Raw genomic sequence first — 115343 nt, forward strand, 5'->3', positions numbered from 1 at the left:
ATATCAACAGCTTAGCAAACAACCTTCACCAAATTTTGGTCAAACTTAATGATGCCTCTGTTAACTTAACCGCAGCAGCGAGTGATAATCAAAACACCTCAAATGACGCACAAAGTAAGTTAAATAATCAGCGAGAACAAACCGCAAATGTTGCCACGGCAATGACCGAAATGGAGCACTCCGTTGCCGAAGTCACTCAAAGCGCTCAGAGCTCATTAGAAAAAGTTCGACAAGTTGAAAAAGCGTCTGACACTGGCCGTCAAGTTATGAACCAAAATATTACCACCATCAATCAATTAGAAGGTCGCTTAAACGAATCTGTTGTGGCGGTTTCTCAGCTTAAAAACATGAGCAGCGAAATTGGTTCGATACTGGATGTGATCCGTGGTATAGCAGAGCAAACCAACTTGCTAGCTCTGAATGCGGCAATTGAAGCGGCACGAGCGGGAGAACAAGGAAGAGGTTTTGCCGTAGTCGCAGACGAGGTTCGTGTGTTAGCGCAAAAAACCACGGAATCAACGGAAGAAATTGAAGGTATGATCAATAACCTTCAGTCCAGTTCTCAAACTGCTGGTACCGTGATTGAAAGTTGTATGAGTGATATGGAGCAATCCGTGGCACAAGCATCCGATGCCAATAGTTCCATGGAAGAGATACAAGCGCTGATTTTGGAAATAAGTCACATGAGTAGCCATATTTCACAAGCAGCTTTAGAGCAGAGTGAAACGACATCTGATATTGCACGAAGCTTAGAAGATATCAATCATATCGCCTCTGAAAGCCATCAGGCCATGTCAACGATAGCAGATGTCAGTAACAATATGGCCGATCTCGCGCAGCAGCAAGATAACTTGGTTCATCAGTTCAAACTATAGAACTGAGGTATGTTGTAGAGAAGTTTTATAAGGATTCAATACAAATCAGCCTATAGATTGTAAGGAAAACGAGATATATTGGTAATATTGGGTGAATTAGTGTTAATTCACCCTTGTTTTTTTTATAGTGAATACCATATCGTTATATAGGTCTGTTGTGGCTAGCAACACTCATAGACCAAACCTTATAATTAAAGAGGACGCACCATGACCGTTCACGTAGGCATTATTGATCAAGACCCGATACGTCTTATCACACCGCTGTTAGACAACCGTTCTTCTTGCCAACACATTATTTTCATTGGCGACAAATCTCAAGAAAGCATTTATCAACGTTTAGCAACCGTTTTAAGCCAACGCAATATCGATACCGAATTCTTTCAAATCTCTTCTATCGTAGATACTGCACTTATTCGTCAAGCTATTCACAACCTTGAAAACGACTTAGTAAAACGTGGTAAGTCCATCATGCTTAACGCTAGTTGTGGTTTACGACACCGTTTATTGACCGTTTATGAAATGTTTAGGCGCAACAATTGGGAAATTTTTGTTGTAGAACCAAACAGTGACAAAATTTGCTGGATATACCCTGAAGACGCCGCGGATGCTCAGTTACAAGATCATATTACCATTGATGATTATCTCACTGTGTTTGGCGCAAGAGCAGAGTTTAACGAGCATGACCTGCCTGACCAACTTGACCAAAAATTGTATGAACTGGGGCAAAAATGGGCTGGGAACGCGCTCGAATTAGGTCCCGGTCTGGCAACATTAAATTACCTCGCCACAACCTGTCGAAAAGAGCAAAAACTGGATGTCGGCTTAACGGAAAAACAGCAAGGTTATCGCGAACTCAATATGCTACTTTCTGATCTGGTTGACACCAAACTAGCGGCATATCAAAACGGTATTCTCACATTCGCAAGCGAAGATGCTAGACGATTCTCTAATGGAGAGTGGTTAGAAACACTGGTTCACAGCACGGTTAAACAGATCCAAGATGAATTACCAACCATTCAGGACCGTTCTCTAAACGTACAGGTTTATCGTCAACTTGGTGAGCGAGAAGTTCGTAATGAACTAGATGTGGCCACCGTGGTAAACAATAAGCTCCATATAATAGAGTGTAAGACCAAAGGCATGCGTGACGATGGTGACGATACCTTATATAAACTGGAATCACTACGGGACTTACTCGGTGGCTTACAAGCAAGAGCGATGTTAGTGAGCTTTCGTCCGCTGCGACACAATGATATTACCCGGGCGGAAGATCTTGGCTTGGCGCTCATTGGCCCCGACGAGCTAAAAAGCTTAAAGAGATACTTAACAGAATGGTTCTGTGAAGCTGGCGGCCACGAAGAGCTGTAATAATTCACTCAAACTCGGGATAACTTAATAGAAATATAAGATATCCCAAGTTTGGTCAAATCAGCCCCATTAAAAAGGCCGATGCATAAATGCATCGGCCTTTTCTTTCAACTTAACAACAAGTTAGATCATTTTACGTGCTGCAGCAATAACAACTTCGATTGAACGAGTCTCTGTTGCTTTTAGTGTGGCATGATCTGGAATCTCTTTCTGTGTACGGTTAATAATAACACCCGCGACACAACCAGCTTGCAAACCAGAGCTTGCACACATTGTCAGTAACGTTGCAGATTCCATTTCAAAGTTAAGAACGCCCATATCTTGCCACTCTTGCATTGAGCCTTGGAAACGCTTAACAACACGGCCAGAGAATGTGTCATAACGCTCTTGACCAGGGTAGAAAGTATCACTTGATGCTGTCACACCCATATGAACCGTTGCACCTGTCTCTTCTACTGCTTCTTTCATTGCTGTAGCAACTTGGAAATCTGCAACCGCTGGGAATTCCATTGGAGCAAAGTGCAGGCTCGCACCGTCAAGACGAACAGAACCCGTGGTTACGATCATATCGCCAACATTCACGTCTTCTTGAATCGCACCAGTAGTACCAACACGTAAGAAAGTGCGAACACCACATTGAGCAAGCTCTTCAACGGCAATAGAAGTTGATGGGCCACCAATACCAGTAGAACATACGACTACTGATTTACCATCTAGCTCAGCTAGATAAACGTTATATTCACGATGGCTTGCAAGTTGCACTGGGTTATCCATCTCATTTGCAATTTTAGGCACGCGATCAGGGTCGCCCGGAATAATTGCAACAGTAGCGCCTTTAAGATCGGCTTCAGTAATACCTAGGTGAAAAACTGGTTGAGACATAGGTGGCTCCTTAAATTGGCAAATTTGATATTAGCCATTAATTAATTACGGATAATAAACAACTTTAGCGGACAAACGGCCAACAAATGGTGATATAAGTCACAAATTAAATTGTTATAACATTTGCAATTACATGAAAAACCGGTTGGCATCACACTTTTTGTTCTATCTAATCAAGTTACACTGAAAGGATAGCAAGCATCTGAAATATTGCCTTTCAGATACTTGCTTTTTGTACCACTGACGAATGCGTTATTTCTTGCCGTACTTTAACAGTCGAAGCGCATTTAACGTGACTAATACGGTTGCGCCGCTATCTGCCAACACAGCGACCCACAACCCTGTAATACCAAACAAGCTGGTGACTAAGAAAACACTTTTAAGTCCCAATGCTAATGTGATGTTTTGACGAATATTCGTTAGCGTTGCCTTAGAAAGTTGAATGATAGCCGGTAACTCAACAAGACGATTATGTGTTAATGCCGCCTCAGCGGTATCAAGAGCCACATCGGTTCCTCCCCCCATGGCAATGCCTACCGATGCCGCTTTCATAGCAGGAGCATCATTGATGCCATCGCCAACCATCGCGACTTGTTGCTCTTTAGCATAGTGTGCAATCGCGTCAACTTTGTCATTTGGAAGCAAACCGGCCTTGTAATCAATATCAATCTTGCTTGACATACCTTGCGCACTACGTTCATTGTCACCCGTTAACATAACCGTATTAATGCCAAGTCTTGTTAGCTCCTTGACCGCTTCTTTTGCATCACTTCTCAAGGTATCTTGCCAAGCTATAACACCAATGACTTGCTGATGCTCTAGAACATATACCACTGTTTTACCTTGCTGTTCTAACTGAGTCACTTGACTCGCCATCTCAGCGGTGACCTCTTGACTCATCTTACTTGGAGAGAGTACTTGATACTGCACGCCATCAATCTCTCCGGACAAGCCAATACCTATTAATGCTTTTTTATTTTCGGCTTCTGGCAGTGTCACATTTTCGCTTCTCGCCTTTTTAACCAACGAGATCGCTAACGGATGAGAGGAGCCAACTTCAATCGCAGCTGCATGGGTTAATATATACTCCCTCTCTCTGCCATTTAAACCAACAATATCGGTGACCTGAGGCTTACCTTCTGTCAACGTACCGGTTTTATCAAATGCAACCATCTCTATACGGCCTAACGACTCTAACGCCGCTCCACCTTTAATGAGCGCCCCACGTTTTGCTGCTACCGCTAAACCAGAAGTTATGGCGGCCGGAGTAGAGATAACCAATGCACACGGACATGCAATCAACAGAAGTGCTAATCCTCTATAAATCCATGTTTCCCATGGTTGGGCAAATAACAAAGGCGGAGTAATGATCACCGCGGCGGCAAGCACCATCATTAACGGCGTATACCAACGACTAAACCTATCGAGAAATCGCTCTATAGGAGCTTTATGTGATTCCGCTTCTTCAATAAGGTGCAGAATTCGGTCAATGGCATTTTCACCTTGTTTCGATGTCACCGTTAGCCTAACCACGGTATCCACTACCACTGAACCGGCCATAACCTGTTCACCTGCACTGTGCTCTACAGGAATCGACTCCCCCGTCAACGCGCTTTCATCAAAGCTAGCGTCAGACATAGCAACACCATCCGCAGGAAGGCGACCACCCGGAGCAACCTCAATAACGTCATTGGGCTGTAGGCTCCCTGCGGCCACTTCAACTCGTTCACCATCCACAATTTTTATCGCTTGTTCTGGCACTAACGCCATCAAGGATTGAACACCACTGCGTGCACGAGCAGCGGCAAATGCTTCCAGTTTTTCACCTAAAAGAAATAGCAGTAAAACCATCGATGCTTCAATCGTCTCACCCAGATAGAGAGCACCTAGTGCGGCAACACTCATTAAGGTTTCTATAGAAAATGGTGACCCGTTTTTAGCCAGTTGCAGTGCTTTTTTTGAGATTGGAATCAGGCCAAGAAGACAAATAGCAACAAATGACCATTTGCTAAATTCGGGGAAACTACCTTGCAGGATAAATGACAGCACCATTGCCATCGCAAGGGCTATCACTTGAATATTTTCTTTAACAATGCCTTTAAGTGTAAAATCAACGTTATCAGGCTTGGCTGCCAAGGTATCAAGCAGTGAGAACCCAGTCTCTTTAACCACAGCCTCTATCGTTGTCGCGATAGATTTTTGATCCGTTTTTACCACCAGCTTCTCTGTCGCAAAAAGTACTTTTACTTGTTGAACACCTTCAATTTGATTCACGGCGGTTTCAACTTTTTTTGCGCAGGAGGGACAATCCATCCCTTCAACTTTCCAGTTAAATGTATATAGGGTATCTAAGCCGGAGGCGTCACTCTCCTCTTCTTGTTCCTCCACTTCTGAGCAACAAGACGAGACAGATTTGCTCGCGCAACACGAATCACTCTCTGATGTTGCCGCTTTGATTAATGAGATTTTTGGTGAGCTGCAAGAGTCAGCTGCTATTTTACTGGTGCTGTTTTTAGACAAACAGTCGATATGTTTTGTGCACATATTTCTTCCTTAAGTTATCGAAAACAACTTAAGCTTAAACCCTAGAGTAGACTCTAGGGTCAAGTATTTTTTTATCGCAATCTTTGCAGTACCACAGCTTGGTCTAACTCATTTTGATAATCGGTATAATCCAGCCCGTTATCAAAAATATATTCTGTTACCAGTGTCTTTACACGTTGTTGTAGTACTTCTGCGCTCCACGGCTTCTCAAAATAGCTCTCAATTCTCGCTAAATTGATTGCCGTAATCGTATCTTGATGAGTTGCTTGTCCAGTTAGCAGGATTTTTTTTGTGGTCTTAAATCTTGCATCTTGAGAGATTTCGGTAAGAAGCTCAACACCCGTTTTACCAGGCATAACATGATCGGATATCACCAATGCAACAAACTCACCGTCTGCATCAAAATCGTCCATCAGCTCCAACGCTTCATCTGCGGATTCGCAATCTTCTATGTTTAGCCATGAACTAAGTGGTTCGAGATCTTGCAACACTGCACTCAGTACTTCTCGCTGATCATCAACACAAATCAGATTTAACTTCTCCATACTATTCCTCTACAGGTAATTTTATTCTGAAGATGGTTTTTTCAGCACTGCTTTTCACCGCAATACTGCCACCATAGCCACTCACAATTCTTTTCACGATAGAGAGCCCAAGTCCCAGCCCAAATGATAACCCGCCTTTCTTGGTGGTAAAATTTGGCTGAAAAATTTTTCGTCTGGTCGCTTCATCTATTTCAGGACCATTATTGCTAACCGTGATTAGAATGCGCTTATTTGTATAACGTGTAGCAATTTCTATTTCTGCATCCGCAGTTTTTTCCATCGCGTCACACGCATTTTTTAATATATTTGCCCACACCTGAACCAGTTCAGTTGATGAGCCCTTAAAAGTAGGTAATGTTGCTGGACTTAAATGAACCGACACTCTTCTTAAGTCACTTTGAAGCAGTGCAATTGCCTTATTAATGGTTTGATTGACATCGAGGTACTCATCGCTATCAAAATCCATTCGACCCAGTTGTTTTACCGACTTAACAATACCTACTGAATGCTTTGCCGCTAGCCGCAAATCATGTAGATCTCGGCCAATCTGCCAGTAACGAACCGCATCTTTGGGGTTTTGTAACCAATGGTCAGATATCTCACCCGTCGGTACGGCTCGTGCTAGCTCTTTTGCCGCCTCTCTAGGAAGAAGAAGTGTTTGCTGCAACTCTTTAGCTCGTTGTCGTACTTGCTGAGAACTGGCTGTTTGCCCCTGAGTAAGCCCTTGAATAAGGAAACTGTTCGCATCAGGGTGCAATTCTTGTAAAAGATCAACCACGATATTTTGCATACGCTCAGTTTTGCTGCTCAACACACCAACCGCATTGTTCAGCTCATGAGCTATACCCGCCGCGAGCTGTCCTAGCGTGGTCATCTGTTCCGCACTGTGTAACTTTTGTAACGCCTTCTCTTTTGCTATCGCCTCTTTCATTACCCGCTTTTGACGACGAGAAAGTTCAGAAACAATCACTGGAATAAATTGCGACGTTAGAGGGCCGTATTTGTCCGGCTCTACAACAGGAGTCGCCAGATCAATCCACGCCAGTTCCACATCGGTTTTAGCAATAACCGTCGATGACGCAACCACGGTTTCAGAAAAAAAACTGTGCACGCCAATAAAAGCGCCACTCACCGCGGTAAACACCTTGGTATCCTTCATCGACTCGTCATCTACAACGAAACCTTCAAGCTCTCCACTCAACACATAATAGAGTCGATCATTATGGGCATTTTGCTTTAATACCGTCTCTCCCGCTGTCACCGACAACCGGCGCTCTGACTGACTAAAATAGCGGGAGATGAGTCGATCTAATGTTGCTTGTTCCATATGTTAACCAATAAATCCGACCACATTTAACAACCATACAAGCACAAAGCTGCCTAAAACACCAACCACTCCCATAACAACACCAACACGCGCCATTTGGCTACTTTCGACATTACCTGTGGCGTGGGCTAATGCATTCGGTGGAGTACTAATAGGTAATGACATGCCAAGAGAGGCAGCAAAGGTCACCACGAGAATTAGCGTCATCTGTCCACCCAGTGGAGCAAGGGAAGTCATAGAGGCGCCTAATGCAGCCATTATTGGCATTAGCAGGTTAGCGGTAGCAGTGTGAGACATAAAGTTGGCCATGGTTAAGCATAAGAATGCGGCACCAAACAACACAATATAAGGAGAGAATTCGTCAAATGGTATGCTGTGTACCATCAAACGAGCCAAACCCGTTTTATCTAGAGCCAAGCCTAACGCGATACCACCGGATACCAGCCAAAGTACATCCCAAGAAATTTTCTTCAGATCTTCTTTATTGATAATGCCAGTAATGGAGAAAATCGCGACGGGTATCAAAGCCACGGTATACGAGTTCATGCCATGTCTTGAGCCCATCAACCAGAGCAGTATGGTTAAACCGAAGGTGATATAAACGGTAATGGCTTTTGGCGTTTTAAGAAATTTGCCTTTAATATTCAGTTCAATACGCTGCTGCTCAGCACCGTATAAGCGATTAATCAATAACCAGGCTAAGGCCATCATTATCACCACAAATGGCACACCAAATGTCATCCATTCACCAAAGGTGATCAGGCTATCTCCAACCAAATATTTTAATGCGATGGCATTGGGAGGCGTACCTATTGGTGTACCAATACCACCAATATTAGCCGCGACAGGAATGCATAAAGCAAAGGCGATGCGTCCGGGGTCTTTAGGGCCAAATACTGCTATAACAGGCGTCAATATCGACAACATCATTGCGGTTGTTGCGGTGTTGGACATAAACATTGAGAAAATGCCCGTTATCAACATCAAACCTAACATAACAAACTTAGGATCTTGACCAAAAGGCTTTAACAACACTCTGGCTAAGTTAACGTCTAAACGATATTTGGTCGCTGCCATCGCCAGAAAAAAACCACCAAGAAACAGCATAATGATAGGACTTGCAAAGGTTGCCATTATGTCTTTGTAACTAAGAAGAGTACCAAAGTCAGCTTGGTCTTGGCCCAACTTGAACAAAATAAAGCCTTTGTCTGAAAGCATTAACAGTTCAAGAACAATGATCACCACAGATGTTGCATAGATAGGAATAGGCTCAAAAACCCAGCAGAGCGCCGCTAACAAGAAAATGGCGATAACACGTTGTTGAATAACCGTCATTCCCTCAAAAGGAAAAGCAGAGAGTGGCAAAATAAGGATAAATAACGGAATGATTAAAGGGATAAGATACTTAAGGTACTGACGCATAACAAATCAAATTTCCAACTTAAAATTTCAAAAAATTAAATCGGCACAAGGCCGATAGGTCTAACTTCATTATGTTGTATATTGTTCATGCAGTTTTTGGTTATAGATCAAACTTCACAAATGTTCTCGATAAAATTCTTTAAAAATCCAACTAAACATGACCTACATCAGCAATTGCTAACCTGCTACTCCATTAGATCTTGTTGTTTTATAGGGATTTCTTTAGTAGATACACATTCGGAAGAGCAAAATGGCGTCATAGTGACACTACGGGTTGCCGGGTCTTCCTCTTCCAACTCAATATCGAGATGCTGATCAAGGTCCGCTATATGCTTACGAAGAACCATGATGCCTAAAACACCAAACAGCACGCTACCGACCGCTTGTCCATAGATCACCCCAAGAGCACCAAACCACTCGGCGCCAAAATATACAAACGGCAAAGTTCCTAACGTCGCTTTACCCAAGTTCAACATGGTCGAATAAAAGGGCTTACCTAAATTATTAAACGATGCATTGGCGACAAATAGCGCACCATTGAAAACGAAACTGATAGAGACATAACTACAAAACGCAATCACGATAACAGCAGCATCCCCAGTCAAGCTAAAACTATCCACAATCAACCCTTGCAGAAGGTACAAGAGTATTGATACCAGCACGCAATATATCGTGACAAACAGTAACGAGTTATTCAGCGTGTCTTTTACTCGATCAAAGCGCTCTGCCCCAAAGTTCTGCCCGATAATAGGGCCAACGGCTCCGGATAAAGCAAAGATAACGGCAAACGCCACTGGCATTAATCGCCCTATTACCGCAAAACCTGCGACATAATCTTCACCAAACTGAGCAATGCTACTGGTCACAATCGCATTACCGATTGGAGTCGCTGTATTGGTAATAATGGCGGGAATACCTATGGCTAAAATTGCGCTGAAATTGATTTTGATAGAGGCCAATGTCGGCATCGCGACTAAGTTATGCACTTTGATTAATGGGTAGAGAGAGAAAAATAGCACCGTGAATCGGGCAATTACAGAGGCTATCGCAGCACCTTCAACATTCCAGTTAAATCCAAATATAAAAATTGGATCCAAAATAGCATTAACAATGCCTCCAGATAATGTCGCCCACATAGAACGCTTTGCATCTCCCGCCGCTCTAAGTCCTGCCCCAGAGGCCATCGCCAACGCAATCACTGGACTACTTGGTAATAAAATGGACAGATACGCTTCTGCTCTCTCTGCGGCATAACCTTGTGCGCCAATGGCAGAAAGCAATTCTGGAATATAGACAAACATAACGGCGGTAACCGCGACACTGATGATGAATGAAACCGAAAGTGTGCTAATAACCAGTTCACGCGCTTTATCTCGCTGTTTAGCCCCTAGAGCTCGCGAAACAAGCGCTCCCATCGCGATAGATAGCCCAATACACACCGAGGTTGAGAAGAAAATAAGGGTGCCTGCAAAGCCGACCGCTGCAGCCAGCTCCACCTGTCCCAACATACTTATAAACATCATGTCGAGAAGGTCAACGACAAACAGCGCCATTAAACCGATGGAAGCGGTTCCTGACATCACCAATATATGCCGCATGGTTGATCCTTCAACAAATTTGGCCGTTTGTGCTGTCATATAAAGCTCCCATTATGGATGACATGATAGTCGGTTGCTGCGCCTGTTAACTATTAGGCCAACAACTCATTTCCTCGCTTATTGAAACGAGTATTCAGAGGAATATTAAAACCGAAGAGTAGTAAAAAAGGCGCTATTAGCGCCTTTTATTAATCATTTAGTTTACACGGGTCGTTTGAAACAGTCATCAAGAGAGTGGCCTATTGCCTTAAGAACATCACGTCGGGTAATAATACCGAGCAATTTATTGTTATCGACTACGGGATACACTTTAGGTTTGCCTATTTTCATTAGTGAAGCAAGTTCAATGATACCCATCTCAGGTGTCACCGAGAGTACTTCTTGATACATACAGTCGCTAACAATATGAGTATCCTGACAGTGGTAACTTACTTTAACTAATTTCTCTAGCAAGTCTTGCTCTGACAAAAAGCCTATGACGTCTCCATCAGTATTTACAACCGGGCCACCCATGTGCTCTGAGCGAATAACTTTATCTAGTGCCGCGGTCAAAGACATCTCTGGAGTGAAGGTTACTGCTCGTTTATCCATAAAGTCTTTTACTTTTAAAGCATCCATTGGTGATCTCCTTTATACCCAATTGTGATTTCTTTCCGTCAATCAAACGTGACTGTTTAAAAGACATACTGTAATTGTTGTCTAATTTCTTGATTTTACTAAATGGATTTAAACAATTTTATTGATAGGCATAGTCTATCAATAGAAAAAACCATCAGCTGCCCTTTAAAAATGGGCTTTTGGCTCTTAAATATTTTCACTATTAAAAATTCAGAGCAACAAACTTTATCGATAAAAAAAGCCACTAAAACTCATTTAGTGGCTTTTTTGAACGCCAATTAGCTTGGCCATCCAATCAGATAACGCTTTATAAGGCGGTTTGCAGTATTTTACGACTCACTTCAAGGGTAATGTCACCATGCTCACCCAAAGCTAACATCTGATGGGCTTCTAGGTTTTGTACAAGCTCATCAATATGAGACGCATCTAGCTCGACATCAGAAAAACGTACTGGCACATCCATCGCTTTGAAGAACTGTTCTGTCTTAGCAATAGCTTCAGCAATGATCTCGTCATCACTACCCTGAGTGATACCCCAGACATTTTTACCGTACTGCAGCAACTTATCGCCTTTTTGATCTATTTTCACTTTCATAATCGCCGGAAGGACAATAGACAGAGTACGAGCGTGATCGATTCCATGAGCCGCGGTAAGCTCATGACCAATCATATGAGTTGCCCAATCTTGAGGTACACCAGCACCAATCAAGCCGTTCAGCGCCATAGTTGCAGACCACATAATATTAGAACGAACATCAATATCATTTTTGCTCTCTTCAGCAAGGGCCTTAGGTCCTTCTTCTATCAAGATTCTTAACAAACCTTCAGCAAAACTGTCTTGCACTTTGCCGTTCACTGGATAGGTAAGGTACTGCTCCATAATATGCACAAATGCATCCACAACACCGTTTGACACTTGGCGAGGTGATAGCGATAACGTGGTGGTTGGATCCAGAACTGCAAACGCTGGACGAACTAACGGGCTACCAAATGCCAGCTTATGGTCATCTCTTGTCACTACAGAGCCACCGTTACTCTCTGAACCGGTCGCTGGAAGCGTCAATACCGCACCAATTGGCAAAGCTTTTTTAACCGCAAGTTGTTGAGTGATAATATCCCAAGGATCGTCACCATCAAAACAGGCCGCTGCAGAGACAAACTTAGTGCCATCAACCACAGAACCACCGCCCACAGCCAGTAGATAGTCAATACCTTGCTCTTTAATTAACGCGACGGCCTTCATTAACGTATGGTATTTAGGGTTAGGCTCTATGCCGGAAAACTCGAACAGATTGTGCTCTGACAAAGCACTTGTTACCTGATCGTACACGCCATTTGATTTAATGGATCCGCCGCCATAGAGAAGAAGCACTTTTGCATCTAGCGGGATCTCTTCCTTCACTTTTTGAATTTGCTCAGGACCGAAGTGAATTCGAGTAGTATTTTGAAAGCTGAAATTTAACATATGACCTTCTTATATTGACTAGCTTATTTTGACGAAATGAATGTAACCATAAAGCAGCGTACAAAAGTACGCTACTCTGTTTATATACAATCAAACTATCGAATGTACGACAGTTGATCATCAGAAAACTTTACTCTTGTAACAAAACCAATAATTTTTCTGCGGCTGATTCTGAACTTGCCGGGTTTTGTCCTGTGACAATTAAACCATCATGAACCACAAATGAGTTCCAGTCACTTACCTTTTGATACTCAGCTCCCTGTTTCTTTAGTTCGTCTTCTAATAAGAAAGGAACGATATCACTCAGCTGTACGGCGTCTTCTTCACTATTGCTAAATCCGGTTACCGCTTTGCCTTTAACAACAGGTTCACCATCGCTGGTTTTGGCGTTAAGCAATACCGCACTAGCATGACACACTGCCGCGACAGGTTTATTACTGTCAAGGAAGGACTCAATCAGCGAAATTGAGTGGCTGTTTTCCGTTAAGTCCCATAAAGGACCATGACCACCAGGATAAAACACCGCATCAAATTGCTGGCTAGAAACATCGGCTAATTTCAAGGTAGACGCAAGCTGTTGCTGAGCCGTCGTATCGGCATCAAAGCGTTTCGTTGCTTCTGTCTGAAAATCGTCTAACTCACTTTTAGGGTCGATAGGCGGTTGCCCACCAGCAGGAGAGGCTAATGTCACGTCTATACCTGCATCAATAAATGCGTAATAGGGTGCGGCAAACTCTTCTACCCAGAAACCTGTTTTCTCTCCAGTATCACCAAGATCTTGGTGTGACGTTAGTACCATCAATATTTTTTGCTTACTCGACGTTGTCATAATGCTCTCTCTTATCGTTCTGGCTGACTTAAATTGCTGACTTACTTTCTATAAGCAAACTATATTACCGTAAGTAAATTTAGACCATGAGGCATAAATCAACTACATTGATTCAATAATTAAACCAATAGAAGAGATTGATGATGCTTTTCTCGTTTGAACAGCTAAAAAGCATGGTGGTATTCACTCATGTGGTAGAGCAAGGCAGTTTTAGTGCGGCAGCAAGGCAGATCGAATTATCTCGGACGGTAGTCAGTTATCACATAAAAAAACTGGAAGATAATTTAGGGGTAACCTTGATCAATCGCTCAACCCGCAGTCTGTCATTAACGGAAGCGGGCAAAGCCTACTATGAAAGCTGTCGAGTGATTGCCGAACAAGCACAGTCGGCACAAAGCAAAATGGAAAACTTTAAACGAGAACCTGAAGGGTTAATTAAGATCACCTGCCCGGTCAACGTTGGTTTACAAATCATTGTTCCAGCTCTCAATGACTTTAAAGAGCAGTTTCCCAAAATCGAACTCGATGTAATGTTGTCTGATGATGTGGTCAATATTATCCAAGATGGATTTGACCTCGCCATTCGAGGTGCACCACTCCCCGACTCGGCATTACAAGCCACTAAGCTATCCACTTTACCAACCTGTTTATGTGGAGCACCCAGCTATTTCAGTAAACACGGTAGGCCAACCACGCCAACCGAGCTAGATAACCACCAATGGGTTCTATACAAACTCGCGTCCAACACCATAGAACTCACTAAAGGTACTCGATCTTTTCGCGTTAAGCCTAAGGGAACAATCTCGACCAATAATGCTGCTGCCCGCACCGCCTTTGTTGAAGGGGGCCACGGCATAAGCCGTATTCCGACTTACGATGTCAACGAAAAACTCAAACAAGGTACCTTAGAAGCGGTAATGACTGACTATCAGCTGCCACACATCAACGTATTTGCTGTCTTTCCTCCGAGAGGATCGGAGTCTAAAAAGTTAAGGGTGCTTATTGACTACTTAAAGCAGTATTTTGTCAAAAGGGATAGTGAACAAAATCTGAGTTTTTGATGTCCCACTCAATTGAGTGATAGATCTATTTTTCTATTGAAAAACAACACATTAGTTAAAGCTTGCATAACAACACTTTTTATATTTTTTGCCTGAGCCACATGGACATGGATCATTACGACCCGGCAGCGCATTTTGCGCCGTCGAGGTTAACTGTGTGGAGAGATAGAAGTCACGCATCGAGTTAAGCTCAACTTCTTTAATAAATTGATAAGCAGATAAGCTGCCTTTTTGCATAGCCAACTTAGCTAATTCAAGCCCTTTTTTCCGATCCATCGTCCTGCCGAAGCCATTATAATAAGCGGCTCCCATAAGGCCAAGGCATTGAACCGAGCTCTGCTTCAATCCTTTCTCAATATAGTACAGCGCTTTTGAATTATCCGGCTCAACCGCTTTACCTTCTGAATAGTATAAAAACAAGCCACACAATCCGTTGTCATCCAACTGTTCTGCTGCTTGAATCAGCAAGGCTTTGGCGCTTTTATACTGCCCTTCTTCATAAAGCGCATTACCAAGAAACCCGGCAGATTTGCTATGACCTTGATCGGCAGCAAACTCTAATATGGTCAACGCATTGGCGACTTGGTTCTCCATGACGCCACTGGTAAGCAACACTCGACAATAATTAAACAGAAGATCTAATTGATGGCCTTCCAAATCACTGAGTTGAGGCGACGGCTGCGAAAAGTCATTAAAGTCGATGCTAACGTCAGAGCAACTCAGTTTAAACGCCGTTTCATAGCAGTTAATCGCACCGCGATAGTGGCTTAACAATAACTGCATATTTTGCACTTCATTTTCTCGCAACTTATGATGAATAATTATCGCGTCGGTTATCATGGCCTCATAGGCTAATCCTGCTCTAAAATGGGTGTCCCAGTTTATTGAGGTTAACGACTCTAAAATAATCTCACTATTTTGTGCCATGGCCACCGCAGTAGAAGTAACCTCTAGCACCTCTTCTCCGCGGATGGCAAAATGACAAAACTTAAGACAACTCACTAAGCAAGCATTCGTTTCAGCAATCCGCTGAACAATCGTCTGTTTATTGTCAAATTTACCTTCATCATCACTGCCATGATGAGCACCATTGTTGGCATTTTCTCTAATTGTTGACAGCTGTTGAGCAAACTCAGCATCAATAAAATTGTGTTGTTGCAGAAATTGGATTTTCTTCCATAAGCTATTCTTAGACGAAAAAGGTTGCTGATGATGATGAATCAATACGTCACAAATACACTCAGCGGCTTTTCGATACTGAATTAGCGCATAATCTGGGATCGAAGCCCCATAACGTAGCGCACTGGTATAGTAGCCCTCAATACGAGGATCGATACTCTGGCACAATGCGATATCTGTATAGCTGCTCAATCTACTGGTTCCTTTATTCTCATCCACTTTTCGTCACTCAACAACTCAGTGTTGTACGGATAACCTTGAAAGGGATAGCTATTACTTGATTCATCTTTACTAAACCGATTTACTAAACCAAATGGATTAATGTCGCTGTGAATCCTGCATTTTAAAGCGATTCAAGTATATCAGTACTGCAAAATATAACCTAAACCGTTAGGTTATTTCCCTTTAGTAAAACAGACATCTGACTTGTTACTAAGATTTTTATTCGAATCTGTATGCAAGCATATGAAAAATAACGCACAACATCGTCATTAACTGTTAGTATTTACTATGATTAAGGTTAACAGCCTCAAGTCTAAGCGATCTATACTCAAGTAATCTCAAGATGCAGGATTCAGAGCAACATCAACAAGTTCAGTTCAAGAAAGATAATTGAAGGAATGGCATTCCCTTTCAAGATTATCTGACGCAGAAATGGGCGTGTTGATGTGCTCCCAAAGGGCGAGTTTTATTGGCCCCTGCTCTGTGTTACTGATTCTTGCCGTAGAATGACTATGCCTTCAAATCAGTGCCTTGATCAGCAGCCAATAAATTCTCGCTGAACAAGCACCTTGAGGTAATTTGAGTATATGTTTATCACCCTTATAAAGGAAAATGGGATGAGATATAACATCAAATCCATGGTTTTAGCCATTGCCATTGCGCTTCCTATGCCTGCGCTGTCTATTACCATTCCAGAACCGCCAAAACTCTCTTCAGATAATTATATATTGATGGATTACTTATCAGGGGAAGTTCTCGCCTCATCAGGGCAAAATCAACCATCCGCCCCCGCGAGTTTTACCAAATTAATGACCGCTTATCTTGTTGGACAAGAGATCAGCGCCGGTCGCCTGCATTGGCAAGACAAGGCGACCGTGAGTGTTAATGCTTGGTCAATGAAGTTTCCCAACTCTTCAAAAATGTTCATTCAACCCAAAGATGAAGTCGAAATTGAGAATTTACTCAAAGGGGTTATTGTACAATCCGGTAACGATGCTTGCGTGGCTCTGGCAGAACATATCGCAGGAAACCAGACCGCTTTTATAAAATTAATGAATGAAAAAGCCAAAGAAATTGGCATGAAGAATACACATTATGTCAATGTGCATGGACTGGACGGAGATGGCAACCGGACAACCCCATACGATACGGCACTACTTATGCAGCGTATAATTAAAGATACGCCAGAGGTATATCATTTATATAAGATTCGCAATTTTACTTGGAACAAAATAACTCAATACAATCGTAACAAGTTGCTGTGGGATAAGTCGCTAAAAGTGGACGGAGGCAAAACAGGTTACACTCGCAGTGCTGGATATGGTTTAACCGCTTCTGCCAAAGAGGGCAGACTTAGATTAATCTCCGTCATCATGGGAACCGATAGCAAAAGGTTACGTGTCGAAGAGACCCGCAAACTCTTGTCGTATGGATTTCGATTTTTCGACACTAAAAGCTTTGCCAAAGAGAGCCGCCCTTTAACATACAGCGTGGTCTGGAAAGGCGAGAAAAGTAAAGTGTCTCTTGGCGTGAATAATGATGTGTATATCACTCTTCCTAGAAAGCAGATCGAACATACCACACGAGTCATTGAGATAGATGAACCTCTGGAAGCACCGCTATCAAAAGGGCAAGTTGTTGGTGTTGCAAAATGGCAAGTTGAAGGTGAAACGGTTTACAGTACGCCATTGGTAACCAAAGAAGCCATACAACCCGCATCATGGTTTGGACGAACCATAGATAGCATCCGCTTATTTTTCAGTTCAATAATGAGCAAGTTTTCCGACTAAACTCCTGAACAAACGCTGAGATAGATTAACTAGGGTCTTTAATAGTATGACGAATATCCCATGAGACCGTTTTTCTATCTGGCTCTATCTGACGAAGAGGCTCAACCTGTTTTAACTCGCTGTGACTACGTTCAGCGAGACGTTGATACAGTTTAGTGCCTCTCTCTTTCCAACTTAACTCTTTGTCGGTCACTTCCCTTATCACACGAGCAGGACTACCAATAATCATACTTCTCGACTCATATTGGCTTTTGGTTTTTACAAAGCTATTGGCACCAACAATCGATTCTTTTCCTATTCGAGCTAAATCCATCACAACTGCATTCATGCCAATGAGTGTGTTCTCTTCTATATAGCAGCCGTGAATAATAGCACCGTGGCCAACATGAACATTCTGTTCCAGTACCGTCTCTTCACCTGGAAAACCGTGCATAACACAATTGTCTTGAATATTGGCACCGCGCCTAACAATCAAGCGCCCAAAATCGCCCCGAAGCACAGCTAACGGGCCGACATAGACATTCTGTTCAATAATGACATCACCAATAATCTCAGCACTAGGATGCACAAAAGCACTGGAGTGAATTACGGGTGTTACCCCAGCGAATTGATAAATAGGCATGATTCCATCCTTAGAAATATTTGCGCCTAGCTTAATCCGCCAAAGCGAATATAGTAATTAGGAGACGGCATCGGCAGTTTTCCATTTGCCGTTTCACTGTTCTCCATTAGATACGTCAACGCTTTAGCGTGCACTTTATGATAGACATTAATCGCCATCTGCTCGGCCTTCTTCCTTGGCCAATCTTGCGGCAGTAGTGCCGCGGGCAAATCTGGATCTCTAACGATAATCCGACGATAAAAATGAATAACCAGCAAGCGCATTTTAAAAGCATTCGCGTGACTAATTTCATTTTTATCGCTGCTATTTAAAACCTGCCATATCGGTTCAAATAAGCCAATAAAATCGTTATATTCCTGCTCAATACGTTGTAAATCCCACGCTTGGCTGACCATATCTCTCAACGTACTGCTGTCATTTGAAAAAAGCTCTGCCTGTTGGAATATTTTCGCAGAAGGTAGTTTTTCGGTTATTTGCTGCTTAATTTCTGGCGTCAGTTGTTGAAGGTCAGGCTGAATAAAAAAATCTTTATCAAATAGACCAAAGCCTTTGTGCTGCAAATAACGGACTTGTGCTTTATTGCTATGTGTTGGGCCTAAATCGGTATGGATCAGATTCCAGCGGTTATTCCATTCTGGACTATCGGAGTGGTATATTTTTTTATTGGCAACCAACATTTCGTTGTATCGCTCCGGCTCTAAATAGTAATAGCTTTTTCGCCCCTCTTTAGAAACCGTTAACCATTCATCTTTATGCAACCGAAACACTGAAGAGCGTACAACACGTTGATTAAAACCTAATGTTTCCATCAAGTGAATCAGTGAACCTAACCAAATACCGCCGCCACAAGTCCACAGATAATCACCGTAAAAAGAGACAATCAAGGAAGTGCCACTAATGGATTGATGACTCTTCATCTGGTCAAAAAAAATGTCTAGTTCTTTGTTCAAGATAACTCCATTTAGAACAAGGGAATAAATTAATCGCTTAATAATGCTAGTTCGCGATTTATTGTCAACTACTCAACACACAAATGCCCCTGCTTACAGAGACATTTGTGCGGTTTTACTGAGTTTAGTTACGAAGATCTCGAACTCGCACAGCTTTACCTTCTGAACGTGGTATGCCATCAACAGGAAGCAAATCGATGGTTGTGGAAATACCTATCATAGATTTAACCTGATGCTGCAATTTAGCGGTAATTTGAACAGCATCATCAAGGAAAATGTTGTCTTTCACTTCAATCAGTACGACTAAATGATCCAAGTTCCCTTTACGAATAACTTCCAGCTGATAGTGCGGGCTAAGTTGCTCGATTTGAAGAATCTGCTCTTCAATTTGGGAAGGGAAGACATTCACACCACGAATAATCAACATATCGTCACTACGACCGGTTATTTTATCCATTCGGCGCATCGGTCTTGCGGTGCCCGGCAGCAGTCGAGTTAAGTCTCGTGTACGATAACGAATAACGGGCATCGCTTCTTTTGTTAGCGAGGTAAAGACCAACTCTCCATGTTCACCATCCGGCATAACCAATCCAGAATTCGGGTCTATCACTTCTGGGTAAAAATGGTCTTCCCAGATGGTTGGGCCATCTTTTGTTTCTGCGCACTCCATTGCAACACCGGGTCCCATCACTTCAGATAGCCCATAAATATCGAGTGCGGTAATGCCTAATCTCTGTTCGATCTCTTTACGCATCTCGTTAGACCAAGGCTCAGCCCCGAAAATACCCACTTTAAGAGAACATTGTGATGCATCCCCATCTGGGTAGCTTTTCTCCAGTTTATCCAACAAGTTTAAGCAATAAGAAGGCGTGACCATGATGATTGATGGTTTAAAGTCCTCAATCAGCTGAACTTGCTTTTCCGTTTGTCCTCCAGACATTGGAATCACAGTTGCGCCAAGCTTCTCTGCACCATAATACGCGCCTAGGCCTCCGGTGAATAACCCGTAACCATAAGCAATATGAATGATGTCTTTTGCACTTCCCCCTGCTGCACGAATCGATCGAGCAACGATAGACGCCCACGTATCAATGTCATTTTGAGTGTATCCAACTACGGTTGGTTTTCCTGTTGTGCCAGATGAGGCATGAACACGCGCCACATCTTGCATTGGCACCGCAAAAGTACCAAATGGGTAATTTTCACGTAAATCTTGTTTAGTGGTATATGGGAACTTGTTAATATCCTCAAGACATTTAAAATCCGACGGATGAACCCCTGCCTCATCAAACTTCTTGATGTACATAGGCGAGTTTTTGTACGCGTGTTCTAATGTCCATTTCATACGTCTAAATTGCAGCTCTCGCAATTCTTCAATAGAAGCCGTTTCTATACCTTCCAATGTATTTGAAAAGTTAACCATGCTTGTTTCTCCTCAGAAATCCTTTTGTGTTTAACCACTGACTTACTACGTCTTTTTCTGTTTTAATTATTCAGACGTTCTCTATGATCATGGCAATTCCTTGCCCAACTCCTACGCACATACAGCACAGTGCATATCTAGCTTGTTTTCTTTTTAGCTCGTTACACGCAGCCATAACGATTCTGGCGCCGCTCATACCTAAAGGATGACCCAATGCAATGGCTCCCCCATTGGCATTAACATGCGCAGCATCATCGGGAAGTGCTAACTCACGCATAACCGCTAAGGCTTGCGAAGCAAACGCTTCGTTCAACTCGATAACATCCATATCAGCAATAGATAGACCTGCCATCTCAAGCGCTTTTTTTGCAGCTGGTGCAGGTCCAATTCCCATTACAGCGGGTTCAACCCCTACGGTAGCGGTCGCGATCACTTTCGCTTTTGGCGTTAGTCCAAAACGTGTCACTGCATCATCATTCGCAAGCAACAGTGCAGCAGCACCATCATTGACTCCAGATGAGTTACCAGCGGTTACCGACCCTTGCTCTGCAAATGGCGTTCTCAGTGCAGACAGCTGTGCTAACGTTGTTTGCGGTCGAGGATGTTCATCTTCAGTCACCACGAGGGCATCACCCTTTCGTTGTGGAATTGACACTGAAACGATCTCTTGCGCCAAGATGCCAGACTCTTTTGCTTGTTGTGTTCGTTGCTGACTGCGCAGTGCATAGGCATCCTGATCTTCACGACTAATGCTATAGCGATTTGCCACATTCTCCGCGGTTTCAGGCATAGAATCGGTTCCATACTTGGCTTGCAAAGCAGGGTTAATAAAACGCCAGCCTATGGTGGTATCAAATAGCTGCCCATCTCGAGCAAACGCCGACGTTGCTTTGTTCATTACGTAAGGTGCGCGAGACATGGACTCGACGCCCCCCGCGAGCATTAAAGATGCTTCTCCCGCTTTAATGGTTCGCGATGCATGGCTGATAGCATCCATTCCTGAGCCGCACAATCGATTCATTGTTGTTCCCGAGACATTGACGGGTAAGCCTGCCAGCAACAACGACATTCGTGCTACATCACGGTTATCTTCACCCGCTTGGTTGGCGCAGCCTAAAACAACATCATCGACTTGAGTCCAATCAATGGCCGGATAGCGTTCCATCAAGGCTTTTAACGGAATAGCGCCTAAATCGTCCGCCCTTACCGCCGATAATGCACCACCAAATCGACCGATTGGTGTACGCACTCCATCGCAAATATATGCATTCGTCACTTAGATATCCTCTTCAACAAGTTGCTTGCCAATTCGATGGGACTTACCACGAAATAGCGCCACCAATTTATTATGTTGGTTACTTATTTCCACATCATAAGTACCGGTAATTTTTCCCTGTGTTTTTACTTGAGCAACCGCGGTAAGCTGGTCTCCTTCGAACGCTGGTCGGATATACTCAATACTGCACCCCGCCGCGACCGCTGCCTGATTTTCGCTATTGCACGCGAAGGCAAATGCGCTGTCCCCAAGGGCGAACAACATACCGCCATGGCAACTACTGTGTCCGTTTAACATTGCTTGTGTCACTCGCATGATCACAGTGGCGCTGCCCTTTGCTACATCAACCACTTGCATGCCCATCTCTTTGGTACAGTGATCATGCTGCAACATCGCGGCTACCGCTCGTTCTGCCGTGTTTCGCTCGGCAATCAATTGTTCGGCGGCGTCTGGTTCAACTGTCTGCTGCTGGTTTTCTTGTTGCACCTTTGCTGAGGTAGATAAAGTCATGTTTTGTTTCCTTTTCTGGTCAGCGCGAATCGACTCAGCAGTGGCGATGGGCGATAGCGCTCTTCACCGTAAAACTGCTGTAAATTCATTAGGGTAGTCAGTACTTTTTGCCAGCCAACATGCTCTCCTTGCTCTATTGGCCCGCTTGGATAATTCACGCCGCTCTTCATTGCCGTATCGATATCTGGCATGGATGCGCCATCTTGATTCGCCAAGTCGAGCGCCTCATTGATAAGCATGCACCATGTACGCCAGACAATCAGCCCCGGATAGTCGTCAATTAGTAGTACGTGTTTACCTTTACTTTGAAAGTAAGCCACCACAGAATCGGTCTCTTTTTGGCTATTCTGTTCTGCTGACGCGAGAATAATCACCTCACTGGCGTGATAGTCTTGGCAAAAGTCAAATAAAACCACTGGACGTTCAAGGGTATCTGCCAACTGATAAGCACTGATACCTTGAGTTGGCGCGACGTATACGCCGTTAATGTCAGCGTATGGCGTATCGTTATTTGCTTCCGATAGAGGTGCACCTGTCAATTCGACGAATGTAGTAGCAGAGCACCAATCTCCGTGTAGCGTTATCGATGGTGGCTGAGTTCCCAGAAGGGTAATCGCTGCAAAGTTGGGTGCGGTGAGTGGCGCCGAGTCCGAATAGTGATAAAAGCCTCGTCCGGATTTACGCCCCAAAAACCCAGCGTCAACCAGCTCTTTTTGAATCAGTGACGGTACAAAACGTTTATCTTGGTAGAAAGCATCGTAGACGCTTTTAGTCACAGCATAGTTAACGTCATGACCAATGAGATCCATCAAGCTAAAAGGCCCCATTTTGAACTGCCCGGCTTGTGTTAAGCAGTAGTCAATATCTTCTATCGTCGCCGCGCGCACCTCTAATACCCGAAGCGCTTCTGCGTAAAATGGGCGAGCAACTCGATTAACGATAAATCCCGGCAGTGAACGAGTAACCACCGCGTGTTTGCCACATGACTGAGCCCACGATTTCGCTTGTTGGCAGACGTTGTCATCGGTAGCGATGCCTCGGACCACTTCAACCAATTTCATCAATGGTGCAGGGTTAAAAAAGTGCAGCCCTACAAATCGCTCTGGTTTCTCTAACGCACTCGCAATAGAAGTAATCGATATGGAAGAAGTATTACTGGCTAACAGGCAGTCGTTGCGACATATTTTCTCTAAGTCTTGAAAAAGGCTCTGTTTGATTTGCAGGTTTTCAACAATTGCTTCGATGACTAAATCCGCTTTCGCTACATCTTGCAATTGCGTTGAGCACTCAATCCGCTGTAGCAAAGCATCAAGATTTTCCTGAGTCATTTTGGCGCGGGCAACGCGCTTAGTTAACTGTTTCTCTATGGTACTTTTGGCGTCTAGCGCTTTTCCTTCTTGTAGGTCAAAAAGCACCGCTTGATAGCCTGCTTGTGCAGCCACTTGAGCAATCCCCGCTCCCATCGTGCCGGCACCGATAACCGCGACAGTCTGTATCGATTCACTCATGGTTTTACTTCCCTTTAAATTGTGATGCACGCTTTTCAAAGAAAGCTTGAATCCCTTCGCGATAATCTTCGGTACGACCAGCCATAGTTTGTAGGTCTTTCTCCAACTCAAGCTGTTGATAAAAATCGTTATGACTTGAGTGAGATAAGGCCTTTTTAATTAGACTCAAACCTTGGGTTGGTTGGGTCGCCAAATGGCTAGCCACAGCCATCGCAGATTCGATTAGCTGCTCATCATCAACACACTGCCAAATCATCCCCCATTGCTCTGCTTTCGTTGCCGTCACCTTGTCACCAAGCATCATTAAGCCTTTGGCTCGAGCGCTGCCCACCAAACGTGGTAACTGCCAAGTGCCCCCACAATCGGGTATTAAACCAATCTTGCAAAATGCTTGAATAAACGATGCCGATTTTCCAGCAAAAACAATGTCACACGCCAAAGCGATATTTGCTCCCGCACCTGCCGCAACACCATTCACCGCCGCGATAACCGGTTTTGGCATTTGGCTAATCTGTTTTACAAGAGGGTTATAATATTTCTCAATGCTGTTACCTAAGTTGGGAACATCTTCAGCATCGCTGACATTACGGTCATTCAGGTCTTGACCCGCACAGAATCCTCGTCCACTACCGGTAATTAACACCGCACGAACCGACTCATCCTTCTCAGCTTGCTTTAATGCTGCCCGAAGCGCTTTATGCATATCGGGGTTAAAGCTGTTGAGCTGTTTTGGGCGATTAAGCGTAATAAGCGCAACACCCGCTTCTATATGCAATAAAATAGAACTGTCCATGTCTATATTCCTTTAAATATCGGCTCTTTTTTTGCCAAAAAAGCTTGAATACCTTCTTCTCTGTCTTTGGTCTCTGCCAGTAAACTGAACAGTTGTCGCTCCATCACTAAACCTTGAGTTAACGAGCTGTTTGCAACAGATTTAAGCGAGGTTTTAGCGGCTTTAACGGCTAACGGTGCTCGCTTAGCAATTGTGCTGGCTATCTGCTGCGCCTTATGGAGTGTGTTTTCTGTTACTGTGACTTCACTGATCAATCCAGCTTGCAGTGCTCTTTTTGCAGAAATAGGTTGCCCAGTTAACACCATCTGATTGGCAAGTGACTTACCGACAGTGCGCGCCAAACGCTGAGTGCCTCCGGCACCGGGCATTAAGCCTAGGGTGATTTCCGGCAAACCAAAAAGGGTGTTATCCCCAGCAATCACAATGTCACATAACAGCACAAGCTCCAGCCCGGCTCCCAGTGCGTAACCATTTACCGCCGCAATCAACGGCTTCTCAAACTGATCAATTTGCTGCCAAAGTTTCGGCCGCGGGTTTTGCCAAGTGGTGATTGCTCTCTGTGTCGATAACTCGCCCAGATCTGCTCCAGCAGCGAACATCTCTTGCCCGCCATATATCACCACGGATTTCACGCTAGGTTCATCACTGGCGTTTTCTAATAGGTCACCTAGCTGCCGTAACACATCGTTACTTAGCGCATTACGTTTGTGCGGTCGATTCAGAGTCAGTGTCAATACACCTTCTGCACTCATATCGCAGTAAAGATCTTTGTTGTCATTTTGCTGCGTCATATGGCCCACTCCCTTACACATCGAAGTCAATTTCAATTTCACTAGAGGTCGGCACAGCCTGACAACTTAGTACATAACCGTTTTCAACTTGCTCCGCTTCTAAGCTGTAATTGGTGGCCATTTCAACCTGACCAGATTTAACTTTGCAGATACATGTTGCGCATACACCACCTTTACATGCATAAGGTAAATCAACCCCTTGACGTAAAGCGGCATCTAATACGCTGTCGTCCTGCGACGTCATATCGATATTCATTACTCGTCCGTCACGCTTTAGCGTCACAACGGTACTTTCTGACTGATTGAGTGGCTTCTCTCTTGATTTACTTGCGGTATTAAATCGTTCTACATGGTAGTTATCTTCACTTAAACCACCCTCAACAAGCACGGTATAACAGGTCTCTAGAATCTCTTCTGGACCACAAACATAACAAGCATCAAACTGACTCCAATCAAACAAGCTGCCACCAAGTTGCTTCAATTTGTCACCGTCAAGACGACCATTCCATAACTCCACGTCATTACTTTCACGAGAGAAGAAGCAGTTCACATGCAGACGGTCAGGGTAACGATTTTTTAGTTCAAGTAATTGATTACGGAACATCATGCTGTTGGCATTTCGGTTTCCGTACAGTAGGGTAAAAGTGCTGCTGCTCTCTTGCTGTAAGGCACTCTTTAACATAGACAAAATAGGAGTAATGCCTGAGCCTACCGCTATACCGAGGTAGTTCTTTTGCTCACCGCTAACAGGGGTAAAACCAAAACTTCCTTGCGGTGACATAACCTCTAGCTGATCGCCCACTTTAAGTTGGTGAACCGCATAGTTTGAAAATCGTCCATCCGTAATCGCTTTAATACCAATCTGAATTTTGTGTTCATCAGGGGAAGAACATATTGAGTAGCAGCGTCTAAGCTCTTGCTCATCAATCGTGGTTTTGATGGTCAGATGTTGACCAGGATGAAAGCTGAATTTACTTTCTAGCTGTGACGGAACATCGAATGTAACAATTACCGAGTCGTCGGTTTGCTTATCGATTCCCGCCACTGTTAATGTGTCGAAATCTGTCATTATAATCCCTTACTTTATATGCACTTGAAGTAGTCAAATGGTTCTTTGCATTCCCTGCATTGATAATGAGCTTTACAGGCCGTTGAGCCGAACTCACTGACCATTTTGCTATCGTCACTGCCGCAATGTGGACATTGTGGCTGAGGGTTGATGGCACTCTGCATACACGCCTTTCTGTCTGGTGGTGCAATGCCATACTCACGCAATTTCTGCTTACTCGACTCTTGCATCCAGTCAGTGGTCCACGCGGGATCCAACTGAATCTCTACCGCAACTTGGCTAAACCCTTCTTTAGCTAAAGTACTGCGTATATCACTTATCAATATTTCTGTGGCAGGACACCCTGAGTAAGTGGGAGTAAACTTCACTAACCATTTTGTTCCCTGCTTTTCCACACCTCGCACCATTCCCAGCTCGCCAATGGATATAACCGGAATCTCGGGATCGGGAATGGCACTAACCAGTTGCCAAACTCGATATGATTGAGGATCAGTAAATGCGTCAACTATTTGATTAACCATACGAAATATCTACCATTGTTGGTTTGGGTAGGTTCGTTGCAGGTATTGGAGTTCAGCTAAAATAAAGCCGAGGTGTTCACTATGCTGCCCCACTTTTCCGCCTAACTGTGCATACTTAGTCTCTGGTAAACTCAGTTTCGATTTAGTGAGATCAGCCTGAACATTGTCTAGCCACTGCTGCTTTAATTGGCTGACATCTACAATAATCCCCAATTCTGCCAACGCTTTTTCTTCTGCACTTGGTACAAACATCTCGTCGCTATAACGCCACAGATCATTTAACGCGGTTTGAACTTTACTGTTACTCAGTTCTGTTCCGTCACCTAAGCGTTCCAACCAACCGGATGTATACCGCAGGTGATAAGAGGCTTCTTTAACGGATTTTTTGGCAATGGCGGCCAGTTGTTCATCTGCACTTGTGCTCAACGATTGCAGTAGCAAATTATGGAAATGGTCGTAGAGAAACTGCCTGACTAATGAAACATCGAATCCTTCATTAGGGCGCTCAGCAATCAGTAAATTTTTGTATTCTCGCTCTTCTCTCAAGTAGGCATAGTCGTCTTCGGTTTTGTTCAATCCTTCTAATTGCCCTGCATATTGATAGCAGTTGCGAGCTTCTCCTAACAGATCTAAGCCGATGTTGGCCCACGCCATATCAATCTCGAGCTCAGGTGCGACACCACACCATTCAGCTAGACGATGACTTAGTATTAAATTTGTATCCGCAAGTTGTAGTAAGTAGTTGACTTTAAGCTGTTGTAAATCCATCGATGACTCCTTACATGTGCTTAATGTCAGCGGGGATAACATAGTGACTAGCATGTCGGTACACTTTGTCCTCTGCTGGGTCAAAAAGTGGTCCGGACTCACTCGGCTGTGAAGCGGTAATTTGCATTGATTCAACCACCCAGATAGAACAGCCTTCACTACGGCGAGTGTATAAATCTCGTGCAGCTTCCAAAGCCATCTGCCCATCAGCAGCACGTACACTACCGACATGCTTATGATCTAATCCTCGCTTACTGCGCACAAAAACTTCATACAATGGCCAGTTAAATGAACTCATTTTGATTCTCCTTAATCTTGTTCCAATCAGTGCTAGTGCTTGTTGTTCTCTCTGCGCTCTTCTAGCCCTGCTTTCGTCAATATTTCAACAGCTAGATGGTGTTAAGCCGCACTTTCCATCTGTTTTTTTGAGTGGGCCAATGCCGCCTCACGCACCCATTCACCATCTTGCCAAGCTTGCTGTTTCGCTTTAATTCGCTCGTGATTACACATGCCATGTCCATTAATCACTTGATAAAACTCAGTCCAGTCAATCTCACCAAACTGATAGTGACCTGTCTCTTCATCCCACTTTAAGTCTGCATCTGGGATGCTCATACCGAGGGCGTGGACTTGATGTACCGTGTTATCAACAAATTTCTGGCGCAAATCGTCATTACTGACGCGCTTTATCTTCCACGCCATGCTTTTTGCTGAGTTTGGGGAGTCACTGTCGCTTGGGCCAAACATCATCAATGCCGGCCACCACCAACGATTAATTGAGTCTTGCAGCATCGCTTTCTGCTCTTCACTGCCATCAGCCAACGCTCGGCAAGCTTCGTAGCCTTGACGCTGATGAAAACTCTCTTCTTTACAAATACGTACCATCGCTCTCGCGTAAGGACCGTAAGAGGTTCGACACAGTGCTACTTGATTGACAATCGCTGCGCCATCTACCAACCAGCCAATCACGCCAACATCCGCCCAATTAAGCGTTGGATAGTTAAAAATGGATGAGTACTTCATCTCGCCAGTTAACATCTTTTGATAAAGGTCATGACGCTCGCCATCCAGTGTTTCTGCTGCACTGTACAAATACATACCATGACCCGCTTCATCCTGAATTTTGGCTAGCAGTACCGCTTTACGACGCAATGATGGTGCACGAGTTAACCAGTTCGCTTCCGGTAGCATTCCAACCACTTCCGAATGTGCATGCTGACCAATCTGACGTACTAAGGTTTTACGATACCCTTCTGGCATCCAATCCTTGGGTTCTATAGCAATCTCTTGTTCTATTTTCTCTTCGAACCATGTTTGCTCTAAAGACATACCGCCTCCATTCGTGATACATAATATTTATTTAGTGTAAAAATAATGTATCACATAAAACACAATTGGCAACATTATATTTACAATTAATTAAAATATATTTGACTTAGATATGATTGATGTGTGAACGATAAAAAACAGGGCACAACGGCCCTGTTAAGATAAGCACTGACAAAACAGCGCTTTAATTAGAAATCACTCTGTTGTCGAGCGACTAAGGTTAGAATGGTATACAGGGCGACGGGTGTCCCCTCTTGATTGGTAACTTCCACATCCCACGCCACAACGCCTACTGCTTGTTCTTCTTCATTTTTTTGGCGTTTCTTGGTTTTCTTTTTACAGGTTAGATGCACTTGAATCGTATCACCGATTTTAACCGGCTCAATGAATCGTAAGTCATCCATTCCATAGTTTGCCAAGACTGGCCCAGGTGCCGCTTCGACGAACAATCCAGCCGCAGCAGAGATAATGAAGTATCCATGCGCCACACGTTCGCCAAACATCGACTCCTTAGCGGCGATTTCATCCATATGGGCATAGAAATGATCCCCACTTAGACAGGCGAAATTAACAATATCAGCTTCGGTAATCGTGCGTCTTGCGGTGGTTAACGTTTCACCTACCGCAAGATCCTCAAAATACTTTTTAAATGGGTGAGCAACATCACGGGTGGTTACCGCGCCTCTAACCCACTCACCACCTATACTGGCTAGCATACTCGGAGAACCCTGAATGGCGGTACGTTGCATATAATGCTTAACACCACGCAGCCCACCCATCTCTTCACCGCCACCGGCACGACCAGGTCCACCATGCACTAACATAGGTAATGGTGAACCATGCCCTGTTGATTCCTTGCTGGACTCTTGATTAAGAACATGCAACCGCCCATGGCAAGCAGCAATATCAAGGGCAAGATCAGAGGCTACTTTCGGTGATGCTGTGACAATACTTGCAACTAAACTGCCTCTGCCTTTTTTGGCAATTTGACCCGCTTGCTTGATGTTGCTGTATGGCATTAAAGTACAAACCGGACCAAACGCTTCTTCGGCATGAACCGCGTCTACCTCAAGTGGATTGTTACAGCGTAAAAGCGTAGGCGGATAATACGCTCCACTTTGTGAACCTTTTATCGACAATGAGGCTTGGTTGCCACCGGTAAGAACCTCACAATAATTTGATAATGTAGTCACTATCTCTTTTACGTCGGTTACCTGAGACTGCCCCGCCAAGGCGCCCATTTTTACACCTTCAATACTCGGGTCACCAACAACAACTTGTTCAAGCTTGCTAACCAGCGCTTTAGCCACATCATCGATTAGGTGTTCTGGTACAATTGCCCGACGGATAGCGGTACACTTCTGCCCCGCTTTTACAGTGATCTCTCTGGTTACTTCACGGACAAACAGTTTAAATTCAGCCATATCCACCGTAACATCATCACCTAAGATGGCACAGTTAAGGGAGTCAGCTTCCATAGTAAATGGAATAGATTTGGCGATAATGTTGGGGTGAGATTTTAGCATCTGCCCCGTTGCCGCAGATCCGGTAAAAGTGACCACATCTTGAAAATCTAACTGGTTAAACATATCACCCACAGAGCCACAAATGACCTGAATCGCTCCTTCTGGAAGCAAGCCACTCTCTTCCATGGCCTTTACCATTGCCTGTGTTAAGTAAGCGGTATCTGTTGCCGGTTTTACAATTGCGGCGACACCCGCCAGCCAAGTTGGAGCTAGCTTTTCTAGCATTCCCCAACAAGGAAAGTTATAAGCATTTATATGCAGCGCGACCCCTGTTTTACTTGTCAAAAAATGACGCGCAGCAAACCCACCCTCTTTTGATAGTGGGATCAGTTGGTCTTCTGCCCAGATCACATCATTGGGCAATTCACGATTGGCAAGGCCTGAGTAGTTAAATAGGGTCGCGACACCGCCTTCTATATCAATCCATGAATCAACTCTAGTTGCACCGGTGTGTTGAGAAAGTTTATAGAATTCTTCTTTGCGCGATAGTAGGTATTTAGCTAACTCTTTAATCATGTTAGCTCGCTGCAAAAACGTCATTGAGCTCAACGCCTTTGTTCCTTTTTCTCGACCAAATTCTAGTGCCGCTTGAGTGTCCATACCCTCAGCGCTCACTTGCCACATAGGTTCGCCATTTAAAGCGCTCGCCACAGTGCGAACATTGCCATTCCCGAAGTACCAATTCCCTGCTACGTAGCTGGTTAACTTTTCCATTTTTTGTCCCTCATTAAACAATCACAAAATTGCAACATTGAGTGCACATAAAAACCGCACTCAAATCACAAAATTACATCTTATTAACATTTAATATACACAATTCATAATTTAAATGATACGTTTTAATCATGAAATGACATTTGGACGTGTCATTTTGTGAGGAGATTTTTCTACTTAATAGAACTAATAAAGGGACCCGTTATGTTTAAATCAGCTGTCGCTAGAGGCGTTTCTGGACTACTCGTTGCTACTCTTGCATTTAGCCAGAGTGCGCTAGCACAAACTCACCAATTAAAAGTTGCAACTTGGCTCAGCCCAATGCAGACCATGAATGCCGATGTCTTACCGACATGGGGGAAATGGATCGAAGAAGCGACGGATGGGCGCGTAACGATAAAACTAGAATATGATTTGGCGCATCCGAAAAGCTTGGTTGAGTTAGTTGAAGATGGTGCTGTTGATGCAGCTTGGACATTCCACGGCTACATGCCTGGACGTTTTCGCCTGCCACAAATTGCAGAACTGCCCGCTAACAGAGCTAGTGCGGAAGCCGCATCTGTTGCTCACTGGCGCGTAAACGATAAGTATTTTAAAGACTCGTTTGAATACGAAGGTGTAGAACTCGCAGGAGTATTTGTTCATGGGCCTGGTCAAGTTCATATGCGCCAGCCTATCGAGTCAATCAAAGATCTTAAAGGCAAAAAAATGCGCGTGGGTGGCGGCATCTCTACAGAGGTAGGCAAACTGCTGCAAGTCTCTGGTGTGAGTGCCCCAGCAACAAAAGCGTATGAAATGCTATCACAAGGTGTTGCTGACGGACTGTTTATGCAGATGGACATGATGAAAGCGGCTCGATTTAAAGATGTGGCCCCCTACTCATACAAACTGCCTACCGGACTTTATTTAGGCTCTTTTGGGATTTTTATCAGCCCACAATTTATGGAAAAGCTGTCTAAAGAAGATCAACAAGCCATTCGTAGTGTCTCTGGCGAAAAGCTATCGGCGCTGGCTGGTCGTTATTGGTCTAAAGCGGATGAGATTGGTGAAGCGGATATTCTTGCCTCAGGCAGCAATGTTACTGAGTTCTCCCAACAAGATATCGACTACTTTCGTGAGTTAACAAAAGGTCTGGACGAAAAATGGATCAAGTCAGTGAAATCTCGCAAAGTTGACGCAAAAACAGCGCTAACAGAATTCCGCCAGATAGTTAGCGAGTATGAGCCACTCGACCTGTAGGAAATAACCATGAGAGCATCTGTACTCTGGTTAACTAAAAGTTGGGAGTATTGCGCCCAACTTTTAGATAACACACTAAAACTGTTCGCCTGTGCCGCACTAATGTTGATGATGACACTGACTTGTATCGACGTGGTAGGTCGATACCTGCTTGAAATGCCGGTCATGGGCAGTGTTGAACTCACCGAAATATTGCTGGGCTCGCTGGTATTTTTAACTATGCCATTAGTAACATGGCGAAAAGAGCATATCAGTGTTGACCTAACCGATAGCATCATCCCGAGAAATATCAAAAACATTCGTGATATGGGATTTGATGTTGTTGTAGCCATTAGTCTTGCGGTCATTGGTAGCAAAGTTTGGGAGCTTGGTGATCGCGCATTGCGCTATGAAGAGATGACTGAGTATTTGGAGATCCCAACCTACTACTTCGTTTATTTCCTCGCAATTTCATGTTGGCTCACCGCTATCACCTCTTTGGTGTTGGTAGTTACGCGGATATATAACAAAGAATATAATAATCAAAAGGATTGATATGACTATTGCCTTAATCGGTTTTGCGGTACTCATGGCGCTAATACTATTGAGAATGCCGATCGCCTTCGCTATGGCAGCTGTTGGCTTTATCGGCTATGCCGCATTAGGTGACTGGAACTTTAATGGCGCATTAACTGTGAGTGCGAAAAGGCTGATCGATACTGCCCAAGACTATGGATTGTCGGTGATCCCTATGTTTATCCTTATGGGTAACTTAATCACCCGCGCAGGCATGTCACAAGAGCTGTATAAAGCGTGTTACGCATTTTTGGGCCACTATCGTGGCGGACTCGCAATGGCAACCGTTGCAGCATGTGGTGGGTTTTCCGCTATTTCCGGTTCGAGTTTAGCCACTTCTGCCACCATGGCAAAAGTAGCAATGCCTTCAATGCGTAAATATGGTTACTGTGACAGCTTAGCCTCAGCGTCTATCGCAGCGGGTGGAACGCTAGGTATCTTGATCCCACCAAGTGTCATCCTCATTATTTATGGTGTTCTTACCGAACAGAGTATCCGGGATCTATTCGCGGCAGGCTTTATTCCCGGTATGCTTGGTATTCTTTTCTACCTATTGGCAACAAAGTTTGTGGTTTGGCGCAACCCGAAAGCGGGGCCTAACGGTCGCAAAATGTCTAAAGAGGAACGTTTCTCTGCGTTACGTTCAGTCTCTGGTATTTTGGGTCTGTTTGCTCTGGTAATGGGCGGCATCTATCTAGGTGTCTTCACTCCAACAGAAGCGGCTGGCATTGGTGCCGGTGGTGCTTTTGCCATTGCACTATATCGCCGCACGTTGACATGGGGGGGTCTAAGAGAGATTCTGATTGATACTGCTCGCACCTCAACCATGTTGTTTGGCGTTATCATTGGCGCGCTAATTTACTCTAACTTCGTAAACCGCACAGGTCTACCTCAAGAACTGGTCGTCTGGATGCAATCTTTTGGCGCTGAGCCATTCTTAGTGATTTTAGCCATCATGGCGGTCTACATCTTATTAGGCACCGTCTTTGAAAGCCTATCAATGCTACTTTTGACCGTACCCATTTTTTACCCTTTGGTAGCAAGCCTAGGGTTTGATTTAGTCTGGTTTGGTATTGTGGTTGTTGTGGTAACAGAGATCAGTTTGATTACACCGCCGGTGGGGTTAAATATTTTTGTTCTTAGCAGTGTTGTTAAAGATATTAAGACCAGCACCATTTTCAAAGGTGTGACTCCGTTTTGGTGTGCAGATATAGTTCGATTACTTCTTCTGTTACTTTTACCGCCATTATCTCTTTGGCTACCGAGTATTATCTAGCGTAAATAACCCTAGTTCTGTTAACCCAAAAATGTGGCTGGATTAAATAACCGCCACATTTTTTATTTCTGACGATTTAATAGCAAGTGAAAAGCAGCACCATTGTCAAACGACGTTGCAACTCAACAATTTAAACCGTTACTGAATCAGATTAATATTAATGATCAAAACTGATGGAGAGCTCTCAATACAGTTACCCTTTTTTTCGATACTCTCTCTATACTTAGCGATAGTAACGTGACCGACTCAGTTCTGATTAAAGAGATAACTATGAAAAGCTCAGTAACACTTCCCTATTACACCCACTGGCCAAAAATTGAATCTGCTATTGGCAAAGATGACACCATTGAACAGGAAATTAGTTACATACTTTCTCTAATGACAATTGAAGAGAAGGTTGGTCAAATGATTCAACCAAACCTTAGAGACATTACTCCTGAAGAATTGCGACAGTATAAACTCGGCTCAATCCTGAATGGTGGTGGAAGCTGGCCCAACGAAAACAAGTACGCGTCTGCCAAAGAGTGGGCAGAGAAAGCCGATGAATTTTGGCTTGCGACTGAAGAGGTTTTCAAAGATAGGCCATTTAGAATTCCATTTATCTGGGCGACTGATGCAGTCCACGGTCACAACAACGTCTATGGCGCCACTGTTTTTCCCCATAATATTGGCTTGGGTGCGACTCGAGATAGCGATTTAATTGAACGAATTGGGGCTGCGACCGCAGTAGAAGTATGTGCGACAGGTTTAGATTGGACGTTTGCCCCAACCGTTGCCACACCAAGGAACCTGAGGTGGGGGCGCGTATATGAAGGTTACTCGGAAGATCCTGAAATTACCTATCAATATGCAGAAGCGATGGTACGAGGATTACAAGGTGATGAAGAGTTATTAAAAGGCGACACCAAAGTAATCTCAAATGTTAAGCACTGGCTCGGAGATGGCGGAACCGCTGACGGCGTTGATCGCGGTATTAATAATTACAGTGAAGAATTGCTGATTAATATTCATGGTATGGGCTACTTCAGCGGCCTTAATGCTGGCGCGCAAGTGGTGATGTCTTCATTTAATTCTTGGACGAATGAGGCTAATTACGATCACAGCCCGGACACAACTCCGCTATACAACCATAAGCTTCACGGTAGTCACTATCTACTCAATGATGTATTGAAGCAGCAAATGGGATTTGATGGGCTGGTTGTCACCGATTGGAATGGTCATTCAGAAGTGAGCAAATGTAGCGAAATTGACGCCACTTACGCCATCAATGCGGGTAATGACATTTTAATGGTTCCGGTACGAGAACATTGGCCACAAGTGTATAAACAGACCATCAAAGACATTCAGTCTGGTCAAATAAAAATGAGCAGAATTGATGATGCGGTAAAACGAATTTTGCGAGTAAAAATGAGAGCTGGGCTATGGCAGAAGTCAAAGCCTAGTGAAAGACAACTCGCAGGGAAACCTTCTGCATTAAATAACCCTCATCATAGAGCCCTTGCTCGTGAGGCAGTAAGAAAATCGTTAGTATTACTAAAAAATAATCAGCAAACTCTACCGTTGAAACCTTCTCAACGCATCCTGCTGACAGGCAGTGCCGCTAACGATATTCAGAAGCAGACAGGTGGGTGGAATCTCACTTGGCAAGGCACAGAAAATACACTAGAAGACTTCCCCAACGCGACGACCATTAAATCTGCTCTGGAGAGCGTAATCGATAAAAATAACCTGCTCTTCTCTCCTCAACTCGACGATGATTTATCCAATATCGATGTCGCCATTGTCGCCTTTGGTGAAGACCCATATTCAGAAATGATGGGGGACATAAAACAGTGGCAGTCGCTTGAGTTCGCCTCATTGAAGAGAAGCTATCGAAAAGATGTTGATAAGATTCGCTATTTACAACAGCAAGGCATAAAGGTCATTAGCCTCTTTTTCTCAGGCCGTCCTTTGTACGTGAATGAAGAGATAGCAATGTCTGACGCGTTTATCGCGGCTTTCTTACCGGGTACTGAAGCACAAGGGATTACCGACGTTATCATCGCAGATGACAACGGCAAGCCTATTTACGATTTTAGTGGCAAGCTCTCATATAGCTGGCCAAACAAAAAGCTCTCTAGTAGCGTTAACCGTATTCCGCCTCATATCCCTAATTACCAGTTGCCTGAATCAGAGCAAGATCCACTAGGTAAGGATATGCCACTTTTTCCTTACGGATACGGCTTAAACTATGCCAATCATGAAGAAGCCAATAATCTCAACATGATTGAATTAGACATCAGTGAAGAGAGCAAAAACCAGAAAAATATTATTGAGCTGTTTGGTGTTCGTTCTATTATTGGCGATTATCAGGCAAAAATTCATCACTCAAAACATAACGATGCCATCGATGTTTCATTGAACAACCCACTCTATTATGACTGGATAACGACGCTACCTTATAACTATCAACTTCAACAAGATGCTGTAGAGGTGAAGTTTACCGACCATTCCGCTTGCTTCTACATTCAGACCGCAGATGGTGAGTACGATAACGTATCTGCATTTACTACCTTGTCATTTGAGCTACTTATCTCAACACCTGTTCAGCAACCCATTTACATTGCTATGGGTGAGAGCCGGGACATTATAAGTTGCGATATAGACAAGCAATTTAACATTCAACCTAAGTTAAAAAGTGTCGTGAATGAATGGCAAACCATCACGGTGAATATTGACGATTTATTGCCATCTGACCATCAAAAATCGGTGGATGTGCCATTTGCGATATGGTCATCCACTCCGTTATCCACAGTTATCGCCAACGTTCGCTTATATTAAGACCTGTTATTAGCTCAATTGAGGAAGCGCATGAATATGCGCTTTCGCTTTATATAGACGAAGCAACAACATAGAAACAAGTAACAGGCTAAATGCAACCAACATAAATCCTGTTGCGACTAAATCAAGGTGCGCCAGCAAAGCGATGATGACGTAACTAACACTTTGACTCATAGTAGAAAACATCTTTAATCCACCCTCGACTCTGCCTCTCTGTGCCACCAAGACTTCATGGTTCATCTTGTTTATCCGCGCAATTCGATTAAACGCATTGAAAAAACCAATGGCAACGGTTGCAGCGATCATCACCAAAGGAGACAAATAACCCGCCATGACAAAAAGCAGCACACTCAGCGCAAACATCGACAAAATCATTGCGTGCTCACTTGAAATGTTAGCAAGTAACCTGCTAATAACCACACCACATAGCAGAGCCCCTAAACCATAACTTATTTTCCAACCGGCAAACCACGAACCACTAATATCCTCCTGAGCGAAATAGATCGGCACTAATTTGACCAAGAAGGTTAATACTGGATATGAGAGCGAAGAGAGCGCTAAAAACAGATAGAATCTAGGCTGAAAAGTATAAATAGCTTTTATCTCAAACAGCTGCTGCACAAACGGAGTATGACTCGCCGCTTTTGTAAGCTTCCTGTTGTAGGGAGTAGCTAGGTAACACAACATTGAGATCATTGATGCTAACGCGGCAAAAAACGCAAACTCTACAATAGACCACTGCTGCAACAACACAATGCCAGCTCCCCCTGCTCCCAGCATAGTCATCTGCATCACAACTTCTTGCTGGCCAGTGACTTTTGCGTATTCACTTTTTTGATAGTTCTCCTGAGTAAACGCATTGTTGGTGCTCCAAGCAATGTCACCACTCAGCCAAAATATCAACTGGGCTAACGCCAATACCCATATTGAAGAGAGATCCACCACCGCTAACAGAGCGACCAATAAAGCGGTGCTAAACTGGACACACTGCATTATTACTAGTATCGATTTTCTTGAAAACCTATCTATCCAAGTTGAACTAAACGGCGTAATAATAAAAGATGCCACTGTGCAAAGCAGTGCTGTTAATGCCACAAATGTACCCATATCAGCTTGAGACAGCATTATCCAAGGCAATGCCATCATAAACATACCTGACGAAATCCCATCAAAAAAACGGCCAGACAAATATAACTGTGTTCTATTCTTCATTTCCAACTCCCTGTCATTAGACCTTTAGCTTAATAGTTAAAGTTAACTTTAAGTCAATAGGGGTTAGGAATGATTAACCAAAAAAGAAAGCGTGATGAGAAAAGATATTGAGTAATAAAGTAAAAGCCGCTTAGAAGCTAAGCGGCTATAGCAACACACTACATTGCGTAGCTGTATGGCGCTTGTATGCCCAACGGGATACCTAATGCCCAATATGCGAGCAAGAAGATAGTCCAGCCGATGAACATAGCAATAGAGTACGGCATCATCAAAGAAGCCAATGTACCAATCCCCGTTGACTTAACATAGCGCTGGCAATACACCACAACTAATGGAAAAAACACCATCAACGGAGAGATAATATTGGACACCGAGTCACCTACCCGATAAGCCGCCTGAGACAACTCAGGTGAGATGCCCACAGCCATTAGCATTGGTACAAGTATTGGTCCAATCAAGGCCCATTTTGCGGAAGCAGAACCCACTAACAAATTAACCAGTGCAGTCAGTAAAATCATTCCCACAATGGTAGCCTGACCCGGAAGGTTCATCGCTTTTAAGCCCTCAGCACCATAGAGTGCGAGCATTGTGCCAATATTTGACTGACCAAAAGCAGACAAAAACTGGGCACAAAAGAACGACATTACGATATAAGCACCCATAGTCGACATCGTATCTGACATGGCTTTAATCACATCATTACTTGATTTAAATGTACCTGCGACTCTCCCGTACACCACACCTGGGACAATAAACAAAATAAAGATAAGTGGCACTATTGATTTCATTAACGGTGCAGAAAATGCGGTCAGTTCTCCGTCACTAGAACGAAGAGCTGAGTTCTCAGGATAAACAGCAAAAACCAACAGAGCAATACCCGCAACCATCGCCCAGCCTGCGTATCTAAATGCTTTAGATTCAGTTTGAGTAAATGAAGCTAAGTCCGGTGCTTGTTCTGCGTCATCATCGACAGAAACCGATGTTAGCCGTGGCTCTATAATTTTCTCGGTCACATACCAGCCAATCAGCACGATGATAATTGACGATAGTCCAGTAAAGAATATGTTCGCTAAAGGATTAACGATGTAACCGGCATCAAGAACTTGAGCGGATGTCTGAGTAAAACCGGCTAGTAATGGATCAATACCTGAAGGAATAAAATTAGCCGAAAATCCACCGGATACACCAGCAAACGCCGCAGCAATACCAGCGAGTGGATGACGACCCGCGGCATGGAAGATAATGCCACCAAGAGGAATAACCAACACGTAACCAGCATCCGCCGCAGTGTGAGAAACAATAGCAACCAGTACAAGCATTGGTGTTAATAGTTTTGCCGGCGTCACATTAAGCATTTTCTTAAGGCCAGTGGTAATAAAACCTGAAGAGTCGGCAACCCCGACACCAAGCATAGCTACCAAAACAATGCCTAACGGTGCAAAACTTGTGAATGTTGTGACCATATTAGCTAAAAATGACGCAAGAGCCTCACCAGTTAGCAGGTTATTGATCTGTAAAATATCGCCAGTTCTTGGGTTGATTAGATCAAAGGAGAAATGAGAAAGTAACGCGGAGAGAACCCAGACGATGATTAACGCCCAAAAAAACAGTATGGCAGGATCAGGGATTTTGTTTCCTGTTCTCTCAATTAAATTTAAAAAACGGTCCATTCTAGAGGACCTGACATCACCTATAATGTCAGTAACCTGATCATTCATAAAAGCTCCGGATAAGTATTAAGCAAAAAAATGCCTTCAACCTAGTGGAGCACTACGAGCTTATCAAGAGAGAAATTGTAACCAAATATTCGTATCAGAGATTGTCGTTTTTCAGCTCTTCTAATGGTAACCAAACCACCTCAACTTTAGCCTGACCAAACATCTCTTCACTGATTGCGATTTTCTCTCCCCATCGAGACAAGAAATCTTCAGTTTGAGCAGGACAATTGACTTTATCAATGCCTGTTTGAATTATTTTTGCTGCGCAATTTGGACATGGAAAATGAGTTACCCAAATCTCACTGCCTTCTAAATCTCCTTTCGCAAACAGTATGGCATTCTCTTCAGCATGCAAGGTTTTCAGATACTTCATTTCACGCTCATCAGTGTCGGCACTATCCGAAACGCCATGTGGATAACCATTGAAACCAACCGACACTATGCGATTCTTTTTAGTAATTACAGCACCAACTTGAGTAGATGGATCCTTACTCCAAGAGCCAACTAGTTCTGCCATCTGAAAAAAACGTTTAGCCCATTTAGAAACCATCTATTTACTCCTCTGTTTTGGTCGCCTTACAATTTCAACTACTTTTAACGTAAACCGTTAATATAGGCAAGTAAGCAGCGAAACTAAACTGACTATTTTGCCGAAAGAGCCATTAGCTTACCCGCAATATCCTGCAGTGGTACTTTTAATGCTTCATCTATCGCTGACTCACTAATTCGATCGCCTGCGTACTGCATAACCAATCGCTTAAATGCTTCGGGATCGGTACTGCTATCATCACCTTCATATCTTGGCTGACCACCCGCCTTCACCATCTCATCCAGTGCCAGCAAAATTATTCTATACGCGTTAACCAATTCAGTAGACTCACTGGTCATATTGACGTCACTCCTATTTATATCGTTAGTCACGATTGTAATACAAATGTAAATTAAAATGGTATTACAGTTTGTGCAAAATACCAACTTCGGATATCGATTGAACACTCGCTCAAAAAATATGCAGCGATTTAGAATAACTACCCACCAGACAGGCTTCGACTTATACCGCAATTACTATGCCATCAATCTATTTATTTACTAAATAGAAGACCTTGTTCACCATAACTCATGATTATCACGGCAATCCTGTTTATATTATGTGAACAATATCACTTTACTTATGAAATTCTGTTGGTAATATGTTTCGATAACGTGACTTGCCGCCCTTCGAAAAGGCTGTACCTACAATAATTAAAGAAGAGATAAGTTATGATCAAAAAAATGAGAAAAGCGCAACTTAAACGTTGCAGAAATCGTTTCTGGAAGGAAGCTTCCAAGAAATAACAAGAACCAGGGCTAACTAAGTGTAGCCCTTTTTATTGCCTGTCATTTATTCAGGTCTGTTGACCCTAGTAGCCCATCGCGATCCATACGCCGATGAGTAGTCTGGACAAGTTACACCATCCAACAAATCCTCAACAGGTTCCAAAGGGCCAACAACGGTTCGATAAGGCATTATCCCAGCCCAAACAGCAAGATCCAGATCCGCTTTATCATCATTGACACCATGACAACCAATCTTCACCGATGCTTCTGTTAAAGGCATTACTAAAAGATCGGTGGCATCCAGCTCTTTATCATTGCCTAACCGAACCTCTTCCGTACGACCGGGAGCGATCTGCTCGATAAAGTGATTCAGTAATCGATCTTTTTCTTCTCTCGATTCAATAGCTTGAAACTGACCAAATACCATAACGGAACGGTAATGCGCACTATGATGCATGGCTGAACGAGCCAGCACCCAACCGTCAAACAGAGTGAAGGTCATCGACGTTTCAACACCACTCTTCAATTTCTTTATTAAGCGACTATTTCTTGCCCCATGCAAATAAACATTGTTATCAACTCGCCACGCTAGCATGGGAATCACCATTGGCGCCCCTTGCTCTATTATTGCGACATGAGCAATTAAACTTTCATCAATAATCTTCCACAGCTTATCTTGCTGTAAACACGCTTTATGTGCCGCTTTTTTTATCTTTGTTCTTGGAGTGTTGGATAACATCGTGACCTCCTCTTGTCTTGTTATACCGTCAAATCACTAGCCCAGCCTGTTCAACAATAAATCCCTTAACAATAGCGTTTGCTTAAAGTATTCGTTGTACAAAACATAAGCTCCTTGGCAATATAAACTTCAACTGGTATTTTATTTAGTGCCAGTTTTAACATTTATGTAGGGCCAGTTATGATTGATATTGGAGATCTTACTATTTCATCTGCAGTTTCTTCCCTGCAACGGGCACTATTTGATGAAATTCGGATAAAAATCACCAGTAAACTGTGGAAAAATGGCGCTAAACTCCCCTCAACAAGAAAAGTAGCCGAAGAGCTGGCGATTAGTCGCAACACCGTCACTCTGGCGTATGAACAGCTGGCGGCCGAAGGCTATATTGAGAGCAAGGCTGGATCTGGTTTTTTTGTTTGTGTAGACATCCCTGAAAGCTTTTTGCTCTCCTCTATTGATCAACCAGCAATCGGTAGTGACAAATCGATACACGATGCAAGTTCTAGCCGCGACTATAATCAACCATTCTCACCGGGAGTTCCTGATCTAGCACGCTTTCCATATTCTCGCTGGCAACGAATAGTCCAGCATCACCTCTCACGTCCAACATTAGCAGGATTTGTCGACTTACAAGGACTTAGCCAGTTAAGAACCGCTCTAAATCACTATCTCGCATCATCTCGCTCTGTTCGATGCAACCCAAATCGAATTATCATTACTAGTGGTGCACAACAAGCATTAACCATCGCTATGCTGGCGACTTTTACCAGCAAGGATACACTGCTCATGGAAAACCCGGGCTACCGACAAATGACCAAAGTCGCAGAGCTTTTTGGTTTTAACATCGACCGTGCAAATGTGGTTGCAGAACATGGCTTACAGCTAGACAAGTTGTTAAATAGAAAATGCAAAGGAATCTACCTAACTCCTAGTAATCAATATCCTATGGGAACAAGCTTAAATACCGAGCAAAGATTAACACTATTAACATGGGCAGCTGAAAACAGAAGTTGGATTATAGAAGATGACTATGACAGTGAGTTCCAATTTTCTCATCGTCCTTACGCTTCATTACAAGGATTAGCGGAACAATCAGGAATCACCGATCACTGTATTTACATAGGTTCGTTCAGTAAAACAATGTTCAATAGCTTAAGAATCGGTTACATGGTGGTGCCAGAGAGACTTTTAGAAAAGTGCCTCACGATTAAAGACGCATTGGCGGGATCAACCCCAAGCCACCTACAAGCGGCACTGGCTGAGTTTATTAGTGACGGTCACTACATCAGGCATTTGCGCAAAATGCGTAAACACTACCAACAAAAGCATACCACTATGTGCCAATCAATTTCTGAGCATTTTACTGACAAGGTTGAGATCATTAGTCAAGCGGCGGGATTGCATGTCACTATTCGCTGGCAGGAGGGCGCAACGGAGCTGAAGTTTTCTCAACAAGCAAAAAAAGAGGGCATTACGATACGCCCTCTTAGTTACTATGAACACCAAGCTACCGACAGAAGGTGGCAGTCTGTTGTACTAGGTTATGGTAATGTCTCGTTAGATGATATTGATCCACTCATAAAACGTCTGGCCGCAATATTTATCAAACTCTCACTTACAATAACCCGTTAAGACTGATAATACTATTTAGCTCGGAACTTGCGATGACAAGCTTTACAAGTACCTGTCGCGTCTTTAAATCCAGCCACAAGTGCAGCCTGATCCTGAGCTTTTGCTGCGGTATAGAAGGTATTAAAACCAGTATTCAGCTTCTCTAATCCCATCGAAAACTTGTCATAGTTTTTCCATATCGCTGCTTTCGCATCACTGCCCGCTTGACTACCTTCTGGAAAATGATTTTCTAACACGGATGCATGCTGAGTTAACGCGCTGCCGTAAGTTTCGAGCTTAGCCCAATCAAACTTACCACTTTCTAACATTTCGCCAACCATTTCCACATTGTCTTTAATACCTGAAAAGGCATCTTGTCTTGCTTTTATATCTGACTCAAACCCAGCCGCCATTGACGTTAACGATACAGGGAGTAGTAGAGTTATTATTAGTTTTCTCACTTTGGCTTCCTTTTAAGTTGCTCATTTATCGAGCGTTTGTCCCGCGTAAATAGTTACACAAAAGTTATGGTCATGTAAACCAGACTATTGTAAATTACTGTCAACTAACGCTTTAATCGAATAAGGATTCACCATGAGAGTTTGGGATCTACCTACGCGCCTATATCACTGGTTTCAAGTCATTTTAGTGGCAGGGTTAATGTATACAGGCTCAACGGGTGAAGGGCCACATACTAAATTAGGCTTACTTTTAGTGACCTTAATACTGTGGAGAGTTCTTTGGGGATTTATTGGTAGCGAAACGAGCCGCTTTCTGCAATTTGTTAAGTCACCCATTAAAGTACTCGCCTATCTTCAAGGCAAAGCTAAGCATGCTCCCGGGCACAACCCTGCTGGTGCTTATATGGTTATCGTAATGATCTCTGCTCTATTTTTTCAGGCACTAACCGGATTAGCGCTAGCAGGATACTTAGATCCCCTTCCCGGCTCAGAAACTTGGTTAAGTGATGAGATTTTTGATTATGCGGTTATCGTTCATGAAAATGGGATTACAGCGTTGTATGTTCTTATTGCGATACACCTATCTGCAATTGCTCTCTATAAGTTAAAAGCAAAACCATTGGTAATGGCGATGATAACTGGTGAACAAGGTTCAGAAGAAGTTGAAGTTTCAATGGTATCTAACAAACGCGCTCTCGTGGCACTGCTATTCTGTCTCACGGTTACAGTGGGGCTCTACTTGCTATCACTGGATTAATCACAAATAAACCGATTTTATACTCTCTTCGAACAAACTAAATAGGTTATTTAAGCTTTATCTAATTTAGATTATTTGGTACTATGTTTCAGTTAATGGCTTATGCCAATAATATAGAGTACAATTTTCCTCCGCTATACTGGTATATAAGCGCTATATAAAAGGACTGATTCATGAACACTGCTGCCACGGAAGAGCAAGGCAAACTTTGTCATTTCCCCATCTCATTTTTTGCAGTAATTTTAGGTCTTAGTGGCTTAACACTGGCATGGCGATCGGCTGGAGGGAGCATTATTCCTCAAGCTTCATTCTGGCTAGGGATTTTTACCTCTATCGCGATGGTTTCAGTGACTGGTGTCTATCTGCTAAAAATCATTCGCCATCCAAAAGCCGTGATGGCAGAGACTCGTCACCCCATCCGTCTCAATTTTTTCCCTGCTTTTTCAATCAGCCTTCTGCTGTTGGCGGTTGTTTGGCAAGATTATCACTCCGTATCTCATACACTTTGGATGGTGGGTGCTTCTGTACAACTTATGTTAACCATTTATGTTATCAGTAGTTGGATTCACCATAATCATTATGTGTTAACTCATGCAAACCCTAGTTGGTTTATTCCTGTTGTGGGTAATATTATCGCTCCAATTGCAGGTGCACACCTTGGCTATACGGAAATAAGCTGGTTTTTCTTCAGTATCGGTATCGTTTTCTGGGTTGTCTTACTCACTATTGTAATGTATCGACTGTTTTTTCATGAACCATTACCGGCAAGACTAACGCCCATGTTGTTTATACTACTCGCTCCACCTTCAATTGGTTTTGTCTCTTATACCAACCTAGTAGGTGAACTGGATGTATTTGCTCGAGTTCTGTTCTATGTCGCGTTATTTTTAAGTTTTGTATTGTTCTCAAATATACTTCGCTTCAGCAAAGTGCCATTTTTTATCTCTTCTTGGGCATACTCATTTCCCATGGCGTCCCTGACAATCGCCACCGCGAAAATGGCAACCTTTACCACAAGTCTATTTTTTGACAGCCTGTCGATACTCTTTTTGACCTTGGTTTCTGTTTTACTCGCTTGGCTCATCATTCGTACTGTCAAAGCAATATTTAATGACGAAATATGTGTTCCGGAATAGCCGATGTAAAAAAGGCAAGGTGATTTAATCTCCTTGCCCCTATCTATTGATCACCACAGACGATAATGAGTTGCGGCTAAGCGTATTAGTTTTGCTCTAACACAAGACGTAACTCTTCATTACTGGCCACATCTTTCCACCATGCGTAATTACTCACGGGATTGGATAATGTGACATTGTCACCGAAGATTGGCGTTAACAGTTCAACCCCATTCTGCCCTGCTAGCTCGCTAATACGCTCGAAGGGTTCGTACCAGTCGTGCAGTGATAAATCAAAGGTGCCATTATGGATTGGCATCATGGCTTTTCCTTTCAAATCTAAATGCGCTTGCATACTCTGCTCTGGCAGCATATGGATATCTGACCACAAATCATTATAAGCACCCGTCTCTATCATGGTGACATCAAATGGCCCATAGCGCTCACCAATCTCTTTAAACCCGTTAAAGTAACCACCATCGCCACTGAAGAAAAGATTATATTGCTCACTTTGAATAACCCAGCTCGCCCATAAAGACTCATCTCTATCAAACAACCCTCGCCCTGAAAAATGCTGCGCCGGTGTAGCCACCAGTTTTAAATCATCGATTTCTATGCTTTGCCACCAATCTAATTGGGTAATTTTCGAAGCGTCCACGCCCCACTCTTGCAGATAATCACCAACTTTTAACGGTGTTACAAAGTACTCAACTTTGTCCGCTAGCTGCTTAATGGCGGCTTTATCTAAGTGGTCATAATGGTCATGGCTAATGACCACTACTTTTATCTCAGGCAGTTCGTCTATAGATATTGATGTAGGATGAAATCGTTTTGGTCCCGCCCACTGTACAGGAGAAGCTCTCTCACTAAACACGGGATCAGCCAGTACATACTGACCATTTAAACGCATAAGTATTGTCGAGTGGCCCAATCTATAAATGGCATCTTCATTACTGCTATCCAATTCTGCACGAGACAACATTTTTAACGGTATATCATTTACAGGAGTCGGCTCACTACGTTTTGCCGATACTTGCTGCTTAATTATTTGCCAAATATTGCTCAAACTTGGTTTATATTTTATTTCGCTATTAACGAACTTGCCTTGTTGGCTTTCCGCACCAGACTCTGATGCACAAGCAGTAACTAATACGGCTGACATAAACGCAACTCCTACAATAATCTTAGTTAATTTCTTCATTTCAACGGGCCTACCCATAAAATCTACACTAAGCAGTTTACATTCTTAAATTGAAAAGTAAACCGTTCAGTGTACAATTGCTGTGAGTATTTTTTCCGGCCTTGTGAACAAAATGGTAACTATAAAAAAAACCAGAAGTGAATTAAAAAGAGAAGCGATTGTAAATGCAGCAAAAAAAGCATTTGTTGAACATGGTGTTCAAGGCATCAGTATGGATAAATTGTCCGAACTAGCTCAAGTATCAAAACGTACTGTATACAATCATTTTGCCACCAAGGAAGAGCTCGTGATGCACATCATGTCCGACTTATGGCGACGAGCAACGACGCAAATTGAACGGGAATACTCTTGTTTGCAACCACTACAAGATCAACTTGTTGAGATACTCACTGCGGAAGCTCATATGTTCTCATCTCAAGAAAATATTGATCTATCGCGAGTTGCCATCGGCTACTTTTTCTATAAACCCGATGCACTAGAAAGAGAAATGGCAAAGTTTTCTTCTAGAGAGACCACATTATATAAATGGCTGGAGGCGGCGGTTGCAGATGGAAGATTGAAACCGTTAGATTTCGAGTTTGCTAACAGCCAGCTTCATAATTTAATTAAAGGGCGCTGTTTTTGGCCACTGTTAATAAATGCTAAACAACGTATTTCAGACCAAGAAATTGACTTTGTCGTGTCCGAAGCCGCCGCTATGTTTATTAACCACTACAAAGCTGAAGGTTAATCCCTACCTCTGGTTACCCACCAACTCATTAAAGAGCCTAAGGTAACCAGTAATACGCCTTGCCAGAAACTGGCTGAGAGCGTGACTCCCAAAAGAAGCATGGAAAGTAGGGTTGATAATATCGGAGTAAAATAGGATAAGGTCGCAAGAAACATCATATTCCCTCCTATAATAGCGATGTTCCATAGCGCATAACCACTTCCCATCACAACCCCCGCAATCAAAAGGTAACTGATCGATTTAGCAGTAAACGTCATTGGTGGCTGATTCGTTAAGACGAACTGCAACCAAAGCGATAGCGCGGTGAAAATGAAAAACAGAGTAATGCCATTTTTACCGTTTGAAAGTCTTTTTGTTATATTACAGTAGACAGCCCAGATTATCGCACCAACAAAAGCCAACAAATAGGCTAATGGATTGCTCTGCACATTATTCATTACTGTTAACAACGAGAGCTCTTGCCCACCCATTAAGCTCCACGCGACACCAAAAAAAGCAATAAATAGACTCGGATAAATCCACTTACTAATGCTTTTTTTACTGCCCAAGATGGCAAACAGTACCGTTAGAGAAGGCCACAAATAGTTGATAACTGCCATTTCTATGGTTTGAGAACGATCAATAGCGTAACCAAGAGCCAGAGAAAAACAGACTTCGTATGCGGCAAACAGACCACCAGCAATAACAATGTAGCTCCAAGAAAAATGCCTTAGCTTAGGTATTCCTATCGAAACTAACAAAAACAGTGACGCCACACTGTATATCATTGCAGCGCCACCAATTGGCCCTAATAACTCAGTCACATGTCGAATGAGCGCAACCAAACTACTCCAAAGCAGAATTGCTGCAACACCAAATACGGTATATCTGTCTAAAGCTAGCAAAGTAAATCCTTTTTACTTATCTATGGTTAAAATGACGCTCGATTAACGCTTGCTGATACTTCGGTACGCAACATCCGTTAAATAATCATTTAGTTTATGTGATGCGCATACCGCCTCATCTGCATCTGTGTGACATACCGCTCGTAACGTTGCGGCGTGTAGATGAGAGGCTTCTGCCAAATCTGTTGAGTCATTCTTGTAAGCGAACCAAAATCGACGAGATAGCCCCTGAAGTGGTGCCATGGCTAACTGCAAATACTCATTCCGTGCCGCCTTAACCAGTACGTTATGGATCTGCTTTAGCAACACAGAGTATTCAACCTCATCACCATTTTCCGCACAAACCTCTAGCTTAGAAGCCAACTCTTGCATCTGTTGTTTCTCGTCAACCGACGCTCTAACCGCAGCATATTTAACGCATAACCCTTCGATATCTCGTCTTACTTCCAATATTTTTAATTGGCTTTCTACTGAAATAGAAGGGATTTGTATGCCTCGACGAGGATGGATTTCGACCATTCTTTCATAAGAGAGCCTTTGAAGTGCTTCTCTTACTGGTGTTCTTCCTAAATCTAGATTTTCAGCCAACTGCTTTTCACTCACCATACTTCCAGGTTCAAGTTCGCGAAAGATGATCATTTTCTCTAACTGGTTATATGCAATCTCTGTCTTATTTATCGGATTAATATTGTTATTCATTCTATTTTCCTAGCCAATTTTAGTGAGCAGACTCACGAATATCATAATCGCAATTGTATCACAAAAAATATCAGCATATATTCGAAACACACAACTGATATATCAGATGACTATCAGTAATCTATTAGCGAGGTAATCATGAAAGATTGGAAAATTGTTCGCCGTTTTGAACAAATACCGGATCTGCCGATCTTGGCTTCAATCGATGTATTAGTGATTGGTGGCGGCGCAGCCGGAGTAGCGGCAGCCGAAACCACTGGTCGTTCAGGAAAAAACACATGGCTGATTGAAAAATACGGCTTCTGTGGGGGGGCAGCGGTTGCTGGCCTATCTGGCACAATCTGTGGCATGTTTATGGCAAGTGACGATCCAGATGCACAACCCGAACAAGTGGTATATGGCTTCACTGAAAAATTCCGCAAAGAGTTAAAAGTCAGAAGTGGGGTCACTGAGCCTCAACGGTATGGCAAGACCTACACAGTAACCCATGATCCTTTGATCTGGCGTGAAGTCGCAGACGATCTGCTAGAAAAAGCGGGCGTTACCACTCTATTTCACACCGCGGTAACGGGCGTCATTATGGATAAAGACACCTTTAAAGGTGTTGTGATTGAATCCAACGCAGGTCAAAGCGTCATTTTAGCCAAAATGATCGTAGATGCCTCTGGTGACGCAGCATTGATTGCGCGTGCCGGAATGGATTACTACTTCGGCGATAACGGACGTATTCAAAATCCCACCATGTTCTTCCGAATTGGGGGCGTTGACATTGATAAGTATCTCGACTACTACGGCGATGACACCATCTGCCCAGCTAAAGTTACTGACAATATCCATAACGCTAACGCAAGTGGTGATTATGTTTTGCCTCGTCACAAAATCTGGATATTTCCAACAACCCGACCAAATGAGCTAATGGTGAACGCAACTCGCCTAGCTGGCCAAGATGGCCGCATTCTCAATGTGATTGATCCAAAAGATTTCACCGAAGCTGAAATCTGGGGACGTCGCCAAGTAAGAGACTATACCCGTTTCTTAAACAACTTCGTTCCAGGATGTGAAAACGCCTACGTAGTCGATACCGGTGTAGAAGTTGGTATACGACAAACTCGCTCGATTGTCGGAGTGGAAACATTAACCAATGAAGATGTTGTCAATTGTGTAAAACGCAGTGACAGCATATGCCGAACTCCGTGGCCAATTGAGCTTCATTCCGGAGATAAACCAAAACTTCATTGGTTAATTAATGATTATTACGATGTTCCGTTTAACACACTCGTTCCAGTTGTTGGTGAGAACATTATTGTTGCAGGGCGTTGTTTAAGTGCAGAGCACGAAGCACTCGCTTCAGCTCGCGTTACTGCGCAATGTTTTGAGTACGGTATGGCAGCGGGTATCGCTGTTGTAAAAGCAATTGATGAAAATAGACGTATCCGCGATCTACATGGTGAAGAAATTCGCACTATTATGATAGATAACGGCAGTGCGTTGTAAGGAGATAAAATGAAAGGTACAGCAATAAAAAGAGTTGAGCTTTACGCAGTTGCTGATCGTGACGCACCACCGATTCCCTGGGCAGACAATCAGGAACCTCTTTTATACACCAATAACATCGTTCGTATTATTACTGAAGATGGAACTGAAGGTGTCGGTGCAACAATCAGCTATACAGAAAACGACTTCGATCGCTGCATTATTGAAGCTATGCGTACAATTGTTCCTGGGTTAATCGGCAAAAATCCTCTTATGACCGAAGAACTTAATACATGGCTTGGCGCTCGTTGTTCATGGGGTGGCTTGCCTGCAAAATCCCCAATTGACATTGCAGCTTGGGATATCAAAGCGAAAAAAGCCAACATGCCTCTTTACATGTTGCTTGGCGGTGCTCGAGAAAAAATGCTGTCATATGCTTCTACGCCTATGTTCGATACTGTAGAAGAATATTTCCCCTACGTAGATGAATGCATCGAAGCAGGCTTTACTGCTATAAAACTTCACTGCTACTGCGTATACGATAAAGATGTAGCATTAGTCAACGCAATTCAGCAGCGTTACGGTGACACAGGTATTCGCTTCATGCTTGATACCGCTACATTTTATAATGCAGCAGAAGCAATGAAAATGGCTAAGCTGATGGAAAGCTACGATTGGGAATGGCTAGAAGCGCCTGTTTCTGATTATGATTACAAAACCTATCAACGCCTCGTGGACAAAACGGATCTTGAGATCTCTAGTCACGGTAACTGCTTATTAACATTACAAGAAGTAACTTACGCTCTTGGTAATGGATTTTGGTCTGATGTTCGCCAAGACGCAACCGTATGTGGCGGCATTACTCAACTCAATAAATGTTTTGCTATTGCAGAAGGTCACTCAAAAACATTAGAAATTCAAAGCATGGGCTACACCATCACCCAAGCAGCCAATTTACATGTGGCACTAGCTCACTACAACTGCAAATACTTCGAACAGTTTTACCCATATGAGAGTTTCGAACTTGGCTCTAATACACAAATTCGTACAGACAAAGATGGGTTTGTTCACGCACCAGAAGGAAATGGATTGGGTGTAGAAATGGACTGGGAAGCGGTAAAAGAAGCATCAATTGCTCACTATGTTTTTGAATAATTAAATATTAATGACGTGAAATTGTTACTCCCGATCCATAGGCGGGAGTATCAAGGAGTCCTTTATGGAAAATAGTAAATCAAGTAATTTTGACCGCACTACAATACTGATCTCTCTGCTCATTATCAGTGCGTTGTCTGTATTTTTTCTAACAGATACTGAGCGTGCCATTAGCATCGCTGGAAGTATTTTTACCATGATCGCTTATAATCTTGGTACGCCTATTCTGTGGTTTGGTTTTGCCATGGTAATAGTTTCAGTTTATCTGATGGCCAGCAAATACGGTAACATACGTATGGGCGAGGGAAAGCCAGAGTACACCAATTTTGCATACATCACTATGATGGCACTCGCCGGTGTGGGTTCAGGTACCGTTTACTGGGCCTTTTTAGAATGGTCTTACTACATCAAGACCCCTCCTTTTGCTATAGAAGCGGGCTCTGTTGCCGCGCATGAGTGGGCAGTAACCTACTCTCTGCATCACTGGGGAATTACTGCATGGGCTCTATATGCCATCAGTGCCGTGCCTATTATGTACTCCTACTATGTGCGTAAAAACCCTTCTCTAAAGATCAGTGAGATCGTACAGAGCATGATTAAAAACCAAACTGCAGGTAAAGTGGTTGCTCGTATTATTGACATCACCTACCCAATCGCGCTGGTTTTTGGCCTTATCATCGTACTGGCTCTAGGTGTGCCAATTGTATCTGCTGCTTTTGCTCAGCTTACAGGCCTAGAAGACACTTTGGGACTTAAGTTAGGCATGTTAGGTATTGTAGCAACACTGCTTATTGTGAGTTCATTTGTGGGTATCGAAAAAGGCATGAAAAATATCTCAAGCTCAGGTACTTACTTCCTAATCGCACTGGTTATTTACATTCTTATCTTCGGTCCGACGTTATTCATTCTGGAGAATACCAGTACATCACTGAGCATTTGGGCATCAAACTTCATCCATATGAGTCTGTATACGGATGCTATCACTCAGGACAAGTTCCCACAAAACTGGACAGCTTACTTCTGGGCATACTGGATGATTTTCATTCCTTTGATGTGTATCTTCATTACTAAAGTATCTAAAGGTCGTACTCTTCGTGAAGTCATTGCCTGCATGGTAGGTGGCGGTACAGTAGGTACAACAATCCTATTCTCAATTGTTGGTTCATTTATGATGAAGACCCAACTTGATAAGAAAGTAAACATCGGCCAGATGGTGTCTGACGGTCAAGCAAGTCAGTCAATTGTAGAAGCGTTAAATACACTACCATTCTCATCTGTTCTGCTTGTTATATTTATTATCTCGACCTTCTTATTGTTGGTCACCACACTGGATGGTTCAGTATTTACTGTAGCTTGTCAGACACAACGTGTATTAGATAAAGATAAGAACCCGGCAACTTTATTGAAAATCTTCTGGTGTTTGGTGATCATCGCTATACCAGCGGTATTCATTATCGTTAAAGCTCCAGTCGGCTCGATGCAATCTGCCATCTTGATATTCGCGGCACCACTGCTGGTATTAGTTAGCTACATGTTGTTCAAAACATTCAAGTACATGATTGAAGATTATGGTCACATGAGCGCAGTAGAGATTCAACAGATGCATAAACTGGAGACGGAAGAGGTAACTCCAGAAGTAAAGATGGAAGAAAATATTGAGGTCGCTCCTGCTAACGCAGCTGGCTAGTTTAATAATTCGCTAATCTACACAGAACTAAAGTCAGTCACAACAATTGTCCTCCACAACAATTAGACTTTGGTTCTGTTATTCCGACCAATACCGACCATTCTCAAACTCTTTGACAATCTCACTATATCGACCATTAAGTCGAATGATTCTGAGACCTCGATTAAATTTCTCTAGTAATACTTGGTTCTCCTCTACTTTATGTGAAAACAGCAAATACAGATGACGTTTACTAATACTCTGTTCCACGTAGGCCACTTCACTCATGTCCTTGTTTGATAAGTTTTCAGCCATATAGTACAAACCGACTTCTTTCATCACCACAACGGCATCAATGTTGCGAAAAAACAGACGTTGCATTTGTACATCATCTTCTCCAGAACGGATAATTTTAATAATGCCTTTATCTCTAAGAGGCTCTAAATTAGGGTAAGGAGAATAGTCTGTACCGCCAATTCTTTTGCCTTGTAAATCACTGTCGCTGTTCCATACCACCGGGTTACTCTTTAGATAAAACATAACTTCATTAGCTTCATAAACCATATCGCTATAGCGAAGATCTTTTTCTCTCTTCTCAGCGTAGTACCAAGCTGCAGTAGCGTGCCAGCGACGGTTGCTCTCCCCCACGCCATTCACTGCATAACGATAAGAGCGTTTCCATGGGAAATAGCCATACTCAACTTCGATTTCTACCGCAGCAAAAGCCTCAGTGATAATGTGCGAGACAATTCCTCCCTCTTTTAACTGTTTCCCCATATAGGGTGCCCACTCACCATTGGTAATGAAGATTTTCTGCGCAGAAAACGCGTATATCGAAGGGGTAACAAGGCTAATAACTATCATCAATCTTAAAAAGTAGCTGAACATTTCATTCCTTAATCCGCATTACTACTGATAACAAACTAAACGGTAATCAATGTGACTGGAGCAAGTTAAGTTGTTCAATCAAGCATTAACGATTTAAGTATCGTTGATTTTTGCTGTTTTGGCACCGCAATTGATAGATTTAACAGTATGAAAAGGGGGAATAAAAAGAAACCGTAACTTAACTTATTGTTAAATATACGGTTTCTAAAATATAACGACGAAATAAATAGTTAGTTCGAGATCAGTCAGTTAACCGGGATGGCCGTCTGCTCTTGGTTTCATCAACATAACCGCGAAATAATAGATAAATACGGTAAAGGCAAATCCCCATAAGATGGCAGAAATATTAATAATCAACATCATGTAAACGGGCGAAAAACCAACCCCTAAACTTCTTAACAGCGCCGCTAAAAACATCGCCAAAAATGCTGGCCAGATCCTAGGTCCTTTATAAATAGCACGCCCGGTATGTCCCATGGTAACACGAGAGATCATCGCTAAAATCAATCCACCCAAAGCACCAATGGCAAATAAATGAATCATAGAATGTTGTGCAAATCCTGTCGTTACCCCGCTACCAATAAGTCCTAAAGGAATACAAAAATAAGATAAATGTAACGACCAAACGAGTGGTTCACTCAATGTTCTCCATGGCTTCCAACGGGCAAATCGAACCAATTGAAACAACGCACCTATTAGCATAATAGCAGGGCCAATTTGAGAAGAGAGTAGAGGGAAAAAACTTAATACAAAAAGCAGTACTAAAGGCAGATTAGCGGCCCACTCTAACCAAAGTAAAGGCTGAGCTTTTTCAAAGTTAAATCGCTTGGCTGTAAAGAATGGAATAACGCGACCACCCATTATCGACAATAGCAACATAAACCACCATATCATCGCTTGCCAAACCGCTAGCGACGTAAAGGGTGGCATACCTTTAATGGTGGCGTAACTGGCAAAATTTGCGACCAGAGCCAATACAAATAGAGGAACAAAAAATAGATTTTTCCAGCCCTTCGATTTCACAACTCTAAAGCCAACTTCGTAGGCCAACGCTGCCAAGAAAAGAGCTTCAATTGTTGAGATTAACCATAATGGTGTCTCTGTCCAAAAGAGCACTCTAGGCAACATCCATAATAGTACGATGAAACCCAGCCGATAACTCTTGGTGCCAGTAATGCCAGTCCATGTTTGCACCGCGGTAAGCACAAATCCGGCAACAATCGCCATGGCAAAACCAAACAACATTTCATGAACATGCCACCAAACGGCAGGAACACGCAGTGCTTCAGGCTGGCCATTTTGAAAAGCAAGTACCCAGATAGTGATACTCAAAATCGAGTAGAGTGTGCCAAATAAAAAGAATGGTCTAAAGCCTAGACGCAACAGTGGAGTGATTTTTTCTTCTTTACTTTTATCGGTGATGTTTAACACTTATAGAACCTTATAAACTGCAATACTACTCATAGTATTGCAGTTTATGTGCCAATGAGAATAACTCTTACTGAGTATTTCTATTGTCTTATAAAACAATAATTTATAATATTCCTTCATAAACCAAATTTCAGCACACTATCAATTTGACATAAATAAGTGTCAAATTAACATAGACTGTAAATGTCATTATGACATCATTGTTAGCGAAACTATCAATGATGTCATGCTGTTAACTCTGACAAAAATCACTTCACTCCTAATCGTTTGGCTAACCGGTGGAGATTTCCTGAATCTATCCCCAACTCTCTCGCCGTTGCAGACCAATTGTGACGATTTTTGCTATAGCATTGCTCGATAATTTGACGCTGAAAGGTATCTGTTGCGCTCTTAAGCGTCTGTTCTGACAGCTCGTGACTCATCTCTCTTGCTTCTTCTGTCTTCAGCAAATCTTCTCTGCTCTCTTTAAAGCTAAAATGATAAGGCTGCAAAACAAGGTGAGCATCGCTAGTTTCAGATTTGGCAATAACAGCGGCTCGATTGATCATATGCTCAAGCTCTCTTACGTTACCGGGCCAATGGTAATCATTTAATTTTATTAGTAACTCTTTAGACAAACTGATACTACGAACCTCTAGTTTCAATTTGCATTTTTCAGCAAAGTGCCCGGCAAGTAAGGTGATATCCTGCTGTCTGTCTCGTAGTGCTGGAACTAATATAGGGAACACGGTTAGGCGATGATAAAGGTCTGCTCTAAAACGCCCCTGTTTTACATCGTCATGCAGTATTCTATTTGTTGCGGCGATGATTCGTACATCGACTTTAACGCTGCTATCATCGCCCACTCTCTGGATATCGCCATACTGCAATGCTCGCAGTAGTTTAGCTTGCAACCCTATGGATAACTCACCAATTTCATCAAGAAACAGAGTCCCACCATCCGCTAGTTCAAACTTGCCTTTACGATGACTAATTGCTCCGGTAAACGCCCCTTTTACATGACCAAATAGTTCACTCTCCGCAACGGACTCTGGCAGAGCGGCACAGTTTAAGTAAACGATATCCCGCTCTCTTCTAGCAGAGTTAGCGTGCACCAAGCCTGCCACCAGCTCTTTACCGACCCCTGTTTCCCCCGATATCAAAACGGTTAGATCCGTATTTGAAACGACATTAATATTGCCATTTAACTCGTTCATCGCCGATGAATGCCCAATCATCTCAACCGAGTTACTGTCCCTAAATGTAATATTGCTATCTGACGACGGTAGGTAGGTAAGTTGACGCTCCAGTTGCTCCATTAATAGAGATGTGTTCAAACTCGTTGCCGCTAATGCCGCGATAATTCGAAGATCGCCATCAGAAAAACCATCAAATTGCTTAGCGCTGAAACCGTCGATGGTTAATGCCCCGATAAGACGCTCATCCACCATTAAGGGCAGCCCAACACATGAGTGAACATTCAGATTGCCATCCATATTTGCGATTAACCCATCATATGGATCGGGTAATTCACTATCCGAGGGAAAACGGACAATATCACCCGCTCTGGCGATCGCCTCTAACCTAGGGTGGTCTTGAATATTAAAGCGTCGTCCCAGCACTTCATCATACAAGCCACTGATTGCTAATGGAGTAAACTGCTGATTATTAAACGATAGCAGAGCTGAAGCATCACAACTCAACACTTGCCTTATCGACAAAAGCAACCGATCAAATCTATCTTTACTTGAGAGATTGGAGGTTAAATCAAGAACAATTTTACCCCACTCTTCACTTATGTTTTGCATTGATTCATCACCAAATAAGCTGAGCTGGTTAATTCTATTAATTCGATGTCTATAAGACACACAACTATGTCTATATGACACAGGTCAATATGACATCAATTTTAATAAAGTCAATATAAACATAATGTTATCTATTGGCATAAAAACTGCTATTACACTAATGTCGGCAATAGTGAATCGAGGAACAGTACAATGAATGCCAATTTATCTGCCATATTGAAAGCGGGAATTTTTATGCTTGTCATGTATTATGCGGCTGCTTATCTGGCCATACTACCAGAGCTACTTTATATGTTTGGTTTGGAACTGGGATTATTTTGAGCCGTCAATAGGTACTTACTGTATTACGTCCATGGGATTTAGCGTGATACAGAGCGATATCAGATCGCTCTAATAGATCAATAATGGAGATGTTATCCGCCAACGCATCTACTGAAGCAATACCAATACTACATGTTACTTCTCCAGCTTTAATTGATTGAGCTGGTGACAACTCACTAAAACGTTGTCTTATCCTTTCTGCAATTTTAGCCGCATCTTTAATATTGGTATCCGGTAGAACCACGACAAATTCTTCTCCACCATAACGCGCAAATAGATCCGGAGTTCTCAATAGTTCTAGCGAGGTATTAACAAAACTACGTATCACTTTGTCACCACGTAAATGGCCATAAGTATCATTAATTAACTTGAAGTGATCTAAGTCGATTGATAACACCGATATCGGAAGCCGTTCTCGCTTAGCTCTCGCAAATACATTCTCGACAATAGTAAAAAAAGCTCGTCGATTATAAGCACCTGTCAATGCATCTCTGTCTGCAGCTTGTTTCAACTCTTTTTGCAACAGCTCTACCACCATTCCTAAGCTCACCATCACAATAAGAAAAGAGACGAAGAAGTACCCTACGATGGTAATTGCCGTAACACTTCCTGCTGTGAGTAAAGATTGACCTCCAAATCCGGCAAGATAGAAAAGTGCTCGCAACATATGAATGATAATTAACAGTGAATAGGAGAAGACCATTAAATTAACAAGGGGTTTATCCTTCTCTCTAATCGCAGGTAGATAAACAATAATAGAGAGGGCGGCGTAAAGAGAAACCAAAATAGAGATGATAATGACACGCAATAAATAACCTTGTTCAACTTGTGTCAAAGCAGCAAACACAACCAAGGTAACCAGTAATAATGCGATAAAGATTAAATGAGTGTTGGTATAGCTTAGCTGCATAAATCGCACATGCCCTAACCAAATAACATAGAGCGCAATGAGAAATATCCCGTTACTCAACAAAACAGATAACATTAACGGCATAGACTCTCTAAATGCAAATAACAGAAATGCCATAACCAACAAGGAGCGACCAATAGACCATTCAAGCAAGCCGTTTATCTGCTTATTTTTATACCAAATCAACCCCATAACCATCACGCAGGCTAATTGCGTTAGGCCAAACATAGTAAATGCGGTGGGGATATGAACCATAGAGAACCTTCCGTTACTGAACAACGATAGGCGAAACTATTCTTTGTTTGCCTTACTTTAGCTTAGCAAACTTATGCTATATATCTATCTCTGCACATTATCGCGAATGTGCAAAGGAACACTCTCCTTTGCACATCACGTCCGTAGTTATCTATTTGGATTCCAGTTCCATATGAGGTGCAACGCTGCCTTGGCTCCGTGTCGCGAGCTCCTCATATAACTGCCATTTCCGTTCCGCAACATGTTGTGCCTGCTGTAGAATCTCTTCTGCTGCTTCAGGATCGTTTCTTTGCAGTATCTGATAGCGACTTTCATTCATCCTATACTCTTGCAACGAAATAGTGGGTCGTAAGGTATCTAGAGAAAACGGATTAACTTGAACATCTCTTAGTGCTGGATTGTACCTAAACAGTGGCCAGTGACCCGATCTCACCGCTAAATCCTGCTGTTTCAAACCATCTTCCATTTTTATACCGTGCGCAATACAGTGACTATAAGCAATGATAATTGAAGGTCCTCGATACGCTTCTGCTTCACGCATTGCCAGCAAGGTTTGCTGTGGGTCCCCACCCATGGCTACCCGAGCGACATAAACGTTGTTATAAGCAATGGCCTGCATCGCAATGTCTTTTTTGGTGGCTTGTTTGCCAGCCGTAGCGAACTTGGCAACAGCCCCTAACGGAGTGGACTTAGACATCTGCCCACCTGTGTTTGAGTAGACCTCTGTATCCATCACCAATACATTGACATCTGCACCACTAGCAAGCACGTGATCAAGTCCCCCTGATCCAATGTCATACGCCCAACCATCACCACCCACTATCCAGATAGAACGACGAATAAGCTGATCAGCAACCGATATCAAGTTCTTACTCGATTCACTATCAATCTTAGTTAGCTGCTCTTTCAGCCTATCAACCCGTTGAATCTGTGATTGAATATCCGATTCCGTTAACTGGCTAGCGTTAAGCAACTGGTCCACCAATAGTGGGTCTAACTCAGCGCGATTTTCAATGAGTAACTGTTCAGCCAGTTCATGCTGTTTGACCGCCGCTAAACGGAAACCTAAGCCAAATTCGGCATTATCTTCAAAAAGCGAATTAGACCACGCAGGGCCTCTACCCTCTTCGTTCACCGACCAAGGCGTCGTCGGCAAGTTACCACCATAAATGGAGGAGCATCCTGTGGCATTGGCTATCATTAATCGGTCACCAAACAACTGCGACATCAATTTTAAATATGGGGTCTCTCCACAACCTGCACATGCCCCAGAGAACTCAAAAAGAGGCTGGAGGAATTGAACCCCTCTGACATGGGAAAAATCGACTTTTGCTCTTTCGTTGTATTTGATTGAATCAAAGAAAGTCAGGTTTTCCACCTCTTGTTCCATATAGGGTTCTTTTAGTTCCATATTAATGGCTTTATGAGAAGAGTCTTGCTCACTAAACGCAGGGCAAACATCAACACATAGCCCGCACCCGGTACAATCTTCTGCATACACCTGCAACGTATATCGGGTATCGGGAAAGCCTCGTGCGGTAATACCTGATGACTTATAGCCTTCCGGTGCCTCTTCAAGCAGTGACTTATCGTAAAACTTGGCTCGAATCGCCGCATGCGGACATACAATGCTGCAATTACCGCATTGAATACAGATGTCTGATTGCCAGATTGGGATTTTCTGCGCTATGTTCCTTTTTTCCCATTGAGTGGTACCTGAAGGATAGGTTCCATCTGCGGGTAACATTGAGACAGGAATCAGGTCCCCTTTTCCTGCCATCATTTGCGCCGTCACCTGCTTAACAAACTCAGGCGCTCTTTCAGAGACTCGTGGTGTTTCATTTACCTCCGCTGTAACACTATCAGCAATAGCAACTTCATTTAAATTTGCTAAGGTTTGGTCTACCGCGAGGTAGTTTTTCTCCACCAGCTCAGGGCCTTTACTTGCGTACGTTTTTTTAATCGCCGCCTTAATTTTATCAATGGCAACCTCTTTATCCATCACCCCAGACAGAGCGAAAAAGCAAGTTTGCATGATGGTATTAATGCGATTCCCCATTCCCGTTTCTCGGGCAACTTTATAAGCGTCAATGACATACAGTGTCATCTGTTTCTCAATCAGTTGTTGCTGCATTTTAGCGGGCAGAGATGCCCATAAATGTTCTGGTGCAACGGACGAGTTAAGCAAAAACGTAGAGTGCAAAGCCGCTTTAGCTAACATATCGGTTGTTTCGACAAAGGTCGCTTGGTGGCAGGCAATAAAATTAGCGGATTGAATAAGATAAGGGCTGTTGATTTCATGATGACCAAAGCGTAAATGGGACTCGGTTTGCGAGCCGGACTTCTTAGAGTCATAAACAAAATAGGCTTGAGCAAAATAATTAGGATCTTCACCAATTATTTTTATGGTATTTTTATTGGCACCAACAGTCCCATCAGCGCCTAATCCATAAAACATGGCTCGAACCACTTCATTTGGCTCAATATCAAAGTCATCGTCCACATCTAGATGAGAGTGCATCACATCATCGATGATACCGACGGTAAAATGATTCTTATGCTGCGCCAATAACATATTGTCATATACCGCTTTAACCATCGCTGGGGTAAACTCTTTACTCGACAAACCATAACGACCCGCAAGCACTTTTCGCATTGCACCAAATCGTTCAGGCTGTTCCATAAGAGCGGTAATGACATCTTGATATAATGGATCTGCCGTCGCGCTCGGTTCTTTGGTTCTGTCTAATACGGTAATGGTTTTTACCGATTGAGGGATTTCGTTTAACACATGTTCCGTTGATAAAGGTCGATATAACCGAATCTGGATTAAGCCGACTTTCTCCCCCTGTGCTTCTAAATAGTTCACTGTCTCTTTGATGGTCTCTACACCCGAACCCATAGCAACAATAATATGCTCAGCGTCATCACAACCAACATATTCAATAAGCTTATATTTTCGGCCAGTAAGCTCAGCGAATTGGTCCATACAGTGCTGAACAATACCGGGGGTGGCTGCGTAATAAGGATTGACCGTTTCGCGCCCTTGGAAGTAAACATCAGGGTTTTGGGCCGTACCACGAATAAAGGGTGCATCCGGACTTAAACCACGTTCTCGATGTTGACGAACCAGAGAATCGGAGATCATTGCTCGAATATCGCTATCTGAAATCAGCTCAATTTTATTCACTTCATGGGATGTTCTGAAACCATCAAAAAAGTGAATAAAAGGAATGCGGGCCGACAAAGTGGCTGTGTGAGCAATTAACGCCATATCATGCGCTTCTTGAACTGACGACGCCGCCAATAACGCAAAACCGGTTCCTCTCGCCGCCATAATATCTTGGTGATCACCAAATATAGATAAACCCTGAGCCGCTAATGAGCGAGCAGCAACATGGAATACCGTTGGGGTTAGCTCACCCGCAATCTTGTACATATTAGGCAGCATTAACATCAACCCTTGAGAGGCTGTAAACGTTGTGGTTAATGCACCACTTTGTAAAGCGCCATGTACGGTTCCGGCCGCACCTCCTTCACTCTGCATCTCCGCTATTAACGGAATATTGCCCCAAATATTGGTCTTATTCTCAGCGGCCCATTGGTCTGCAAATTCCGCCATGGTTGAGGAAGGGGTAATAGGATAGATAGCGCAAACTTCGCTGACTCGAAAGGCGATATGTGCCGCAGCTTCATTGCCATCACAGGTGTACATTTGATGTTGAAATTGATTACTCATAACGCCTCCTATTTCACTTCCGCTTCAACCATCTCGATGGCATGACATGGACACTGGGCATAACATGCCTCACAACCCGTACACTTGTTGTAATCCACAGAATAACCTTGGTCTTTACCATTGAAGGTAATCGCACCATGAGGGCACGCCCCCAGACAACCATTGCATTCAAAACAATTACCACATGAATAGCAGCGTTGAGACTCATACAAAGCTTCTTCTTGGCTCAAACCGCCTACCACTTCGTCAAATGACGCGGTTCGAATCTGTGGAGGCATAGCAGGTTGCTCCCGCTGTTCCGCATCCGTTTTGTACCATAAGTGCAATTTGTCATATTTAATTAAGGGGGTTTTCGCGATTTTGGTAAATGGACGATGTTTCAAAAATCCGTTTATATGAGCCGCGGCTTTCTTACCGTGCCCCACCGCGATGGTCACGGTTCGGTCACTAGGCACCATGTCGCCACCGGCAAACAGCCCCGGATATCCTGTCATCATTTGATCATTAACAATAACGGTGCCATCGGATTTGTACTCCACACCTGGGATATTTTGGGTAATTATCGTGTCAATGTTTTGCCCTAATGCCAAAATTAGAAAATCAGCTTCTAGAGTCTCAAACTCCCCTGACTGTTGCGGTCGCCCGCTCTCATCCAGCACCGTCTTTTCTAAAGTAAACGTCGTCCCATCCACTTGATTTATGGTGCGTAACCATAAGAATTCCACCCCCTCTTCCATTGCCTCAACACATTCAAAATCATGGGCGGGCATACTGGCTCTGTCTCGACGGTACACAACCGTCACTTCAGACCCCATTCGTTTCGCGGTACGTGCTGCATCCATGGCCGAATTTCCTCCGCCATAGACCACAACTCGTTTACCAAGCTCGGGGGCTTCCTCTGTTTCTATTTGCCGCAAGTAAGTCACCGCATCGATGGCGTTACTTGGATCGTCATGGGGAATATCCAGTCCTCGACCAATGTGCGCACCAATAGCAAGAAATACCGCATCAAACTGCCCTTTTACCTTCTCAGCTAAAATATCTTGCACCATGCTGTTGAGCACAATATTGATGCCCATTTGCTGAATTCGGTCGACCTCTTGGTTCAATATCTCTCTAGGTAGTCGATACGCAGGAATACCAAAGTGCATCATACCGCCGGCCATAGGGCCGGCTTCTCTAATTTCAACATCATGACCGTAACGTTTAAGGTGATACGCCGTCGCTAACCCGCTAGGCCCGGCACCAACCACCAGAATTCTTTTTCCTGTGGATTTAGCTTCATAACGAATCGGCCATTTTTTCTCTATCGCCAAATCACCCAAAAACCGCTCTACAGCATGAATACTCACTGGCTGATCAACATTGATTCGGTTGCAAGCAGATTCACAAGGGTGATAACACACACGACCATGAATAGCGGGCATTGGATTATTCAGCACCAGCTCTTGAAAGGCTTCTTCATAACGCTCCTCTTGTGCGAGGGATAACCATCTTTGAATATTGCTGCCTGTTGGACAGGCATGGTTGCATGGAGGAAGTGTATTGGCATAGATGGGGAATTTTGTACGTACCGGACCGGATCCTTTTTTAACCGTTAAATCAGGTGGTAAGGTCATATCCTTTAACGAGTTGCTCATGAGTGTTTACCTTCTACTTGGTAAGAACGGAGCATCGTCTATTATTCTGTTATCAACGTAAGCGCCATTCTAGTTGCACCAGCTATTCTCATTTACCTCAACTCGGATATTTAGCCATTGAATAGGTTAAAACATATTATTTATTAAATAGTTAAGTCATCCAACATTAAGGTTAATCGCTGTTCCAGACTTTAAAATATAATCGCATTGTTATGAAAATGTTGAGCTACAGGTCAGAAAGTAAGCGATAAGTGAATCAAGATCGAAGAAGTGTGAAGTAGAGGTAAAGCAATGATTTTAATGAGAATATTTCTCATTAAAATTTCTATCGGCGCTATTTAAGCAAAAAAAAGAGCTTTCAATTAATTGAAAGCTCTCACATTTATAAACAAATTAGCTCATCTACTCTTTCGATGACGACTCAGGCTGCGCCTCTGTCTCTGCGGCAACTGGAGCCGGAGTTTCAGCTGTTGCATCTGACGTTATCTCAGTAAACTCATAGGTAGAACGATTTGAAGATTCGTAATAAGTACGGCTGACCACTTCAGCCAGAATACCTGTGGTGATGAACTGCATTGCCATTACAATAAGTAATACACTGACAATCAGCATTGGACGACCACCAATGGCCTCTCCAAGTATGAATTTCTCAAACGCGAGTACCAACATCATTAGCGATCCAAGCGCACCACAACCTAGTCCAATTGGACCAAAGAAGTGAGATGGTCGGGTACGGAAACGCATAAAGAAGATAACTGAAATCAGGTCAAGAATCACTCGGTATACACGTGAAATGGTGTATTTAGACTCACCGAACTGTCTTGCATGGTGATTAACTTCTACTTCTTCAATACGATCAACGGGTACATGAATGGCAACCCAAGCAGGAATAAATCGATGCATCTCTCCGTAGAGTTTTACGTTACGAATCACACTGCCACGATAAACTTTTAAGCTACAACCGTAGTCATTTAGCTTAACACCTGTGGTTTTACCGATTAACCAGTTAGCCACTTTAGAAGGGACCTTACGAATCAACATATTGTCTTTTCGATCTTTACGCCAACCGACTAATAGGTCTAAATCTCTGTCAATTAAACGCTGCACCATATGCGGGATATCAGCAGGATCATTTTGCAAATCACCATCTAGCGTTACGATATAATCGCCATCAGATTGCTCTATCCCTGCTTGCATAGCAGCAGTCTGACCAAAATTACGCTGTAAAGCGATGATTCGAACATGATCACCGTATTGCTGTTGCGCTTCCATTGCGACATGCAATGTTCTATCACTACTGCCGTCATTCACTAACAGCAGTTCCCACTCAAATGGAGCGCTCTTTAAAGAGCTATCAATTGCGTCAACTAACGGCTTAACACTTTCTTCTTCATTGTAGATAGGGACAACGACACTAACTTTATATTTTTCATTAGTTTCGGAAACTTTGTTATCCGACATAATAGCTACTCTCACCATCATTTTATGCTATTCTATTTAAGTTTTTCACTATAACTCAATTCGGAAGTCAAGCATAGTTATGAAACACCGTTCGGCCCTTATTTCTGTGTTGACATTCCTTTCAGTAATTGTCGCAGTTCAAGCTATCTGGGGGTGGGATACTCTACTTTCATTCTGGAGCACCATTCCAACTAACGCCATTATCTTTTTTACTCTGTTATATTGGTTTAGTTATCTGGTTCGAAGCTATCGAATTTCCATTTATTTCAACAGCCCACGCATTCAATTACCCACCAAGGTTGTATTACCTATTGTTATTAAACAAACCTTCTGGGCTAACCTGCTGCCAGCAAAAGCTGGGGAGATCTCTTTTCCCATATTAATGAAAAAAGCATTTGCGACGCCTTATTCTCACTCTGTTCCTGCATTATTAGTTTTGCGTCTTTTTGATGCTTATGTTTTGGCTTCGATTGCAGTGGCTATTTTTTCTTTTCCTATGGCTGGAGTATGGGTACTGGCGTGGTTACTGGTCTCATTTTTCATACCTTTAGTGGGTATTTCACTTCGCAGACAGCTTATAGGCCTCACTTATAAACATAGAGCAAGAAACAAAGTGAAATTTATCTGGCAGATATTGACCAATATTCCTGATAGCAAAAAGAAATTACTCAGCATGACCGCCCTTTCATGGTTAAACTGGGGCATCAAAATCTTCCTGTTTGCGGCTTTGTTGGCGAGCATGACACCTCTACTAATCGAACAAACAACAATTGCAGCGCTGTTTGGCGAAGTTTCTGGTATGCTGCCGGGATTACCCGGTGGGTTCGGCAGTTATGAAGCGGCCGTCTCATTTGGTTTGATGTCCAGCGGCGCTGATTTAAGTGCTGTTAGCTCTAAAGAAATAGTAGCCGCCGCTTTAAATTCTCACTTTTTTATTTTATTTAATTCTATATTTGGCGCTATGATCGTCTTTATGCTGCCAAAAAAATCAACGATTGAAACGAGTTTATGACAAATAATTCTACGTCTAAGAACACCAGCACAGGTTCAATGCTAACAACGCTATTGGTCGTTCTTGCGCTAATTTCCCTATTTCGCGGCTACGCACTTTCCATTAGTTCACTGGATCTCTACGTTGATGAAATTCAGTATTGGTGGTGGTCGCTAGAGTTAGATTGGGGCTATTATTCAAAACCACCTATGGTCGCGGTTCTTATCTATTTTGTTACCAGCTTATTTGGCCATTCCGTCTTTACTATCAAGTTAGGCGCGATATTGGTGTACCCTGTTACCGCTTTTATCATCTATCTGTTGGGACGCAAATTAGTTTCTGAACGGGTTGGTTTTTGGGCAGCCGTATTGTTTATCACCCTTCCCGGCGTAGCGCTTTCATCCACGATTACCTCTACCGATGTTCTCTTGTTTCTTTTTTGGAGCAGCGCCATGCTGTTTTTCTTGCGCAGCATCGAAACCAATACATGGTTTAACTGGATTATGTGCGCAGTAGTATGCGGCCTAGGTCTGCTTACCAAGTACAATATGGCGATATTCTCTCTATCAGCGTTAGGTTACATGCTCTTTTTCGGTCACAGCCAACAGTTAAAAAACCCACGTTTATGGGTTATGGCAGGGCTTTCATTACTGATATTAGCACCAAATTTCTATTGGAATTACCTAAACGACTTTCCTACTTTTGCTCACACGGCTGACTATGTAGATAAACAAGGGCTCTATCCGAATAAAATGTTTAATTTTATATTGGAGCAGGCAGGTATCCTTGGGCCAGTCGGATTTATCGTTATGTGGTGGTGGTTAATCAAAGGCGAAAAACCGAGAAACCTATTAATTAATTTTAGCATGCCGATGCTGATTATAATCTCTCTAGTCGCGCTGCAAGGTAAGTATAATGCCAACTGGGCAGCGCCAACGTATGTCGCTGTAATTATAGGTATTGCTCATTTTCTGCAGCACCGTAAAGGCTGGTTAATCGCTATGCTAGCCAGCAATCTTGCACTTGGTATGGTTGTGCAACTTGGTGATCCTATTATTCAAGCTGCGGGTATTGAGTTACCAGAAGGCAAAGACCCTTTTAAACGTGTTAGAGGCTGGCAAGAGTGGGGAGAAGAAGTCAAAGTTTTCACCGACAAGTACCCGCAAGATCAATTAATTGTTGATGGCAGAACCGCCATAACAGAAGCGGCCTTTTATACTTTTGACCGCCCTAATGATCGGCTTGTCGCATGGTGGCCACGTACTGTAGTGAAAAGTCACTTTGAACTGACAAGGCCATACTTAGGCTCTGACAAAGAAGCTCTATTTCTTACCGATATGGGTAAGTCCAATGTTGACAAATATTTTACGGACGTTGAGTTACTATCGGCAGTAAATCGTAGAGTGTCAGAAAACAAAACCAGTGATTATGATATTTATCGAGTAAAAGGGTTCAAAGGTTACAATAAATAGAAAATTGCGGCATCATGCCTCAGTTCATTTGTGTTCAAGTAACGTCGTCGGTACTTGAACATATCTCTATATAGAGCAGGCGAACGATCTCTTTAGGTCTGCTTTTTTTACATACAATGCTGTGAATTATTATGAGTCAAATATTACAATCAAAGTGGCAACCCATTATTATCGCGACAATTATCATTGCAATAATTACCATTGCAACGCGATTATTCAACCTTGATATTGCTATCACCAGTTTCTTTTATCACTCACAAGATGGCTTCACTTTAAAAAATGATTCTCTAGTCAGGTTTTTTTATCGTTCTATCAATATCTCAGTGACCGTTAGCATTCTCTTTTTCATTGGCTTTGCCATTGCGGCACTGTTTAAGAAGTCCATCAGAAAACATAATCGCTTGGTACTCGCGCTTTTTATCTCTATTTTGTTGGGCCCAGGACTGATCGTTAATTCTGTCTTTAAAGAGAACTTTGGTCGACCTCGCCCATCTCAAACCGTAGAGTTTGGCGGTCAATATCAACCCAAAGCCGTATTAGAAGCCAACTGGGGCAATGAGGGTAAATCATTTGCATCGGGTCATGCCGCAGTGCCTCTATCGTTTTTACTTCTTGCATTTGCCGCCTACCGCCGAGGCAAGCTAAAGCTAGCAAAACAGTTAGCAATAGGCATTGTTAGCTGGTATCTGTTTGTCAGCTACGCCCGAGTTGCGGCTGGCGGACATCACTTTACAGATGTTGCTTGGGCAGGATATTTCTCCTTTGTCTGCGCATGGCTAAGTTATATTTTTATAGAAAGTCGCGGCAAAAACCAATAACCCAATAATCCAATGGAAACGTGACAGACAAAAAAGGAGTTGCACATGCAACTCCTTTTTTTTACTAAATGGGCTGAACTTACTTGTTATAAAACTCTTTATACCAAGCGACAAATTCAGCAACACCTTGCTTAATGCCCACTTGAGGTTTATAACCTGTCGCAGCAAACAGATCCTCAGTATCAGCGAATGTTTTGTAAACATCCCCTGCCTGCATCTCTCTAAAGTTTTTCTTCGCTTCAATACCCAACGCTTGTTCTATCTCTGTGATAAAGTCCATCAAGTTTATTGGGCTACCATGGCCGATATTATATACCTTATACGGTGCAGAACTGCTGGCTGGTGTCCCGTTCTCAACGGTCCATTGTTCATCTCGCTGCGGAATAACATCAGCAATTCTTACTACTCCTTCAACAATATCATCAACATAGGTGAAGTCGCGCCACATATCACCATTGTTATTAATATCTATGGTTTCGCCATCTAATATACGTTTAGTGAAGATAAATGGTGCCATATCTGGACGCCCCCATGGGCCATAAACAGTAAAGAAACGCAGCCCTGTCGTTGGTATGTCATAGAGGTGAGAATAGGAATGTGACATTAGCTCATTAGATTTTTTTGTTGCCGCATACAGAGAAACCGGATGATCAACAGAATCTGATGTTTTAAATGGTGTACTCGCATTTAACCCATATACTGAACTTGATGAGGCATATACTAAATGCGCAACTTTCTCTGCTCGGCACCCTTCTAAAATATTTAGATGGCCAGTTAAATTACTCTGAGAATATGCATGTGGGTTCTCAATAGAATATCGAACACCTGCTTGTGCAGCTAAGTGAATAACTTTATCAAATTTCTCTTTTGCAAATAATTCCATCACCGATTGCGTGTCGGAAATATCTAAGTTCAAAAAAGTAAAATTGTCATGCATTATTCTATCTAAACGAGCATGCTTTAACTTAACGTCATAATAGCTATTGTTATTATCGACACCAATAACTTGATGCCCTTTTTTGCACAACTCTTCTACCGTCTTCGAACCGATAAACCCAGCGGCACCTGTAACTAAAAATTTCATTTCAATCCTCAATCAATATCCGAAGTAAGCAACTTAAATTGCCCTATTTGATACCAAGCAATAATATAACCATTCACAATATGCTTACTCTGCGAGAATGTATTGGTTTCGACTTATGTAACCAATCAAGTGAGTTTAATTGTACAAGCTTCAAAATATTAAGAAACCATCGAATCTAAGATTATTTACTAAAAATTAATTAATATAGCAAATAAATATAAAGTAATACCTTGATCCAGAAAAACATTAAGCATACGATGGTTATTGTTGACATTTCGTTAACATTATTTTTTGGCATTGAGTAAGTGGTATTATGAATATGGATATTCAAAAAATTGAACATGACAAGTTCCTACTTAATCGACCTAACGAACTCATCTCTCTACAGAAATGGCAGAAAACCATTAATTTACTGGCGAAAATGTATAACGCCCCCGCCAGTTTTCTTGTGCAATATACTCAAGAAGGTTTTCAAGTTACCATTTCAAGTGAGCAGCCATCGAACCCTTATCCTGCTGGTGTCATTGTCGAACCTGAAACAAATATTTTTTGCCGAAGAATCGTTGAAACCCGCCAACCTCTCTACGTTGCCAATGCTTTAGCTGACTCCTATTGGGATACAAATCCAGAAGTGCATAATGATGGTTTTCGCTCCTACTTTGGCGTTCCGGTTTTTTGGCCTAATGGCGATCCGTTTGGCACCTTTTGCGTAATGGACTACGAGGTCACCGATTATAATGGCCCCTATTTGGAACTGATTCATCAGCTAAAAGATTTATTAGAGTCAGACCTGCGTCTCGTGGAAGCATTTAAAGAAATGCAGCAACTAGCGGTTACCGACCCATTGACCATGATTAACAATCGTAGAGGTTTTTACTCTCTGGCAATGCAACGTATTCATTTGGCTAAACAGGCCGATGACCAATTGGTGCTTTTCTACATTGATATTGACCGATTTAAAGCAATTAATGATAAGTATGGCCATACTGCAGGAGACAATGTTCTTATAGCCGTAGCAAAGACGCTCACGGACTCAGTAGGCTCTTCAGATATTGTTGGACGACTCGGTGGTGATGAGTTCGCGGTACTAATGACCGTCTCTGGCGAACAAGATATCCAACAGTTTGAACAATCACTATATCAATGCGGCCGTCATGGTAATAATAATTTGTCTCTAGAGTTTAGTTTAACGCTAGGTTATATCTATGTTGATACCGACCGAGATTTTGAACAAATGCTGACAGAAGCAGACAGTATCATGTTAGAGAAAAAGTGCCGTACATAACGGTTCGGGACCTTGCTGCTTATAGGCAGTATGCGATAATAGCAATAAAAGCAGTCACAAGATAAATCTCCAGCCCACGACATTGCAATGCCATATAGCCACGCTTTAATTTCATAACACCCACAATAAGAACCACCAAAATGGTACTTCTCAAGCTAATGCGTTGATCAACGTCATTACAAATATCCAGCAACTGTTTAATGGCACTGTATTTTGTTAAATGGCTCATGTTAATTCTCCTTTATTTCTATTACATTGCTTATAATAAAGGGGTTAAAGAATAACAGAATACTCTTTCTGGTATTTAAGATACGCTAAATGGTATTAGGCACTCAGTAGAGAACTCACTATGATTCAGAACAACCAGCACAAGTATTTGGCTAAGTCTCTCTGCTGCGACAGCGTAACGCCAAACCATTATCAGCAGTCTGAACCGATCAATGTTTCAAGAACATTAGGCCAATCGAAAAACTGGATAGGTTGTGGTTATATCAATAAAAAAGGCATCGAAATCGATCACATCGACGTGGCATTTCCCTTTTACTCATTGGTCTATGTTATCCAAGGAGAAGGTCACTACTGCGATGAAAATGGTAATCGCTACCCATTAACTAAAGGCTCACTGTTTCAGCGCAGACCAGACAAACCCCACACCACTATTATCGACCCTAACAGCGAGTGGAAAGAGTATTACCTCGATTGTAACCAAGAGCTGTATCAGCACTTATGCTCATTATCTCTAATCGACAGTACCATCCCGGTTTACAACGATAAGTACAGCCAAGCTAGCATCGATAACATTGAACAGTTGATGATGTTATTGCGGACAACCAGTGAAGAAACGCTCATCGATGGTTACTTACTCTATTTGTCCATTCTAAGGGCACTATTTAGCGAACAAGATAAGCCAATCGAAAATGACGCGATCATAGAGTTAAGCTGTCGTGATTTTGAACAAAAATACGCTCATCGCTTTGATATTAGAGCATACTGTGCAAGCAAAGGTTGGGGATATGAACGATTTAGAAAAACATTTAAAAAGAAAATGGGCGTGTCGCCGAGAGAGTATTTAATTCGTAAACGGATGGACGAAGCGTGTAAAATGTTAAGGTCTACTTCTATGCAAATTTCTGAGATATCTCAACAACTTGGATACGCTTCTCAGTATGAGTTTTCTAATCAGTTTAAAAAAACATTCCATGTTTTTCCAAAGCATTATCGCAACGGAAAATAACCGTACTTTGCTGAACAATCGCGCTTTAACAAACAATACAAACTGTCTAACGTGACAGCAGATCCGATTGCCTAACCACGATGTTGCCTTGATACCAGTTCTGAATGGTGTAGGAGCGTTTCTCTAGTTTATTTAGCATTAACTTAGCCATCTCCTCTCCTACTTCAAAAGTGGCATATTTCACCGTAGTCACAGCAGGCTTACTGTAGCGCCCCTGCTCGTAATCACCATATCCTGCAATAGAGATATTCTTACCCGGTAGATAACCTAACTCTTCACAAGCGGCGATTGTACCTATCGCCATATTGTCATCGGCACACAAAATAGCACTCGGTCGCTGAGCTAACGAAAGCACCTCTTTGGCTAACCTCAGAGCCCCATCTTCACTTAGCTCACCATTTCTTACCCATCTTGGATCAACCTCTAATCCAGCTTCATCCATGGCTCGATGATAACCTCGGAAACGAGATACAGAGAGTGTCAGTTCGCTTGGGCCATCAATAAATGCGATTCTGCTGTGGCCATTTTCAATTTGCCGTTTTGTGAGTTGATAAAACACCTCTGCGTTATCGACATCCACAAAACTGTCCGCGTCATACCCTTCATCAAAACCGTGGCATATAAAAGGAAATTTACGCTCTTTGAGCATCGCAATTCGCTCATCATTTACACGAGTACGAACAACGAACAGACCATCTATCATGCCGCTATTGATAAAGTCTTGGTACACTTTGTCTTCATCTTGAAAGTCAGAAATAGTGGTTACCATGAGCTGATAATCATGTTTTGCTAAAAAGGTCGAGGCACCGGCAAGTACTTTGGAGAAAGCTGGCGAAACAAACATTCGTGAGTTTGATGGCAGAATGATGCCAACATTACGTGACTTACCAGAAGCTAACCGTTTTGCTGTTGCATTTGGTTTATATCCCATCTCATTAGCAGCATCAAAAACCTTCTTTCTGGTTTCTGGATTCACATCGCTATAACCATTCAGGGCACGAGATACTGTTGACTTAGATAGACCCAATGATTCTGCTAATTTTTTAATAGACATACTGACAAGCTCCTAACTTCGGCGCGCTGATTATATAGTAATTTGGCATCCGAGAATAACTCGATGCATATCTTTATTGAATAAAGTCATATTGGCAAGGGTTTGATAATACTCCTCCCACCCCTGTTGGTTAAAAGTTAGCTCTCGACTCAACTGGTTATGATAAAAATCGACACACTTCATCAGCCGTTTCGCACCTGAATCAATATACTCACTATTCTTATATGTTCCTTCGAGTGTAAATCTCAATAATGCCAAGGTGACTGGTGTACGACTGATAAAGCTACTAGTAAATGGATAGAGACGTTGTTTTAACTCATCAAATGGAAGTGTGTGATGCTTCGCGTAGCCACTAAACAGCAGTATACGTTCAATATCACCAAGTGCTTTTCCAGATTCAGCAACCGACATGGCTCTGCCAGCAAATGCCGCCTTATCATGGCGCATAATCAGTCCCGGTTGATGGGCATAAACTAAATGAGGTTGTTCGTTATCTCTCGCAAAGCACGACAGCAAGTAAGCTTGATCTTCTGCTCGATGGATAAAGCTTGGCGTAAAGGGCTTGAATCGAAATAGCGCATCAACCGTGATGCCGTTTGTACCTCCGGTAACATGCACTCGTTGAATATTGCGGCTTCTACTAAGGATTTCAGTTTCTGTCGAAATAGCCTGCGCCCAACGACTACAAAATAGCTGTTCAAATACGTCATACTTTCCATCAACGGGTTGTGTCACATCGGCAGTAAACAGACCTTTCTCAATATCAGACTCGTTAACTAAACCACCTGCGATCATCCCCAGATGTACCGCTTCCCCATTAGCATTAATGGCGTCACTTCCCCAGTTGGATTGTAAGAAGTGTTCAAAAGCAGAGTAACCGGTTTGCTCTATTAAAGTTTGCTGAGGAAAAACCTGATCCAAATCTATCTTGAACGTCGCTCTAAGCTCAGGATTGATGGTTTTTTGCCATAACGCAGCAATCGCTTTTAAAAAACTATAATGGCGTCCATAAGCACCATCTACACCAAATACTTGTTTTAATGCATCACTAGGATGAGGAAAACATGACAGCAACTGCTGGCAATCATTCTCGGCAAAAAGTGTCACTTGAATGTTATTTAGATTTAAATGCTGTTCTATCTCCCACTGCACATACTGCCTAGCAATCGACGCTAATGCAGGGTGCGTAACAGAAACAGACAGAGCAATGGCAACTTTCTGCTTGTCAGCAATATTCCCTCGCTGGCGTTCATACTCTATCGAACGATCCAACTGCTGGAGCCCATACAGTATTTCATTCTCTTCAGCAGGAATGCCTATCGGGATCGGATGATCATACCAATACGCTTGAGGTTGTGAAGATGCCAACACTAATTGCTGCTGCATCTCTGTCGGTAAATGCTTGGGACAATCTATAGGCACCGTTAGCATAATATTACTGGTAAACAGTATTTGTTTCGCAACGTCGGTAATTAACGGCTTGTCAGGTCTAGTGAGCTCTATACTCCGCTTCTCTAACAGTTGTTTTGCAACCAGATTGCCGTTGTCTCGACACGCGATGGCTTGTGGCGAAAACAGTGACCAGAGAGCATCAATATCATCATCGACAATACGCTGCGGTAACAAGCCGGATTCTTGTTCAATAAGCGGCAGACATTGTTCAAGCAGTTGTATCACTGGATGATGGTGATGCTGCTTTAACAGATGCAATGCCGCTTGATACTCTTTAGCTCTCTCTCCCGATTGAGTGATAAACCATGCACGGCACAGGGCAGCAGCAGTATCTTGAGCTGCTGACAGTTCAAATTGATTGTTTCGCTCAAATAAGTAGTGAGCAATAGATGCTAGCAACTGGGTCATTTGTTTATTCACAATGTTGATGATAAAAAAAGGCCTCGCACCGAAGTGAGAGGCCTTTTTTTTTATAGTCGTTCTTCTGTATCGATATCAAATAACAACACTCTGGAGAGATCCACTAACAGATCCATCTTATTGCCTTTTTCGACTTCGGAGCGCAAATCAAGTCTTGCCTTGACATTCTGCTCTCCCAGTTTGAACAGTACCTCTTTATCGAAGCCCATAGGTTCAACAAGGTCGATTTCAATATCATCAAAATCAAAAGTACGTTCCGTTTCAGAGAAGTGTGCTTTGTCATTAAAGAAGTCTGGGCGAATCCCCACTTTTACCGCTTTACCTTCACTTGTAATCTCATCATCAATAGCAACATTGACCAGCATAGAGCGTTGGATTTGATAACCTCCCACCTCTAAATAGTCATTATAAAGCGTACCATCAATGATGTTCATTGAAGGAGAACCAATAAACGTCGCAACGAAAATATTATTTGGATCCAAATAAATTTCCATCGGCGTACCTACTTGCTCGATGATACCGTCACGCATAACTACAACGCGATCCGCTAGCGTCATCGCTTCAACCTGATCGTGCGTAACATACACACTAGTGCGACCAAATTTGTTGTGAATTTGACCTATTTCAGTACGCATATGGTTACGTAATTTAGCATCAAGATTTGATAGAGGCTCGTCAAACAAGAAGCAGTCCGCATCACGAATGATGGCACGACCCATAGCAACACGCTGGCGTTGACCACCAGACAAATCTGCTGGCTTACGCTTTAAGTACTCATCCAGCTTAAGCATCTTAGAAACTTCTTCTAGACGACGCTCAATCTCTGCTTCATCCATTTTTAAACGTCTAAGAGCAAAAACAATATTCTCTTCAACCGTTTTATGAGGATATAAAGCATAATTTTGGAATACCATGGCAATATTTCGGTCTTGTGGTTCTACATGAGTGACCACCTTATCGCCAATTTGAATATCGCCAGATGTTGGTTGTTCTAAACCTGCAATCATACGTAGAGTGGTTGACTTACCACAGCCAGAAGGACCAACCAGAACCACAAACTCACCGTCCTGAATTTCTAGACTAATGTCTTTCACGACCTTCGTTTCGCCGTAGTTCTTGATAATATTTTTAAGAGAAATAGAAGCCATAATAATTAACCTTTTACACCGCCATCAGTTTTGCCACCGTCCATATGACGCATAGCAAATAAGAAACACACAATAATTGGAGCCAGAGTCAGCATAGACGCTGCCATAATGCGGTCCCAAATAGCATTCTTCGACAAAAACAGTTCCTGAAGAGCTAAAGGCAAAGTGTAGAATTCTTTAAATTGTTTTAAGAAAACAGACGCAAACAAATACTCATTCCATCCGATAATAAAGCAGTACATAAATACTGTTGCTAGCATAGGCAGTGACAAAGGTATCACTACTTTCAATATTGCTTGTCTGCGTGAGTAACCATCCATCATTGCCGCCTCTTCAAGCGCAAATGGAATCGTTCGGAAGTAGTTACCCAACATATAAAGTGCAACTGGCAACGTTTGAACAATATAAATAGCGAATAAGCTAAATATTGATCCCCACATACTGGTCGCTAATCCGACATTTACCGCCATCTGATAAAGAGGAACCATCAGTAGAACGCCACCAACCATGTAGACAAATAACACCGAACGCTGCACGACAACTTGTCCTTGAAAGCGTAGACGGCTGATTGAATAAGCCCCCATCACAGCAAAGACCAGTGAAATAATTGCCGCCCCGGCGGAAATAACAAAGCTATTTAGCATATACCGTCCGAAAGGAAAGACATCCGCACCACCACTGTATTTAGCAACAATGGCGTCTTTCTTATCTTGAGGTATTTTTGGATTCGATAGAATCTTCTGAACTGCTGCTGGCAGCTCTACTTCTTTTACTTCATTTAATCCCAACAACTCTTTATAGGCATCAAGGTTAACGACCTGAGGAATCAATGATGGGTTACCCCAATCAAATTGATGCTTCAATGATGTCGATAAGATTTGTGCGAAAGGCAGCAAGCAGAAGCTCACTAGCAACAGAATCGCCATCCAAAATCCAATTCGACTTTTTACAGTTTGTTTACCCAACATAATTGCTTACCACTTCAAAATTTTCTTAACATAGAACCAGATGAGCACACACAAGAATCCAAATTGAATAACGGATGTTGCTGCAGCTAAGCCCTGATCAATGATTCCGGTAAATGCTTGGTAGTAAGTGAATACCGGCAAAGTTTCTACATTTGGCGCAAGTAGATATACATCCTCAAATCGGTTCAAGTTCCAAATCAGACGCAAAATAATAACCGTTGCAAGAACAAAATAGATCTCAGGTAACGTCACATGGAAAAAACGTCCAACTGGCCCATACCCGTCTATTGCTGCCGCTTCATATTGATCTTTTGGAATCGATTGCAACTTAGACAAAATTAGCAAATAAGCGATAGGGAAATGTTTCCAGATATCAAAAATGATCACTACCCAAACCGCAGTCTCTGGCTCACCTATTAAGTTGGTTCTCTCTGCTGTTAGGTTTAGCACATCAACAATTAACCAGTTAAATACACCATTAACAGGGTCAAAAAGGAACTGCCAGCCAAACACCACCGAAATAACCGGTGCAAAATAAGGCATGAGTATCGCTGCACTAACAATGCCACGTCCTTTAAACGGTTCACGCATTAATAGCGCCACTAAAAGGCCAAGTAACGTGGTACCGGCAACAGTACCAAGCAGGTAGATTACTGTCGTGCCTATAGATGAATAATAGTCAGGGTTAGACAGCAATTTTGAATAGTTATCAAGTCCGACAAATAACTTATCACCATTCAACTTAACATCAAAAAAGCTAAGGTAGACGTTAAATACAATAGGATAGAGTATTAAAAGCGCGATAAAGATGATCGTTGGAGAAACTAATTTCCAACCTAATCTCGCTTCTGCTCTCTCTAATGGAGTCATGAGAATAATTCCTCTCAGGTGAGGTTAAAAGCTAACCTCAAGTGAATGCCGGCAGGCGTTACTTACCTAACGATAGCCGGCGATATTAACAATATTACTTAGCTACAATTTCTTGCATCTGTTTTTCTGCCCACTCAAGTGATTTTTGAGTGCTTTGGTCTTCAATAACAGCGCTATAAATCATACGAGGGATAACCTGCTTAGAGAAAATCTCACCCGATTTCGGGAAGGCTTTACCATCAACAACAGAGAAGTTTTTAATCGTATCGAAACCACCAACGATCTCTTTGATTGATTCCTTACCATAGCGATTGAAGATACCTTTTGGATCATCTAAGAACTCATCTGTTTCAGCGATATCACGCAGCATTGGTAGGTGTCCACCAGGCGCCATGTGTGAGTAAGCGATAACTTGATCAGGTTCATTCATGTATTCCAAGAAGGCTTTAGCTGCATCAACTTCAGCTTGATCACCTGTGTTCATCACAGAGAAACCAACCAAAGTACCGAATGTAGAAGGTGACTTCTTAGTAATTGTTGCTGCTAAACGAGTATTTTTAGATAAGTTTGGATCAAACTTAGCACCTTTAAGGTTTTTAAAGTTCTCCGTACCCAATGAACTTGCTGCAGCTTCTGCTAGCGCTAGGTCATCCATAATATAGGTAGAGTAGAAGAACATCGCCAATTTACCCTGCAAGTAGTAGTCACGTGCACGCCAAGTTTGTGGACCTGGAGGGTTGTACTGAGCCAATGTTTTGTAGAAATCTAATGTCTCTGCCTGTGCTTCAGAGTTAAAGATTAGATTACCATCTTTATCGAACTCACCCGCATCATTCGACAAAGCAAACTGAGTATAAACCTGCTCCGCGTATGCGTCTGACTTAGTACCAATCAAAATACCGTATTGATTTTGCTCCGGCTTGTAAAAATGCTTTGCAGCTTTTTCAATACTTTCCCATGTTGTTGGTGGCTCAAGACCGGCTTCTTCAAACCAGTCAGCTCGGTACCAAATACCCTGAACCCAACCACGATAAGGGACAGCAACATATTTTTCTGTGTCTGGGTTTTGGATAAGCTTCAGTGCACCTTGATAAAAACGATCTTCACCAAGAGATTTAACAACGTCCGTATTGGCATCAACATTTACAATGCCTTGGTCGGCAAAGGCTAACGATAAGTTAGACCCAACTTCTACGATATTTGGCAGAGTGTTCGATGCCGCCGCTGCCGCTATTTGAGTCGGTATTTCATTCTCATCTACAGCTACAACTTCAACATCTATTCCTGGATTTAACGCTTCAAACACGTCAGCCATTACTTCAATGGTCTGTATACGGTCTGATTGAGTTTGGGTAGTCCAATATTCAATGGTTGTCGCTTGAGCAAGGCTAGACATGGTCAGTCCTGCAGCAGCTAGTCCAAGAGTCAGAGTTTTCAATTTCATCACTATATCCTTATCTTTAGGATTCGTTATTCACTTTTCAACCACATCACTTGATATGGCTGTAGGGTTACTGTGGTCTTGACTGCGTTACCAGATAAAATATCCTTATTAAGGTTATCTAATAAACAACGTGTATCAAGCTCTACAGATTGGTTGCTAACATTTACAACCACAGCAACACGTTCATCACGTACCATGGTTATAAGTTTAGAATTGGTTTTAACTATTCTCTGTGACGCACTTGGTGCAAATGACTTCTCACCTTTGCGAACCGTTAATAAATGCTTAAATCGATTAAGAATTTTGTGGCGACGGTGGGCAGAGTCATTCAGCTCGCTTTCCACAATATCGCTATCCAGTTTTTCACGGTTAATAGCACGGTTATATCCCAGTCTTTCTAGCCCTTCAGTGTCATTGGTTGAACCCAATAAACTGTGAACGTAAATACCCGGTACACCTGCCATAGAAACGAGAATTGATTGCGCTGCCATAAAACGGTCAATATTGGTAGATTCATCCGCATCAATATTTTTTATCGCATCGTAATAGTTGATATTCAGCTCATAAGGGCTTTGAGTGCCGTCACCATTATTTTTGAATGATACTCGGCCACCATTTTTCTGAACGATATCTTTTAAATCATTAACCTGTTCAGTTGATAAGATACCTTCTACCGGACGAACACCGATGCCATCATGAGACGCAAGAAAGTTAAAGAATGTCGTTTTATCTGAACACCCTTCTAAGCTGCCCATCCACTCAACAATTTTATTACTGTCACCGGTTTGTAGAGTGTGCAGTGTCAGTGGAGGAAGCGGGAATTGATAAACCAGATGCGCTTCATTTTGGCCGTTACCAAAGTAACTAATATTGTCCACATGAGGCACATTCGTTTCGGTAATTAATTTAACCTGTGGTGCAACAGCGTCCATCACAGCTCGCATGGCCTGAACAAGAGCATGACATTGAGGCAAATGGATGCATGATGTATCCATCTCTTTCCACATGAAACCAATGGCATCAAGTCGGATAAATGATGCACCTTGCTCAGCATAAAACAGCAGCAGCTCAACGATTTTTGCAAACACTTCCGTACTGCGGAAATTCAAGTCTATCTGGTCTTCACTAAACGTGGTCCAGATATGCTTTTTACCGTTACTTGTGTCAAATGCCGTCAATAATGGTAACGCTCTTGGGCGGGTAACCGAGCTGAAATCTCTATCAGGATTCGCTTCAATAAAGAAATCTTTATACGCTTCGTCTCCTGCAAGATAGCCTTGGAACCAATCGCTAGACTGAGAAATATGGTTAATAACACCATCAAACATCAGCTCAAAATCCTCTGAGAGTGACTTTACGTCACTCCAATCACCTAAGTCAGGATTGATTTTCCAGTAATCAACGACAGAGAAACCATCATCAGAGGTATATGGGAAACAAGGCAAAATATGAACTGCTGACAGAACATCTTGTGCATTTCTATTTAAGAAATGATGCAAGGTCTGCATTGGTGCTTCACCTTTTTTCTGGATTGAGTCGCCATATGTAATCAACATAATGTCGTTCTGATCGACCCATTTCTCTTTTTTACTCACCCCAGAAAACTGTTCAATTCTATTCATTAACTCAGGCAAAAAGGTATTCAGCTCTGCTGGTGCATACACACCAGCTAGAATTTGCTGTAAATTATTTTTAAGATTTTCGCTTTTAAGCTTCATCGCTTTTTTCCACTGTATCTATACGTTAACTTTCGTCTATACGTTAACTAACGTCTCTTACCAAAATATAAAAAACCACCTAACTCACCAACTTATCGATATTTATATCAAAAAAACAAAACCGGTTTTGTTGCTGGTTATAAAAAATGAGAAAATACATTCTCATAACGACACTCACATTCGATATAACTATCATAGACAGGAAAATAATAGATTTTTTTGAACTGAGTCACTTATTTTGCAATAAACCAAAACCGGTTTTGGCTTCAGTGTTGTTTCTGTGAAGTTAGTCACTTTCTAACTCTGCACAGTATCGTTAAATGCACATCACTTAGTAAGTACTGTGAATCAATGATAGGGCGAACAAAAAATGAACATCTTACTCGCGCATTTCCGCGTAGGGGAAACCGATGGCGTATCACTGGAAATGGATAAATGGAAATCTGCTTTGCAAGCGCTTGGCCATAACATCTATTACCTAGCAGGTAGCCAAGGAAACTGTCAGGCAGAATGCATAGAAGAGTTGCACTACTTGGACTCATTTAATGACCAAATCATTCAAAATGCCTATGTAGAACTCTCTGACTTTACTGATGATGCAGAGCTTATTGCCAGCATACATAAACAGGCAAAGTGTATTGAGGACAAAATAGCTAAAGCGATAGTTAAACTGGATATTGATATTATTGTTCCAAACAATATTTGGTCACTCGGTTATCATCTGCCTGCCGCTATTGGTCTCTATCAAGCGGTAAAATCCACTGGTATAAAAGCGATTTGCCATCACCACGATTTTCATTGGGAACGTGAAAAATACTCCAATCCAACCTGCCCTGCTATAACCGAACTACTTGATTGTTACTTTCCTCCTAAGGACGACAGCATTCAGCATTGCGTCATCAATCATATTGCTCAGAAAGAGTTAAAAGCTCGTCGAGGCATTGAGTCTAACGTTGTGCCAAATGTATTCGATTTTCACAACAGTGACTGGCATATCGATGAGTACAACCAAGATCTTCGTTCTCGATTTAACATTCGCCCTCACGATGTAATGTTCCTTCAGGCAACTCGAATTGTTGCCAGAAAGGGAATAGAACTCGCCATCGATCATATCGCTGCGCTAGAAAAAAATAGAGACGAGTTGGTTGGAAAAACCTTATATAACGGTCAGATATTCACAGAAGAGAGTCGTTTAATCCTGACTTTTGCAGGCATGAGTGAAGAAGCGCCATACTTACAAAAACTGATAGACAAAGCTAAGTCGCTAAACGTAGAGCTTCTGTTTATCAACGATGTGGTTGCTCATTCACGCTCATCTCAGCAAGATAGTAAAATCTACTCTCTTTGGGACGTTTATGCCCATGCAGATATGATCACCTACCCAAGTCTATTGGAAGGTTGGGGAAATCAGTTCTTAGAAGGACTCATCGCTAAACTGCCTATGATTGTCTACCGTTATCCTGTTTATGCAACCGACATAGAACAGAGCCAGTTTGATATTATTGACCTAGGTGACAAACACCAAATTGATGCAAACGGATTGGCGTACATTGATCGTTCAATCAACGACAAAGCGGTTCAACAAACCATTCATTACTTAACTGACGCTAAAGACCGAGCCGACAAAATGGCTCGCAATTACCAGATAGGTGAAGACTCGTTCTCTTATCCAGTATTGCAACGTGTTCTAGAAGGTATATTTAAGGCTTGTTGATTTTTAAGTACCGCGTCATCGCCTGTTTGTGTCGATGAAAAAAAGACCCGGTATTGATTGCCGGGTTTCGTTGAAGTTTTCATCATTCACCCTCCATATGTAAGCACATTTCAAGACAAAACCGATCTCATGCTCGGAGGAGAGTTTTGTTTAAAGTGCCTTTATCGTTTTGTTTTAAATATAGAAAAGCCCAATCGCTGCGACCATTATCAACGCGGTGAGCATCTTATTTTTCCATAGCGACATAGGCTGGTTAATTTGATGACGAAAGAATACAAACGCCAATGCAATGCCAATTATCCCGCGTAATGATTGAACAATATTACCGGACACAACACCACTGAGGTTAAAACCAATCACTAACAAAATGACACCAGAGAACCAAGCAAAACCAACCCATTTAGCCTGATAAACCATTGTTATGCTGACTTTGTTCGTCACCATCAGAGGCAGGCTTAATACGCCAACAACCAGATAGTTTATCGTCATGGTAACCATCACTTTTTCTATCGGAGATGAGCCCGGTACTCGATGAGAGAAATCGGTTACCGCTAGATCTGAACAGCTATAACCAATACAAGCGATAAAAACGAGCAACAGAGGCTTCAATGATATGTCACCAGACATCGTGGAGAATCGCCAAGCCATAGCAACAATAATCGCTATTGCTCCCCACTGCTGTATAGAAAATGATTGTTGCAACACTAGCCAAGAAATTAACGCCAGCACAGGTATCTTCAATGCCAACAATGGTGAGGCAACCGACGCATCACTCAGTTTGATCGCTCTAATAAGTAGATACTGTGCAATTAGATAAGGCAGATTGATTTTTATAAAATCAATATACTGGCTAGGATGAATATATCGCCAATAATCAAACAAAATGGCTGGAATAAGCGCAAAAAATCCCATTGCAGCATGTGTCGCCACAAGCAGTTTTACACCATCAATATTATACTTTTGCTGGCAATTTTGGGTGAGAATATAGTTAATAGCTTGCAGCGTTGCACCAATAAAACTCGCCACTATTCCTATGAACATGAGATCAACCACTGCACTGTCTGCTTATGTTGTTTTAACAATATACTCAAGTAATCTCAAGGAGCTTGTTCAGCCAATAAAACTCGCCCCTTGGGAGCGCATCTTGAGGTCACTTGAGTGTAAATCTCTTAGTTTAAAGACTTTTTACTATTCGTCGAGTTATTACAGATAAAAAAAATCCACCGCTATATAAGCAGTGGATTTCATAATAAGTTAGAGTATTATGCTGTTTCTACTTCAGCATTAGTGTCAGTATTGTAGACAGACGTATCTAACTCACCTTCACTTTTCGCTACCATAACAGAAACCATCATATCTCCACATACGTTCACGGTTGTACGTGCCATATCCAGAACTCGGTCAATACCTGCAACAATAGCCAAACCTTCAATAGGTAGGCCAACGGTAGTCAGTACTAATGAAAGCATGATTAGACCTGCTCCCGGAACACCCGCAGTACCCACAGACGCCAACGTCGCGGTAAGGATAATAGTGACATAATCCGACGTTGCTAAATCAATGCCAAAGGCTTGAGCAATAAACAGCGCACACACACCTTGATACAAGGCGGTGCCATCCATATTAATGGTCGCTCCAAGTGGCAATACAAAGCTAGAAACACTTTTTGACACACCTAGCTCTTGACGCGCAGCTTTTATTGTCGCAGGCAACGTACCTGAACTACTGGTCGTAGTAAACGCCACAGCGGCTGGGTTTGCTAATCCTTTGAGGTATCGAACAGGGCTTAATCCACCTAGTGTGCGAATCACACCGCTGTAGAATACCAATACATGAATCAGGGCACCTAAGTAAACCACGGCAACAACTTTAATCAGTGGCAATAAAACATCTAGGCCGTATTTGCCGGCAACCCATGCCATTAAGCCGAACACACCAAACGGAGCCAGCTTCATCACAAGCTCGGTCAGTTTATACATAGCTTCAGCTAGGCTTTCAAACACCTTAATTGCAGGCTCAGCCTTATCTCCTACTAAAACAAGAGAGATGCCAAGACCAATTGCAAAGACGATAATTTGAAGAATATTACCAGCGGCTAAAGCACCAACTGGATTTTTAGGAACCATGTTCAACAGTGTTTGAACCAATGCTGGTGCTTCTTTTCCTGCTGCCTCAGGATTCGATGCCACCATGTTCAGTCCTGCACCTGGAGTCAATACTGCTGCTAGCACTAATCCAATAGTAATAGCGACGGCGGTTGTTCCAAGGTAGAAAATCACTGCTTTTGCACCAATTCTTCCCATTTTCTGAGTATCTTTCATTGATGTTATACCAACAATCAGTGAACAGAATACCAAAGGAACAATCAGCATTTTGATCGCGTTAATAAATAGTGTACCAATAGGCTTAAGCACTTCAGCATCAGGCCCCATCACGGTACCGACAATCACACCCAGAATCATCCCTACCAGGATTTTTTTCCAAAGTTCAAGTCGAGACCAAGCGCCACCTGTGTTCTGCGCAGTTGTGTTTTTGTTATCCATTGCAAAATCTCTAAAATTATTATTGTAAAAAAGTTGTGTCAATTTCCATTGACACTGAATAACAGCATAAAACCCTATTGGTGTAAATGAATTCTATTAATAAATTTATCTTTTGTGCGTATTTTTCAGTGATATATATTAGTACTAGGTAACATTTATAGATTAAAACACCACAATTATTAACATTTGCAAAACATTTTAATAACGCGTGAATTGTTAGTTTATACTTCTAGTAATAAGCCCATTCAATCTGCTTAACCGTTGAACAGAAAGCGTCTGTTAGAACAAGATGTCGGTCGCTGTCGTTAGATAACCTAAAATTAACCATTAGATAATTACTATACCCAAGTCATCACTAGGTGCCGTTCTCAACCTTTCACTTAGAAATGACATAAGTAAATAACCTCAGTTCGGGATAATTTAAGCCGCTCAGTATTGCTCTTACAGCGTCTGACTTCGTTAAAATCAACGTGATAGAAAAACTATCACTTATAATTTTGCCTTGTCATTCATCTAAAATAGCAGCACTGCGCCTAGTTAAAGCTTAACTTATTATTAAATATGGAGTTTTAACTTTTTTATCCCGAATTGAGATTAAATAAATCATTCATTCAACATTGTGGGAAACATTATGGGAACTTGGATATTCGAAACATTACTCTGGTCAATTGTTACAGTCGCTATCTGCGTTGCCATTTGGGGATTTAGCATGACCAACATCTTGCTCGCCATAGGCGCATCGATTGCAATGTCACTTTTGTTCGGTAATAGCTTACGCTCCTAGCCTGAGTCATGTCATAAGAGTAGTAGAATATGACCTAGTGTTTTCATTAAGTGGGGCAGCCTCACTTAATTAAAACACCCAATAAACATCATAAAAAAAGTAGAGGGTAATACTGATACTGGCGAGACTAACAAAATTACGAACCAGTTTCTGAGATAGATTTCGTGATACTTTCGCTGCGACAAAGCCACCTAATAGCGTTCCGAGCAATACCAAAAAACCTGACTGCCATTCAATAACTCCTTCCCAAATAAACAGAGCAATGGCCACCAATGCGACACATGAGGAAATTAACAATTTAATGCCGTTCATCGCATTAATATTGCTATAGCCCGCCAGCGCTAAATAACTTAATGAAATGATGCCCAAACCGGCATTAAAAAATCCGCCATACAGTGCAACAAAAACCAAAAATGCAGAAAGAGACAGAGTAGCCAGCAGAGAAGCATGGCGATAAGAAGAAGATAGTCTATTAAAATATTGGCTTAGTTTGCCACCATAGATAAACAGCAGAGTGGCAAACAACAGTAACCATGGAATGGCTTCCATAAAAAGGGATTCGGGGGTTTTTAATAGCAGCCATGCTCCAGCTATACCGCCGATAAAACTCAGCAGAATAATTCGGACAATATCGGAGGAATGATCCGCTATATCTTTACGAAAGGCATAGGCACCACTAAGGTAGCCTGCACATGATGCAAACGTATTGGTTGCATTAGCGTGAACGGGGGGAATGCCCACCAACATGAGTGCCGGAAAGGTAATAAAACTTCCTCCACCAGCAAGTGAGTTTAATATGCCACCAAAAAAACCGGCAAAAAACAGTATTGACCATTCAAGTAGCATCCATGCTTCCTTTAATATACTCAGGTAATCTCAAGGTGTTGGTTCAGCGACAATGCCCTCATTTCAGAGCATGGTATTAACTACTTGTTCTCCGCTAACCAAATTCCAAAATCGGTACTCAGTTCAAATGCATCTTCCATCAACAGTGGGCTCGACATCAAATATCCCTGCAAAGTGGTAATATCCATTTGATTAAAACTTTCAAGCATAGAAACCGTTTCGATCCCTTCCACGGTTATAGAGACATTTTTATCCGCACAAATTTTGGTTATAAACTTCATATAGTGAAGAGGTTCATTAGCGCGCATAACTTCGTTCGCTAACTCTTTATCAATTTTAACCTGATCAAAAGGAAGCTTAAAAAAGCTCGTCAAGGAACTGTAACCAGCCCCAAAATCATCCATCGCTAAACTAAAGCCAATCGCTTTTAGCTGCTCCATTTGAGGCTTTATTTGATGTTGATTATCGATAAGAACAGACTCTGTTAACTCCAAAACCACCATTTTAGGATCAACGCCGGTTTGTTGAACTATCTGTTTTGCTTTACGAGGAAAGACTCCGTCTAACAGTTGTAAGGCCGAAACATTAACATTTATCCGTACCTGACTGTTCCATTTATGGTTATATTCTTTTATATATCGCACGCTTGCTCTAATACGCTTTCACCAAGGTGTGAAATTAAACCTTGTCTTTCTGCTACCGGAATGAATTCATCAGGATAAATGGCGCCCATCTCTGATTTTTCCCAACGAGCCAAAGCTTCAAAACTCAAAAGTTGATTGCTCTTCGCACATACTATGGGTTGCAAGCGAATAGATATCTCTTGCTGATCAATGGCCTTTTTAAGCTGGCTTTCAATATAAAAAAAGTGTTCTACTTTCTCTTTATTGGTGGAATTACAGATCGCCCAACGAGCAGGTTCATTCCTAAACGCATACTCACAAGTTTTAGATGCCCAGTTGTACACCTCTTTTGCGGTTTTGTTTTTCGATAAATGCTGATAAGCACCTATGTAAACTTTTCCTACATAAAGCTGACTGGTTTGGTTTGACAAGGAGTGAAATAGAGAGATGAAGGATTGACAACTTTGAGCAAGGTCTTGCTCCGAAACTAAGCTAGTAATGAGTATAGAAAAAGAATCACTGTTGTTTCGGTATGCTGTACTTTGGTAGTGGTCAAACAGTGAGAAGCATTGCAACAGCCTATCTATGATTTCCTCAACAATAGACTCACCATAGCGATTCACATAGGATTTAACTCTATCTAAATGAATATGAATAAGTGTTGAATTACACTCTAGAGCATCAATATCTTGGAGAAGTTTTTGGTGGTTTGGTAAGCCGCTTGCCGAATCGTAATAGCTGAGTTTATTAACGTACGATTCCATTTTTTTCTGCTGGGTGACATCACGATGGTTACCAACAATATAGGAAGCACCACCCTCTTTTTTAATCACACCAGTGGCTTCAATCCAACAAAAGCTGCCGTCTTCTTTTAACACTCGATATTGATTAACAATTCGTTCATCGACGACTCTTTCATCGCTATTGATATCGGTGATTAACGTCAATTTATCTTTATCTAGGGGATGGACTAGCTTAACCCAGTCGGATAACTGAGCCTCATGTGTTGAAAACGCAAATTGTTTATAAAAACTTTGATTATAAAACACCACTTTTCCAGCCGTGTCTTTAACCCAAAGCCCTTCATTAGCACTATCAATCATGCTAATAAAATGCGCAAAACTAGATTGTGAAATATCCAACAAGCCACCAAACAAAACAACGTCAAAATTAGTAAATTATTATCTACAGCAATAGAACAACATTATTGTATTACGTATATGAATTAACTCGAGCTCTAGTCGAGTAAGGTTACACTGTTACGATAACAATAATATGCTGTAAATCAATAAATATTATTTCACAGTGGGTGAAACCCCTACCGCTCACACGTTCCTCGCATATGGATACCTTCAACGACCGCATAAATACCCAGCCTCTCCACGAGAAAATAATGTGACAAACGACAAATATTTCCAGTTTTCCACGTGCAATATCAATTATCCCATTTAATATACAAACAATTGTTTGGTTTGCGGACATATGTTTATGACAGAAAAAGAACAACAAATACTCGCCTTGCTAAGGCAAGATCCAATGATCCCACAGCAAAATCTGGCCGATAAAATGGGCTGTAGTAGAAGTGCGGTAGCCGGTCATATCATGAACCTAACCAGAAAAGGCGTCATACAAGGGAAAGGGTACATTATTGCACCTGACCAATATGCCATGGTAATCGGCGGCGCCAACATGGACCTTTGCGGACGTGCAGAATCGTCACTCGTTGCTGGCGATTCAAACCCCGGGAAACTAACCAGTAGTGCCGGCGGCGTAGGCCGAAACATCGCTGAAAATCTGAGTCGACTTGGAAGTACCGTGCATTTTGTGGGTGCAATGGGAGATGACCTGTGGGGCGACCAGCTGAAAAAAGCCTGCCGTGAAGCAGGGGTTAATGTGGATCACTGCTTAACCGTGACTGGCGCAACTTCTAGCAGCTACTTATCTATTCATGGTCCTGACGGTGAAATGCAACTGGCGCTGAATGATATGGCGCTGATCGACTCATTAAACGCCGCTCAACTGGCTCAGCGAGATGGCGTCATCTCCCGATCAACAGCCATCGTGCTTGATGCCAACCTGAACATAAACGCACTCGAATATCTGTTCCATGTTCATGGTGATAAGCCAATATTGGTTGATCCCGTTTCATCAGTAAAAGCATCTAAATTGCTGCCTTTTCTAAACAAGATACACACATTAAAACCCAACAAATTAGAAGCTGAATTACTGGCAGGAAAAGAGATTAAACAGAAGAGTGATTTACCAGAAGTCGCTGAAATTCTTCACAATAAAGGTATTACTCAACTGCTAATCAGTTTAGGAAGCGAAGGAGCATACTCTAGCCACAACAATGAAGGCCGGTTTATTCCTGCTTCCGCAGTACAAGTTAACAACGTGACCGGCGCTGGAGATGCCTTAATGGCAGGCTTAGCACACGGTTATGTCAGTCATTGGTCATGGGATCACACTGTCGATTTTGCCCTAGGCGCAGCCCGACTTGCTCTTATTGCCGATAACACCATAAATTCAACTATGTCAGAACAAGCGGTTCTGCGTTTATTAGAGGAAAACATCCCATGTTAGAAAACTACCTAGATATTCAACCTGAAGTCGCAGAAGCGTTAGCAAATAATCAACCTGTTGTTGCTTTGGAGTCGACCATAATTTCCCATGGAATGCCATATCCTCGTAACGTCGAAACTGCGTTACTGGTAGAGAAAACCATCCGTGACAATGGTGCCGTTCCTGCCACTATCGCCATTATCGAAGGTCGCCTAAAAGTAGGATTGGACGAAGAGCAAATTACGCATCTTGGTAAAGCCGGTACGGAAGTCACTAAGGTTAGCCGTCGCGATATTCCATTTATCGTTGCAGGCAAAAAAGACGGTGCTACCACTGTGGCCGCAACCATGATACTTGCAGCAATGGCCGGAATTAAAGTATTTGCAACGGGTGGTATTGGTGGTGTTCACCGAGGTGCGCAAGAGACATTTGATATTTCAGCGGATCTACAAGAGTTAGCCAATACAGATGTGGCGGTAATTTGTGCAGGTGCTAAATCCATTCTAGATCTCGCACTAACGAGAGAGTACTTGGAAACACAAGGGGTGCCAGTTATCGGTTATCAAACTGACTCTCTACCAGCTTTCTACACTCGCGAAAGTGAGCATAGCATTGACTATCGTTTAGACAGTGCAAAAGAGATTGCTGCTGCATTGAAAGCTAAATGGCAGCTCGAACTTCATGGTGGTGCGGTTATCGCCAACCCAATTCCAGAGCAGTACGCTATGGCTCCAGAAGTGATCACTAATGCAATTGAAACCGCTCTTAAAGAAGCAGATGAGCAAGGCATTTACGGTAAAGAGTCGACACCATTTTTGCTAGCAAGAGTGTGTGAGCTAACAGGTGGTAACAGCCTAGACTCCAATATTCAATTGGTATTAAACAACGCACGTTTAGGTGCTCAAATAGCGCTAGAATACTGCAAGTAATTACACGCCCAAAAAATAGTAGAATAGCCAATCCATCGATTGGCTATTTTTTTATCAAACATGGTTACGGTCATCGTTTTACAAGTTCACAAGAGCTAATAAAATTCCCCCTTTGTCAGCAGTTAAGTATAAACTAGCTATATTCTCAATTAGTTAGGCAAATTAGCTATGACAGCAACCCAATTTTTCAATGACCTCAATCAGCACTATTTAGATCTTCATGGCAAAAAAGAGCAATTCTTTTGGCAAACCTATATGGGGCTAAGTGACGATCAGAAAGGAGCAACGCAGGCAGAAACGCAATGGAACTCTTTTCTTAGTGATGCAAGCAATATTAGCGCCATCCAACATCATATCGATACGCTCTCCACTCAAACAGATAATGATGAAAATAGATCTACCCTAATTGGTTTAAAAGGTTGGCTAGCGACCTTTAAAGCACATGCCATCGAATCGGATCAGGCGAAAAAACTCAAAGCAGAATTAATTCAATTTGAAGCCGATCTGTTCAGCAAAAAGCAAAATCACGTAATGAGCTATGTTGACGCAAAAGGTGAGAGTTACGAAGGCTCGCTTCCTGTCATGGCTGCCAATATCCGCACTAGTGACGACGAAACCGTACGACGCTCTTCACATCAAGCTCTATTAGATTTGGAGCAATGGCTATTACAAAACGGATTTTTACAGTTAGTGGCACTACGCAATCAATTTGCTCGTTCCCTTGGCTACAATAACTTTTTTGATTACTCCATCGAAAAAACCGAACAGATGACCACAGAACAACTGTTCTCTATATTGGATGATTTTGAGAAACAGACGCGAAGCAATCATTTAGACAGCATTGCAACCCTCGCAAAACAGAAAGGCGATAACGCCATCAAAGGGCATAACTTTGTTTACTCTTTTTCTGGCGATGCAATGCGAGATCTCGACCCATATGTGCCCTTTTCTCAGTCACTGACTCGTTGGGTAGAATCTTTTGGTCGACTTAACATCAATTACTCTCAAGCAGAGCTCACTCTTGATCTACTTGATAGAAAAGGCAAGTATCCAAACGGATTTTGTCACGGCCCGACTCCCTCTTTCTACCAACAAGGAGAATGGGTAGCAGCGAAAGTTAACTTTACCAGCAATGCCAAACCCGATCAGGTTGGCAGTGGCTACGATGGCATAAACACACTGTTTCACGAAGGGGGTCACGCAGCTCACTTTGCCAATGTTAAGATGAACGCGCCATGCTTCTCTCAAGAGTTCGCACCAACCTCTATGGCCTATGCCGAAACACAATCCATGTTTTGCGATAGCCTACTGAGCGATGGAGACTGGCTAAAGCAATACGCAAAAGACGCTGACGGCAATGCCGTTCCCGATCATGTGATTAAAGCGATGATTGATGCTCGACAACCATTCAGAGCATACGGAGAACGAAGCATACTGGTTGTTCCCTACTTCGAACGCGCACTCTATTTGCTAGAAGATCAACAACTGACCGCAGAAAAAGTCACTTCACTCGCAAGAGAGATGGAGATGAATATTCTCGGTCTTGATACCAGCCCTCGCCCATTAATGGCGATTCCACATCTGTTGTCAGATGAAGCGGCTTGTGCTTATCAAGGCTACTTATTAGCCAATATGGCAGTGTATCAAACCCGCCATCACTTCATGAATAAGTTTGGCTATCTAACCGACAACCCTAACATTGGCCCTCTACTTGCGGAACACTATTGGCGTGAAGGGAATAAAGTTAACCATAACACCACCATAGAAAGGCTAACAGGTGAAGGCTTTAATGCCCGCTACTTAGCCGATGAGTGTAATTTATCTGCGGATCAAGTCTGGCAACAAGAGCAGCAAAAAATAGCCTCAGCAGCAACGAGAGTCCGTGCTGAAATCGCGCCACTAAATGCAAGCATACAAGTTGTCGATGGCAATAAGATTCTAGCCAATAACCAACAATCTGATAAAGCGATGTGCCAACAGTTTGAAGAGGCGATTAAAACAGCGTACGGTCGATAAAATTAGCACTTAAATCAATCAGCCAAGTGTATTCATGAACTGAAACACTTGGCTTTTACTGCCATTCACAGGGACAACAAAAAAGCGACCTACTACACAACATTGTGGTACGACCAGTGCAAACCCATCCGTTAAATGTGATAAGATTCATATTGCATAGCCAAAAACGGGATCTTTTCAACAGCGCATTTAACCATCATTTACACTTTTAATATTAAAAATATTTATTGGTAATAATAAGTTTATGCTCTGATGAAACTCTCTATACAGGGTCTTTTAGTATCAGTTCTCTCCTATACATCACTATTAATCTTAGTGATGAGCTCACTATTTTTTTTCGCAAACCGGTTACTGGTCGAATGTATTCCGACGATAGAAGCTGCAGGCCAGATAAAGCTTAATGCCGCATCAGCGCATATGTGGACAGATGAAATTATTGCCGGGGATAAATCACATAACACCGACGCCGTACGTCAACGACTGGACATGGCCGAATGGTATATCGGGGTCATGTTAACCGGAGGAGAAAATGACCAAGGAAAGTATTACGCATTACGAGATGACGATATTTACAACGAGATGTTTCAACTACAACTGCTTTTCACTGACCTTCGACGCAACATTGAACACCAATTAGACAACCCAACCCACTCTTTTTATGGCTCATCAACAGACAAGTATATTGATCAGCAGTTCGCCGAATTTAATTCCCGAATTAGCAAGGTGCTGAGTACCATTAAAACCCACTATCAGCAGAGGGTTACCAGTTATCAAATTGTCAGCGGCATACTGATTTTCGTGTCTATTTTGATCTCCATTTTTATCTATCGTCTGTTATCAAAAAAAGCATGGGAAAAAGAGCGTTCAATACACTCACTAACGGAAGAGAATAGGCACGCTGAAGAGAAAAATCGAGCACTACATATCCAAGCTCATTACGACTACCTAACTGGATTACCTAACCGAATTCACTTTATAGAAGCATTAGATAGCGCCATTACTCATGCTCAACAAAATGGTCGATTCGTAGCAATACTATTTATCGATCTGGACCACTTTAAAGCCATTAATGATAACTATGGACACTCAATGGGAGATCAGCTGTTAAAGGTTGTCGGAAATAGAATTTTAAAAGCGGTCCGTTCCTATGATACCGCCGCTCGAATTAGTGGTGATGAATTTATTATTATACTGCAAGATCAGCCGTCACTATCAGAGTGCATTACCTCCGCTAAAGCGGTCGCCAGTTCATTAATTACCACATTGGCTTCACCTTATTTACTCAACGATTTAGAGTTAAAAGTAACTGCCAGCATCGGTATAGCTATCTACCCAGATGATTGTGCCAACTCAGATGAGCTGATATCTCATGCAGATCATGCTATGTATCACGCGAAATCCATCGGCAAAAACAACTTCCAATTCTTCAATCAAGATATCGACCAAAAATTTTCCCAGCAGATCATGCAAGAAAAACAACGCAAAGAAGCGATGCACTAAGCCAACTTATAGTTTCATCTAAAAAAAAAAGAAGCCTGAAAAAGCTTCTTTTTTACGTTTGGAACTTGTTTAAAAGGAAAACTAACCAGACTTAGTACGCTCAACAGCATCTAACCATCCACGGTATCTGGTTTCCCTTTGTGGCTTTTCCATTTCTGGTGAGAAGATTTTCTCAATCTCTTTTTTATTGACCAGTTCTTCTTTTGACGACCAAAAACCAACGGCTAAACCAGCCAGCAAAGCCGCACCTAAAGCGGTTGATTCGGTTACATTTGGCCTGACGACATTTTTTCCTAAAATATCCGCTTGAAACTGCATCAGAAAATCATTAACAACGGCTCCACCATCTACACAAATATGGTTAAGTGAAAGGCCAGAGTCATCTTCCATGGCTTGCAACACATCGCGACTTTGATAGGCAATAGACTCTAGTGCAGCACGAATAATATGATTACGATTGGTTCCTCGCGTTAAGCCGGTAATTGTGCCTCGTGCTTCAGGATCCCAGTAAGGCGCCCCCAAACCGACAAAAGCAGGGACAACATAAACGCCATTACTATCGTCGACTTTATTGGCAAAATACTCGCTATCGGATGCATCTCGAATCAAACCAATTTCGTCACGTAGCCACTGAATAACAGCCCCCCCCATAAAGACACTTCCTTCAAGGGCATAAGCAACATCATCACCAATTTTATAACCTATCGTTGTCAACAAGCCGTGTTTAGATTCAATCGCCTTCTCACCGGTGTTCATCAATAAAAAACACCCTGTTCCATATGTGTTTTTAGCCATTCCTCTCTTTAAACACTGCTGACCAATTAATGCGGCTTGCTGATCTCCGGCAATGCCGCTAATAGGAATCTTAGTTCCACCACCAATATTGGCGTAGCCATAGACTTCGCTGCACGACTTTACGTCGGGCAACATCTGTTCAGGAATATTAAAAATCTCCAGCAGTTTCTTATCCCATTCAAGCGTATGGATATTAAACAGCATGGTACGAGATGCGTTAGTAACGTCGGTGACATGCGCTTTTCCTGAGGTTAACTTCCATATTAACCAAGTATCAACCGTACCAAAAAGCAGCTCACCTTTCTCAGCTCGCTCTCTTGCGCCTTCAACATTATCCAGTATCCAAGCCACTTTCGAACCTGAGAAATAAGAGTCAATAACCAGTCCCGTTACTTGCTTAACATAGGGTTCTAAGCCTTGCTGTTTCAGTTCATTACAGCGATCTGCAGTACGGCGACACTGCCAAACAATGGCATTATAGACAGGAATACCCGTATTCTTATCCCACACAATCGTGGTCTCACGTTGGTTAGTAATTCCAATCGCGGCAACTTCTTGGTTATGAATATCCGACTGAGCCAATACCTCTGTCAAAGACGAGCGCTGAGTTGCCCAAATCTCCATGGGATCATGCTCAACCCAGCCAGGTTTCGGGTATATCTGGCTAAATTCTCGCTGCGCCTTACTTACAATATTAGAGCTCTGATTAAAGATGATGGCACGAGAGCTTGTTGTTCCCTGATCCAAAGCAACAACCACTTGTTTACTGTTTTCCATCTGCTTTTAAATCCTTAAATTGCTGGTCAATGTTCGCTTTTGTTCGTACAACCATTATCGAAACAAATATTTATCATAAATGCAACATTTATATTATCAAACCTTGCTAACCTCGGATAAATACCCTGAAAATACAATGAGTAAATGCCAATTATAGCAAAAATCATCACTTCTTTTTATGACCAATAAGTAGAAATTTAACAATTACGCTAAAAATATTGTTCGATTTTTATTGAGCACTATGTTTATATAATAACCAATACACTCGAACGAGCATAATGACCACAAAACGAACATAGGTATTAATATGCAGGATAATGAGACGAAATATGATTTAGTTGTTATTGGCGGCGGCATAAATGGTGTTGCAATAGCAAGTGATGCCGCAGGTCGCGGACTAAACGTCGCATTGTATGAAATGAACGATCTGGCCTCAGCCACCTCTTCCGCGAGCAGCAAACTAATTCACGGTGGACTTCGTTACCTTGAGCATTATGAGTTTCGTTTGGTGAGTGAAGCACTCGCTGAACGAGAAGTGCTGCTAAAAAATGCACCTCACCTTGTGGCCCCTCTTCGATTTAGGTTGCCTCACCGTCCACATTTACGTCCGGCTTGGATGATTCGTGCCGGTCTTTTTCTCTATGACAACATTGGCAAGAGAGTGTCTCTACCCGCCAGTCATGGTGTCAAATTTGACCAAAATGGCCCTTTGTTGCCAGAGATGTCTCAAGGCTTTGAATATTCAGACTGCTCAGTAGACGATGCTCGTCTGGTGGTAATCAATGCCAAGTTAGCAGAGGAGAAAGGAGCCAAAATTCACACTCGTGCTCAATGCACTAACGCAACTCGCAACCAAGATGGCTGGTTGATTGATATTAAAGACAGCATAAGCGGTGAAACTCAGCAGGTTAAATGTAAAGCCTTAGTCAATGCAGCGGGTCCTTGGGTTGATAAGTTTTTTGATCAGCAGTTAAAAATGCCGTCACCGCGAGGAATTCGTCTGGTAAAAGGCAGTCATATCATCGTGCCGCGCATGTACCAAGGTGACCATGCCTTTATTCTACAAAACCAAGACCAACGAATTGTGTTTGTACTCCCCTATCTGGACAAGTATTCGGTTATCGGCACCACTGATGTGGAGTTTAAAGGCGATCCCAAAAAGGTAGTAATTGATGATGATGAAATAAACTACCTATGCGATATTGCTAATCAACACTTCATTGATAAAGTTTCACCACAAGATGTGGTTTCGACTTGGTCAGGAGTTAGACCACTGTGTGAAGATGAGTCTTCAGATGCACAAGCCGTTACTCGAGACTACACCATCGAGTTGGATGATGAGTTAGACGATGCCCCGCTACTTTCCATTTTTGGTGGCAAGTTAACCACCTATCGTAAACTGGGTCAGGCCGCGGTGGATCAACTTGCCCCCTACTTTCCATCCATGACACCAGCATGGACAAAAGAGGCCATTTTGCCTGGGGGAGAGTTCACCTCTCGAGACTCTTTACAACTTTCATTCATCAATGCTTATCCTTGGGTTCAAGATGATATTTTAGCTCGCTGGGTAAGAGCATATGGAACACGTGTCAATCTATTCATGGCAGGAAAAGAGTCTCTACAACAGCTCGGTCAACACTTTGGCCACGGTTTATATCAAGCTGAAGTGGACTACCTGATTCATCATGAGTGGGCAATATCTGTAGAAGATATATTGTGGCGAAGAAGTAAACTTGGATTGGAATTCACCTCTAGCGAAATAGAGCAACTGCAAAACTATTTGGATCTGGATAAAAGTAGTGCTGATACGACTGTTAACTCAAGTGTTGATGCTGAAACCGATCAACAACCCGTAAACTACGCATAATTCAATCACCTCAACCACGATAACGAGTAACAGTTAAATCCAATGCCTCAATGAATTATCAGATAAACGGATGATTCATTGAGGCAACTCTTTTTATTACTTCAACCCAGCCTCTCGCAGTCGTCTGTATAAGGTATTCCTACTGATATTTAATGCCTTTGCCGTTGCAGAAATATTGCCATTTTCCCGCAAATAGACCTGATGCCAGTTAGATTGATTTTCTCTCTCTAACGGTAACGGAAGACCAGAATCCAACGGATGGTTCATCTCATCCGTTTGAGGATAATGAAGATCAAATGAATCATTCGGCAGAAGATTACTGTTATTTCCTGAACCCTGACTTGGCGAAAACCGACTGGTATGTTGCGACTCAGCCACCGTCAATGAAGCACGACTGTTTTCAAAATCACTCAGAAAATCGTCAGGAAGGTGTTGTACCGTTATGGTGTCTGGCTCCGCCATCGCTAAAGCAATTTGAATGACATTCACCATTTGGCGAATATTTCCCGGCCATGGGTGAGAACGAAACATGGACAGCACCTCAATGGAGATGGTCGCTTGGCTATTATCAGAGGCGTACTTATCGAGCAAATACTGTATCAAAACATCTTTATCAGTCCGTTCCCGCAAACTAGGCAGAGTAATGTTTAAACCCGATACTCTGTAAAACAGATCTTGGCGAAACTGCCCAGACGCCACATCTTCTTTTAACTGCCTGTTGGTCGCAGAGACAAGTTTAAAATCAACAGGATAAGAGGTTGTTGAACCTAAAGGGGTCACTTTTCGTTCTTGCAGTACTCTTAACAACCTAGCCTGCACTTTTAGCGGCATATCCCCCAGCTCATCCAAAAACAGAGTGCCTTTATCTGCCTTTCTGATTAAACCAACATAACCTTTATTATGGGCACCGGTAAACGCTCCTTTCTCATAACCAAACAGTTCAGATTCAACAAGCTCAGACGGGATTGCCGCGCAATTTACCGCAATGAGAGCAGCGTCTCGCCGTTCACTTGCAAGATGCAACGCGTTAACGAACACCTCTTTACCTACCCCTGTTTCGCCATGTATCAATATGGGGATATCGGTATCTAGGATTTTTCTCGCTTGCAATATGGCTTTGGATAATCGCTTATCCCCCATATCTAAACGTTGAAGATCCAAAACTTGTTGCTTTTCATTAGACGCCTTCGGTTTCGTGCCTTTTCGAAAGTCCAATAATCTGCCTTTAGGAATAGAAGGAGGAATAACAATGCCATGAAATTTAAACTGCTGACGACATGAAAAGGTCAAAGGCGTATACGCTGGATGCGATAAAAGTTGCGACAGTTTCACATCAAACAGTTGTTCAATGCTCTGTAAGCCCAAGTCGCCACCGAGTACCACTTCTGCCCGGCGATTGGCCGATATCACCATCCCTTTCTCGTCAAATACAAGCAGAGAAGACCATTGACTATCAATATTGTCAGCACTGGTGTTAAACCAAAATAGGAAATGTTCTGTATGAAATTGAGAGACAATTAACTGGTTTTCAATCGCTTGTGACATCAATTTTACCATTCCTAGAGTATGTGCCGTTGGAATGTAGGCATCACTAGAAATGGACAGAACACCCGTCATACGGCGCTCGGCATCAAACAATGGAGCAGCAGAGCCGGTCATAAATCGATTGGACAACAAAAAGTGTTCATCATGGAACACCTGAACAATGGAGCCTGTTTCGAGAGCGGTTCCTATTGCATTGGTTCCCAGAAGAGACTCTTTCCAGTGAACACCATGACCAAACACTCTTTGACTCTGTTTATTTTTGCTCCAATGATCACCCCAAGAATTGAGCAACTGGCCGTTAGTGTCTGCAAGCATCACAATACAATTGCTGTTAGACAACAAGTTGTCATAAAAAGGCAGCACCTTCTGTTGAGTGGCACTGACCAAGCCGTGATTTTCATCAAGAACATGATTAAGTTCATTGCTGGTGTTGATCTCAATGATAGGCTCGCTGCTGTGGGTTAAGCCGGCTTCTCGGCAACGCTGCCACGACTCACGAATAATGGATTGTCGTTCCGATTTCATACTGTTTTTTACTCTCTGTACAGCAACACAGTCGCTTCTTATACCCAAAAAACCACTATGTTCGTTTACATACACTGTTCCGCTATTGTTCAGTCACCGTAACACCAAATGAACACAATGAACACATTTATGTAACATACTAGATTATTAACTCAACTCTAAGTTATTGACTTATAGAAGACCTCTATTTCGAAATAATTAAATAAACCCTTTAATATCATATTGATATCAAATAATGTTGCAATTTTGTTAATCTAAATCATTTTTTGGCACGACTTTAGCAATAACGAACATTAGCGAAAATAAATATGTTCGAAGTAAGGAGAACTAAGTGTCATTAACACTGGAGCAGGTATGCAAATCGTTTGACGGTGAGGATCATATTATTGATGCCAACCTGGTATTCGAACCGGGATCGTTTAATGTTCTTCTCGGCCGAACGTTGGCAGGAAAAACATCCTTGATGCGTTTGATCGCTGGACTCGATAGACCAACATCAGGTCGCATCTTAGTGAATGGAACCGATGTAACCACCACACCCGTTAGAGAGCGAAATATCTCTATGGTGTATCAGCAATTTATCAATTATCCAAACTTATCGGTGTTTGAGAATATCGCCTCACCATTAAGACTGGCGGGTATGTCTGATAGCGACATTAAAGAGCGCGTTCACTCAACGGCTGAAATGTTAAGAATTACCGACTATCTCACTAGAAACCCATTAGAGCTCTCTGGGGGACAGCAGCAGCGTACCGCTATGGCGAGAGCGCTTGTTAAGGATGCAGAGATAATCTTATTTGATGAGCCGTTAGTTAACTTGGACTACAAGTTACGTGAAGAGCTTCGCCAAGAAATGCGCGAACTATTTAAAACACGCCATACCATCGCTATATACGCCACGACCGAACCTAATGAAGCCTTAGCCTTAGGTGGCACAACCACGATTCTGCATGAAGGTAGAGTGATTCAGTCTGGTGAAACCACCGCGGTATACCATCAACCCAATACCGTCATTTCAGCCAGCTTGTTCAGCGAACCACCGATTAACTTGATGAAAGGTGAGGTCACGGATGCGGAAGTCAGTTTCGACCAAGATGCTCACTTCCCTCTCAATCAGTCACTCAAGCACCTTGAAAAAGGCAGCTACATATTTGGTATACGACCAAGCCACCTCAGCTTGTTACCCAAAAATGATGATGATGTAGAACTCACCGTGACTGTTGAGGTTGCCGAAATTAGTGGTTCAGAAACCTTTTTACACCTAAGAAATAAGCACTTTGAACTGGTCCTGCATATACCTGGTGTTCATCGCTACAACGTGGATGAAGTTATCAAAATATATATCCCTATTCATAAGTTTTATGTTTTTGGCATGGATGAAAAACTGCTCCATGCCCCTAGTCCAATTTTAAGAGGGTAATCCGGTATGGTTCAGATCACGCTGAATTCGCTTGCTCATACATACGATAAAGCACCTAACGACGAGTCCATCTATGCCATTAAAGAGATGACTCACACATGGGAACAAGGGGGAGCTTTTGCCCTATTAGGGCCGTCAGGCTGCGGAAAATCCACGCTGCTTAACATTATCTCCGGCCTGATGAGTCCTTCAAATGGCGAGGTTTTGTTTGACGGTAAAAAAGTAAACCACCTTCCTCCTCAAGAACGCAATATTGCTCAGGTTTTTCAGTTTCCGGTGATATACGACACGATGACGGTTTATGACAATTTGGCCTTCCCTCTAAGAAATATGAAGGTTAACAAAGACAAAATTCACACTAAAGTCACCGACATTGCCAATATCTTAGAACTTACGCCAGTACTGACAAAAAAAGCGCAGTACCTTACCGCAGATGAAAAACAGAAAGTATCGATGGGAAGAGGTCTGGTTCGAGATGATGTTTCTGCCATCCTCTTTGATGAGCCATTAACCGTCATAGACCCACAATTAAAATGGAAACTAAGACGCAAGCTTAAGCAGATCCACCAGCAGTTCAATATCACGATGGTTTACGTGACTCATGATCAGCTTGAGGCTTCCACCTTTGCCGACAAAATCGCCGTTATGTACAACGGCCAAATCGTGCAGTTCGGCACACCGCGAGAACTTTTTGAACGTCCAAACCACACTTTTGTCGGCTACTTTATAGGCAGCCCGGGCATGAACCTTATTGACGTAACGGCAACAGAACATGGCGTTGCATTTGATGAGATAGAATTGCCATTGGCTCCTCAGCTCAGAGAGGTACTCGCCAAAAGTCACAGCCAAAACCTAAAAATAGGCATTCGCCCGGAATTTGTTCATGTATGGGAGCAACCCAACGCATCGGCAATGAAGGCCTTGGTCTCCCATGTGGAAGATTTGGGAACCTACAAAATTCTCTCTCTAACTCTTGGTCAGCAGCAAATAAAAGTGCGGTTACAAGAAGATCAGCCGGTTCCTCAAGGTCATGCCTATATCAGCTTTCCAGAGCAGTGGACCATGTTGTATCTCAATGATTACTTAGTTTCCACGGGAGAAGAACATGAATAAAGTCGTCAACAACAAGGCGTGGTTTCTGGTATTACCGGTATTTTTGCTGGTTGCGTTCAGCGCCATCGTGCCGCTAATGACCGTTGTTAACTATTCCATTCAGGACATTTTTGACGCTGATACAGCTTATTTTGTCGGCACGGAATGGTACAAAGAGATGCTTAATGATGAACGTTTGCAAGGTGCATTATTACGCCAGTTCGGTTTTTCATTTGCCGTACTATTGATTGAAGTACCGCTGGGCATCGCCGTTGCGTTAACCATGCCGACCAAAGGCAAATGGTCTGCATTTTGTCTCATCGTTCTTGCGGTTCCGCTACTTATTCCTCTTAACGTAGTCGGCACTATCTGGCAGATTTTTGGCCGTGCAGATATTGGCTTATTTGGTTGGGCGTTGAATTCTATCGGCATTGACTACAACTATGCGGGCAACCCTATTGATGCATGGCTAACGGTCTTGTTAGTGGATATCTGGCACTGGACATCTCTTATTGCGCTTCTGTGTTACTCAGGTCTTCGCGCTATTCCGGATGCATATTATCAAGCCGCCAATATCGACCGAGCGTCCACATGGTCAATCATTCGCTATATTCAGTTGCCTAAGCTAAAAAATGTGCTGCTTATCGGTGTGCTTATCCGTTTCATGGACAGCTTTATGATCTACACCGAACCGTTCGTACTTACCGGAGGAGGCCCCGGAAACTCAACCACCTTCCTCAGTCAGGCACTAACAAAAATGGCGATTGGTCAGTTCGACATTGGCCCCGCAGCCGCTTTTTCTATCATCTATTTTCTTATCATTTTATTGGTCAGCTGGGCTTTCTATACCGCAATGACCCACAGCGAAAATAAGTAAGAGGCGCAATTATGACCAAATCTAAATATACCCGACACTTACAGATATTCGGCTTAGCCCTTTATATTATCTGTTTAATGTTGCCGATTTATTGGCTGCTAAACATGTCGTTTAAAGAGAACCAAGAGATATTAGGTGGCTTGAGTTTCCTACCTAACACTTGGACTCTGGATAACTACCGAACCATATTTTCTGATCCTTCTTGGTATATGGGGTATGTCAACTCCATCATCTACGTGGTGATGAACATGTGCATCACCCTGCTTGTGGCCTTACCTGCGGCTTATGCGTTTTCACGTTACCGTTTTGTTGGTGATAAGCATCTGTTTTTCTGGCTGCTAACCAACAGAATGGCTCCTCCCGCGGTGTTTTTGCTGCCCTTCTTCCAGCTTTACTCATCAGTGGGGCTGTTCGACACACACATTGCGGTCGCTTTAGCACACTGTCTGTTTAATGTGCCATTGGCGGTATGGATTCTGGAAGGCTTTATGTCAGGCGTGCCACGGGAGATCGATGAAACCGCCTATATTGATGGCTACAGTTTTCCTAAGTTCTTTGTGAAGATTTTCTTACCCATGATCCGTTCAGGCATTGGCGTGTCGGCATTCTTCTGCTTTATGTTCAGCTGGGTAGAACTGCTACTGGCACGAACATTAACGTCCGTAGACGCAAAACCAATCTCAGCCGTGATGACTCGAACCGTCAGTGCCTCCGGTATTGATTGGGGAGTTCTTGCCGCCGCAGGTGTGCTAACGATTCTGCCGGGCATATTGGTTATATGGTTTGTTCGTAATCACGTGGCAAAAGGATTCGCGCTAGGTCGCGTATAAGGAGAACAGTATGAGTTGGATGGCTTGGACCACCCCATCAGCACTATTTTTTACAGGTATCGCTTTGATTCTTATCACTATGACGGTACTTGAAATCAAATTTCCATGCGTAGAGCGCAAAGGCTTTTTGCCTATTACCACTACGCGAGGTGATCGCTTATTTATCGGTTTACTTAGTTCGGCATTTATTCATTTGGGTTTTGTGGGATTAAGCGAAATGAGCATCTGGGTGCCGTTTACAGTTTCTGTAATTTGGCTGTGTACCGTACTTAAGTGGGGATAACAAAAACGTAATACCAATAACGTAGAACGACACCTACCGTCAGCTTGGTTGCTTTCGGTAGGAAACATACTCATAACAGGAGTTTAAATAACAATGCAAACGGATATGAAAAAATCTTACCTAGGACGCTGCTTGTCTATCGCTATCGCAATGGCCGCACTGTCACCAAATGCTTATGCTGATATGTCGGCAGCAAAAAAATGGCTGGATTCAGAGTTTACTCCATCAACATTATCTAACTCTGAGCAGCAACAAGAGATGCAATGGTTCATCGATGCCGCTAAACCTTTCCAAGGAATGGAAATAAATGTCGCCTCCGAAACCATCACTACGCATGAGTACGAAGCCAAAACATTAGCAAAAGCCTTTTATGAAATTACAGGTATTAAGGTCAATCATGACCTGATCCAAGAAGGTGATGTTGTTGAAAAACTGCAAACACAAATGCAGACAGGCCGTAATATTTACGATGCCTATATCAATGACTCCGATCTTATTGGTACACACTTCCGTTACGGAAAAGTCGTGCCAATCAGTGATTTTATCAAAGGAGACGGTAAAGAAGTCACCAACCCAATGTTAGATCTTCCTGATTTTATTGGTTTAGACTTTACCACCGGTCCGGATGGCAAGATTTATCAATTACCTGATCAACAATTTGCTAACTTATATTGGTTCCGTGCAGATTGGTTTGAACGTGAGGATCTTAAAGCGAAATTCAAACAAGCTTACGGTTATGAGTTAGGTGTACCACTAAACTGGTCTGCGTATGAAGATATTGCTGAGTTCTTTACCGACAAAGTAAAAATGATTGATGGTAAACCAGTCTATGGTCACATGGATTACGGTAAGAAAGACCCCTCTTTAGGCTGGCGTTTTACTGACTCATGGTTCTCTATGGCTGGCGCAGGTGATAAAGGAATACCTAATGGCTTACCTGTTGATGAATGGGGCATCCGCATTGAAGGCTGTCAACCTGCTGGTTCTAGCGTTTCACGCGGGGGAGCAACCAATGGACCTGCTGCTGTTTACGCCACAACCAAATATGTTGACTGGCTCAAACAGTATGCGCCACCTGAAGCACAAGGCATGACGTTTGGTGAAGCTGGCCCTGTTCCTGCACAAGGTTCCATTGCTCAACAGATTTTCTGGTACACCGCGTTTACAGCCGATATGACCAAACCGGGATTACCTGTAGTGAATGAAGATGGTACGCCAAAATGGCGTATGGCTCCATCACCAAGAGGTCCATACTGGGAAGATGGTATGAAACTGGGTTATCAAGATGCGGGCTCTTGGACCTTCTTAGACAGCACACCTCTAGACCGTCGTAAAGCAGCATGGCTCTATGCTCAGTTTGTTGTATCAAAATCGGTTAGTTTGAAGAAAACTCTGGTTGGCTTAACACCAATTCGTGAGTCAGACATCAACTCTCAGGCGATGACCGATATTGCTCCAAAACTGGGTGGCTTAGTTGAGTTTTACCGTAGCGATGCACGTAAACAGTGGACTCCTACAGGAACCAATGTGCCAGACTATCCAAAACTTGCTCAACTTTGGTGGCAATATGTATCTGAAGCGGCGAGTGGAGAGAAAACACCTCAGCAAGCTTTAGATGGATTAGCGAAAGCGCAAGATAAAGTATTGCGCCGCCTAGAACGCAGTGGGGCTCAAGGAGAGTGTGGTCCTAAACTTAACCCTGAGAAAGGGGCTGAGTACTGGCTATCACAACCTGGTTCGCCTAAAGCGAAACTGGCTAACGAGAAACCACAAGGTAAAACAATTGCTTATAAAGATTTAATCGCACAGTAATTGTCAGCCTAAATAAACTAAGTGCCAGACTCTAGCAAAGAGCTGGCACTTTTTTATTAACGCCAAAACGGTTTATTTGCTTCCGCTTTTGCCTGTTCATGTGTAATGCCAACATCTTCAAGCATAAAGTCAGACTGTGCCGCTAAGTGTTTTCGCGTGGACCAGTTTCGCTGCCAGCGTGTTATAAGCGTATAGAAATACTTAACCGTATTCTTTACAAAATATACCGCTCTATATTCAACACTGATTAATGCATGACTCATAACGCTCTCCTTCACTGACTTGATAACGTTATATTGGTCTATACTCTATTTTGCTTCAAACGATAGAAATTGATGGTCAGTTAAGGAAAACTAATGTGAAACAAAGCATGCCTCCGCTACAAAGTTTGTATTACTTTTATTGTGCAGCCAATAAAGGCAGTTTCAAGGATGCGGCAGAAAGCCTGTTCGTCACCCCTGCCGCAGTAAGCCAACAAATACGCCAACTGGAAGAGTGGCTAGGATGCGATCTATTTATACGTCAGCATCGCAATATCACGCTCACCGACGAAGGGGTAAAACTGTTTCACTCAGCGAGTAAAGGCTTTGCCGAAATACAACATGGCGTCAAATCATTGAGCAAAGACCCCTATCCTCACCGTCTTTCTATCTCTACCCACCCTTCTTTTGCCCAACACTGGTTAATGCCGAGACTCAATCACTTCAGAGCGGATAATCCAGAGATCTCCTTGCTGATGGACCCAAGAAATGAGCTGGTTACTTTTGATGATGATTCCGTGGATCTCTGTATTCGATACGGTAAAGGAGATTATAAAAACCTTCAGAGTATCTGGTTAATGGATGAGGAGCTTTACCCTGCTTGTCACCCTAGATACCAACAAGAGCATCATCTATTTCAGATGTCAGATCTTGCTCATGCTAACCTTATCGAAGATGTGTGGCCCGATATGGATTGGAGAAGCTGGCTAAGCAACTTATCTATCGAGAACACCAAGCCAACATTAAAATATAATGGTTCAAGTTATATTCTGGAAGGGGCATTAGCCGGACAAGGCGTAGCACTGGTAAAGCATAGCCTTGCTTATCGCTATATACGGGACGGTCAACTGGTACGGATTGGCCAGCAATCAGCGAAGTCTAACTACAGTTACTATTTATGTGCACCAAAAAGCCACTTTAAACGAGAAAAAGTGGCTATATTTTGTCAATGGTTACAGTCTCAAATTCAACTGTTTACAGAGATTAGCTAGCAAGATTACAAGGCTAACATCTGTTTGCGTACAGTGAAGAAAATCTTACTGGCTTGTAGCAAATTCAATCCAACCACAAGCCAGTTAAGCATTAAGGAAAGACCCATAGTAAAAGAGAGTGATGGCACAAAAAACGACACCGCGATGCTGGCTAAAACCAAAACATATAACCAGTATTGAACACGGCACTGCTTGCGACTAATCAGACGATAATGATCCGGTAGCAGCATCATGGCTGAGGGGTTTTGCATGGCAATAGGTTGCAAATGTAGACTTATTAAAAAAGGGACAATTTTTAATAACATACCTTGCATGATTCCAACGATAAAACCCAAGCCGATGATCAATGCAACCAACACCTCTAACTTAACTTGCCACATCGGTGATGCATACTCCATCGCGATGACAAGTAAACTGGCCAATATCAGGCAGGCAAACCCTGACTGCCAATAATTAACCACAACATCCGGCAGCTTTCTTTTTCTTTGTGCTAAACGAGAAAGAGCAACGGCGGCATAAAGTATGGCAATACTGGCAAGAAACATCGCAAAATAGGTCAGATCATAGGCAAGAAACGTCGCCAATGTCATCGCTACCAATCCAACAACCGTAGATGCCGTTAGGCCAACACGCCACAACCGAGGAAAGACAGGGGTGACATGAAACATGGGGATAACCTGAAAGCTGACCGCCATCATAAGTAACAGCACCCAGCCAAACAAACCTAAACTGGCATGTAGATGAGTAAGACTCTTGCCTACCGTAGGCTGGAAACCCCACAAATAGCTTGATAACAGCAGCAGTCCAACCACCAGCAGTAGGGCTAACGCGGACACCGCCATCAGTATTGGCGTTCTGGTCTGTTGACCACTGGCATTTCGTATTAATACCCACAGAATGGAGACGATAAAATAACCCAAACTCATTGCCAATACGACAAAACTCGCCATCAAGGATATCCAACCTAGAAACCCTGCGCACAGCAACAGTGTTCCGGCGGTTAGCCCTGCATGAATCAACAACAGAGACCATTTACTGGTAGGAATGGGGGCACCACACAACACCGGCATAACCTGATATAGAGAGCCAATCATCACCATTGCCATGACACCGAGAGCAAAAAGATGCGTAATCGCCAGCGAAGCCGGCAACCAGCGACTCAACCAGATCGTACTGCCTTGATCGATAAACAGCAGTGACGCCAGAATGGCGAACAGAGGCGCCGTTAAATAAAAGCGCAGTGGTACGTGCAACTCAGGGATTGCGTCAAAATTAAGTCCTGTCATTCGCATGCAATGCAGTCCTTACATAGTGTTCACACTTAACATCACCTAAATGCCAGATATAGATATGGTGGCAGCTTTCTTGTAACTGCTGATGTTGAAAGGCATATTTTTCACGCAACATATCATAGAGAGGGACGGGTTCGCGTCGATGAAATACATGCAATACCGTTCCCTTAGACATAGTGGCAAGCGTATTACATATCTCTCTCATCGGTTGTGGTGGTTCCAGCTCGCTCACATCAAGATAGGTAACGTTAACCATTATTTATCATTGTCGCATGAAACCGAGGTGTTCTTCATTTGGCCCACAATCTCCGCTCCATTGGCTAAATGGTTGTCTGACATAGGGTAAAGAATCTGCTCTTCTTTCATATTGTGCTGCTGTATTAGCAACATAACACTCTCGATAATCCCCATAGCTCTGTCAGTATCTTGCGTTTGAATGGCCTGCTGCATCTGGTCAAACATCGCTCGAACTTGACTATGTTCTTGACGCATAACCATGGTTGGTCCGCCAGTCATACCGGTTTGCTTCTCAAACTCAGGAAACAAAATATCTTCCTCTAACGCAAAGTGGTGCTGCGTTTCCGCATCAAACTTGTTCCACGCTGCTTCAAAATCCGTCCAATTTGCCTTTGCAAGAGCCCCTTCCGCGTCCACTAAAAGATCATCACAGTTTTTGTGATGCTCAGTCATAAATTCTTGAATGTTCGACATAACTCTCTCTTTACCTTTATCCGAAAAAGTAAATATAGAGGTTATTATTGATAAAATATATACCTTTAAAGGTGTATATCTCTAAGTGATCACACAATATTCCACTCTCAATAGGCGTGGGCTCTGTGACTTGCAGAGCATCAGATCAGTTGATTGTCCGAGTTGGTGCAGGAATACTTCTACGCAAGCGATCCACTTTCCGGTTTCGAGAGAAAAAGGCCTCAACTTCAATCAATACACCAGGGTTGGCTTTGTAATTGTACTCTCTAGGGGCATCAACCTGTGAAGTGATGGCTAGAAACAACCAGTTCTTATACAACTTGTGACGCCAAGTTGCTGATAACCAATAGTTGCCGATCTCATCAGACGCTTTTGGCTCAATATCAATACCAACCGAGTACTCCATTAAATGTTCTCTGTTGATTCGATCAGCTAAGACAACTTGCTGCAACAGCTCCCAGCCATAATCTTCATAAAGATACTGGGCACTAGAGTTAAGGGATAGAATCGTTGAGTGATTGTCATTCACTGGATAGAAAAAATTCAGTTCTGTAAGTGACCCTAAACCAATAGAGTGGTAATAGAATAACTCTTGTCTGAACTGCGTAACCCAGTCGTCGGTTACGTTCTCTACGCGTTGTAACTCGGTACGAACAAACGGGTCGATTGGCCAACGTATTTTGATACCGATATCAAACTTAGTTTTCCAGTGTTTAATTTGGTCCCCTTCTAAACGAACACCACCAATCGCTCCTTCATTAGAAGTGGTTGTCCTCCCCCCTCCTAAATCACGCTGCTTGTTCTCTAACGAATCATAGTCATCTGGGTCGGTATCAAATATTAGGTTCCAGTTCTCTTCTACATGGGGTAAGTCCACTCGCACAGAAACACGCCCCTTTGAGTCAAAATCGCCTCGGTGGGTGTAATTAAAGTTAGTACGGAGGCGTAAATAGCTGCGATTTTCTAACTGCTGCTCATCTTCATCTTTTGCTAAGCCGTGATCAATATAGGTACTAAAGTCATGAACCATGGTGGCGAAGTAGCTTTCTGTTGCATCGGCCCAGTTATCGTCTATTGGCGGGTGCATCTCTTCGATGTAGTCTTGAAGAATAACGGGCATATTGGATAACGAGCTTTTCCCAAACTCAACACCAGAGGCTGGTTGAGCAGAAGCGTAACTGGGTAATAGCAAAACAAACAAGTAGATTGGAATACGCACCACCACATTAAGCAGCCGTATAAATGTGGTCGGCAGCAAAAGCTTTGCGTAACAATAGCGGTTGATGTCCATACTCTTTTGTTTAATAGGCGTCATCTCCTACAACACATTCTTGTGTAATATCCAGTTCCTTCTCAGCATAACCCTAGGGTCTGTTGACCTTTCGCGACTATCATTTTGATTATAGACGAAATCAAAAAAGTAATGCATTACATCGCAATTGGTTAACTGAGAGGCAAGCGACTCAAAAACCGATCTTAACTTGGATAGCCTCAACATGTGGTATAAGGTTAATTAAGGTATATATAGCTTGTAGCAACTATACTTTACAAATGACCTAGCGAAATTTACAGAGCATTAGTGAATAAAAAATATGAAAAAAACAGCAACGAATATTTATCTAAAACTTATGGCGACTATCCTCACTATAGTGCCATTAGCGGCTAACAGCAGCGAATACTCGGTAGGTTTTGGCCCCATCACGCTTGGCGATCTGTCGATTACCTCAAGCTGTGAACAGCAGGTATGCCAATATAAATCACGCGCAAAAGGCTCTTTTCTATTTATTGATGCCGATGTGGAAGAACAAGGCGTATATAAAGTGGAAAGTGATCAAATTGTTCCCGTGTACACAAGCTATGAAGAAGAAATTGGCTCTAACCACCGTTCGTACAGTTATGATTTTCGCACTATGGAGATGAAAAACCGTCTCAAGAACACTCAGGAATCCATGGAAGAAGCCGCTTATCCGTTCACACTATTGCTTCAGCAAGTCACTTTAGACATCCAAAACAATAACTTAAAGAGACAGTACACTTATCTGCTAAAGCAAAAAATAAAACCTGTCGATTTAGGTTATTACGAGACCAAAACAACAGAAGATGGCATTCGCCATTACATCACCGTTGCCAAGAAGAAATCCGATCTAGAATTTGTCCTGCTGCAACAAGGCGGTCAGGTTAAGTTAGAGAAGCTCTACTACGGTAATTTCTGGTTAACGCAAAAGAGGCCGTAAAAACCGCTAACGATCCTGCGAAAAGCGTTCTTGCGAATACACGCACCTCTAACTTTTGGCACTTCTAACTTTGCTAACGCTTTAGTTCACGTACAAGTCAAACAAGCTACTAAAACGATTCATTATAAATCACCGGCAATTTACTGTGCCACTTATCCCATATGCGAGGAGTCGTAACCAGCTCTGCTATAAAATGGGCCACGTTTATACGGCTTGTTTTTTGTGAATCAAAAATAGGGTCATGCTGCGGCGAAGCATGTAGGTGGTATGGTGTAACCTGAGTATGGTCAACCAAGCTGTCAGGGCGTACTGCTGCCCACTCAATAAACTTAGAAAGCTGTTTATGCTGAGCTTGTAAAAACAGCGCGGCTTGTTCATTGTCAACATGAGGAGGTAAAGTGACTCTCAACAGTGAGACTATCGCTCTATGGGCCATGGACACTTTTTCTCCCTCAACTTGATTCTGAAACCCTGTGGTGCTCATTAATACCAGTTTTATCGGTGTTGCTGGTTGGATAGCATTGATTGATCGGTACACACGTTTTATCGCGTCTGTCACCAGACGCCGAGGCTGACCGAATATTCCCTTAAAGGTTAAATTATGCCCCAAGCATGACACTACAGCCTCACATCCTTGTACTTGCTCTATCATTTGCTGATCGGTCAGATCCAGTACACTCGCATATGTCACTTCAACCAGATCGCTATCTGTAATCATCGACGATAGATCTTTGGATGAACGAACGATGATTCTTACCCGCTGCCGTCTCTTAATTAACTGCTCTACAACCAAACGACCCGTCGCCCCTGAAGCACCTAGCACCAATATCCTCATAACTTCTCCTTGCTTGAACTCAATTACCAAGTAGTATGCCTATGTATTAATGGTCAGTTAACTGCCAATTATCGCATGGAGCTATACAAAAACGTATGAACTGGAATTCTGTTTGTTTTGATTGGAATCGCACACGAGCCTTTTTGGTAACAGCGCAAGAAGGGTCTTTATCGGCAGCCGCGAAAGCTTTAAACATGACCCAACCAACACTCAGCCGGCAAGTGGCCGCTTTAGAGAAAGAGCTGGGAATTTCACTATTTGACAGAATAGGACAAAAGCTTGTGCTCACTGCTGGAGGAGTCGAGCTGCTAGAAGTTGCAAGACGAATGGGTGACGCCGCAAGTGACTTCTCTTTGGTTGCCAATGGTCAGTCGCAAATGCTCGAAGGGACAGTTGTTATCTCCGCCTGTGAGCTGGATGCCGTGTTTCGCCTACCCAAAATTATCGCCAAGTTGCGAAAAAAAGAGCCCGGAATCTCAATTGAGGTTGTGGTGACAAATAACGTAAGCGACCTCAAACGCAGAGAAGCGGATATAGCAATTCGAAGTTTCCACCCCACTCAACCTGACCTTATTGCCAGAAAACTAGGCGATGAAGTGGTTTGGCTGTATGGCACAAAAGAGTATTTGCAACCTTTCTCAACCGTAAAAACCTTGGCTGATGCTGAAGATTTGCAAGTGATTGGCTTTAGCAATAACAGCGCTATTATTGAAAAACTAAACCAGCAAGGTGGCCAGTTAACAGAAGACAACATTAAAGTGACCTCTGAATGTCAGTTGATGCAGCTAAATCTCTGTAAAGAAAGTCTTGGCCTTATCTATCTAACACAAGATATTGGAGATGCGGACAATCAGCTAGTACGAGCCTTTGAGCACTTGGTACGGCCTATTCATTTACCTGTCTGGATAGTTTGTCATCAAGAACTGCGCACCAACCTTCGAATTCGCCGAGTTTTCGACTTCGTTGCAGATGAACTTAAACAGTACTTGGCAGAAGCAACCGGCTAACATGGTCACCGATATCGCAGGCAACAAAACTCAGCAATATTCCACCTCCAGACATCAACGGGCTTTGTAAGAGTATACCGCGGTCGCACAGCGACCCGCCTTTGAATACTCTAGTGAATCACAGAGCTC

The 115343-nt window shown here is 42.7% G+C and carries 97 protein-coding genes and 1 pseudogene (2 of these 98 only partly in view); 36 read left to right on the top strand and 62 right to left on the bottom strand.

All coding sequences use genetic code 11. From position 1 onward, the window contains the following. On the top strand, nt 1-875 hold the final stretch of the coding sequence (locus tag CHJ_RS09215) for a methyl-accepting chemotaxis protein (RefSeq protein ID WP_171754118.1). 1117 nt of this gene lie to the left of the window's left edge; the window shows 875 of its 1992 coding nt (coding positions 1118-1992); its start codon lies beyond the left edge, outside the window; the stop codon is at nt 873-875. A 207-nt stretch (nt 876-1082) separates the two neighbouring features. After that, nucleotides 1083-2243 carry a DUF1887 family protein gene (locus CHJ_RS09220; RefSeq protein WP_171754117.1) on the top strand — a complete coding sequence of 387 codons (1161 nt, stop codon included), beginning with the start codon at nt 1083-1085 and terminating at the stop codon, nt 2241-2243. Between the two features lie 123 nt (nt 2244-2366). Here CHJ_RS09220 and udp read toward each other — a convergent pair whose 3' ends face one another. The 9 genes from udp to CHJ_RS09265 all read right to left on the bottom strand — a co-directional run bounded on the left by udp (nt 2367) and on the right by CHJ_RS09265 (nt 13473). Then, nucleotides 2367-3125, bottom strand: a complete 759-nt coding sequence (gene udp / locus CHJ_RS09225; RefSeq protein WP_171754116.1) for a uridine phosphorylase — start codon at nt 3123-3125, stop codon at nt 2367-2369. A 252-nt stretch (nt 3126-3377) separates the two neighbouring features. Beyond that, the gene (locus tag CHJ_RS09230; protein ID WP_317917513.1) at nt 3378-5669 is read right to left on the bottom strand and encodes a zinc/cadmium/mercury/lead-transporting ATPase; all 2292 of its coding nucleotides are present in this window, start codon (nt 5667-5669) and stop codon (nt 3378-3380) included. Nucleotides 5670-5740: 71 nt separating this feature from the next. Further along, nucleotides 5741-6214, bottom strand: a complete 474-nt coding sequence (locus tag CHJ_RS09235) for a response regulator (RefSeq protein WP_171754114.1) — start codon at nt 6212-6214, stop codon at nt 5741-5743. A 1-nt stretch (nt 6215) separates the two neighbouring features. Further along, nucleotides 6216-7541 carry an ATP-binding protein gene (locus CHJ_RS09240; protein ID WP_317917514.1) on the bottom strand — a complete coding sequence of 442 codons (1326 nt, stop codon included), beginning with the start codon at nt 7539-7541 and terminating at the stop codon, nt 6216-6218. A 3-nt stretch (nt 7542-7544) separates the two neighbouring features. Further along, nucleotides 7545-8963 (bottom strand): SLC13 family permease, encoded by a 1419-nt coding sequence (locus tag CHJ_RS09245; RefSeq protein ID WP_171754112.1) that lies wholly within the window; start codon nt 8961-8963, stop codon nt 7545-7547. Between the two features lie 185 nt (nt 8964-9148). Further along, nucleotides 9149-10600 carry an MATE family efflux transporter gene (locus CHJ_RS09250; RefSeq protein WP_171754111.1) on the bottom strand — a complete coding sequence of 484 codons (1452 nt, stop codon included), beginning with the start codon at nt 10598-10600 and terminating at the stop codon, nt 9149-9151. Nucleotides 10601-10762: 162 nt separating this feature from the next. Next, a complete protein-coding gene (locus CHJ_RS09255; protein WP_171754110.1) occupies nt 10763-11179 on the bottom strand; it encodes a CBS domain-containing protein in 417 nt (138 codons plus the stop codon). A 307-nt stretch (nt 11180-11486) separates the two neighbouring features. Beyond that, complete coding sequence (locus tag CHJ_RS09260) at nt 11487-12644, bottom strand: iron-containing alcohol dehydrogenase (RefSeq protein WP_171754109.1); 1158 nt, start codon at nt 12642-12644, stop codon at nt 11487-11489. 130 nt (nt 12645-12774) lie between these two features. Continuing rightward, nucleotides 12775-13473 (bottom strand): type 1 glutamine amidotransferase domain-containing protein, encoded by a 699-nt coding sequence (locus CHJ_RS09265; protein WP_317917515.1) that lies wholly within the window; start codon nt 13471-13473, stop codon nt 12775-12777. A gap of 140 nt (nt 13474-13613) precedes the next feature. Here CHJ_RS09265 and CHJ_RS09270 point away from each other — a divergent pair, with 140 nt between their 5' ends. Further along, nucleotides 13614-14534 carry a LysR family transcriptional regulator gene (locus CHJ_RS09270; protein ID WP_317917516.1) on the top strand — a complete coding sequence of 307 codons (921 nt, stop codon included), beginning with the start codon at nt 13614-13616 and terminating at the stop codon, nt 14532-14534. Between the two features lie 51 nt (nt 14535-14585). Here CHJ_RS09270 and CHJ_RS09275 read toward each other — a convergent pair whose 3' ends face one another. Continuing rightward, nucleotides 14586-15932, bottom strand: coding sequence for an SEC-C metal-binding domain-containing protein (locus CHJ_RS09275; RefSeq protein ID WP_317917517.1), 1347 nt, complete (start codon nt 15930-15932; stop codon nt 14586-14588). A 620-nt stretch (nt 15933-16552) separates the two neighbouring features. On the opposite strand from CHJ_RS09275, the gene CHJ_RS09280 reads away from it, so the two are divergent. Continuing rightward, nucleotides 16553-17725: a D-alanyl-D-alanine carboxypeptidase family protein gene (locus CHJ_RS09280; RefSeq protein ID WP_171754106.1), complete on the top strand. Its 1173-nt coding sequence runs from the start codon at nt 16553-16555 to the stop codon at nt 17723-17725. 25 nt (nt 17726-17750) lie between these two features. On the opposite strand, the gene CHJ_RS09285 is transcribed toward CHJ_RS09280, so the two are convergent. From CHJ_RS09285 to paaZ, 14 genes are all read right to left on the bottom strand, one after another. After that, nucleotides 17751-18347, bottom strand: coding sequence for a DapH/DapD/GlmU-related protein (locus CHJ_RS09285; RefSeq protein WP_317917518.1), 597 nt, complete (start codon nt 18345-18347; stop codon nt 17751-17753). Between the two features lie 26 nt (nt 18348-18373). Further along, complete coding sequence (locus CHJ_RS09290) at nt 18374-19297, bottom strand: PaaX family transcriptional regulator C-terminal domain-containing protein (protein WP_171754104.1); 924 nt, start codon at nt 19295-19297, stop codon at nt 18374-18376. Nucleotides 19298-19421: 124 nt separating this feature from the next. Further along, nucleotides 19422-20720 carry a phenylacetate--CoA ligase PaaK gene (paaK, locus tag CHJ_RS09295; protein WP_317917519.1) on the bottom strand — a complete coding sequence of 433 codons (1299 nt, stop codon included), beginning with the start codon at nt 20718-20720 and terminating at the stop codon, nt 19422-19424. Between the two features lie 70 nt (nt 20721-20790). Further along, nucleotides 20791-21996, bottom strand: coding sequence for a 3-oxoadipyl-CoA thiolase (gene pcaF, locus CHJ_RS09300; RefSeq protein ID WP_317917520.1), 1206 nt, complete (start codon nt 21994-21996; stop codon nt 20791-20793). Beyond that, nucleotides 21997-22506, bottom strand: a complete 510-nt coding sequence (gene paaI, locus CHJ_RS09305) for a hydroxyphenylacetyl-CoA thioesterase PaaI (RefSeq protein ID WP_317917521.1) — start codon at nt 22504-22506, stop codon at nt 21997-21999. After that, on the bottom strand, nt 22503-24014 hold the full coding sequence (locus CHJ_RS09310) for a 3-hydroxyacyl-CoA dehydrogenase (protein WP_317917522.1): 1512 nt from the start codon (nt 24012-24014) through the stop codon (nt 22503-22505). The genes paaI and CHJ_RS09310 overlap by 4 nt, the downstream gene beginning before the upstream one ends. A gap of 4 nt (nt 24015-24018) precedes the next feature. Continuing rightward, a complete protein-coding gene (gene paaG, locus CHJ_RS09315; protein ID WP_317917523.1) occupies nt 24019-24807 on the bottom strand; it encodes a 2-(1,2-epoxy-1,2-dihydrophenyl)acetyl-CoA isomerase PaaG in 789 nt (262 codons plus the stop codon). A gap of 2 nt (nt 24808-24809) precedes the next feature. After that, entirely contained in the window at nt 24810-25598 is a 789-nt protein-coding gene (locus CHJ_RS09320) for an enoyl-CoA hydratase-related protein (protein ID WP_171753283.1), read from the bottom strand. 13 nt (nt 25599-25611) lie between these two features. Beyond that, nucleotides 25612-26667, bottom strand: coding sequence for a 1,2-phenylacetyl-CoA epoxidase subunit PaaE (paaE, locus tag CHJ_RS09325; RefSeq protein ID WP_171753282.1), 1056 nt, complete (start codon nt 26665-26667; stop codon nt 25612-25614). Between the two features lie 14 nt (nt 26668-26681). Next, nucleotides 26682-27188, bottom strand: a complete 507-nt coding sequence (gene paaD / locus CHJ_RS09330) for a 1,2-phenylacetyl-CoA epoxidase subunit PaaD (RefSeq protein ID WP_171753281.1) — start codon at nt 27186-27188, stop codon at nt 26682-26684. 9 nt (nt 27189-27197) lie between these two features. Then, nucleotides 27198-27956, bottom strand: a complete 759-nt coding sequence (gene paaC / locus CHJ_RS09335; protein ID WP_317917524.1) for a 1,2-phenylacetyl-CoA epoxidase subunit PaaC — start codon at nt 27954-27956, stop codon at nt 27198-27200. A gap of 10 nt (nt 27957-27966) precedes the next feature. Then, on the bottom strand, nt 27967-28254 hold the full coding sequence (paaB, locus tag CHJ_RS09340; RefSeq protein ID WP_171753279.1) for a 1,2-phenylacetyl-CoA epoxidase subunit PaaB: 288 nt from the start codon (nt 28252-28254) through the stop codon (nt 27967-27969). 101 nt (nt 28255-28355) lie between these two features. Next, entirely contained in the window at nt 28356-29285 is a 930-nt protein-coding gene (gene paaA / locus CHJ_RS09345; protein ID WP_317917525.1) for a 1,2-phenylacetyl-CoA epoxidase subunit PaaA, read from the bottom strand. Nucleotides 29286-29473: 188 nt separating this feature from the next. After that, nucleotides 29474-31525 (bottom strand): phenylacetic acid degradation bifunctional protein PaaZ, encoded by a 2052-nt coding sequence (paaZ, locus tag CHJ_RS09350; protein ID WP_317917526.1) that lies wholly within the window; start codon nt 31523-31525, stop codon nt 29474-29476. A 204-nt stretch (nt 31526-31729) separates the two neighbouring features. Here paaZ and CHJ_RS09355 point away from each other — a divergent pair, with 204 nt between their 5' ends. The 4 genes from CHJ_RS09355 (at nt 31730) to CHJ_RS09370 (ending at nt 37415) form a co-directional block, all read left to right on the top strand. Further along, nucleotides 31730-32764, top strand: a complete 1035-nt coding sequence (locus tag CHJ_RS09355) for a TRAP transporter substrate-binding protein (protein WP_317917527.1) — start codon at nt 31730-31732, stop codon at nt 32762-32764. Between the two features lie 9 nt (nt 32765-32773). Beyond that, nucleotides 32774-33298, top strand: coding sequence for a TRAP transporter small permease (locus CHJ_RS09360; protein ID WP_171753275.1), 525 nt, complete (start codon nt 32774-32776; stop codon nt 33296-33298). 1 nt (nt 33299) lies between these two features. Next, a complete protein-coding gene (locus CHJ_RS09365; RefSeq protein ID WP_317917528.1) occupies nt 33300-34595 on the top strand; it encodes a TRAP transporter large permease in 1296 nt (431 codons plus the stop codon). Nucleotides 34596-34865: 270 nt separating this feature from the next. Beyond that, entirely contained in the window at nt 34866-37415 is a 2550-nt protein-coding gene (locus tag CHJ_RS09370) for a glycoside hydrolase family 3 protein (RefSeq protein WP_317917529.1), read from the top strand. 9 nt (nt 37416-37424) lie between these two features. On the opposite strand, the gene CHJ_RS09375 is transcribed toward CHJ_RS09370, so the two are convergent. The 5 genes from CHJ_RS09375 to CHJ_RS09395 form a co-directional block, all read right to left on the bottom strand. Further along, entirely contained in the window at nt 37425-38627 is a 1203-nt protein-coding gene (locus tag CHJ_RS09375; protein ID WP_317917530.1) for an MFS transporter, read from the bottom strand. Between the two features lie 158 nt (nt 38628-38785). Next, on the bottom strand, nt 38786-40345 hold the full coding sequence (locus tag CHJ_RS09380; RefSeq protein ID WP_171753271.1) for an AbgT family transporter: 1560 nt from the start codon (nt 40343-40345) through the stop codon (nt 38786-38788). A 94-nt stretch (nt 40346-40439) separates the two neighbouring features. Beyond that, complete coding sequence (locus CHJ_RS09385; RefSeq protein ID WP_171753270.1) at nt 40440-40895, bottom strand: dCMP deaminase family protein; 456 nt, start codon at nt 40893-40895, stop codon at nt 40440-40442. Nucleotides 40896-40987: 92 nt separating this feature from the next. Then, on the bottom strand, nt 40988-41233 hold the full coding sequence (locus CHJ_RS09390; protein ID WP_171753269.1) for a hypothetical protein: 246 nt from the start codon (nt 41231-41233) through the stop codon (nt 40988-40990). 493 nt (nt 41234-41726) lie between these two features. After that, nucleotides 41727-42401 (bottom strand): pyridoxamine 5'-phosphate oxidase family protein, encoded by a 675-nt coding sequence (locus CHJ_RS09395; RefSeq protein ID WP_317917531.1) that lies wholly within the window; start codon nt 42399-42401, stop codon nt 41727-41729. Nucleotides 42402-42581: 180 nt separating this feature from the next. Here CHJ_RS09395 and CHJ_RS09400 point away from each other — a divergent pair, with 180 nt between their 5' ends. After that, nucleotides 42582-44033, top strand: coding sequence for a PLP-dependent aminotransferase family protein (locus CHJ_RS09400; protein ID WP_317917532.1), 1452 nt, complete (start codon nt 42582-42584; stop codon nt 44031-44033). A gap of 11 nt (nt 44034-44044) precedes the next feature. On the opposite strand, the gene CHJ_RS09405 is transcribed toward CHJ_RS09400, so the two are convergent. Further along, nucleotides 44045-44473: a c-type cytochrome gene (locus CHJ_RS09405; RefSeq protein WP_171753266.1), complete on the bottom strand. Its 429-nt coding sequence runs from the start codon at nt 44471-44473 to the stop codon at nt 44045-44047. Nucleotides 44474-44606: 133 nt separating this feature from the next. Here CHJ_RS09405 and CHJ_RS09410 point away from each other — a divergent pair, with 133 nt between their 5' ends. Both CHJ_RS09410 and CHJ_RS09415 read left to right on the top strand, forming a co-directional pair. After that, nucleotides 44607-45230, top strand: coding sequence for a cytochrome b/b6 domain-containing protein (locus CHJ_RS09410; RefSeq protein ID WP_317917533.1), 624 nt, complete (start codon nt 44607-44609; stop codon nt 45228-45230). A gap of 173 nt (nt 45231-45403) precedes the next feature. Then, on the top strand, nt 45404-46366 hold the full coding sequence (locus CHJ_RS09415; protein WP_317917534.1) for an SLAC1 anion channel family protein: 963 nt from the start codon (nt 45404-45406) through the stop codon (nt 46364-46366). A gap of 85 nt (nt 46367-46451) precedes the next feature. Here CHJ_RS09415 and CHJ_RS09420 read toward each other — a convergent pair whose 3' ends face one another. Continuing rightward, nucleotides 46452-47546 carry an MBL fold metallo-hydrolase gene (locus tag CHJ_RS09420; RefSeq protein ID WP_317917535.1) on the bottom strand — a complete coding sequence of 365 codons (1095 nt, stop codon included), beginning with the start codon at nt 47544-47546 and terminating at the stop codon, nt 46452-46454. A 112-nt stretch (nt 47547-47658) separates the two neighbouring features. Here CHJ_RS09420 and CHJ_RS09425 point away from each other — a divergent pair, with 112 nt between their 5' ends. Continuing rightward, on the top strand, nt 47659-48276 hold the full coding sequence (locus CHJ_RS09425) for a TetR/AcrR family transcriptional regulator (RefSeq protein ID WP_317917536.1): 618 nt from the start codon (nt 47659-47661) through the stop codon (nt 48274-48276). On the opposite strand, the gene yddG is transcribed toward CHJ_RS09425, so the two are convergent. Both yddG and CHJ_RS09435 read right to left on the bottom strand, forming a co-directional pair. Next, nucleotides 48273-49160: an aromatic amino acid DMT transporter YddG gene (gene yddG, locus CHJ_RS09430; RefSeq protein ID WP_317917537.1), complete on the bottom strand. Its 888-nt coding sequence runs from the start codon at nt 49158-49160 to the stop codon at nt 48273-48275. The two genes, CHJ_RS09425 and yddG, sit on opposite strands and share 4 nt — an antisense overlap. A gap of 42 nt (nt 49161-49202) precedes the next feature. Further along, on the bottom strand, nt 49203-49859 hold the full coding sequence (locus CHJ_RS09435; RefSeq protein ID WP_171753260.1) for a GntR family transcriptional regulator: 657 nt from the start codon (nt 49857-49859) through the stop codon (nt 49203-49205). A gap of 138 nt (nt 49860-49997) precedes the next feature. Here CHJ_RS09435 and CHJ_RS09440 point away from each other — a divergent pair, with 138 nt between their 5' ends. The 3 genes from CHJ_RS09440 (at nt 49998) to CHJ_RS09450 (ending at nt 54174) form a co-directional block, all read left to right on the top strand. Then, nucleotides 49998-51353, top strand: coding sequence for an FAD-dependent oxidoreductase (locus CHJ_RS09440; RefSeq protein WP_171753259.1), 1356 nt, complete (start codon nt 49998-50000; stop codon nt 51351-51353). Between the two features lie 9 nt (nt 51354-51362). After that, nucleotides 51363-52487 carry a mandelate racemase/muconate lactonizing enzyme family protein gene (locus CHJ_RS09445; RefSeq protein ID WP_171753258.1) on the top strand — a complete coding sequence of 375 codons (1125 nt, stop codon included), beginning with the start codon at nt 51363-51365 and terminating at the stop codon, nt 52485-52487. Nucleotides 52488-52551: 64 nt separating this feature from the next. Then, entirely contained in the window at nt 52552-54174 is a 1623-nt protein-coding gene (locus tag CHJ_RS09450) for a BCCT family transporter (protein WP_171753257.1), read from the top strand. 78 nt (nt 54175-54252) lie between these two features. Here CHJ_RS09450 and CHJ_RS09455 read toward each other — a convergent pair whose 3' ends face one another. From CHJ_RS09455 to CHJ_RS09485, 7 genes are all read right to left on the bottom strand, one after another. After that, a complete protein-coding gene (locus CHJ_RS09455) occupies nt 54253-55041 on the bottom strand; it encodes a substrate-binding periplasmic protein (RefSeq protein WP_317917538.1) in 789 nt (262 codons plus the stop codon). A gap of 249 nt (nt 55042-55290) precedes the next feature. Next, nucleotides 55291-56472, bottom strand: coding sequence for an NnrS family protein (locus CHJ_RS09460; protein ID WP_317917539.1), 1182 nt, complete (start codon nt 56470-56472; stop codon nt 55291-55293). A 248-nt stretch (nt 56473-56720) separates the two neighbouring features. Then, entirely contained in the window at nt 56721-58259 is a 1539-nt protein-coding gene (norR, locus tag CHJ_RS09465) for a nitric oxide reductase transcriptional regulator NorR (RefSeq protein WP_171753254.1), read from the bottom strand. Nucleotides 58260-58584: 325 nt separating this feature from the next. Next, nucleotides 58585-59745: a GGDEF domain-containing protein gene (locus CHJ_RS09470; protein WP_317917540.1), complete on the bottom strand. Its 1161-nt coding sequence runs from the start codon at nt 59743-59745 to the stop codon at nt 58585-58587. Between the two features lie 151 nt (nt 59746-59896). Continuing rightward, on the bottom strand, nt 59897-63484 hold the full coding sequence (gene nifJ, locus CHJ_RS09475) for a pyruvate:ferredoxin (flavodoxin) oxidoreductase (protein ID WP_317917541.1): 3588 nt from the start codon (nt 63482-63484) through the stop codon (nt 59897-59899). 8 nt (nt 63485-63492) lie between these two features. Continuing rightward, complete coding sequence (locus CHJ_RS09480; RefSeq protein ID WP_171753252.1) at nt 63493-65124, bottom strand: NAD(P)-binding protein; 1632 nt, start codon at nt 65122-65124, stop codon at nt 63493-63495. A 402-nt stretch (nt 65125-65526) separates the two neighbouring features. After that, on the bottom strand, nt 65527-66585 hold the full coding sequence (locus tag CHJ_RS09485) for a glycosyltransferase family 2 protein (protein WP_317917542.1): 1059 nt from the start codon (nt 66583-66585) through the stop codon (nt 65527-65529). Between the two features lie 79 nt (nt 66586-66664). Here CHJ_RS09485 and CHJ_RS09490 point away from each other — a divergent pair, with 79 nt between their 5' ends. From CHJ_RS09490 to CHJ_RS09500, 3 genes are all read left to right on the top strand, one after another. Further along, nucleotides 66665-67597, top strand: coding sequence for a lysylphosphatidylglycerol synthase transmembrane domain-containing protein (locus CHJ_RS09490; protein ID WP_317917543.1), 933 nt, complete (start codon nt 66665-66667; stop codon nt 67595-67597). Continuing rightward, complete coding sequence (locus CHJ_RS09495) at nt 67594-69048, top strand: ArnT family glycosyltransferase (RefSeq protein WP_317917544.1); 1455 nt, start codon at nt 67594-67596, stop codon at nt 69046-69048. The genes CHJ_RS09490 and CHJ_RS09495 overlap by 4 nt, the downstream gene beginning before the upstream one ends. A 131-nt stretch (nt 69049-69179) precedes the next feature. Further along, nucleotides 69180-69866, top strand: a complete 687-nt coding sequence (locus CHJ_RS09500; protein WP_171753248.1) for a phosphatase PAP2 family protein — start codon at nt 69180-69182, stop codon at nt 69864-69866. Nucleotides 69867-69945: 79 nt separating this feature from the next. Here the strand turns inward: CHJ_RS09500 and CHJ_RS09505 are convergent, their stop codons facing one another. Then, entirely contained in the window at nt 69946-70950 is a 1005-nt protein-coding gene (locus CHJ_RS09505; RefSeq protein WP_171753247.1) for an NAD-dependent epimerase, read from the bottom strand. 319 nt (nt 70951-71269) lie between these two features. Here CHJ_RS09505 and CHJ_RS09510 point away from each other — a divergent pair, with 319 nt between their 5' ends. After that, nucleotides 71270-72235, top strand: coding sequence for a sensor domain-containing diguanylate cyclase (locus CHJ_RS09510; protein WP_171753246.1), 966 nt, complete (start codon nt 71270-71272; stop codon nt 72233-72235). Nucleotides 72236-72254: 19 nt separating this feature from the next. Here CHJ_RS09510 and CHJ_RS09515 read toward each other — a convergent pair whose 3' ends face one another. Then, nucleotides 72255-72464 (bottom strand): hypothetical protein, encoded by a 210-nt coding sequence (locus CHJ_RS09515; RefSeq protein WP_317917545.1) that lies wholly within the window; start codon nt 72462-72464, stop codon nt 72255-72257. Nucleotides 72465-72584: 120 nt separating this feature from the next. On the opposite strand from CHJ_RS09515, the gene CHJ_RS09520 reads away from it, so the two are divergent. Next, a complete protein-coding gene (locus CHJ_RS09520; RefSeq protein WP_317917546.1) occupies nt 72585-73469 on the top strand; it encodes a helix-turn-helix domain-containing protein in 885 nt (294 codons plus the stop codon). 46 nt (nt 73470-73515) lie between these two features. Here CHJ_RS09520 and CHJ_RS09525 read toward each other — a convergent pair whose 3' ends face one another. From CHJ_RS09525 to CHJ_RS09555, 7 genes are all read right to left on the bottom strand, one after another. Then, nucleotides 73516-74523 (bottom strand): LacI family DNA-binding transcriptional regulator, encoded by a 1008-nt coding sequence (locus CHJ_RS09525; RefSeq protein WP_171753243.1) that lies wholly within the window; start codon nt 74521-74523, stop codon nt 73516-73518. Between the two features lie 30 nt (nt 74524-74553). Continuing rightward, nucleotides 74554-76383 carry a hypothetical protein gene (locus tag CHJ_RS09530; protein ID WP_317917547.1) on the bottom strand — a complete coding sequence of 610 codons (1830 nt, stop codon included), beginning with the start codon at nt 76381-76383 and terminating at the stop codon, nt 74554-74556. Nucleotides 76384-76445: 62 nt separating this feature from the next. Then, a complete protein-coding gene (locus CHJ_RS09535) occupies nt 76446-77543 on the bottom strand; it encodes an ABC transporter ATP-binding protein (protein WP_171753241.1) in 1098 nt (365 codons plus the stop codon). A gap of 5 nt (nt 77544-77548) precedes the next feature. Beyond that, nucleotides 77549-78511 (bottom strand): carbohydrate ABC transporter permease, encoded by a 963-nt coding sequence (locus CHJ_RS09540; protein WP_171753240.1) that lies wholly within the window; start codon nt 78509-78511, stop codon nt 77549-77551. Between the two features lie 6 nt (nt 78512-78517). Further along, nucleotides 78518-79381, bottom strand: coding sequence for a carbohydrate ABC transporter permease (locus CHJ_RS09545; RefSeq protein WP_171753239.1), 864 nt, complete (start codon nt 79379-79381; stop codon nt 78518-78520). A 94-nt stretch (nt 79382-79475) separates the two neighbouring features. Further along, on the bottom strand, nt 79476-80825 hold the full coding sequence (locus CHJ_RS09550) for an ABC transporter substrate-binding protein (protein ID WP_171753238.1): 1350 nt from the start codon (nt 80823-80825) through the stop codon (nt 79476-79478). 26 nt (nt 80826-80851) lie between these two features. Next, the gene (locus tag CHJ_RS09555; protein ID WP_317917548.1) at nt 80852-82543 is read right to left on the bottom strand and encodes a sugar phosphorylase; all 1692 of its coding nucleotides are present in this window, start codon (nt 82541-82543) and stop codon (nt 80852-80854) included. 370 nt (nt 82544-82913) lie between these two features. Here CHJ_RS09555 and CHJ_RS09560 point away from each other — a divergent pair, with 370 nt between their 5' ends. After that, nucleotides 82914-84257, top strand: a complete 1344-nt coding sequence (locus CHJ_RS09560; RefSeq protein ID WP_317917549.1) for a glycosyltransferase family 4 protein — start codon at nt 82914-82916, stop codon at nt 84255-84257. A 174-nt stretch (nt 84258-84431) separates the two neighbouring features. Here the strand turns inward: CHJ_RS09560 and CHJ_RS09565 are convergent, their stop codons facing one another. Both CHJ_RS09565 and CHJ_RS09570 read right to left on the bottom strand, forming a co-directional pair. After that, a complete protein-coding gene (locus tag CHJ_RS09565; protein ID WP_317917550.1) occupies nt 84432-85298 on the bottom strand; it encodes an EamA family transporter in 867 nt (288 codons plus the stop codon). 221 nt (nt 85299-85519) lie between these two features. Continuing rightward, nucleotides 85520-86800, bottom strand: coding sequence for a dicarboxylate/amino acid:cation symporter (locus tag CHJ_RS09570; RefSeq protein ID WP_317917551.1), 1281 nt, complete (start codon nt 86798-86800; stop codon nt 85520-85522). A 631-nt stretch (nt 86801-87431) separates the two neighbouring features. Between CHJ_RS09570 and CHJ_RS09575 the strand changes: the two genes are divergently transcribed. Next, nucleotides 87432-87584, top strand: coding sequence for a hypothetical protein (locus CHJ_RS09575; protein ID WP_171753233.1), 153 nt, complete (start codon nt 87432-87434; stop codon nt 87582-87584). A gap of 69 nt (nt 87585-87653) precedes the next feature. Here CHJ_RS09575 and CHJ_RS09580 read toward each other — a convergent pair whose 3' ends face one another. Next, entirely contained in the window at nt 87654-88430 is a 777-nt protein-coding gene (locus tag CHJ_RS09580) for a sulfite exporter TauE/SafE family protein (protein WP_171753232.1), read from the bottom strand. Between the two features lie 80 nt (nt 88431-88510). Further along, nucleotides 88511-90210: pseudogene (locus CHJ_RS09590) on the bottom strand (EAL domain-containing protein). 331 nt (nt 90211-90541) lie between these two features. Here CHJ_RS09590 and CHJ_RS09595 point away from each other — a divergent pair. The 4 genes from CHJ_RS09595 (at nt 90542) to CHJ_RS09610 (ending at nt 96060) form a co-directional block, all read left to right on the top strand. Beyond that, a complete protein-coding gene (locus tag CHJ_RS09595) occupies nt 90542-91636 on the top strand; it encodes a PfkB family carbohydrate kinase (RefSeq protein WP_171753230.1) in 1095 nt (364 codons plus the stop codon). Then, a complete protein-coding gene (locus CHJ_RS09600; RefSeq protein ID WP_171753229.1) occupies nt 91630-92544 on the top strand; it encodes a pseudouridine-5'-phosphate glycosidase in 915 nt (304 codons plus the stop codon). Before CHJ_RS09595 ends, CHJ_RS09600 begins: the two co-directional genes overlap by 7 nt. Before the next feature lie 168 nt (nt 92545-92712). After that, nucleotides 92713-94560 carry a M3 family metallopeptidase gene (locus CHJ_RS09605; protein ID WP_317917554.1) on the top strand — a complete coding sequence of 616 codons (1848 nt, stop codon included), beginning with the start codon at nt 92713-92715 and terminating at the stop codon, nt 94558-94560. A gap of 318 nt (nt 94561-94878) precedes the next feature. Continuing rightward, nucleotides 94879-96060, top strand: a complete 1182-nt coding sequence (locus CHJ_RS09610) for a GGDEF domain-containing protein (RefSeq protein WP_317917555.1) — start codon at nt 94879-94881, stop codon at nt 96058-96060. An 81-nt stretch (nt 96061-96141) separates the two neighbouring features. On the opposite strand, the gene glpK is transcribed toward CHJ_RS09610, so the two are convergent. Then, on the bottom strand, nt 96142-97632 hold the full coding sequence (gene glpK / locus CHJ_RS09615; protein WP_317917556.1) for a glycerol kinase GlpK: 1491 nt from the start codon (nt 97630-97632) through the stop codon (nt 96142-96144). 307 nt (nt 97633-97939) lie between these two features. Between glpK and glpD the strand changes: the two genes are divergently transcribed. Then, complete coding sequence (glpD, locus tag CHJ_RS09620; protein ID WP_317917557.1) at nt 97940-99499, top strand: glycerol-3-phosphate dehydrogenase; 1560 nt, start codon at nt 97940-97942, stop codon at nt 99497-99499. Between the two features lie 96 nt (nt 99500-99595). On the opposite strand, the gene CHJ_RS09625 is transcribed toward glpD, so the two are convergent. After that, complete coding sequence (locus CHJ_RS09625; RefSeq protein WP_317917558.1) at nt 99596-101569, bottom strand: sigma-54-dependent Fis family transcriptional regulator; 1974 nt, start codon at nt 101567-101569, stop codon at nt 99596-99598. A 331-nt stretch (nt 101570-101900) separates the two neighbouring features. On the opposite strand from CHJ_RS09625, the gene CHJ_RS09630 reads away from it, so the two are divergent. From CHJ_RS09630 to CHJ_RS09655, 6 genes are all read left to right on the top strand, one after another. Beyond that, entirely contained in the window at nt 101901-102989 is a 1089-nt protein-coding gene (locus CHJ_RS09630) for an ABC transporter ATP-binding protein (RefSeq protein WP_171753223.1), read from the top strand. A gap of 6 nt (nt 102990-102995) precedes the next feature. Further along, nucleotides 102996-104102, top strand: a complete 1107-nt coding sequence (locus CHJ_RS09635; RefSeq protein ID WP_171753222.1) for an ABC transporter ATP-binding protein — start codon at nt 102996-102998, stop codon at nt 104100-104102. Beyond that, a complete protein-coding gene (locus CHJ_RS09640) occupies nt 104095-104958 on the top strand; it encodes a carbohydrate ABC transporter permease (protein ID WP_171753221.1) in 864 nt (287 codons plus the stop codon). The genes CHJ_RS09635 and CHJ_RS09640 overlap by 8 nt, the downstream gene beginning before the upstream one ends. An 11-nt stretch (nt 104959-104969) precedes the next feature. Beyond that, a complete protein-coding gene (locus CHJ_RS09645) occupies nt 104970-105788 on the top strand; it encodes a carbohydrate ABC transporter permease (protein WP_171753220.1) in 819 nt (272 codons plus the stop codon). A 10-nt stretch (nt 105789-105798) separates the two neighbouring features. Next, on the top strand, nt 105799-106071 hold the full coding sequence (locus tag CHJ_RS09650; RefSeq protein ID WP_171753219.1) for a DUF2160 domain-containing protein: 273 nt from the start codon (nt 105799-105801) through the stop codon (nt 106069-106071). A 93-nt stretch (nt 106072-106164) separates the two neighbouring features. Then, a complete protein-coding gene (locus CHJ_RS09655) occupies nt 106165-107883 on the top strand; it encodes an extracellular solute-binding protein (RefSeq protein WP_171753218.1) in 1719 nt (572 codons plus the stop codon). 56 nt (nt 107884-107939) lie between these two features. On the opposite strand, the gene CHJ_RS09660 is transcribed toward CHJ_RS09655, so the two are convergent. Next, nucleotides 107940-108146 carry a DUF1127 domain-containing protein gene (locus CHJ_RS09660; RefSeq protein WP_317917559.1) on the bottom strand — a complete coding sequence of 69 codons (207 nt, stop codon included), beginning with the start codon at nt 108144-108146 and terminating at the stop codon, nt 107940-107942. Between the two features lie 95 nt (nt 108147-108241). Here CHJ_RS09660 and CHJ_RS09665 point away from each other — a divergent pair, with 95 nt between their 5' ends. Then, the gene (locus CHJ_RS09665; protein ID WP_317917560.1) at nt 108242-109135 is read left to right on the top strand and encodes a LysR substrate-binding domain-containing protein; all 894 of its coding nucleotides are present in this window, start codon (nt 108242-108244) and stop codon (nt 109133-109135) included. A 5-nt stretch (nt 109136-109140) separates the two neighbouring features. Here the strand turns inward: CHJ_RS09665 and CHJ_RS09670 are convergent, their stop codons facing one another. The 4 genes from CHJ_RS09670 to CHJ_RS09685 all read right to left on the bottom strand — a co-directional run bounded on the left by CHJ_RS09670 (nt 109141) and on the right by CHJ_RS09685 (nt 112453). Continuing rightward, nucleotides 109141-110421 carry a hypothetical protein gene (locus CHJ_RS09670; protein WP_317917561.1) on the bottom strand — a complete coding sequence of 427 codons (1281 nt, stop codon included), beginning with the start codon at nt 110419-110421 and terminating at the stop codon, nt 109141-109143. Then, nucleotides 110408-110683 carry a DUF2249 domain-containing protein gene (locus CHJ_RS09675; RefSeq protein WP_171753214.1) on the bottom strand — a complete coding sequence of 92 codons (276 nt, stop codon included), beginning with the start codon at nt 110681-110683 and terminating at the stop codon, nt 110408-110410. Before CHJ_RS09675 ends, CHJ_RS09670 begins: the two co-directional genes overlap by 14 nt. Further along, entirely contained in the window at nt 110683-111138 is a 456-nt protein-coding gene (locus CHJ_RS09680; protein ID WP_317917562.1) for a hemerythrin domain-containing protein, read from the bottom strand. Before CHJ_RS09680 ends, CHJ_RS09675 begins: the two co-directional genes overlap by 1 nt. 145 nt (nt 111139-111283) lie before the next feature. Then, complete coding sequence (locus CHJ_RS09685) at nt 111284-112453, bottom strand: hypothetical protein (protein WP_171753212.1); 1170 nt, start codon at nt 112451-112453, stop codon at nt 111284-111286. A gap of 277 nt (nt 112454-112730) precedes the next feature. Between CHJ_RS09685 and CHJ_RS09690 the strand changes: the two genes are divergently transcribed. Beyond that, nucleotides 112731-113372 (top strand): hypothetical protein, encoded by a 642-nt coding sequence (locus CHJ_RS09690; RefSeq protein WP_317917563.1) that lies wholly within the window; start codon nt 112731-112733, stop codon nt 113370-113372. A 109-nt stretch (nt 113373-113481) separates the two neighbouring features. On the opposite strand, the gene CHJ_RS09695 is transcribed toward CHJ_RS09690, so the two are convergent. After that, nucleotides 113482-114207, bottom strand: a complete 726-nt coding sequence (locus CHJ_RS09695) for an NAD(P)H-binding protein (protein ID WP_317917564.1) — start codon at nt 114205-114207, stop codon at nt 113482-113484. 95 nt (nt 114208-114302) lie between these two features. On the opposite strand from CHJ_RS09695, the gene CHJ_RS09700 reads away from it, so the two are divergent. Beyond that, complete coding sequence (locus tag CHJ_RS09700; protein ID WP_317917565.1) at nt 114303-115214, top strand: LysR family transcriptional regulator; 912 nt, start codon at nt 114303-114305, stop codon at nt 115212-115214. A 54-nt stretch (nt 115215-115268) separates the two neighbouring features. Here CHJ_RS09700 and CHJ_RS09705 read toward each other — a convergent pair whose 3' ends face one another. Further along, a protein-coding gene (locus tag CHJ_RS09705; RefSeq protein WP_317917566.1) for a fused response regulator/phosphatase crosses the window boundary here: on the bottom strand, nt 115269-115343 show its 3' portion. It continues 1599 nt past the right edge of the window; the window shows 75 of its 1674 coding nt (coding positions 1600-1674); its start codon lies off the right edge, out of view; its stop codon occupies nt 115269-115271.

This window comes from Vibrio sp. MACH09, from assembly GCF_033238805.1.
Taxonomy (GTDB): Bacteria; Pseudomonadota; Gammaproteobacteria; order Enterobacterales; family Vibrionaceae; genus Vibrio.

Coding starts and splice junctions, on each gene's coding strand:
- CHJ_RS09220 (WP_171754117.1), top strand. CDS start 1,083: ATGACCGTTCACGTAGGCATTATTGATCAAGACCCGATACGTCTTATC.
- udp (WP_171754116.1), bottom strand. CDS start 3,125: ATGTCTCAACCAGTTTTTCACCTAGGTATTACTGAAGCCGATCTTAAA.
- CHJ_RS09230 (WP_317917513.1), bottom strand. CDS start 5,669: ATGTGCACAAAACATATCGACTGTTTGTCTAAAAACAGCACCAGTAAA.
- CHJ_RS09235 (WP_171754114.1), bottom strand. CDS start 6,214: ATGGAGAAGTTAAATCTGATTTGTGTTGATGATCAGCGAGAAGTACTG.
- CHJ_RS09240 (WP_317917514.1), bottom strand. CDS start 7,541: ATGGAACAAGCAACATTAGATCGACTCATCTCCCGCTATTTTAGTCAG.
- CHJ_RS09245 (WP_171754112.1), bottom strand. CDS start 8,963: ATGCGTCAGTACCTTAAGTATCTTATCCCTTTAATCATTCCGTTATTT.
- CHJ_RS09250 (WP_171754111.1), bottom strand. CDS start 10,600: ATGACAGCACAAACGGCCAAATTTGTTGAAGGATCAACCATGCGGCAT.
- CHJ_RS09255 (WP_171754110.1), bottom strand. CDS start 11,179: ATGGATGCTTTAAAAGTAAAAGACTTTATGGATAAACGAGCAGTAACC.
- CHJ_RS09260 (WP_171754109.1), bottom strand. CDS start 12,644: ATGTTAAATTTCAGCTTTCAAAATACTACTCGAATTCACTTCGGTCCT.
- CHJ_RS09265 (WP_317917515.1), bottom strand. CDS start 13,473: ATGACAACGTCGAGTAAGCAAAAAATATTGATGGTACTAACGTCACAC.
- CHJ_RS09270 (WP_317917516.1), top strand. CDS start 13,614: ATGATGCTTTTCTCGTTTGAACAGCTAAAAAGCATGGTGGTATTCACT.
- CHJ_RS09280 (WP_171754106.1), top strand. CDS start 16,553: ATGAGATATAACATCAAATCCATGGTTTTAGCCATTGCCATTGCGCTT.
- CHJ_RS09285 (WP_317917518.1), bottom strand. CDS start 18,347: ATGCCTATTTATCAATTCGCTGGGGTAACACCCGTAATTCACTCCAGT.
- paaK (WP_317917519.1), bottom strand. CDS start 20,720: ATGGTTAACTTTTCAAATACATTGGAAGGTATAGAAACGGCTTCTATT.
- paaI (WP_317917521.1), bottom strand. CDS start 22,506: ATGACTTTATCTACCTCAGCAAAGGTGCAACAAGAAAACCAGCAGCAG.
- CHJ_RS09310 (WP_317917522.1), bottom strand. CDS start 24,014: ATGAGTGAATCGATACAGACTGTCGCGGTTATCGGTGCCGGCACGATG.
- paaG (WP_317917523.1), bottom strand. CDS start 24,807: ATGGACAGTTCTATTTTATTGCATATAGAAGCGGGTGTTGCGCTTATT.
- CHJ_RS09320 (WP_171753283.1), bottom strand. CDS start 25,598: ATGACGCAGCAAAATGACAACAAAGATCTTTACTGCGATATGAGTGCA.
- paaE (WP_171753282.1), bottom strand. CDS start 26,667: ATGACAGATTTCGACACATTAACAGTGGCGGGAATCGATAAGCAAACC.
- paaD (WP_171753281.1), bottom strand. CDS start 27,188: ATGGTTAATCAAATAGTTGACGCATTTACTGATCCTCAATCATATCGA.
- paaC (WP_317917524.1), bottom strand. CDS start 27,956: ATGGATTTACAACAGCTTAAAGTCAACTACTTACTACAACTTGCGGAT.
- paaB (WP_171753279.1), bottom strand. CDS start 28,254: ATGAGTTCATTTAACTGGCCATTGTATGAAGTTTTTGTGCGCAGTAAG.
- paaA (WP_317917525.1), bottom strand. CDS start 29,285: ATGTCTTTAGAGCAAACATGGTTCGAAGAGAAAATAGAACAAGAGATT.
- paaZ (WP_317917526.1), bottom strand. CDS start 31,525: ATGGAAAAGTTAACCAGCTACGTAGCAGGGAATTGGTACTTCGGGAAT.
- CHJ_RS09355 (WP_317917527.1), top strand. CDS start 31,730: ATGTTTAAATCAGCTGTCGCTAGAGGCGTTTCTGGACTACTCGTTGCT.
- CHJ_RS09360 (WP_171753275.1), top strand. CDS start 32,774: ATGAGAGCATCTGTACTCTGGTTAACTAAAAGTTGGGAGTATTGCGCC.
- CHJ_RS09365 (WP_317917528.1), top strand. CDS start 33,300: ATGACTATTGCCTTAATCGGTTTTGCGGTACTCATGGCGCTAATACTA.
- CHJ_RS09370 (WP_317917529.1), top strand. CDS start 34,866: ATGAAAAGCTCAGTAACACTTCCCTATTACACCCACTGGCCAAAAATT.
- CHJ_RS09375 (WP_317917530.1), bottom strand. CDS start 38,627: ATGAAGAATAGAACACAGTTATATTTGTCTGGCCGTTTTTTTGATGGG.
- CHJ_RS09380 (WP_171753271.1), bottom strand. CDS start 40,345: ATGAATGATCAGGTTACTGACATTATAGGTGATGTCAGGTCCTCTAGA.
- CHJ_RS09385 (WP_171753270.1), bottom strand. CDS start 40,895: ATGGTTTCTAAATGGGCTAAACGTTTTTTTCAGATGGCAGAACTAGTT.
- CHJ_RS09390 (WP_171753269.1), bottom strand. CDS start 41,233: ATGACCAGTGAGTCTACTGAATTGGTTAACGCGTATAGAATAATTTTG.
- CHJ_RS09395 (WP_317917531.1), bottom strand. CDS start 42,401: ATGTTATCCAACACTCCAAGAACAAAGATAAAAAAAGCGGCACATAAA.
- CHJ_RS09400 (WP_317917532.1), top strand. CDS start 42,582: ATGATTGATATTGGAGATCTTACTATTTCATCTGCAGTTTCTTCCCTG.
- CHJ_RS09410 (WP_317917533.1), top strand. CDS start 44,607: ATGAGAGTTTGGGATCTACCTACGCGCCTATATCACTGGTTTCAAGTC.
- CHJ_RS09415 (WP_317917534.1), top strand. CDS start 45,404: ATGAACACTGCTGCCACGGAAGAGCAAGGCAAACTTTGTCATTTCCCC.
- CHJ_RS09420 (WP_317917535.1), bottom strand. CDS start 47,546: ATGAAGAAATTAACTAAGATTATTGTAGGAGTTGCGTTTATGTCAGCC.
- CHJ_RS09425 (WP_317917536.1), top strand. CDS start 47,659: ATGGTAACTATAAAAAAAACCAGAAGTGAATTAAAAAGAGAAGCGATT.
- CHJ_RS09435 (WP_171753260.1), bottom strand. CDS start 49,859: ATGAATAACAATATTAATCCGATAAATAAGACAGAGATTGCATATAAC.
- CHJ_RS09440 (WP_171753259.1), top strand. CDS start 49,998: ATGAAAGATTGGAAAATTGTTCGCCGTTTTGAACAAATACCGGATCTG.
- CHJ_RS09445 (WP_171753258.1), top strand. CDS start 51,363: ATGAAAGGTACAGCAATAAAAAGAGTTGAGCTTTACGCAGTTGCTGAT.
- CHJ_RS09450 (WP_171753257.1), top strand. CDS start 52,552: ATGGAAAATAGTAAATCAAGTAATTTTGACCGCACTACAATACTGATC.
- CHJ_RS09455 (WP_317917538.1), bottom strand. CDS start 55,041: ATGTTCAGCTACTTTTTAAGATTGATGATAGTTATTAGCCTTGTTACC.
- norR (WP_171753254.1), bottom strand. CDS start 58,259: ATGCAAAACATAAGTGAAGAGTGGGGTAAAATTGTTCTTGATTTAACC.
- CHJ_RS09470 (WP_317917540.1), bottom strand. CDS start 59,745: ATGGTTCATATCCCCACCGCATTTACTATGTTTGGCCTAACGCAATTA.
- nifJ (WP_317917541.1), bottom strand. CDS start 63,484: ATGAGTAATCAATTTCAACATCAAATGTACACCTGTGATGGCAATGAA.
- CHJ_RS09480 (WP_171753252.1), bottom strand. CDS start 65,124: ATGAGCAACTCGTTAAAGGATATGACCTTACCACCTGATTTAACGGTT.
- CHJ_RS09485 (WP_317917542.1), bottom strand. CDS start 66,585: ATGTCGGATAACAAAGTTTCCGAAACTAATGAAAAATATAAAGTTAGT.
- CHJ_RS09490 (WP_317917543.1), top strand. CDS start 66,665: ATGAAACACCGTTCGGCCCTTATTTCTGTGTTGACATTCCTTTCAGTA.
- CHJ_RS09495 (WP_317917544.1), top strand. CDS start 67,594: ATGACAAATAATTCTACGTCTAAGAACACCAGCACAGGTTCAATGCTA.
- CHJ_RS09500 (WP_171753248.1), top strand. CDS start 69,180: ATGAGTCAAATATTACAATCAAAGTGGCAACCCATTATTATCGCGACA.
- CHJ_RS09505 (WP_171753247.1), bottom strand. CDS start 70,950: ATGAAATTTTTAGTTACAGGTGCCGCTGGGTTTATCGGTTCGAAGACG.
- CHJ_RS09510 (WP_171753246.1), top strand. CDS start 71,270: ATGGATATTCAAAAAATTGAACATGACAAGTTCCTACTTAATCGACCT.
- CHJ_RS09515 (WP_317917545.1), bottom strand. CDS start 72,464: ATGAGCCATTTAACAAAATACAGTGCCATTAAACAGTTGCTGGATATT.
- CHJ_RS09520 (WP_317917546.1), top strand. CDS start 72,585: ATGATTCAGAACAACCAGCACAAGTATTTGGCTAAGTCTCTCTGCTGC.
- CHJ_RS09525 (WP_171753243.1), bottom strand. CDS start 74,523: ATGTCTATTAAAAAATTAGCAGAATCATTGGGTCTATCTAAGTCAACA.
- CHJ_RS09530 (WP_317917547.1), bottom strand. CDS start 76,383: ATGACCCAGTTGCTAGCATCTATTGCTCACTACTTATTTGAGCGAAAC.
- CHJ_RS09535 (WP_171753241.1), bottom strand. CDS start 77,543: ATGGCTTCTATTTCTCTTAAAAATATTATCAAGAACTACGGCGAAACG.
- CHJ_RS09540 (WP_171753240.1), bottom strand. CDS start 78,511: ATGTTGGGTAAACAAACTGTAAAAAGTCGAATTGGATTTTGGATGGCG.
- CHJ_RS09545 (WP_171753239.1), bottom strand. CDS start 79,381: ATGACTCCATTAGAGAGAGCAGAAGCGAGATTAGGTTGGAAATTAGTT.
- CHJ_RS09550 (WP_171753238.1), bottom strand. CDS start 80,825: ATGAAATTGAAAACTCTGACTCTTGGACTAGCTGCTGCAGGACTGACC.
- CHJ_RS09555 (WP_317917548.1), bottom strand. CDS start 82,543: ATGAAGCTTAAAAGCGAAAATCTTAAAAATAATTTACAGCAAATTCTA.
- CHJ_RS09560 (WP_317917549.1), top strand. CDS start 82,914: ATGAACATCTTACTCGCGCATTTCCGCGTAGGGGAAACCGATGGCGTA.
- CHJ_RS09565 (WP_317917550.1), bottom strand. CDS start 85,298: ATGTTCATAGGAATAGTGGCGAGTTTTATTGGTGCAACGCTGCAAGCT.
- CHJ_RS09570 (WP_317917551.1), bottom strand. CDS start 86,800: ATGGATAACAAAAACACAACTGCGCAGAACACAGGTGGCGCTTGGTCT.
- CHJ_RS09575 (WP_171753233.1), top strand. CDS start 87,432: ATGGGAACTTGGATATTCGAAACATTACTCTGGTCAATTGTTACAGTC.
- CHJ_RS09580 (WP_171753232.1), bottom strand. CDS start 88,430: ATGCTACTTGAATGGTCAATACTGTTTTTTGCCGGTTTTTTTGGTGGC.
- CHJ_RS09595 (WP_171753230.1), top strand. CDS start 90,542: ATGACAGAAAAAGAACAACAAATACTCGCCTTGCTAAGGCAAGATCCA.
- CHJ_RS09600 (WP_171753229.1), top strand. CDS start 91,630: ATGTTAGAAAACTACCTAGATATTCAACCTGAAGTCGCAGAAGCGTTA.
- CHJ_RS09605 (WP_317917554.1), top strand. CDS start 92,713: ATGACAGCAACCCAATTTTTCAATGACCTCAATCAGCACTATTTAGAT.
- CHJ_RS09610 (WP_317917555.1), top strand. CDS start 94,879: ATGAGCTCACTATTTTTTTTCGCAAACCGGTTACTGGTCGAATGTATT.
- glpK (WP_317917556.1), bottom strand. CDS start 97,632: ATGGAAAACAGTAAACAAGTGGTTGTTGCTTTGGATCAGGGAACAACA.
- glpD (WP_317917557.1), top strand. CDS start 97,940: ATGCAGGATAATGAGACGAAATATGATTTAGTTGTTATTGGCGGCGGC.
- CHJ_RS09625 (WP_317917558.1), bottom strand. CDS start 101,569: ATGAAATCGGAACGACAATCCATTATTCGTGAGTCGTGGCAGCGTTGC.
- CHJ_RS09635 (WP_171753222.1), top strand. CDS start 102,996: ATGGTTCAGATCACGCTGAATTCGCTTGCTCATACATACGATAAAGCA.
- CHJ_RS09640 (WP_171753221.1), top strand. CDS start 104,095: ATGAATAAAGTCGTCAACAACAAGGCGTGGTTTCTGGTATTACCGGTA.
- CHJ_RS09645 (WP_171753220.1), top strand. CDS start 104,970: ATGACCAAATCTAAATATACCCGACACTTACAGATATTCGGCTTAGCC.
- CHJ_RS09650 (WP_171753219.1), top strand. CDS start 105,799: ATGAGTTGGATGGCTTGGACCACCCCATCAGCACTATTTTTTACAGGT.
- CHJ_RS09655 (WP_171753218.1), top strand. CDS start 106,165: ATGCAAACGGATATGAAAAAATCTTACCTAGGACGCTGCTTGTCTATC.
- CHJ_RS09660 (WP_317917559.1), bottom strand. CDS start 108,146: ATGAGTCATGCATTAATCAGTGTTGAATATAGAGCGGTATATTTTGTA.
- CHJ_RS09670 (WP_317917561.1), bottom strand. CDS start 110,421: ATGACAGGACTTAATTTTGACGCAATCCCTGAGTTGCACGTACCACTG.
- CHJ_RS09675 (WP_171753214.1), bottom strand. CDS start 110,683: ATGGTTAACGTTACCTATCTTGATGTGAGCGAGCTGGAACCACCACAA.
- CHJ_RS09680 (WP_317917562.1), bottom strand. CDS start 111,138: ATGTCGAACATTCAAGAATTTATGACTGAGCATCACAAAAACTGTGAT.
- CHJ_RS09685 (WP_171753212.1), bottom strand. CDS start 112,453: ATGACGCCTATTAAACAAAAGAGTATGGACATCAACCGCTATTGTTAC.
- CHJ_RS09690 (WP_317917563.1), top strand. CDS start 112,731: ATGAAAAAAACAGCAACGAATATTTATCTAAAACTTATGGCGACTATC.
- CHJ_RS09695 (WP_317917564.1), bottom strand. CDS start 114,207: ATGAGGATATTGGTGCTAGGTGCTTCAGGGGCGACGGGTCGTTTGGTT.
- CHJ_RS09700 (WP_317917565.1), top strand. CDS start 114,303: ATGAACTGGAATTCTGTTTGTTTTGATTGGAATCGCACACGAGCCTTT.